The sequence below is a fragment of the Myxococcus dinghuensis genome, assembly GCF_024198235.1.
In the GTDB taxonomy this organism is placed as follows: Bacteria; Myxococcota; Myxococcia; order Myxococcales; family Myxococcaceae; genus Myxococcus; species Myxococcus dinghuensis.
The window spans coordinates 1-115,343 of sequence record NZ_JAKCFB010000023.1; the positions used below are offsets into that span (position 1 = coordinate 1).

Annotated in this window: 90 protein-coding genes, 1 pseudogene and 1 riboswitch (1 of these 92 running past the window's edge); of the genes and pseudogenes, 34 read left to right on the forward strand and 57 right to left on the reverse strand. The window is 71.8% G+C overall.

Features of this window, described 5'->3' with window-relative positions; translation table 11 throughout:
* The 3 genes from LZ198_RS26595 to LZ198_RS26605 form a co-directional block, all read left to right on the forward strand.
* On the forward strand, nt 1–2,123 hold a 2,123-nt coding region (locus LZ198_RS26595), incomplete at its 5' end, for a HEAT repeat domain-containing protein (RefSeq protein ID WP_323382911.1).
* Nucleotides 2,120–3,973 carry an SWIM zinc finger family protein gene (locus tag LZ198_RS26600; RefSeq protein ID WP_253974868.1) on the forward strand — a complete coding sequence of 618 codons (1,854 nt, stop codon included), beginning with the start codon at nt 2,120–2,122 and terminating at the stop codon, nt 3,971–3,973. The genes LZ198_RS26595 and LZ198_RS26600, both read left to right, overlap by 4 nt.
* Before the next feature lie 409 nt (nt 3,974–4,382).
* Entirely contained in the window at nt 4,383–5,852 is a 1,470-nt protein-coding gene (locus LZ198_RS26605) for a reverse transcriptase family protein (protein ID WP_253974869.1), read from the forward strand.
* Nucleotide 5,853: 1 nt separating this feature from the next.
* Here LZ198_RS26605 and LZ198_RS26610 read toward each other — a convergent pair whose 3' ends face one another.
* Entirely contained in the window at nt 5,854–6,762 is a 909-nt protein-coding gene (locus LZ198_RS26610; protein ID WP_253974870.1) for an alpha/beta hydrolase, read from the reverse strand.
* A 161-nt stretch (nt 6,763–6,923) separates the two neighbouring features.
* Here LZ198_RS26610 and LZ198_RS43470 point away from each other — a divergent pair, with 161 nt between their 5' ends.
* Nucleotides 6,924–8,450 (forward strand): GMC family oxidoreductase, encoded by a 1,527-nt coding sequence (locus tag LZ198_RS43470; RefSeq protein ID WP_253974871.1) that lies wholly within the window; start codon nt 6,924–6,926, stop codon nt 8,448–8,450.
* 13 nt (nt 8,451–8,463) lie between these two features.
* Here the strand turns inward: LZ198_RS43470 and LZ198_RS26620 are convergent, their stop codons facing one another.
* The 3 genes from LZ198_RS26620 to LZ198_RS26630 form a co-directional block, all read right to left on the reverse strand.
* Nucleotides 8,464–9,060: a hypothetical protein gene (locus LZ198_RS26620; protein WP_253974872.1), complete on the reverse strand. Its 597-nt coding sequence runs from the start codon at nt 9,058–9,060 to the stop codon at nt 8,464–8,466.
* Between the two features lie 142 nt (nt 9,061–9,202).
* Nucleotides 9,203–10,822 carry an apolipoprotein N-acyltransferase gene (gene lnt, locus LZ198_RS26625; RefSeq protein WP_323382926.1) on the reverse strand — a complete coding sequence of 540 codons (1,620 nt, stop codon included), beginning with the start codon at nt 10,820–10,822 and terminating at the stop codon, nt 9,203–9,205.
* 5 nt (nt 10,823–10,827) lie between these two features.
* Nucleotides 10,828–11,442: a hypothetical protein gene (locus LZ198_RS26630; RefSeq protein WP_253974873.1), complete on the reverse strand. Its 615-nt coding sequence runs from the start codon at nt 11,440–11,442 to the stop codon at nt 10,828–10,830.
* Nucleotides 11,443–11,582: 140 nt separating this feature from the next.
* Here LZ198_RS26630 and LZ198_RS26635 point away from each other — a divergent pair, with 140 nt between their 5' ends.
* On the forward strand, nt 11,583–12,491 hold the full coding sequence (locus tag LZ198_RS26635) for a hypothetical protein (protein WP_253974874.1): 909 nt from the start codon (nt 11,583–11,585) through the stop codon (nt 12,489–12,491).
* A gap of 104 nt (nt 12,492–12,595) precedes the next feature.
* Here the strand turns inward: LZ198_RS26635 and LZ198_RS26640 are convergent, their stop codons facing one another.
* Entirely contained in the window at nt 12,596–13,684 is a 1,089-nt protein-coding gene (locus LZ198_RS26640; RefSeq protein WP_253974875.1) for an SGNH/GDSL hydrolase family protein, read from the reverse strand.
* A gap of 221 nt (nt 13,685–13,905) precedes the next feature.
* Here LZ198_RS26640 and LZ198_RS26645 point away from each other — a divergent pair, with 221 nt between their 5' ends.
* Entirely contained in the window at nt 13,906–15,207 is a 1,302-nt protein-coding gene (locus tag LZ198_RS26645; protein ID WP_253974876.1) for a chloride channel protein, read from the forward strand.
* Here the strand turns inward: LZ198_RS26645 and LZ198_RS26650 are convergent.
* From LZ198_RS26650 to LZ198_RS26745, 20 genes are all read right to left on the reverse strand, one after another.
* Entirely contained in the window at nt 15,192–17,186 is a 1,995-nt protein-coding gene (locus LZ198_RS26650; RefSeq protein ID WP_253974877.1) for a putative metal-binding motif-containing protein, read from the reverse strand. The genes LZ198_RS26645 and LZ198_RS26650 overlap by 16 nt on opposite strands.
* Nucleotides 17,183–17,938, reverse strand: a complete 756-nt coding sequence (locus tag LZ198_RS26655) for a tetratricopeptide repeat protein (protein ID WP_253974878.1) — start codon at nt 17,936–17,938, stop codon at nt 17,183–17,185. Before LZ198_RS26655 ends, LZ198_RS26650 begins: the two co-directional genes overlap by 4 nt.
* A 161-nt stretch (nt 17,939–18,099) precedes the next feature.
* Entirely contained in the window at nt 18,100–20,352 is a 2,253-nt protein-coding gene (locus tag LZ198_RS26660) for a putative metal-binding motif-containing protein (RefSeq protein WP_253974879.1), read from the reverse strand.
* 222 nt (nt 20,353–20,574) lie between these two features.
* Entirely contained in the window at nt 20,575–22,875 is a 2,301-nt protein-coding gene (locus LZ198_RS26665) for a membrane dipeptidase (RefSeq protein ID WP_253974880.1), read from the reverse strand.
* A 121-nt stretch (nt 22,876–22,996) separates the two neighbouring features.
* Complete coding sequence (locus tag LZ198_RS26670) at nt 22,997–24,346, reverse strand: CapA family protein (RefSeq protein WP_253974881.1); 1,350 nt, start codon at nt 24,344–24,346, stop codon at nt 22,997–22,999.
* A 163-nt stretch (nt 24,347–24,509) separates the two neighbouring features.
* Nucleotides 24,510–25,409, reverse strand: coding sequence for a DUF4215 domain-containing protein (locus LZ198_RS26675; protein ID WP_253974882.1), 900 nt, complete (start codon nt 25,407–25,409; stop codon nt 24,510–24,512).
* Nucleotides 25,410–25,760: 351 nt separating this feature from the next.
* Complete coding sequence (locus tag LZ198_RS26680; protein WP_253974883.1) at nt 25,761–26,444, reverse strand: myxococcus cysteine-rich repeat containing protein; 684 nt, start codon at nt 26,442–26,444, stop codon at nt 25,761–25,763.
* A 229-nt stretch (nt 26,445–26,673) separates the two neighbouring features.
* Nucleotides 26,674–27,234 (reverse strand): hypothetical protein, encoded by a 561-nt coding sequence (locus LZ198_RS26685; protein WP_253974884.1) that lies wholly within the window; start codon nt 27,232–27,234, stop codon nt 26,674–26,676.
* 126 nt (nt 27,235–27,360) lie between these two features.
* Nucleotides 27,361–27,918 (reverse strand): MXAN_0125 family MYXO-CTERM protein, encoded by a 558-nt coding sequence (locus tag LZ198_RS26690; RefSeq protein WP_323382915.1) that lies wholly within the window; start codon nt 27,916–27,918, stop codon nt 27,361–27,363.
* Nucleotides 27,919–28,036: 118 nt separating this feature from the next.
* Nucleotides 28,037–28,672, reverse strand: a complete 636-nt coding sequence (upp, locus tag LZ198_RS26695) for a uracil phosphoribosyltransferase (RefSeq protein WP_253974886.1) — start codon at nt 28,670–28,672, stop codon at nt 28,037–28,039.
* Between the two features lie 26 nt (nt 28,673–28,698).
* Nucleotides 28,699–29,910: a URC4/urg3 family protein gene (locus tag LZ198_RS26700; protein WP_253974887.1), complete on the reverse strand. Its 1,212-nt coding sequence runs from the start codon at nt 29,908–29,910 to the stop codon at nt 28,699–28,701.
* Nucleotides 29,903–31,156 carry a GTP cyclohydrolase II gene (locus LZ198_RS26705; RefSeq protein WP_253974888.1) on the reverse strand — a complete coding sequence of 418 codons (1,254 nt, stop codon included), beginning with the start codon at nt 31,154–31,156 and terminating at the stop codon, nt 29,903–29,905. Before LZ198_RS26705 ends, LZ198_RS26700 begins: the two co-directional genes overlap by 8 nt.
* Before the next feature lie 64 nt (nt 31,157–31,220).
* Nucleotides 31,221–32,705, reverse strand: a complete 1,485-nt coding sequence (mmsA, locus tag LZ198_RS26710; protein WP_253974889.1) for a CoA-acylating methylmalonate-semialdehyde dehydrogenase — start codon at nt 32,703–32,705, stop codon at nt 31,221–31,223.
* A 241-nt stretch (nt 32,706–32,946) separates the two neighbouring features.
* Nucleotides 32,947–33,291 carry a hypothetical protein gene (locus LZ198_RS26715; RefSeq protein WP_253974890.1) on the reverse strand — a complete coding sequence of 115 codons (345 nt, stop codon included), beginning with the start codon at nt 33,289–33,291 and terminating at the stop codon, nt 32,947–32,949.
* A 10-nt stretch (nt 33,292–33,301) separates the two neighbouring features.
* Entirely contained in the window at nt 33,302–33,868 is a 567-nt protein-coding gene (locus LZ198_RS26720; protein WP_253974891.1) for a pilus assembly FimT family protein, read from the reverse strand.
* Nucleotides 33,865–35,037, reverse strand: coding sequence for a PilW family protein (locus LZ198_RS26725; RefSeq protein ID WP_253974892.1), 1,173 nt, complete (start codon nt 35,035–35,037; stop codon nt 33,865–33,867). Before LZ198_RS26725 ends, LZ198_RS26720 begins: the two co-directional genes overlap by 4 nt.
* An 8-nt stretch (nt 35,038–35,045) precedes the next feature.
* Complete coding sequence (locus LZ198_RS26730; RefSeq protein WP_253974893.1) at nt 35,046–35,588, reverse strand: type IV pilus modification PilV family protein; 543 nt, start codon at nt 35,586–35,588, stop codon at nt 35,046–35,048.
* Nucleotides 35,585–39,598 carry a DUF4114 domain-containing protein gene (locus LZ198_RS26735; RefSeq protein ID WP_253974894.1) on the reverse strand — a complete coding sequence of 1,338 codons (4,014 nt, stop codon included), beginning with the start codon at nt 39,596–39,598 and terminating at the stop codon, nt 35,585–35,587. The genes LZ198_RS26730 and LZ198_RS26735 overlap by 4 nt, the downstream gene beginning before the upstream one ends.
* On the reverse strand, nt 39,595–40,068 hold the full coding sequence (locus LZ198_RS26740; protein ID WP_253974895.1) for a hypothetical protein: 474 nt from the start codon (nt 40,066–40,068) through the stop codon (nt 39,595–39,597). Before LZ198_RS26740 ends, LZ198_RS26735 begins: the two co-directional genes overlap by 4 nt.
* 2 nt (nt 40,069–40,070) lie before the next feature.
* Entirely contained in the window at nt 40,071–40,733 is a 663-nt protein-coding gene (locus tag LZ198_RS26745; protein ID WP_253974896.1) for a hypothetical protein, read from the reverse strand.
* Nucleotides 40,734–41,288: 555 nt separating this feature from the next.
* Here LZ198_RS26745 and LZ198_RS26750 point away from each other — a divergent pair.
* The 3 genes from LZ198_RS26750 (at nt 41,289) to LZ198_RS26760 (ending at nt 46,777) form a co-directional block, all read left to right on the forward strand.
* Complete coding sequence (locus tag LZ198_RS26750; protein ID WP_253974897.1) at nt 41,289–44,429, forward strand: serine/threonine-protein kinase; 3,141 nt, start codon at nt 41,289–41,291, stop codon at nt 44,427–44,429.
* Between the two features lie 117 nt (nt 44,430–44,546).
* On the forward strand, nt 44,547–45,806 hold the full coding sequence (locus LZ198_RS26755) for a sigma 54-interacting transcriptional regulator (RefSeq protein ID WP_253974898.1): 1,260 nt from the start codon (nt 44,547–44,549) through the stop codon (nt 45,804–45,806).
* A gap of 71 nt (nt 45,807–45,877) precedes the next feature.
* The gene (locus LZ198_RS26760) at nt 45,878–46,777 is read left to right on the forward strand and encodes a hypothetical protein (RefSeq protein ID WP_253974899.1); all 900 of its coding nucleotides are present in this window, start codon (nt 45,878–45,880) and stop codon (nt 46,775–46,777) included.
* Between the two features lie 72 nt (nt 46,778–46,849).
* Here the strand turns inward: LZ198_RS26760 and LZ198_RS26765 are convergent, their stop codons facing one another.
* The 3 genes from LZ198_RS26765 to LZ198_RS26775 all read right to left on the reverse strand — a co-directional run bounded on the left by LZ198_RS26765 (nt 46,850) and on the right by LZ198_RS26775 (nt 49,911).
* Nucleotides 46,850–48,109, reverse strand: a complete 1,260-nt coding sequence (locus tag LZ198_RS26765) for a hypothetical protein (RefSeq protein WP_253974900.1) — start codon at nt 48,107–48,109, stop codon at nt 46,850–46,852.
* Nucleotides 48,110–48,156: 47 nt separating this feature from the next.
* On the reverse strand, nt 48,157–49,179 hold the full coding sequence (locus LZ198_RS26770; protein ID WP_253974901.1) for a glycoside hydrolase 64/thaumatin family protein: 1,023 nt from the start codon (nt 49,177–49,179) through the stop codon (nt 48,157–48,159).
* Nucleotides 49,180–49,386: 207 nt separating this feature from the next.
* Entirely contained in the window at nt 49,387–49,911 is a 525-nt protein-coding gene (locus tag LZ198_RS26775) for a GNAT family N-acetyltransferase (RefSeq protein WP_253974902.1), read from the reverse strand.
* Nucleotides 49,912–50,210: 299 nt separating this feature from the next.
* Here LZ198_RS26775 and LZ198_RS26780 point away from each other — a divergent pair, with 299 nt between their 5' ends.
* The gene (locus tag LZ198_RS26780; RefSeq protein ID WP_253974903.1) at nt 50,211–50,366 is read left to right on the forward strand and encodes a hypothetical protein; all 156 of its coding nucleotides are present in this window, start codon (nt 50,211–50,213) and stop codon (nt 50,364–50,366) included.
* Between the two features lie 99 nt (nt 50,367–50,465).
* Here LZ198_RS26780 and LZ198_RS26785 read toward each other — a convergent pair whose 3' ends face one another.
* The 11 genes from LZ198_RS26785 to LZ198_RS26835 all read right to left on the reverse strand — a co-directional run bounded on the left by LZ198_RS26785 (nt 50,466) and on the right by LZ198_RS26835 (nt 63,854).
* The gene (locus tag LZ198_RS26785) at nt 50,466–51,689 is read right to left on the reverse strand and encodes an ABC transporter permease (protein WP_253974904.1); all 1,224 of its coding nucleotides are present in this window, start codon (nt 51,687–51,689) and stop codon (nt 50,466–50,468) included.
* Nucleotides 51,690–51,702: 13 nt separating this feature from the next.
* On the reverse strand, nt 51,703–52,929 hold the full coding sequence (locus tag LZ198_RS26790) for an ABC transporter permease (RefSeq protein WP_253974905.1): 1,227 nt from the start codon (nt 52,927–52,929) through the stop codon (nt 51,703–51,705).
* 97 nt (nt 52,930–53,026) lie between these two features.
* A complete protein-coding gene (locus tag LZ198_RS26795) occupies nt 53,027–54,175 on the reverse strand; it encodes a cysteine desulfurase family protein (RefSeq protein ID WP_253974906.1) in 1,149 nt (382 codons plus the stop codon).
* A 12-nt stretch (nt 54,176–54,187) separates the two neighbouring features.
* Nucleotides 54,188–56,131 carry a lysyl oxidase family protein gene (locus tag LZ198_RS26800; RefSeq protein ID WP_253974907.1) on the reverse strand — a complete coding sequence of 648 codons (1,944 nt, stop codon included), beginning with the start codon at nt 56,129–56,131 and terminating at the stop codon, nt 54,188–54,190.
* Nucleotides 56,132–56,246: 115 nt separating this feature from the next.
* Nucleotides 56,247–56,603 (reverse strand): hypothetical protein, encoded by a 357-nt coding sequence (locus LZ198_RS26805; protein ID WP_253974908.1) that lies wholly within the window; start codon nt 56,601–56,603, stop codon nt 56,247–56,249.
* A 41-nt stretch (nt 56,604–56,644) separates the two neighbouring features.
* On the reverse strand, nt 56,645–57,841 hold the full coding sequence (locus tag LZ198_RS26810; RefSeq protein WP_253974909.1) for a thiolase family protein: 1,197 nt from the start codon (nt 57,839–57,841) through the stop codon (nt 56,645–56,647).
* 18 nt (nt 57,842–57,859) lie between these two features.
* Nucleotides 57,860–58,624 carry a CoA-transferase subunit beta gene (locus tag LZ198_RS26815; protein ID WP_253974910.1) on the reverse strand — a complete coding sequence of 255 codons (765 nt, stop codon included), beginning with the start codon at nt 58,622–58,624 and terminating at the stop codon, nt 57,860–57,862.
* Nucleotides 58,614–59,522 (reverse strand): CoA transferase subunit A, encoded by a 909-nt coding sequence (locus tag LZ198_RS26820; protein ID WP_253974911.1) that lies wholly within the window; start codon nt 59,520–59,522, stop codon nt 58,614–58,616. Before LZ198_RS26820 ends, LZ198_RS26815 begins: the two co-directional genes overlap by 11 nt.
* A gap of 10 nt (nt 59,523–59,532) precedes the next feature.
* The gene (locus tag LZ198_RS26825; RefSeq protein ID WP_253974912.1) at nt 59,533–60,912 is read right to left on the reverse strand and encodes an acetyl ornithine aminotransferase family protein; all 1,380 of its coding nucleotides are present in this window, start codon (nt 60,910–60,912) and stop codon (nt 59,533–59,535) included.
* A 21-nt stretch (nt 60,913–60,933) separates the two neighbouring features.
* Nucleotides 60,934–62,493, reverse strand: coding sequence for an aldehyde dehydrogenase family protein (locus tag LZ198_RS26830; protein ID WP_253974913.1), 1,560 nt, complete (start codon nt 62,491–62,493; stop codon nt 60,934–60,936).
* Entirely contained in the window at nt 62,490–63,854 is a 1,365-nt protein-coding gene (locus LZ198_RS26835) for an aminotransferase family protein (protein ID WP_253974914.1), read from the reverse strand. The genes LZ198_RS26830 and LZ198_RS26835 overlap by 4 nt, the downstream gene beginning before the upstream one ends.
* Nucleotides 63,855–64,117: 263 nt before the next feature.
* Nucleotides 64,118–64,330, reverse strand: a riboswitch (cobalamin riboswitch).
* A 206-nt stretch (nt 64,331–64,536) separates the two neighbouring features.
* Here LZ198_RS26835 and LZ198_RS26840 point away from each other — a divergent pair.
* The gene (locus LZ198_RS26840; protein WP_253974915.1) at nt 64,537–66,267 is read left to right on the forward strand and encodes an MDR family MFS transporter; all 1,731 of its coding nucleotides are present in this window, start codon (nt 64,537–64,539) and stop codon (nt 66,265–66,267) included.
* A 19-nt stretch (nt 66,268–66,286) separates the two neighbouring features.
* Here the strand turns inward: LZ198_RS26840 and LZ198_RS26845 are convergent, their stop codons facing one another.
* Nucleotides 66,287–67,876, reverse strand: coding sequence for an FAD-dependent oxidoreductase (locus LZ198_RS26845; protein ID WP_253974916.1), 1,590 nt, complete (start codon nt 67,874–67,876; stop codon nt 66,287–66,289).
* A 110-nt stretch (nt 67,877–67,986) separates the two neighbouring features.
* On the opposite strand from LZ198_RS26845, the gene LZ198_RS26850 reads away from it, so the two are divergent.
* A complete protein-coding gene (locus LZ198_RS26850; RefSeq protein WP_253974917.1) occupies nt 67,987–68,703 on the forward strand; it encodes a TetR/AcrR family transcriptional regulator in 717 nt (238 codons plus the stop codon).
* Between the two features lie 55 nt (nt 68,704–68,758).
* On the opposite strand, the gene LZ198_RS26855 is transcribed toward LZ198_RS26850, so the two are convergent.
* On the reverse strand, nt 68,759–70,234 hold the full coding sequence (locus tag LZ198_RS26855) for a M20/M25/M40 family metallo-hydrolase (protein WP_253974918.1): 1,476 nt from the start codon (nt 70,232–70,234) through the stop codon (nt 68,759–68,761).
* Nucleotides 70,235–71,268: 1,034 nt separating this feature from the next.
* On the opposite strand from LZ198_RS26855, the gene LZ198_RS26860 reads away from it, so the two are divergent.
* The 4 genes and pseudogenes from LZ198_RS26860 to LZ198_RS26875 all read left to right on the forward strand — a co-directional run.
* Nucleotides 71,269–73,602 carry a PAS domain S-box protein gene (locus LZ198_RS26860; RefSeq protein ID WP_253974919.1) on the forward strand — a complete coding sequence of 778 codons (2,334 nt, stop codon included), beginning with the start codon at nt 71,269–71,271 and terminating at the stop codon, nt 73,600–73,602.
* Between the two features lie 54 nt (nt 73,603–73,656).
* Nucleotides 73,657–74,730, forward strand: coding sequence for an amidohydrolase family protein (locus LZ198_RS26865; RefSeq protein ID WP_253974920.1), 1,074 nt, complete (start codon nt 73,657–73,659; stop codon nt 74,728–74,730).
* Entirely contained in the window at nt 74,730–75,104 is a 375-nt protein-coding gene (locus LZ198_RS26870; protein WP_253974921.1) for a metal-sulfur cluster assembly factor, read from the forward strand. Before LZ198_RS26865 ends, LZ198_RS26870 begins: the two co-directional genes overlap by 1 nt.
* A 314-nt stretch (nt 75,105–75,418) precedes the next feature.
* Nucleotides 75,419–75,553: pseudogene (locus tag LZ198_RS26875) on the forward strand (NUDIX hydrolase); the annotation flags it as partial.
* Nucleotides 75,554–75,577: 24 nt separating this feature from the next.
* Here LZ198_RS26875 and LZ198_RS26880 read toward each other — a convergent pair.
* Nucleotides 75,578–76,633 (reverse strand): isopenicillin N synthase family dioxygenase, encoded by a 1,056-nt coding sequence (locus LZ198_RS26880; RefSeq protein ID WP_256559933.1) that lies wholly within the window; start codon nt 76,631–76,633, stop codon nt 75,578–75,580.
* A gap of 194 nt (nt 76,634–76,827) precedes the next feature.
* Here LZ198_RS26880 and LZ198_RS26885 point away from each other — a divergent pair, with 194 nt between their 5' ends.
* Complete coding sequence (locus LZ198_RS26885) at nt 76,828–78,018, forward strand: MFS transporter (protein WP_253974922.1); 1,191 nt, start codon at nt 76,828–76,830, stop codon at nt 78,016–78,018.
* 7 nt (nt 78,019–78,025) lie between these two features.
* Here the strand turns inward: LZ198_RS26885 and LZ198_RS26890 are convergent, their stop codons facing one another.
* The 4 genes from LZ198_RS26890 to LZ198_RS26905 all read right to left on the reverse strand — a co-directional run bounded on the left by LZ198_RS26890 (nt 78,026) and on the right by LZ198_RS26905 (nt 84,410).
* Nucleotides 78,026–78,979: a zinc-dependent alcohol dehydrogenase family protein gene (locus tag LZ198_RS26890; RefSeq protein WP_253974923.1), complete on the reverse strand. Its 954-nt coding sequence runs from the start codon at nt 78,977–78,979 to the stop codon at nt 78,026–78,028.
* Nucleotides 78,980–79,054: 75 nt separating this feature from the next.
* On the reverse strand, nt 79,055–81,064 hold the full coding sequence (locus tag LZ198_RS26895; RefSeq protein WP_253974924.1) for an acetyl-CoA carboxylase biotin carboxylase subunit: 2,010 nt from the start codon (nt 81,062–81,064) through the stop codon (nt 79,055–79,057).
* Nucleotides 81,065–81,078: 14 nt separating this feature from the next.
* On the reverse strand, nt 81,079–82,695 hold the full coding sequence (locus LZ198_RS26900) for an acyl-CoA carboxylase subunit beta (RefSeq protein WP_253974925.1): 1,617 nt from the start codon (nt 82,693–82,695) through the stop codon (nt 81,079–81,081).
* A gap of 5 nt (nt 82,696–82,700) precedes the next feature.
* Nucleotides 82,701–84,410, reverse strand: coding sequence for an acyclic terpene utilization AtuA family protein (locus LZ198_RS26905; RefSeq protein ID WP_253974926.1), 1,710 nt, complete (start codon nt 84,408–84,410; stop codon nt 82,701–82,703).
* Nucleotides 84,411–84,551: 141 nt separating this feature from the next.
* On the opposite strand from LZ198_RS26905, the gene LZ198_RS26910 reads away from it, so the two are divergent.
* The 5 genes from LZ198_RS26910 (at nt 84,552) to LZ198_RS26930 (ending at nt 88,075) form a co-directional block, all read left to right on the forward strand.
* Complete coding sequence (locus LZ198_RS26910; RefSeq protein ID WP_253974927.1) at nt 84,552–85,178, forward strand: TetR/AcrR family transcriptional regulator; 627 nt, start codon at nt 84,552–84,554, stop codon at nt 85,176–85,178.
* A gap of 41 nt (nt 85,179–85,219) precedes the next feature.
* Nucleotides 85,220–86,092, forward strand: a complete 873-nt coding sequence (locus tag LZ198_RS26915) for an SDR family oxidoreductase (protein WP_253974928.1) — start codon at nt 85,220–85,222, stop codon at nt 86,090–86,092.
* Nucleotides 86,093–86,187: 95 nt separating this feature from the next.
* Complete coding sequence (locus LZ198_RS26920; RefSeq protein ID WP_253974929.1) at nt 86,188–86,394, forward strand: hypothetical protein; 207 nt, start codon at nt 86,188–86,190, stop codon at nt 86,392–86,394.
* A 497-nt stretch (nt 86,395–86,891) separates the two neighbouring features.
* Complete coding sequence (locus LZ198_RS26925) at nt 86,892–87,512, forward strand: DUF1570 domain-containing protein (RefSeq protein WP_253974930.1); 621 nt, start codon at nt 86,892–86,894, stop codon at nt 87,510–87,512.
* Nucleotides 87,491–88,075 (forward strand): tetratricopeptide repeat protein, encoded by a 585-nt coding sequence (locus LZ198_RS26930; RefSeq protein WP_253974931.1) that lies wholly within the window; start codon nt 87,491–87,493, stop codon nt 88,073–88,075. The genes LZ198_RS26925 and LZ198_RS26930 overlap by 22 nt, the downstream gene beginning before the upstream one ends.
* 55 nt (nt 88,076–88,130) lie before the next feature.
* On the opposite strand, the gene LZ198_RS26935 is transcribed toward LZ198_RS26930, so the two are convergent.
* Nucleotides 88,131–88,700, reverse strand: a complete 570-nt coding sequence (locus LZ198_RS26935) for a hypothetical protein (protein WP_253974932.1) — start codon at nt 88,698–88,700, stop codon at nt 88,131–88,133.
* On the reverse strand, nt 88,697–89,461 hold the full coding sequence (locus LZ198_RS26940; protein ID WP_253974933.1) for a hypothetical protein: 765 nt from the start codon (nt 89,459–89,461) through the stop codon (nt 88,697–88,699). Before LZ198_RS26940 ends, LZ198_RS26935 begins: the two co-directional genes overlap by 4 nt.
* A 244-nt stretch (nt 89,462–89,705) precedes the next feature.
* Here LZ198_RS26940 and LZ198_RS26945 point away from each other — a divergent pair, with 244 nt between their 5' ends.
* Nucleotides 89,706–90,293 carry a TetR/AcrR family transcriptional regulator gene (locus tag LZ198_RS26945; protein WP_253974934.1) on the forward strand — a complete coding sequence of 196 codons (588 nt, stop codon included), beginning with the start codon at nt 89,706–89,708 and terminating at the stop codon, nt 90,291–90,293.
* A gap of 14 nt (nt 90,294–90,307) precedes the next feature.
* Nucleotides 90,308–90,850, forward strand: coding sequence for a DoxX family protein (locus LZ198_RS26950; protein WP_253974935.1), 543 nt, complete (start codon nt 90,308–90,310; stop codon nt 90,848–90,850).
* A gap of 74 nt (nt 90,851–90,924) precedes the next feature.
* Here LZ198_RS26950 and LZ198_RS26955 read toward each other — a convergent pair whose 3' ends face one another.
* On the reverse strand, nt 90,925–94,314 hold the full coding sequence (locus LZ198_RS26955; RefSeq protein ID WP_253974936.1) for an amidohydrolase family protein: 3,390 nt from the start codon (nt 94,312–94,314) through the stop codon (nt 90,925–90,927).
* A 191-nt stretch (nt 94,315–94,505) separates the two neighbouring features.
* On the opposite strand from LZ198_RS26955, the gene LZ198_RS26960 reads away from it, so the two are divergent.
* The 3 genes from LZ198_RS26960 to LZ198_RS26970 all read left to right on the forward strand — a co-directional run bounded on the left by LZ198_RS26960 (nt 94,506) and on the right by LZ198_RS26970 (nt 96,331).
* On the forward strand, nt 94,506–94,955 hold the full coding sequence (locus LZ198_RS26960; protein ID WP_253974937.1) for a PaaI family thioesterase: 450 nt from the start codon (nt 94,506–94,508) through the stop codon (nt 94,953–94,955).
* A gap of 5 nt (nt 94,956–94,960) precedes the next feature.
* Nucleotides 94,961–95,419, forward strand: a complete 459-nt coding sequence (locus LZ198_RS26965) for a PaaI family thioesterase (RefSeq protein WP_253974938.1) — start codon at nt 94,961–94,963, stop codon at nt 95,417–95,419.
* A 150-nt stretch (nt 95,420–95,569) separates the two neighbouring features.
* Nucleotides 95,570–96,331 (forward strand): DUF4142 domain-containing protein, encoded by a 762-nt coding sequence (locus LZ198_RS26970; RefSeq protein WP_253974939.1) that lies wholly within the window; start codon nt 95,570–95,572, stop codon nt 96,329–96,331.
* A gap of 18 nt (nt 96,332–96,349) precedes the next feature.
* Here LZ198_RS26970 and LZ198_RS26975 read toward each other — a convergent pair whose 3' ends face one another.
* From LZ198_RS26975 to LZ198_RS26990, 4 genes are all read right to left on the reverse strand, one after another.
* On the reverse strand, nt 96,350–97,792 hold the full coding sequence (locus tag LZ198_RS26975; RefSeq protein ID WP_253974940.1) for a protein kinase domain-containing protein: 1,443 nt from the start codon (nt 97,790–97,792) through the stop codon (nt 96,350–96,352).
* A gap of 72 nt (nt 97,793–97,864) precedes the next feature.
* On the reverse strand, nt 97,865–98,179 hold the full coding sequence (locus LZ198_RS26980; protein WP_253974941.1) for a pilus assembly protein N-terminal domain-containing protein: 315 nt from the start codon (nt 98,177–98,179) through the stop codon (nt 97,865–97,867).
* 102 nt (nt 98,180–98,281) lie between these two features.
* Nucleotides 98,282–99,175, reverse strand: a complete 894-nt coding sequence (locus LZ198_RS26985; RefSeq protein ID WP_253974942.1) for a sigma-70 family RNA polymerase sigma factor — start codon at nt 99,173–99,175, stop codon at nt 98,282–98,284.
* A 64-nt stretch (nt 99,176–99,239) separates the two neighbouring features.
* The gene (locus LZ198_RS26990) at nt 99,240–99,521 is read right to left on the reverse strand and encodes a pilus assembly protein N-terminal domain-containing protein (RefSeq protein ID WP_253974943.1); all 282 of its coding nucleotides are present in this window, start codon (nt 99,519–99,521) and stop codon (nt 99,240–99,242) included.
* A 358-nt stretch (nt 99,522–99,879) separates the two neighbouring features.
* Here LZ198_RS26990 and LZ198_RS26995 point away from each other — a divergent pair, with 358 nt between their 5' ends.
* The gene (locus LZ198_RS26995; protein ID WP_253974944.1) at nt 99,880–101,013 is read left to right on the forward strand and encodes a tetratricopeptide repeat protein; all 1,134 of its coding nucleotides are present in this window, start codon (nt 99,880–99,882) and stop codon (nt 101,011–101,013) included.
* Between the two features lie 162 nt (nt 101,014–101,175).
* On the opposite strand, the gene LZ198_RS27000 is transcribed toward LZ198_RS26995, so the two are convergent.
* Entirely contained in the window at nt 101,176–101,514 is a 339-nt protein-coding gene (locus LZ198_RS27000) for a hypothetical protein (protein WP_253974945.1), read from the reverse strand.
* Nucleotides 101,515–101,921: 407 nt separating this feature from the next.
* Here LZ198_RS27000 and LZ198_RS27005 point away from each other — a divergent pair, with 407 nt between their 5' ends.
* The 3 genes from LZ198_RS27005 to LZ198_RS27015 all read left to right on the forward strand — a co-directional run bounded on the left by LZ198_RS27005 (nt 101,922) and on the right by LZ198_RS27015 (nt 104,906).
* On the forward strand, nt 101,922–103,274 hold the full coding sequence (locus LZ198_RS27005; protein ID WP_253974946.1) for an RtcB family protein: 1,353 nt from the start codon (nt 101,922–101,924) through the stop codon (nt 103,272–103,274).
* A 70-nt stretch (nt 103,275–103,344) separates the two neighbouring features.
* A complete protein-coding gene (locus LZ198_RS27010; RefSeq protein ID WP_253974947.1) occupies nt 103,345–104,265 on the forward strand; it encodes a TIGR02266 family protein in 921 nt (306 codons plus the stop codon).
* A gap of 149 nt (nt 104,266–104,414) precedes the next feature.
* On the forward strand, nt 104,415–104,906 hold the full coding sequence (locus LZ198_RS27015) for a cupin domain-containing protein (protein ID WP_253974948.1): 492 nt from the start codon (nt 104,415–104,417) through the stop codon (nt 104,904–104,906).
* Nucleotides 104,907–104,976: 70 nt separating this feature from the next.
* Here the strand turns inward: LZ198_RS27015 and LZ198_RS27020 are convergent, their stop codons facing one another.
* From LZ198_RS27020 to LZ198_RS27030, 3 genes are all read right to left on the reverse strand, one after another.
* Entirely contained in the window at nt 104,977–106,488 is a 1,512-nt protein-coding gene (locus tag LZ198_RS27020) for an ABC transporter substrate-binding protein (protein ID WP_253974949.1), read from the reverse strand.
* A 253-nt stretch (nt 106,489–106,741) separates the two neighbouring features.
* A complete protein-coding gene (locus tag LZ198_RS27025) occupies nt 106,742–109,012 on the reverse strand; it encodes an ATP-binding protein (RefSeq protein ID WP_323382922.1) in 2,271 nt (756 codons plus the stop codon).
* A gap of 121 nt (nt 109,013–109,133) precedes the next feature.
* Nucleotides 109,134–109,655, reverse strand: a complete 522-nt coding sequence (locus tag LZ198_RS27030; protein ID WP_253974950.1) for a hypothetical protein — start codon at nt 109,653–109,655, stop codon at nt 109,134–109,136.
* Nucleotides 109,656–109,838: 183 nt separating this feature from the next.
* On the opposite strand from LZ198_RS27030, the gene ppk1 reads away from it, so the two are divergent.
* The 3 genes from ppk1 to LZ198_RS27045 all read left to right on the forward strand — a co-directional run.
* Nucleotides 109,839–111,998, forward strand: a complete 2,160-nt coding sequence (gene ppk1, locus LZ198_RS27035; RefSeq protein ID WP_253974951.1) for a polyphosphate kinase 1 — start codon at nt 109,839–109,841, stop codon at nt 111,996–111,998.
* Between the two features lie 138 nt (nt 111,999–112,136).
* Complete coding sequence (locus LZ198_RS27040; RefSeq protein ID WP_253974952.1) at nt 112,137–114,830, forward strand: glycosyltransferase; 2,694 nt, start codon at nt 112,137–112,139, stop codon at nt 114,828–114,830.
* Between the two features lie 36 nt (nt 114,831–114,866).
* Nucleotides 114,867–115,343, forward strand: partial view of a glycosyltransferase gene (locus LZ198_RS27045; protein WP_253974953.1) — the beginning only. 2,346 nt of this gene lie beyond the right edge of the window; the window shows 477 of its 2,823 coding nt (coding positions 1–477); its start codon is at nt 114,867–114,869; its stop codon lies off the right edge, out of view.

Consider the following 115,343-nt stretch of genomic DNA (forward strand, 5'->3'; position numbering starts at 1 on the left):
GCGCGCAGGAGGCGCTCACCCGGCTGGCCACGCCCGCCGCGGTGGCCGCCCTGGCCGCGCGGCTGCCGGCCGCCGCGGAGGTCCAGGAGCGGCTGCGGCTGGTGGCCGCGCTGGGCAACACCCGCCGCGCGGAGGCGCTCGACGTGCTGGCGCGCCGCAGCGTGGAGGACGACACCAGCCAGGTGCGCGTCGCCTGCGTCGCCGCCGCCATGGTCGTCGCCGGCCAGGACGTGAAGAAGCGCGACGCGGCGCTCGCCGTGCGCGTGCTGCGCGTGGCGGTCAAGGCGCAGGACGCGGCGGTGCGGCTGGCGGCCCTGCGCGAGCTGGAGCACGGCGCCGAGTCCGGCCAGTCCGAGCTGCTGGCGGGCCTGTTCTCCGACCGCGACGTGTCCGTGCGCGCGGAGGCGGTGGAGCTGTACTCGCGGCGCGTGGTGGAGCACGGCGCGCCGGTGGCGCCGCTGGAGGAGGTGCTGCGCGGCGGCGCCCGCGAGGTGATGCTGCCGGCCGCCGAGGGCGTGGCCTTCAAGGGCGGCGTCAGCGCGCTGCGCCCCCTCCTGCTGTACGCCCGCGCGGGCGAGGACGGCCAGCGCGAGCGCGCCCTGCGCGCCCTGGGCACGCTGGGTGACGCGCGCGCCCTGTCGGAGCTGGAGACGGTGGCCGCGGGCGGCACGCCGGAGGCCCCCACCGAGCCGAGCATGGTGTGGGCCGCCATCGAGGGCCTGGGCCGGCTGGCGCCCAAGCTCCCCGAGGGTGACGAGCGGCGCCGCGTCGAGGAGAAGGTGGAGGCCGCCGCGGTGGAGGGCGCCACCACGGAGCTGCAGCAGGCGGGCGTGAAGGGCCTGCGCGCCATGGGCGGAGAGCGCGCCCGCGTGAAGCTGGAGGCGCTGCTCACCGACGACGCGACCGACTCCGACGTGCGCATCACCGTCGCCCAGGAGCTGGGCAAGCTGCGGGACCCGCTGGCCGAGACGGCGCTGGCCGCCACGCTCGACGCCGATGACGACGACCTGCGCCAGGAGGCCCGCAAGGCCCTGGACGCGCTGTTCCCCAAGGAGCGCACGCGGGTGGAGTTCCTGGCCGTGGCCAGCATCTACGCGGACATCTCCGGGCCGGCCGCCACCTACCTCTCCAGGGAGGGCGAGCCGGCGCTGCTGGTGCCCCGGCTGGCCACGCTCGCCAACGTGCAGCTGCGGCTGCGGCTGCGCCGGGGCCTGGCGCGTCGCGGCGCCCTGCCGCTGCCGGAGGTCGTCGCGCTGCTGGGCCACGACAAGCCGGAGGCCCGCGAGGAGGCGGCGCTGCTGGTGGGCACGTGGACCGGCGAGGCCCGCGAGCCGACCCAGGTGGACGTGGCCGCGCTGTCCCGCGCGCTGGTGACGGCCGAGCGCCGCACCGCCGCCGAGTGGCTCGCCGCGCCCGGCCCCAAGCGCGCGCCGCTGGCCACCGCGTGGGAGCGGCTCCTGTGGGCCGCGTCCCGCCTGGGCGCCCCGGCGATTTCGGACTCCGCGCGCGCCATCCTCGTGGGGGGCCGGGACGTCGCCCCCGCGCCGGTGCGCCAGGAGGCCGCGCGCGCCCTGGGCCGGCTGGGGACCGCGGGCGCCACGGCGAGGTTCGTGGGCCAGCCCCCCGCCCTGGTGCTCTCGAACGACAAGGAGCGCGCCGCCGTGGTGGAGGCCCTGCGCGGCGCGCTGGGTGATTTGGACGCGTGGGTGCGCGCGGCGGCGGCGGACACGCTGTCGCGGCTCGCCCCCGCGCCGTCCGCCGCGTGGGCGCTGGAGGTGAAGCCCTTCGACCCGGTGGCCCTCGGGCCCACGGCGGCGAAGGTGCCCGTCGCCGCGCTCACCACCTCCGAGGGCCGCCGCCTGGCCGTGCCGCACCTGCTGGCCACGGCGCGGCTCGCCCCGCTGAAGGACGCCGCGGACGGCGTGAAGCCGGAGGCGCGGCAGGAGCTGTGGGCCGCCATGGGCCGGCTGGGCACGGACGAGGCGGCGAAGCTGCTGCAGGCGTCCGCCTTCGACAAGTCTCACCCCGTGGAGCTGCGCAAGGCCGCCTGGCGCGCCCACAAACGCGCGAAGCGCGCCCTCGAGCGCGCCAGCCGGAACCGGAAGGAAGGGAACCCGTCGTGACGACCGCCACCCGTCACCCCGTCGAGCTGCGCTACGCCACCGCGAGCGACGTGGAGTCCACGCCGGACGCCTCGCGCGTGCTGCTGGCCCTGGAGGGCTCGCGCGGCACCGTGGGCGTCCGCGGCCGCGTGAAGGCCCCGGCGCTGTTCCGCGACGTGCTCGCCGCCACGTTCGGCGTGCTGTCCTCGGACCTGCGCTACCGGGGCAAGGACCGCACCGCGTACCTCGCCTACCTCATGAAGCAGGGCAAGCGGGCCACGGCGCAGATCTGGGAGGCGCAGAAGGCCTTCCTCGACAACGCCCTGGACGGCGAGGAGAAGAAGGACGCCGTGCTGGACCCGGTGCTCACCGTGGACCCGGACAGCGTGTCGCTGGAGGTGTTCTCCCGCGACGAGAGCGCCTACGCGCGCCTGTCGCTCGACAACGCCCTCTTCGAGGGCCGCGAGGCCGCGCACGGCTCCACCTTCCTGGACGTGCCGGCGGACCTGCCCGCCCGGGTGGACCGGCTGCGCGCGTACCTGCCGGTGTCGCTGGAGGCGCACGTCGCCCTGCCCGCGAAGCCGTCCCAGCCCGCCCGCGAGGCGCGCAACGTGGAGGTGCCGCACGCGTGGCTGCGCGGCTTCCTCCAGGTGCAGTCCGCCGCGACGCTGCCGGCCAGCACCTGCGTGCTCGCGCCCATCGACCTCTACAACGTCCTCTTCGCCCTGCGCACCCGCAAGTCGAAGAAGGCCCCGCGCGCGCTGCGCTTCGAGCTGATTCCCGGCGCCGCGCCCCGGCTGGTGCTGGAGCCCTGGGAGCTGGTGCTGGAGTGCCACGGCGGCACGTACACCGGCACCACGCCCGCGGTGGTGCGCACCTTCGGCCGCCAGCGGCTGATGGCGCTCGCGCGGCTGCTCCCCCACGCGAAGTCCGTGCGCCTGCAGCTCATGGGCCCCGGCCTGCCGGTGTTCTGGGTCATCGACATGGGGATGGCCACCCTGACGATGGGCCTCACCGGCTGGACGGAGAGCGGCTGGTCCTCCGCCGCGGCCTTCGACGTGCTCATGCCGCGCGCGGTGCCGGACGGGCTCGCCCAGAAGCTGCGCGACCGCCTGCGCGCGGACGGCCCCCTGCCCTTCGAGACACTCGTGGCCGGCGCCGGCGGCGCGACGAAGGAGTCCGTGCGCGCGGCGCTCCAGCTGGAGTGCCTGCGCGGGCGCGTCCTCTTCGACGTGGCCCGGGGCCAGTACCGCCCGCGCGACCTGATGCCCACGCCGGTGGACGAGTCCGTCATCCGCTTCGGCAGCGAGCGCGAGGCGCGCGCCCACCGCCTGCTCGGCGACGGCGGCCCCGGCGCCGGCGAGGTGAAGCTCACCAAGGTCCACGAGGTCGTGGGCGAGGGCACCCGCATCCACGGCGAGGTCGTTGACCGCGAGGCCGTGCGCAGCTTCTTCCCCAGCTTCACGTCGGACCTGGAAGGCCGCGTGAAGGACGCCACCTGCGGCTGCCCCCACTTCCGCCGCTCCGGCATGCGCGAGGGCCCGTGCGAGCACCAGCTCGCCCTGCGCCTGGCGTGGTCGCGCCGCCGCGCCGAGGAGGAGGCCCTGCGCCAGACGCCCGAGGGCCGCAAGCTCATCCGCGCCGAGACGCGCTCCTACGTGCGCCGCGACGCGGACACCGGCCTCGAGCAGGTCTATCGCGTCTGCCTCGACGGACAGGTCGTCTCCGTCGAGTGGGGCCCGCGCACCGGCGCCGCGCGTCATCAGCGGCTCTGGTTCGATTCGGACGCGGAGGCCCGCTCCGCCTATTTCACGCGCCTGGAGAAGCTTTCCGCCGAAGGGTACATCGACGCGGCGGCTTCCTTGGTGTAAACCCCCAACCACGGCTCGGCCGCTTCTCGAAGTGGCCGAAAGGGCAGGTGCGACGGAAGACACGATGAAGCGCGCTTCACGCGCGAGCAGTCGAGAGAGGTCTGGAGTGCATCAGCCTGAGCGCCTCGAGCGCGGGAGCGGCGTTGCGCCGCTCCGGTTGGAATGCAGGACACTCTCCGCAAGGTAGCCTGTTCTTGGCTCTCTCCCTCCCGCGCACTACGGTGGCGGCGGGCAGCGGAGCCAACGACGCAACCGCCGTTTGCCCGCCGCCACCGTAGTGCGCGGGAGGGGAGAGCCGGTGAGGCTACCGTGCCACAGGTGAGATGGTGGTGCTTTCCTGGCCTCCCTCGACTGCTCGCCAAAACCTGCTTCGTCCGACGCCGACGCGCCCCCTCCTCGAGGTGCTGACATGACCGCCAGGCTGGAGTCGTTCGTCCCCGCAGCTGCGCCGGAAGTCACCACTCCGCCCGCGCCGCAGCCCGCCAACGCCAGCACCCTCCACCAACGCGAGGTCCGCCGCGCCGCGCACGAGGCGCTGCTCACGCGCTGGAAGGCCATCCTCGAGGCCGGCGGCGCCGACGCCTGGGTGCAGGGCCAGCTCGCCTCCCGGGGCCTCGCCGTGGGCGACCTCGACTCCTCCCGCGCGTCGGAGAAGGAGAAGACGGCCTGGAAGGAGAAGAAGAAGGCCGAGGCCACCGAGCGCCGCGCGCTGGAGCGCCAGGCGCACGAGGCCTGGAAGGCCACGCACGTGGGCCACCTGGGCCCGGGCGTCCACTGGTCGGAGTCCGAGTCCCCCGACAAGTTCGACATCGCGCACCGCGAGGAGCGCGCGAAGGCCAACGGCCTGCCGGAGCTGGGCTCCGCGGAGGCGCTCGCCAAGGCGCTGGGGCTGAGCGTCTCGAAGCTGCGCTGGTTCGCCTTCCACCGCGAGGTGGACACCGGCAGCCACTACGTCAGCTGGGGCATCCCCAAGCGCGACGGCGGCACGCGCACGATTACGTCCCCCAAGCCGGAGCTGAAGGAAGCCCAGCGCTGGGTGCTCTCCAACGTCGTGGAGCGGCTGCCCGTGCACGGCGCCGCCCACGGCTTCGTCGCCGGGCGCTCCATCCTCACCAACGCGCTGGCCCACCAGGGCGCGGACGTGGTGGTGAAGGTGGACCTCAAGGACTTCTTCCCCTCCGTGACGTGGCGCCGGGTGAAGGGCCTGCTGCGCAAGGGCGGCCTGCCGGAGAACACCTCCACGCTGCTGGCGCTGATGGCCACGGAGGCCCCGCGCGAGACGGTGCAGTTCCGCGGCAAGACGCTCTACGTCGCCAAGGGGCCGCGCGCGCTGCCGCAGGGCGCGCCCACCTCGCCGGGCATCACCAACGCGCTGTGCCTCAAGCTGGACAAGCGCCTGTCCGCCCTCTCCAAGCGCCTGGGCTTCACGTACACGCGCTACGCGGACGACCTGACCTTCTCCTGGATGAAGGCGAAGCAGCCCAAGGCCCGCCGCGCGCAGGGCGCGCCGGTGGCGGTGCTGCTCGCGCGGGTGAAGGAGGTCGTGGAGTCCGAGGGCTTCCGCCTGCACCCGGACAAGACGCGGGTGGCGCGCAAGGGCACGCGTCAGCGCGTGACGGGGCTGGTGGTGAACGAGGCCCAGGGCCGCCCCGCCGCCCGCGTGCCGCGCGACGTGGTGCGCCGCCTGCGCGCCGCCATCCACAACCGCCTGAAGGGCAAGCCCGGCCGCGAGGGTGAGTCGCTCGAGCAGCTCAAGGGCATGGCCGCCTTCGTCCACATGACGGACGCGGCCCGCGGGCGCGCCTTCCTCCAGCAGCTCTCCCAGTTGGAGGCCCGCGAGAAGCAGGCCTCCGCCGAGCCCGCGCCCAAGGCCGGCTAGCTCACGGCGCCGCGGCCTCCGAGGCCCCGGCTTCCTCCGGGGCGGGCGGCGGGAGCAGCGCCGCGTCGAGGAAGCCCCGCAGCCGGCGCGGATACTCCTGGGGTTCGGTGGCGCTGAAGTTCCCGTGCCCCGCGCCCTGGATGCGCCACGTCTGCGCGTACTCGCGCACCTTCGCGAACAGCGCGTCCGCGAGCGGCTGGCCGGACTCCTCCGAGCCCATGACGATGAGGAGCGGCCGGGGGCGGATGTGCTCCACCGCGTCGATGGTGCGCACCTCGTCGAGGGCGATGCCCCGGCGCCAGAAGGGCACCAGCGCGCCGGACTGCGAGACGACGCCGAAGCGGCGGAAGTCATACGCCGCCGCGAGCCACAGGGTGTTGAACGGGGACAGCAGCACCACGGCCCGCACGCGCGCGTCCTTCGCCGCCACCTCCGCCACCGCGGCCGAGCCGATGGAGAAGCCGACGAGCGCCACGCGCTCCGGGTCCACGTCCGGCCTCGCCCGCACGAAGTCCAGCGCGGCCCGCACGTCCAGCCGCTCCTTGTCTCCCCACGTCGACGTCTCGCCCTGGCTCTCGCCGTGCGCGCGCAGGTCGAAGAGGAGCACGCCGTAGCCCGCGTCCCGGAGGATGCGTGCCTCCGCGAGCAGGTCCGCGCGCGTCTGCGACAGGCCATGCGCCAGCACCACGGCGGCGCGGTTGCGCGACGGCACGTACCAGCCCCGCAGCTCCAGCGCGTCCGACGTGAAGACACGCACGTCTTGCGCCTGCGCGAAGTCCTCGGGCTTCTGCGGCGCGACGCGGGGGTAGTGGAAGTAGCCCTCCGAGTGTCTCAGCGCTCGCGCAAAGACTAGCAACGCCGCCAACACCCCCAATGCCAGCACGCCCCCCAACACCTTTTGCCACTTCATGAGAATCCACCCTGCCGGGTGAGAGCCCGGTCGCCTGCCCTTCAATGCGAGTCAGCCACGACACATGGTCAACATCGCGAGGTGCAGTCTACACTCGATGGCATCAACTCCGAGGCGTGGTGACGACCCCTCTCGTTCCGCGCGACTTCTCCCGAGATGCCGTGAGCACATCCAAGACGACTTTCGATGCGGTGGTGGTGGGCTCCGGGGCGTGCGGGGGGTGGGCGGCCAAGCAGCTCACGGAGGCGGGGCTGAACGTCCTCGTGCTCGAGGCGGGGCGGAGCAACACCGCGGACCGGCTGTTGTGGACCTGGCACCGGGTGAAGCAGAAGCTGCTGGGCTACCGCGCGGAGACGGACGAGAAGCGCAAGCAGCGCCAGTCCGTGCAGTCGAGCACGTTCGCGTGGCCCTTCCACCCGCACGCGTTCGTCGACGACGTCGACAACCCGTACACCACGCCCGCGGACGCGCCGTTCTCGTGGATTCGCGCCCGGCAGGTCGGCGGGCGCACGTCGGTGAAGGCGCACGGCCGCCAGTTCTATCGACTGTCGGACTTCAACTTCAAAGCGGGCAGCCAGGACGGGCACGGGCCGGACTGGCCGCTGACGCTGGCGGACCTGGCGCCGCACTACGAGACGGTGGAGCGGTGGATGGGCATCCACGGCAACCGGGACGGCCTGGACACGCTGCCGGACTCCGTCTTCACCGCGCCCATCACCATGACGCCCGCGGAGCAGTGGCTGAAGGAGCACGTGGAGCGGCGCTGGCCGGACCGGCGCGTCATCGTGCGCCGCACCGCCTCCGCGCCCGTCACCCTGCCCGCCGCGCTGAAGACGGGCCGGCTCACGCTGCGCACGCACGCGGTGGTGAACCAGGTGCAGTACGACGACAAGCAGGGGCGCGTGACGGGCGTCACGTATGTCGACACGGAGACGGGCAAGGTGCACGAGGCCCGGGGCCGGGTCGTCGTGCTCGCCGCGGGCACCATCGAGACGACGCGGCTGTTGCTGCACTCGCGCAGCGCCGCGTTCCCGGACGGGCTGGCCAACTCGTCGGGGCAGTTGGGCCGCAACCTGATGGACCACACGTACCTGCTGGGCATCGAGGCGAAGATGAACCTCTCCGCCGACCGGCAGCGCATGGAGCAGAGCTGGGCGTACATCCCCCAGTTCCGCAACGTCACCACGCGGGAGGACGGCTTCGCGCGCGGCTACGGGGTGCAGGTGTTCACCTTCGGGGACAGTTGCCACTTCGTCCCGTTCGGGGAGATGGTGCCGCGCGCGGAGAACCGCGTGACGCTCGACCCGAAGGTGAAGGACCGCTGGGGCATCCCCGCCGCGCACATCGAGTGCCGCCACTCCGACAACGAGCGGAAGATGAACGCGGACGCGGTGGCCTCGTGCCAGGAGATGATGCGCGAGGCGGGCTTCACCGTGGAGAAGGTGAACGACGCCATGGCCACGCCCGGCATGGCCATCCACGAGGTGGGCACCGCGCGGATGGGCTCCGACCCGAAGACGTCCGTGCTCAATCCGAACAACCGCGCCTGGGACGTGGCCAACCTCTACGTGATGGACGGCGCGAGCTTCCCCTCGCAGGGCGCGCAGAACCCCACGCTCACGATGATGGCCCTCGCCGTCCGCGCCTGCGACCACCTGGTGGGCGAGTTCAAGGCCGGCGCGCACTGAGCCGGGCCGGGCCTCACGCCGTCACCGGAGCGCGACGCGCCCTGGCGAGGTCCACGCCCGCCAGGGCCACCGCGGGCGCGAGCAGCGAGGCCGCGACGAGCCCCGTGTGCAGCCACGTCCAGTGGTCGGTGACGGCGAGCCACGCGTAGAACATGAAGACGTGGAAGGCGTTCCAGGCGAGCGCGAGCACCGCCAGCCGGCGCCAGGAGCACTCGCGCGCCCGCCCCAGCAACGCCATGCCCAGCAACGCGAAGGCCAGCCCCTCCACGACCATCTGCGCGAGGCTCCCGTTCGGATGTCCGTAGTAGCTGTCGCAACGCTCCACGTGGGGATTCCAGGCGACGACCGCCGTCAGCAACAGCAGGTGGGGCAGGAAGTCAGGCCATGGCTTCACGCGCCCACGCGCGGCGACGAGGAAGCAGACATTGAGCACCAGCAGCAACACGCCCTTCGAGAAGAAGAAGACGTTGCTCCATCCCCAATCACATCCCCCCTCCATGAAGAGGACCATGCCCTCGTCACACAGCGGACCAGGTGGCAACGGGAAGTGGAGCCCCACCACGTCGAGCAACACCCCAGCCAACGGCACGAGCAGGTAGACACGAAGCACCCTGGGCAGGTCCGCGCTGGGTGAGGAGCGCGGTGAGTTGGAAAGGAGGCACCGAGGTCCCCTGGCTCCCCGTGGTGTCGCGCGGCGCCGGCCCACCCTCACCGCGCGACCACCGGGCAGGGTAGCACGTCCCGCGCGACGCTCAGGCCCGGCCACCCCGGCCGCCCAGCACGGCGCCCCCGAGCAGCAGCACCGCGAGCCCCAGCGCCACCGGCCCCAGCCAGTTGCCCCAGGACAGGGCGAGCGGCGTCATCGCCGTCGTCGCGGGCACGCGCATCGCCAGCGTGCCGCGCTGGTCGTCGCCAATCTCACCCAGCACCGCGCCCGTCGCGTCGATGAGCGCGGAGACGCCGGAGTTCGTCACCCGCACCTGCGGCCGGCGCGTCTCGATGCTGCGGAACACCGCGTGCGTCAGGTGCAACCGGGGCCCCGGCGTGCCCACGAACCAGGAGTCGTTCGACAGCGTGAGCAGCAACTGCGCGCCCTGCCGCACCTCGTCCGCGACGTACGAGGGGAAGAGCGTGTCGTAGCAGACGAGCGGCGCCACCGTGAGTGCCCGCCCGTCGCGCAGCCGCACGCGCACCGTCCGGGGGCCGGGCCCCCGCGACCAGCGCCCCGTCCACGGCAGCCATTCGCGCACCGTCGGCGTGTCGATGGCGTCCGGCACCCACTCCGTCAGCGGGAACAGCATCGACTTGCGATACGCCGTGCGCACCGGCGCCCCACCCCGCTCCGCCGGGGGCTCCAGGAACATCGTCGCGTTGTACTCGCGCCCGCCCTCCACGTCGTACGAGCCGAACACCAGGGGCACGCCGCGCGCGGCGACGTAGCCGTGAATCTCCGCGTCCAGCTCCGCGCCCGCGTCGCTCTTCGGCACGCCGAAGGGCGTCGGGTACACCGTCTCCGGCCACACCAGCAGGTCCACCGGCCCGTCGCGCAGCAGCGCGTCCGACAGCGCGTAGTGCGTGTCGAGCACCCTCCGCACCACCTCGTACGCGCCCCGCTCCGCCTTGAGCTTCTCGTAGTTCGTGATGTTGGCCTGCACCGCGCCCACCACCAGCGACGGCGCCTCGGCCGTCGCCTCACGCACCTCCCGCAGCCGGTGCGTCCCGTACCCCGCCAGCCCCACCAGCAACAGGGCCGCGCCCGCCAACGGACGCAGCGACGGCGCGAGCCCGCGCGCGCGGAAGGTGCGCGCCGCCGCGAGCACACACTCGTTGACGGCCAGCATGACCAGCGTGAGCCCCGGGGCGCCCGCGAGGTCCGCGCCCTGGCGCAGCCGCTCCGACGACACGAGCCCCAGCCCCAGCGTGTCCGCGAGGAGCTTGGGGACGAGCCACTCCACGCCCACGTACACCAGCATGCCCACCACGCCGGGCAGCCCGCTCTCCTTCTCGCCCAGGCCCCGCCGCGCCAGCCACCGCCCCAGCGCCGTCAGCACCCACTGCGGCTGGAACAGCGGCGCGAACAGCACCATCCCGCCCCAGCACACCCACAGCGGCGCGCCGGAGTACGCCTGGAGCGCGCGCGGGAACCAGCCGAACACCAGCGCGGAGAAGACGACCGCGAGCCCCACGCCCAACGACAGCGCGCCCTTGAACGTGCGCGCCTTGTCCACCGCGGCGAGCCAGGGCGTCAGCCCGACGAAGCCCAGCGCCAACCATCGCGACTCCAGCGACGAATAGCCCCACAGCGCCAGCGCGGTGAGCGCCACGGAGGCGACGCCCCGGTATCGCCACGAGGGCGCCGCTTCCCATTGCACGCCCTTCAAGGCGCGTCCTGGGACCCGTTGGACTGGGGCAGCTCCAATATCCGGATGGGCAGCCCCGGCGGCGCCAGCTCGGCGGGCACCACGCGGTTCTCCGGGATGGGGATGGGCTGGCCGTTGGCGTCCACCGGCTGGTGGTCCGGATGGAACATCAGGATGGCCTCCACGCGCTCACCCTCGTCCGTCGACTGGTAGTGGCGCACGTAGCCGGGAGGCAGCTCGAAGTCCTCCGGCACCACGATGCCGCGCTTGAGCGGCTTGGTGCCGGGCCGGTACAACTGCATTCCCGTGGGCCCCGACGAGGGCATGTCGGCCTCCTGCGTGGACCCGGGCGCGCCTTCCAGGTCGCCCACGACGACCTGGGGTTCGGCCTGGGCGGGGACGGGCCGCGGCGCGGGCGCGCGCGCGACCACGGGCGTGGGCTCGACCGCGGGCGGCGGCGTCACGACGACGGGCGTCTCCTCCCACGCGGGCGTCGCCACCTCCTCCGAGGAGAGCCAGACGCTCGCGCCGATGGCCAGCAGCGTGAGCGCGAGCGCGCCGCCCACGAGCCAGCGTCCGGCGCCCCCTCCGGAGCGCGCGGGCGCGACGTGGGTGACGCCATCGCCGTCCACACGGCGTTCAGGGGATGGGTGCTGCGGCCGCATGCTCGCCGGGAGACCTCCGCGCTGCGTATGCTACGAGCGCCCTCCCGCCGAGGCAATGCGCCCACTCCCGGTCGCGTCCGCCCGCGCACCCCCACCCTCCCGCGCGCATGAGCTCCCCGTCCGCCGCCGCACGCCCCTCCGACTCGCCGCTCACCGTGCCCCGCGACACCTTCTCCCTCCACGCCTGGCCCGCCGCGCGGCGCGGCATCGCGCTCGCCGCGTGCCTCGTCGCCCTGGCGGACCTGGCCTTCTTCGTGGGCTGGCTGCTGGTGGACATCCTCGAGGGCGCCCAGCGGCTGACGCCCGCGCCGCTCGCGGCGGGCCTCGCCGTGGGGTGCGTGCTCCCCCTGGCGCTGGTGGCGGGACTGCGGCGGGCCTCGCGCGCCACGCTCGAGGTCGATGACGCCGGGCTGACGCTCGTCCTGCGCGACGGCGCGCGGGTGGAGGTCCCCTTCGACGCGGTGGAGGCCGTGCGGCCCTGGCGCCTGCCCCTGCCACGTCCGGGGCTCGCGCTGCGCTTGAAGTCGGGCCGCGCGCTGGACCTCGGGCTCGAGGCCGAGGACGCGCTGCCGGTGCTGGAGGCGCTGGAGCGGCGCCAGCCCGCGCTGGGCGCTGCGGCGCGCCATCCGCTGGTGCGCTACGGCCACGCGCGACACGCGCTGTGGCGCAAGCGCTGGTACCACCTGGGCTTCAAGTTCGTGCTCTTCCCGCTGCTGCCCACGAGCATCTTCTTCCGCGCACACCAGTACATCTCCTTCGGCGGCGCGTTCGGCGAGTACCAGGCGGCCGGACTGGGGGCGTACCTGCGCACGTTCGGGCGGTACTACGCGCCGGTGGCGATGTGCCTGCTCCTGGTGGCGTGCTTCTGGCGCCCCCTCACGGAGGGCGCGTCGCTGCTGGCCGCGTGGCTGTGGCCGTCGCGCGCGCGGGGGGTGCGGCGGGGCGCCGAGTGGCTGGGGAGGCTCGTCTACTACGCGGGCATCCTGGCCTTCACCGCGTGGCGCTTCCTTGCGTGAGCGCGGGCTGGACGGGCGCCGGAACGACGAAGCCCCCGACCCGGGTGACGGGTCGAGGGCCTCGGGAGAGCGAAGCCCCGCCTGACGCGGGGGCGCTCAGTGCATCACGGCGTGGCGGGGTTGCTGCGAGCGCCTTCCCAACCCATGCGCTCGTGGCCCGACTTGTTCCACTCGGGGTTCTTGCCGTCGACGACCTGCGCGTCCGTGAACTGCGGCGCGCCCGTGCCGGAGCCGGAGCCGGAGAAGATGTTCACGCCGATGGTCGTGCCGTAGTAGGTCGGGTGCGTGTCGTCCGACTGGAGGTAGTCGTAGCTGGTGCTGGCGTTGACGAAGTGCGTGTTGGAGTCGCGCAGCGTGGAGCGCAGCGTGGTGGTGATGCGCGTGACGTACGCGGACTCGGTCTCACCGGCCTTGTAGCGGATGGCCGCGGAGTCGATCTGCCCGTCGCCGTTGCTGTCGTAGTCCGCCGCCATCATCTCCGCGAAGGAGTCGGCGCACTTGAAGCCGTACTTCTCCGCCAGGCTGCAGGTGCGCCAGTTGCTGCGCGCCAGCAGCGGCAGGAACTTGGTCTGCTTGTTGACCGTCGCGCCCGTCGACGCGTCCTTGCAGCCGGTCTGGACGTTGTCGGCGTTGAAGCCCGGGTAGTAGATGTTCGAGACGATCTTCACCTTCGCGGTCGTCGCGTACTGGTTGATGGTCTGCATGGCGCGCTCGGTGTACGTCGCGCACGCGCTCAGCGCGGCCTCCAGCCCGCTGTAGTCACACGTCCCGGACTGACCCGAGAACGCGCTGCGGGCCTGCAGGTAGTCGTTGCCGCACATCTCGAACAGCACGACGCGGGTGCTCGCGTCCTGCATGTACGAGCGCTCGGAGACGATCTTGTTGTTGTAGATGTCGTCCGCCTTCGCGCCGGACTTCGTGCGGCGGATGACCTCGACGTCCGTGTTCCACGTCTTCGCCAGGTACTCGCCCTGGACCACCGGCGCGGCGCGGCGCGCGACGCTCGTCAGGCCACCGTTGTAGCCCGCATAGATGGAGTCGCCGTAAGCCACGACGCGATACTTCGTCGTCGACGTGGACCGGTCGATGGTCCACGAGGTGTTCTGGTTGATGGTGCTCGCCATCGCACTACCGCTCACCGTGGCGGCCGCCACCACGGCGGCAAAGGACAGCCCATTGCGACGGAAGGACATGCCCGCTCTTCTTTCTTCCCGCTGGGGGGATGTAGGGGGAAACCGAACCGTACACGGCGTCGATTCGTGAATCACCCGCAAACTGGAATAACGCGCTCAGTCGGAAATCGTGTTTTGGTTGGAACACCCACCGCCGGACGATGGTGGTGTCTGCTTTTTGACGCGATGCAACAGATGACGCGGTGTTTCATTTTGTTTCATGTCGCAAGGAGGGAGTCGCGGTGAGGTGGACCGGGAGCGCGCGTGTGCTGGCGCAGTGGCTGGTGTTGGGGGCGCTGGTGGGCGGGGTGTGCGGCGTGGCGTCCGCGGGGTTCCTCTGGCTGTTGGAGCAGGCGACGCACGTGCGGGAGCGGCACGAGGTGCTGGTGTACGCGCTGCCGTTGGCGGGGGTGGTGCTGGGGTGGGTGTACGGGCGCTGGGGCGGGCCGATTCGCGGGGGCAACAACCTGGTCATCGACACGGTGCACACCGGGGACGCGCAGGTGCCGTTGCGGATGGCGCCCATGGTGTTGGTGGGGACGGTGCTGACGCACCTGTTCGGCGGGAGCGCGGGGCGCGAGGGGACGGCGGTGCAGATGGGCGGGAGCCTGGCGGACCAGATTGCGCACCGGTTCCGCGCGGGGCCGGACCTGCGGCGGGAGCTGCTGGCGGCGGGCATCGCGGGGGGCTTCGGGTCGGTGTTCGGGACGCCCATCGCGGGGGCGGTGTTCGGGCTGGAGGTGGTGGTGGTGGGGCGGCTGGGCTACGAGGCGCTCCTGCCGGCGCTGGTGGCGTCGGTGGTGGGAGACCTGGTGACGCGGGGGCTGGGCATCCACCACACGGTGTATCCGGTGCCCGGGGCGCTGCCGCTCTCCGTGGACGTGCTGGGCCGATGGTTGGTGTTCGCGGTGGGGGTGGCGGCGGTGGCGGTGGTGTTCGTGGAGGCGACGCACCGGCTGAAGGGGTTGTTGGAGAAGCGCGTGCCGTGGCTGCCGGTGCGCATGGCGCTGGGCGGGGCGGCGGTGGTGGCGCTGTGGCTCGCGGCGGGGACGGACGCGTACCTGGGCCTGGGGGTGCCGGGCATCCTGCGAGCGTTCGAGGACCCGGCGTTGCCCGTGTCCGCGTTCGCGTGGAAGCTGGTGTTCACGGCGGTGACGCTCGGCTCGGGGTTCCTGGGCGGAGAGGTGACGCCGCTGTTCTTCATCGGCGCGAGCCTGGGCAACGTGCTCGCGCGGCTGTTGGGGATTCCCGTGGACCTGGGCGCGGCCGTGGGCATGGCCGCCATGTTCGCGGCGGCGGCGAACACGCCCCTCTCGCTGTCCATCATGGCGGTGGAGCTGGTGGGCGCGAGCGTGCTGCCGCACGTGATGATCGTCTCCACCGTGGCGTACCTGCTCACCGGGCACCGTGGCATCTACCCGTTGCAGCGCATCGCCCGTGGGAAGCATGGCGGGCCGCTGTTCGGGGGGGCGGTGCCGCTGAAGGAGCTGGAGGCCCCCGGGCCTCGCGGGCCCGGGGGAGACGGAGGTCAGGGCTCCGGGTAGTGCCAGACGCGGCCGTCGTCACCGACGAGCCAGAAGTCTCCCGAGCCGGCCATGGCGATGTCGAAGAGGGGCTTTGCGGGCACGGAGCCTGTTGGCGCGGGGAGCTTCGGCTCCTTGGCCCAACCGTATGGAGTCAGGCGTTGGAGCTGCGCATTCGCGCTCTTTTCCACGAGGTAGGAATCACCGTTGGGTAGCATCACCACGCTGGAGAAGTCCACCGTTCCCGCTGGCGAGACAGGCGCCTGATTCCAGGTCGAGTTCCCGTCCCACATCCATGCGCGGCCCCCCGTGCCCACCGCCGTGGCCGTCGTGTTGCTTCCCATCCACACCGCGCTGACATAGCCGTTCGCCGGCGCGGGCAGGATCTGCTGCGCGACGGGATTGGCCCAATCACTGTTCCAATAGGACCACAGCCGAGGGTTCTCGGTCCCCCCAGACCCCGAGGCAACCATCAGCCGGTTCGCGTCGATGCCATGGATTCCGTAGTACCGACTGCTGTTGTCATTGCGTTGGATGGGAGAGCTTCCAGGGACCCAGCTATGGAGCCGGCCCTCGACGTCCACCAGGTAGATCGTCACCGTCGTACCGTTCTCGAACCCCACCATCCCCCGCACCTCTGCATTCCCCGTGACGCTGTTCGGAGCAGAGCAGGAAGTGCCGTTGTGCTTCACGACGTATCCATTCCCGCCTGAGAGATAGACGTTGCCTGCCGAGTCCACCCAGGAGGCATGCCAATCATAGGGCCCACAGTTTCCCGCGGGAGACGACCCTCCGTAGTAGCTGAAGTCCGTGAAGGCCTGCCCCGCCGCCTTGCGCACCGCCAGCTTTCCCTCGAGCCCCGCCACCCATACCGGGTAGCCGCTCACGCCCACCGCCACCGTCCGCCAGTCATGACCGGTGCCACCCAAGGCGACATCGGCGACCACTTTCAGGGTGCCGCCACATGACAGGCCTTCATCCACCGTCCCCGAGCAGTTGTTGTCGATGGCGTCGCACACCTCCACGGCGCCGACCCTCACCTTCGGGTCCGCGTCGTCGCAGTCCTGCTGATTGCTCACGGACTTCGAGGGCGGTGTGACGCCTTCACAGACCTCTACGGCCTTGCCATCCACGGAGCCCTGCCCATCCCCATCGGCATCCGGGAAGTAGAAGACCGGGTCCGCCTTGCTGCACACCACCGAGGAGTGGTCCGCTCCACAGACGACCACCCCCCCACAACTCCTCGCGCACGCCTGTCCCTTCGTCGGGAAGGTCTCATCGGCATTGCCGTCACAGTTGTTGTCCTTCTCGTCGCACAGCTCCGTCGCACCAGGATGGCGGGCCGCGTCCGCGTCGTCACAATCACCGCCGCGCGTCGCGTAGCCCATCGCGGGCTTGCAGCCGAGGATGGGCGAGCCCACGCCATAGCCGTCCCCATCCTGATCGACGAAGAGTTCCTCGACCGGCAGTCCCTCGTCCGCGAGGTTGTCGCAGTCGTTGTCGATGCTGTCACAGACCTCGGCATTGCCCGGGAACCGCAACGCACCCGTCACGGGAGTGTCGTCGCAATCCGTGCCCCCACTGGCCAACGGGACATACCCATCACCATCCGCGTCCGGCGCCGTCAACCGCACCACCTGCTCGACCTTCAGCGCCTGCGGAGCCAGGACGACCGACTCGGTATCCACCGCCAGACCCGCGCAGGAAGACTCATGCGCACTGACCGTGAGCCGCACGTCCCCCGCCCACTCGGGCCCGCGCAGCAGGCTCACCTTCACGGGAGACGTCTGCTTCGCCAGGTCCGAAATCGTCTGCTCCACCTTCAGCGAAGCGTTCCGCTCGTCCTCCGCCACCACCCGCAGACACCCCTTCTTGAAGCTCGGCGTATACTCGATGGAGACCTTCACCTCTCTCCCCGCCAGCAGCTCCTCCAGCCCCGGCACCGAGCACCCCGCCAACAACAACGCGCCCACCAGCCACAACCTCCCGGCCCGCTTCATGGCGTCTCCTCCGCGACCACGGAGGCCGACTCACTCGGCGCCCCCATCACCAGCCACGTCGTCACCGCCCCCACTGCCGCGGCCACCGCCGTGCCGAACAACACGTTCGCCGCCGTCGCGCTCCCCTGCGCCTTCGAGTGGTGGTCCTCCACCTCCGGGACGGTCCTCGCCGCCCGCGCCTCGTCCACCTGGCTTCGCGAGGACAGGCCGAACACCGTCCCCACTCCTCCCGCCGCCACCCCCGCCCCCAGCAGCACCATGCTCAACACCGGCACCCGGCGGCCAGCCAACGCCAGTCCACCACCCTCGCTCCCGGACGGCGCCCACTCCGGCTCCGTCGGCTCAGCGGGCTGCGTCGCGGGAGGTGGCACCAACACGGGGCGCGGCTCCGCCTTCGCCGTCGGCACGTCCTTGGGCTTCTGCGCGACGACAGCGGCCCTTGCCGTCCCTCGCTGCGCCTCGAACTCGCGCGCCACCTTGGGCGACACGTGCAGGGGCAGCTCCGCGTCGAGCTGAAGGTTCAGGGCGGCGTGGAAGTCCTCTCGCGCCTCCTCCCATCTCCCGAGCTCCGCCTTGACGATTCCCTGCAAGAGCAGGATGGAGACGGCCTCGCTCGCGTCATGCGGCAGGACGCTGGCCTTCTGCAGCTGCTTCAGCGCCAGCTCGTAGTCCAGGTCCTCGTAGAGGCGGATCGCCTCCGCGAGCTGTCGTTGAACCGCACTCTCGGCCCCCTCCGCACGCGCTGACAGCAATACCGTCAGGCACACCAGGACCGTGAGCCCACCCCTCCAGGAACGCTCATTGGGCATCCCAGAACTGTACGCCCAAGCCGCAATCCAAGACAAATAGACCAAGGCAACCTGGGTGCCGCTGCGCCATGCCTCGAAGCCGAGAGGCATGGCGCCCGGGTCGATTACGGCTCCGGGTAGTGCCAGACCCGACCGTCGTCACCGACGATCCAGAAGTTTCCGGGGCCCGTCGCGGCGATGTCATAGAGGGCCTTGGCGGGGACATCCGTGGTCGGCGCGGGCAGCTTCGGCTGCTTGGCCCAACCGAACTGCGTGAGCCGGTGGAGCTGCGCCGTCGTGCTCTTGTCCACGACGTAGGAGTCGAGGGCATCCGGATTGGGCGGCACCACCACGCTGGTGAAGTCCACGGTCCCCACGGCAGGCGCTTGATTCCAGGTGGAGGTCCCGTCCCACCGCCACGCGCGGCCATTGGTTCCCACCGCCGTGGCCATCGTGTTGCTTCCCATCCACACCGCGCTGACATAGCCGTTCGCCGGAGAAGGCAGGATCTGCTGCGGGATGGGATTGGCCCAATCACTGTTCCAATAGGACCACAGCCGAGGGTTCTCGGTCCCCCCAGACCCCGAGGCGACCACCATGCGAGTCACATCGAGGCCATGGATGCCGTAATACTTGCCAGTGTTGTCATTGCGCTGGGTCGGCGCGGTGCCAGGAACCCAGGAGTGGAGGCGACCCTCGACGTCCACCAGGTAGATCGTCACCGTCAACGTCGGGGGCGTGCCGGACTCGAACCCGATCATCCCCCGCACCTCCTCATTTCCAGAAACGTTGGCCTGGGCACTGCAGCTCGTGCCGTCATGCTTCGCGAGACGTCCGTTCTGGCCCGCCAGATACACATTGCCCGCCGAATCCACCCACGACGCCAACCAATCCGTCTTGCCACAATGATTGACGGCCGGTGTGCTGCCCTCGCTGAAGTTCGTGAACCCCTGCCCCGCGGCCTTGCGAACCACCAGCTTGCCATCCATGCCCGCCACCCACACCGGGTAGCCGTTCGCGCCCACCGCCACCGTTCGCCAGTCGTGGCCGTCTCCGCCCAGGGCAACATCCGGCACCGCCCTCAGCGAGCCTCCACACGCCAGGTCTTCATCCGCCGTGCCCGAGCAGTTGTTGTCGATGGCGTCGCACACCTCCACCCCACCGACCTTCACCTTCGGGTCCGCGTCATCGCAGTCCTGACGGTTGCCGAGCACGTGGCCCGCGGGAGGATTGGCTCCCTCGCAGACCTCCGCCGCCGAGACATCCGCTGAGCCCTGCCCGTCCCCATCGACGTCCGGGTAGTACAGCGCCGGGTCCGCCTTGTTGCACACCACGGAGTTCTGGTCCGCGCCGCAGACGAACACTCCACCGCAGCTCCCCGCGCAGGCCTGCCCCTTCGTCGTGAAGGTCTCGTCCACGTCGACGTCACAGTCGTTGTCGATGTCGTCGCAGACCTCGGGGTTCCCAGGGAAGCGACGAGCCCCCACTCCAGGGCTGTCATCACAGTCGAACACCCCGTCCGCCCTGCGATGCACGTACGTGTTGCCGGAGGGCGCCGTGCAGCTCAGCGTGGGCGCCTCGTTCCGGGGGAACGTGTCGTTGTCGGCGTCGAGGAACCACTCCTTGTCGAAGCCCTCGTCCACCACGTTGTTGCAGTTGTTGTCGATGTCGTCGCACAGCTCGGTCTTCCCGGGGTGGCGCGCCAGACCCGACACCGGGGTGTCGTCACAGTCCCCGCCCACGGTCGCGTAGCCCGTCGCGGGCTTGCACCGGTTGATGACCGAACCCGTGCCGTAGCCGTCGCCATCCCGGTCCACGTAGAGCGCCTCGATCGCCAGCCCCTCGTCCGCGGTGCCATCGCAGTCGTTGTCGATGTCGTCACAGACCTCGGTGTTGCCCGGGTAGCGCTGCGCGCCCGTGTCACGCGAGTCGTCGCAATCCGTGCCCCCGCTCGCCTTGTCCACGAACCCGTCACCGTCCGCGTCCGGCGTCGTGAACTGCATCGCGTACTGGGGCTGGATGCCCTCGCCGCTCAGGTCGAAGACGTTGACCTGCTCCTCGCCCACCCGCGCGCCGCTCTTGTCGCAGGCCTGCTCGTGCGCGGCGACCCGCACCCGGACCTGGCCGCTCCACCCCTCCTTGCGCAGCACGGCCACCTGGAGGAACGGGCCACCGGCCTCGCCGTTCCGTTCCGGCTTCGGGCTGATGAGCTTCTCGTCCCGCAGCGACGCGTCCGCGGCGTCCTCGGCGGTGACGTGGAAACAGCCCTTATCGAAGCCCGGGGAGTATTTGATGACGAGCTTGGCCGCCGCCTGTTCCTTCGACTTGGAGCAGGCGACCACCAGCAGCGGGAGCAAGAACAAGGCAAGGCGACGCATGGGGCGGCACTCTACCGCAGCCCACCCCCCTGTCGCTGTTCCCAGGTGAACCTTCCCCCACCCTCTGTCCACCGGCGACGGACCACCCCTCCCGGAAGACCACCGCCCCATCCCCCCAGACTCGGCTGCCTGCTTTCGGCCACCCAGCATTCCAAGGTTCCGAGCAGCACCCACCCCAGGCCTGGGGTGCCGGGGACGCCCCCGGCACCCGCGCCTTTCCGCCTACTTACAGGTGAAGGACCAGCGGCACGTGCCGGACTGGCACTCGCGGCCGGAGGCACAGGCCGCCCCCCGCCCCTTCTTGTTCTGGCACTTGCCCGAGTTCAGCCCCCAGCCACAGTACTGGCTCGCACCACAGTGCGAGTCGCTGTCACACAAGCAACTGCCCGTGGGGTTCAGGTAGCAGTCCGCGCTGCACCGGTTCGTCGTGCACTCCCGGTCGGACTTGCACGTCTGCCCGTACGCCTTCGAGTTCGGCGTGAAGCACCACCCCACCGCGTCCAGGCAGCCGCCGCACTCGCCGGACTGGCACTGGCCATCCCGGCTGCACGACACCCAGTCCGCCTTCTTCTGCACGCAGTCGTTGTCCGCCGGGTTGCCCGGGGTGTCCTTCTGGCAGTACCCCGTCCCGCCGCAGTCCTCGTCGCCGTTGCACACGCAGCGGCCCTTGATGAGGCTGCACACCACCGAGGAGCACTGCTCCGTCAGACACTCGTCGTCGAAGCGGCAGTCCTGGTTCATGTCCTTCGAGTCCGGCGCGTAGTGCTTGCCACACACCGTGGGGTACGCCGCCTCGCGGTCCTCCGGCTTCACCCACGGCGCCACGCCCGTCGTGTCGATGTCCAGCGCCGCGTCCGCCATGCCCGCGCGGGCCGCCGTCGTCCGCTCCCACATCCGGATGAACGTCTCCGACGAGCCCGTCAGCCCCGACGTGTTCACCCCCAGGTTCTTCAGGTCCCGGACCATGTCCGGCAGCAGGCCCACGTGCGCCAGGCCGAACTCGTCGAACGGCGTCCCCAGCCGGCCCGGCCCCTTCAACACCTGCTGCCGCGCCTGTGCGTCCGCCTCCGCCTGGAACCCCGCCGAGCACGCCCCGTGGTCACCGAAGCGCGGCCGCGTCTGCTGGATGAAGCCGTTGAAGTCCGCGCCGAACGCCATGGGCACCTTCAAGCCCTGACGGCCGAACTCGTACGCCTGCGCGAACGAGCGCGAGGAGCCCTGGCAGTTGTTCTCCACGCCGGACTTCGTGTACGCGCGCGTCTCGTCGTGCGCCGTGCGCAGGCCGAACATGCCGCCCGTGCGACGCAGCATCTGCACCACCCACGCGGGCGTCGTCTTCTCGTTCTCCGCCAGCTTGCCGTTCATCACCTCGCGGAAGTGGCCGTGGCTCACGTACAGCGGGTAGTACGTGTTGCGCTCCGCCACCGCGTACGCGTCCCGCACGCCCTTCTCCGACAGGTGCGCCAGGTCGATGAGCATCCCCTTGTCCATCATCGCCTGCATCAGCTGCTGCCCCTCCGCCGTCAGGCCCCGCACGTTGCGGCAGCTCGAGTCCACGTCGAAGCCCAGCGTCAGCCCGCCCACCGTCAGCCCGCAGTCCGAGTCGATGTGGCAGTTCTCCAGGAACTGCGCCGCCTGGAAGATGGCGTTGTGCGGCGCCGCGCCGCCGAAGCGGTTGTCCAGCTGGTGCACCGGCTGCAACGTGCGCACGCCCAGCGCGTGGAAGCGCTCCAGCTCCGCGCGCCAGTCCTTCGCGCCGAACAGCTTGCTCGTCTCGATGGAGAGCACCATCGCCAGCTTGCCCTCGGAGATGATGCGCCGCGCGTCCGCCGGCGTCAGCGCCAGGTCCACCCAGTCCCGCGTCGCCGCGAACTCACGCGCCTTCTGCAACTGCACCTCCACGTCCACCATCTCGTCGCATGGCCGCGTGCGGTTCTGCGGCGGCAGCGCCTCGCACAGGAAGCCGTTGCTCACCGCCGACACCACCACCAGCGACATGCCGCCCTGGTGCGCCTGCTTCAGCCACCCCTCCCACGACTGCTGGTGGGCAATGGTGTCCCAGCGCGGCCACTCCGTGTTCGGGTTGCGGCGCCCGTCGTGCAGGCCCGTGTCGCCCTGCGTGCCTTCGATCTTCCCCAGGAACTCCGACCCCACCGCCCCCGCCACGCCGAACAACTGCGACAGCACCGGCACGCCGCGCAGGTCGATGTTGCTGGAGTTGGGGCACAGGTTGAGCAGGTGGCTCAGGTCCATGCGCACCCGCGCGTGGTCGCTCTCCGGCCACCCGCCGTCACAGCGGGTCAGCGCGTCCGTCACGGTGCCGTGGAACCAACCTCCGCCGAACGCCTCCTCCGCGAACATGTGGTGGTGCAGCTCCGCGAAGCCCGGCACGCCCAGGGGCTGGGCCTGCGCCCCCAGGTCCTCCGGAGCCGGCGCCCGCTCCTCCTCCTGCACCGGGGTACAGGACAAGGCCATGGCCATGACGAAGGTGGAACAACAGCGCAGCAGTGGGTGACGGGACATGGGGGACTCCCTTCAGGTGGAAGGCCCCACTTAGCGACAGTCCCGCCTCCTGATTCAAGGAGGTCGACGCCATGGCGTGACTGACGCAACGCTGATGCACCGCGTCGTCAGCGGCGGGGACTCACGGCGCGGCCTGGGTGGCCACGTTGGGGCCCAGCCCGGAGGGCGCGGGCGCGAGGAAGCTGCTCGGCTCGCGCAGGCGCAGGGCGTGGGAGGCGACGGAGAAGCCCTCGGGCAGCATGCGCAGGATGCGCTCGCGCCGGTGCTCGGAGGTGGCCAGCCGCTTCTCCAGGGCCTGCTGCTCCTGGCGCGTCTGGGCGTCCAGCGGCGCGGGCCGGGACGCGAGCGTGGCCAGCCGCTCCCGCACCGCCTCCAGCTCCCGGTCGATGAGCACGGGCTGGATGTTGCGCGCCTCCTTGCGCGCGCGGCCCACGGCGTTGTTCTCGATCCACACGGGCAGCACCGCCACGTCCCCCAGCGCCACCGGCTCCCAGGGCTGGGGCCGGGCCAGCGCCACGCGCAGCAGCATGGAGTCGCGCTTGTCGCCCTCGGAGCCCTTCTTCCCGGGGCGGTGCGCGTAGAAGCGGTCCTGGTTCGCCACCAGGTTGCCCAGCGAGTACGCGATGAGCCCGCGCCGCCCGTCCTTCGTCGTGTACGCCTCCAGCGGCTGGAGCACGTGCGGGTGGTGGCCGACGATGGCCAGCGCCCCCGCGTCCAGCATGGCCTGGCCGAACGCGCGGTCCTCCGCGTTCGGCTTGCTCGCGTACTCCGTGCCCCAATGCACCAGCACCACGAGCGCGTCGCAGCGGGCCGCCGTCCGACGGACCTCCTCCACGGCCTCCTCCGTCGTGAGCCCCCGGTGCAGGCGGTGCACCGAGTAGGGCACGAAGGCGACGTGCGGAGCCTGTGCGTCCTTGGGGTTGCTGAAGCCGTTGAGCCAGCGCGTGAAGGACAGGAAGCCCACCTTCATGCCCCGGACGTCCACGAAGACGGGCTCCCACGCGGCGTCCTTCGTGGCGCCGGTGCCGGTGTGGCGGATGCCCGAGGCGTCCAGGTGCCGCAGCGTCTCCACGATGCCCGCGGGGAGCTGGTCACGCGCGTGGTTGTTGCCGGTGCTGACCACCTTCACCCCGGCCCCCGCGAGCGCGCGCGCCATGGCGGACGGCGCGTTGAAGAGCAGCTCGCGCGTCACCGCCCGCTTGTTGTCGGTGACGGGGGTCTCCAGGTTGAGGACGCCGATGTCCGCGGTGCGCAGCACGTCCGCGATGGGGCCGAAGACGTGGTCCCACCCCTCGTGGTTGAGCGAGGGCGCCGGGCCCCCCTCCGGAGGCACCGCGCCCGTGCGGGCGTGCTGCTCCGCCGCCGTCTTCACCTCGCCGTGCGGAATCACGTCGCCGCCGAAGACGAGCTCCACGTGCGGAGGCGTGGTGGCGAACAGCAGGGGTACGAGCAGCAGCGCGGGCGAAGGCACCCCGCCACCTTAGTCCAGCCTCCCCCCACGCCGAACTCCAGGGTCCCGGTGCTACAAGGCGTCCCAGGTCGTCCGGCCGAGCCCACGACGGACTCGGGCCGAGCTGAGCACGACGCTCCGCCCGGCCCGAGCCCCTACTTCCACGTCGCCGAGCGGCGCGTCGTCACGGCGTCGGCTGGACGCAGCCCGACAGGCCGGGGTCCTGGAGGCACCCGTTCGGCTGGCAGTAGTACGTGCCCGGCGCGTTCACGCACCGGTAGCCCTGCGGGCAGTGCTGACCGCCGCCGGCGGCGCACTCGTCGACGTCCATGCAGACGCTGGGGTGGGTGCCCTGGCAGGTGTAGCCCGGCTCCACCCTGCACACGCTGCTGCACCCGTCGCCGGAGTGCAGGTTGCCGTCGTCACACTGCTCGGCCCCCGCCACGACGCCGTCGCCACAGAAGGCCGACCCACCGCCACCACCACCACCACCGCCCGGGGCCACCACTGTGGACAGGGCCTCCACCGCGTCGATGCCGTACAGCGACGCGATGCCGCCCAGCAGCCGGACGTAGCGATAGGGGACCCCACGGTTGTAGGGCACCACGACCGAGAAGGTGCCCAACCCCAGGTTCAGGAGGTTCGCCTGGCTGGTGGAGATGACGCTGAAGTCATCCCGCAGGAACTGCACCTGCGCAATCACACTCAACGCCACGAGCCCGCTGTAATAGATGCGCAGCGGCCCCGTGCCCTCCTCGCCCGCACCCATGTCCAGCGTCAGCGCCGCGCCCAGCAGGCCGATGAAGCTGGCCACCTGCCCATCCGGCATGCCTACCGCCTGGTCCGCGTCGATGACCGCGACGACCCCGTTGGCGTAGACCGCGTCCGCATAGGGGTCGAACGGCGGCGCCAGGTTGTCGTTGCTCGCGCTCTTCTCCTCGGCCGTCGTCTCCCCCTCGAGCGCCGGGCTCTCCTCGGACGTCAGCTCCGACGGCTCGGGCGTGGGCCCGCAGGCCCCCAGGACAGCGACCACGAGGGCCGCGCTCAACAACCGCCACGCACTGGAATCCAGACCGACCTTCATACCGTGCTCCATTTCGCTGATGTTCGAGACGACCCGCTCACACGAGCCGTCAGCACCATGGAACGCCCGAGATGCCTTTCTTGCTTGGATTCTCCGTGGATTACTTCCCGCCCCGTGTTTCACATGACAGGGATTGTGTCGTGCGTCGCGGGCGCGGGCGAAAAGCGACACACCGGATGGAGGAGACAACACATTCGCGAGCAGGCATCCAGGGGTCGAGTGTTTCTTGCATGCAGCCATACGGGGTCGTCACAGGTGACAAGCAAAACGGACGCGCGGAGCCCGCCAGGCTCACGCGCGTCCGCGGTGGATGACTCGGGTTCTGGGGATTCGAGAGCGGGGTTGCGGGGCTCAGCGCGGCGCGGGGGTGCACACGCTCGGCTGCCCGCTGCATTCGTAGCCCGGCTCCACCTGACACACGCTGCTGCAACCATCTCCGGAGGCGAGGTTGCCGTCGTCACAGACCTCGTCGCCCCGCACCTGACCGTCGCCACAGGCGTTGAAGCCCAGCGACTCCACCGCGTCCACGCCGTAGACGCCGACGACCGCGGCGCGCAGCCGGACGTAGCGGTACGGCAGGTCGTTGCCCGGATACGGCACCGTCGCGGTGTGGTTGCCCACGCTCACGTCCAGCAGCCGCAGCGTGCTCGTGGCGACGACGTCGCCGTCCGCCTTCACGAAGTCCACCTGCGTGGCGATCGCCGCCACCAGCCCCCGGTAGTACACCTTCAGGTCGCCGGAGCCGGGCTCGCCCAGGTCCAGCACCAGCGCGGAGCCCCGGATGGAGACCACCGTCGCCGCCCTCCCGTCCGGCGGGCCCACGGCGAGCCGGGGGCTGAGCACCGTCGCGGACGTCGAGGGCGCTACCGCGTCTGCGTACGGGTCCACGGCCAGCGCCTCCACGGCGTCCTCCACCTCTCGCGTGTCGACATCGCCGGGCTCCTCGTCGGGCGGCACGCCGCAGCCTCCCAGCAAGCCCACCAGCAACGTCAGCCCCAATGTTCTCGACATCAGCCTGTCTTGGCGGTCCTTCATGATGCACTCCATTCCACCCGTCGGACGGGTGGCGGCAAGGTGCATCAGGCCCGGCCGGTTTTGTCTCGATTCATTCCACGCGCGTGACACATCCGACAGTCATTGCGGTCCGGCCACGTGCGCGACCCGGTTGTCAACACCGGTATCACCCATGAAGACAGACACGCCATGACTCATCGGCTCGGAATCAGAGAAGGAAATGAGACATCCGGAGCCGCCCACGACCCGCTCAGGGCTGATGGACGGAGCCGATGAACGTGGCCCGCGTCGGGTCGCACTCCACCATGCTGGCGCGGACGATGAACCGCCCCTGGAAGACGACGTCGGGCCTCCCCGGGCGTCGCACCACGAGCGTGTAGCTCACCGGCGCCGCGGGGCTGGGCAGCCGGATGAAGCCCGCCAGGAAGAGACACACGTGGTACACGCCCGACGGAGGGGTCGTCCCCGGGGCCCAGGAGATGCGCTCCGGCCCCATCACCCGGTCGTCCAGCTCCAGCGCGCCGAAGTCCGTGCCCGGGTCGGGGCCGGGGTTCTGGTACCAGACCCGGCGCCCGGTGGGCGTGGTGACGATGAGGTCCGCGTCTCCGGGGCGGCTCCAGGTCACCGTGAACGAGAGCGGCGCCTCGCCGCCCTCGTCGACGGTGTTGCCCACGGGAGCGAGCGCCACCGACTCCTCGCTCGCCGGTGCGTCGTGGCTCGCGTCCGCCGCATGGAGGTCCACGCGCGTCAGCAGGCCGAGCGTCAACCCGAGTCGCCACGCCAGCCAGGCGCGCCGTCGAAGTCCCTGCATGGTGGTTCCCCCGCCACAGGGAGCACGAGGCGGGGCCGCGCTCGGCCTCCCTGCCCCAGCGAGGCTAGCGTGGTCACCTCCGCCGCGTCGGACCTCCCGGGTCGGGCTGTCCTGTCCGGGACATCGTCATCGGACCCAGGTCCGAGCGTCCGCCCTCCGCCGGGCCCGCAGCCCCAGCAGCGCGAGCACCGCGGGCCACGCCAGGCCCCCCGCGGTGGACGAACAGCCGCTCTTCGACGCCGTGCGCTCCAGACACGTCACCTCCGCGGTGACGGTGACGGACTGGAGCCGTCCGTCCACGCGCACGGAGAAGGTCTCCTCGTCGAAGCGCTCCTCGCGCTCGACCTTCCCGCGCGGCGACCAGTCCCTGGGCGTGCCGAAGTAGAAGGCGGCCTCCTGGCGCGGCTCCAGCAGGCGGCTGCACCGCGAGTCCTGGCAGTCGGTGAGCGGCCAGTCCTCCAGCGTCACCGGGAAAGCGCACGTGTTGCGCACGGAGCTGGTGGCGCAGCCGGTGTACGTGAAGATGAGGAGGCACGGCGTCTCCGACCGCACGCTCTGGTTCTCCTTCACGCAGTCACACGGCTCGCTCTCCGCCCGGGCCGCTGGCGCGACGACCGCGCCCAACAGCCCCATCCACCCGAGCCACGTGGCCATGCCACGGGCCCTGAAACGCCTCGTCCGCATCCGGATGCCCCTCTCCGTTCCCTCTGGCCCCTGCGCGGCGCAGCCTGTCCGCGACCGCGCCGGGTACCAAAAGAAGGTTTACGGATGGAGGGCATCCGCCTGGTCGTGGCGACGGTGACTACTTGGTGCCGAAGAGGCGGTCGCCCGCGTCGCCCAGGCCGGGGAGGATGTAGCCGTGCTCGTCGAGCCGCTCGTCCACGGCGGCGGTGTAGACGTGCACGTCCGGGTGGTGCTCCCGCAGGTTCGCCAGGCCCTCCGGACAGGCCAGCAGACAGACGAAGCGCAGCGAGCCGGGCTTGCTGCGCTTGACGCGCTGGAGCGCGGCCACCGCGGAGTTGCCCGTGGCCAGCATCGGGTCGCACAGCACCACGTCGCGGTCCGCCAGCTGCCCGGGCACGCGGTAGTAGTACTCCACGGCCGCCAGCGTCTCCGGGTCGCGGTACAGGCCGATGTGGCCCACGCGCGCGGAGGGCACCAGCTGGAGCATGCCGTCGAGGATGCCCTGGCCGGCGCGCATGATGGCCACCAGCACCAGCTTCTTGCCGTCCAGCACCGGCGCCGTCATGGGCGCCATGGGCGTCTGGATGGGCTCGTCGCGCATCTTCAGGTCGCGCAGGGCCTCGTAGGCGAGCAGGAGGGAGATCTCCTGGAGCAGCGCGCGGAAGGACGCGGTGCTCGTCTCCGCCCGCCGCATCAACGTCAGCTTGTGCTTCACCAGCGGGTGGTCCACGACGGTGCAGTTGGGGAACTCCATGGCGTCCCTCCTTCGGTCAGCGATTGTCAGAACACGGTCCCATCACTCTCCACCCGGATGGGCGGCACGCCCCCCGGGCGAAGCCGCGCCGCCACCCGGCGCCCCGCCGTCCACGTCCCGCCCTGCAACACCTTGCCCAGCGGCAGCTCCTCCGCGCTCAAGGACAGCCGCCCGCGCACCAGCGCCGCCACCCGGTCCAGCAGCGCCACCGTCAGCGCGCGCCACTCGACGATGGGCTCCTCGCCCGGGCCCAGCGCCACGGTGGTGAGCCGCGCGTCCCGGGGCACCAGCACGCCCAGGTCCACGAAGAGGCCGCCGTTGCGGTACTCGGGCAGGCCGGTGAGGCCGTCCAGCTCCGTCACCCGCACGCCCGCCTCCGCCAGCGGCTCCACCAGCGAGTACGTCATCCACTGCGACAGCTTGTGGAAGGGCACCAGCGCGTCCACGCTCTCCACCGGGCCCAGCGAGGAGTGCGGCCACACGTCGCCCAGGTTCACCGCGTCCACCATGACGCGGCCCGGCCAGATGGGGCCCAGGTGCTCCAGCACCAGGCCGAGCAGCTCCGACGCGCGCACGGCCCCCGGCTGCGCGGCGACGAAGTCGTAGAGCGCCCCGGGGCGGGGCAGCACGCGCGACAGGCCGCGCAGCAGGTGCAGCCGGCCCTCCAGCCCGTCCAGCGGGTTGTCCTCGGACACCTGCATGCCGCGCGCGAGCTGCTCGCGGGTCAGCCGCCCCAGCGCCTCCGCGTCCGCGCGCAGCGGCCGGTCCGGGTCGGAGGAGAACAGGCCCTCCATGAACATGCGCAGGCTGGCCACCGCCAGCCCCTCCGAGCGCGCGTAGGTGGCGCCGCCCGGCTCCGTGTAGCGCCACCGGGGTCCGCTGCCCGCGTCGAGCAGCACGCTCACCACCACCAGGTCCAGCTTCGCCCGCGCGCGCTCCTGGGGCGGGACGCCCTTCAGCCGCGCGTCCAGCTCCGCGACGCGCCCCACGCCGCCCACGTCGAAGTGGCCCCAGCGGCTGTGCAGGGGGATGTCCAGCGCGGGGTAGCAGTCGCGCGTCACCTCCAGCACCGTGTCCACCACGGCGGGCAGGCGCGAGGGCTCCACGCGGAAGTGCGGGAGCTTCCCCGCGAGCCCCAGGTCCAGGAGCTGGTGGCACCGCTCGCGGATGGCGGCCGTGGTGCGCAGCCACGCCACCGCCGGGGACACGTCCGGCCTCGCCAGCGACGCGTCAGACATCGAGCCCCCGTCCCTTCACCTGCGCCAGCCCCTCCGCGTCCGCCACCGGGCCCTTGGTGAAGTAGCCCGCGGCCTTCTTCGCCTCCATCTCCACCTTCGCGTCGGCGGGGATGAGGTCGTCGGGGATGGGGACGCGCTCGAGGATCTCGATGCCCGAGCGGACGATGGCGTCGTGCTTCATGTCGCTCATGGACACGAAGCGGTGGATGCGGGTGATGCCCAGCCAGTGCAGCACGTCCGGCATCAGCTCCTGGAAGCGCATGTCCTGCACGCCCGCCACGCACTCGGTGCGCTGGAAGTAGGTGGCCGCGGAGTCGCCGCCCTCCTGGCGCTTGCGCGCGTTGTAGACCAGGAACTTGGTGACCTCGCCCAGCGCGCGGCCCTCCTTGCGCAGGTAGACGATGACGCCCGCGCCGCCCGCCTGCGCCGTGCGCACGCACTCCTCGATGCCGTGCGCCAGGTACGGCCGGCAGGTGCAGATGTCGCTGCCGAACACGTCGGAGCCGTTGCACTCGTCGTGCACGCGCACCGCCAGGGGGATGTCGCGGTTGGAGAGCGCCTCCACCGGGCCGAAGACGTACAGCGTGAGCCCGCCGATGGGCGGCAGGAACACGTGCAGGTCGGGCCGGGTGATGAGCTCCGGGAACATGCCGCCCGTCTGTTCGAACAGGCCCCGGCGCAGCGCGCTCTCCGTCATGCCGAAGCGCTTCGCGATGCCGGGCAGGTGCCACACCGGGTCCACGGCGGCCTTCACGACCTTGATGTCGCCGTTGGCCGTCAGCAGGTCGCCGTCCGGCACCAGCCGCCCGGCCTCCACCGCGTCGCGGAGCTCCGGCAGGTTGATGTGCGCGCGGGTGACGGCGATGGTGGGCCGGAAGTCGATGCCCTGGTCGTAGAAGGCGGAGAACGCCTGCGGGCCGATGGCGCCCCACGGGTCCAGCGACACGATGCGCTCCGGGTCGCTCCAGGACGGATACGGGCCGATCTGCGCCGCGGGGGAGGTGTTCTTCAGGTCCGCGCGGTGGTCCTGCGGCAGCATGCCCGCGGCCACGGCGAGCGCGCGGTACACGGCGTAGGAGCCCGCGTGGGTGCCGATGACGTTGCGGTGTCCGACGTCCGTGAGCGTGGCCACCACCGGGCCCCGGCGCAGCGGCTCCGGGTCACCCCAACGGATGGTGACGCCGGGCGTGTCCCCGTCCGGATGGGACGTGAGACGGATGTGGTTGACGGGCTTCTTGTCTGCCATGGGAGCGCCCTCCTTGCGGGCGCGGGTGCGAATCCGTGCGAGGCGACGGGACGACGCCGGGGGCTCAGCTCATCCACGAGCCGTCGGTGCGCGACGACCACTTCCGGGTGACCTTCTTGAGCTGCGTCCAGAAGTCGAGGCTGGAGACGCCGGTGATGTCGCCGTGCCCGAAGCGGGACTCGCCCGTGCCCCCGAAGGAGAACGGCTCGCGCGGCACCGGCACGCCCACGTTGACGCCCACCATGCCCGCGCGCACGCCCTCCACCACCATCTGCGCCACCGCGCCGCTCGTGGTGAAGATGGACGCCGCGTTGCCGTAGGGCGACGCGTTCTCCACCGCCAGCGCCGCGGACAGCGTGGGCACGCGGATGACGGAGAGCACCGGGCCGAACAGCTCGCGCCGCGCCGCCTCCATCTCCGGCCGCACGCCGTCGAGGATGGACGGGCCCAGCCAGTGGCCCCCGGCCCACGTGTCCCCGTCCGGGCGCTGGCCGCGCCCGTCGAGCGCCACGCGCGCGCCCTCCGCCGCCGCCCTGGCGATGGCGGACTCCAGCCGGTCCACGGAGCCCCTGTCGATGATGGCGCCCATGCCCGGGCCCACCTGGATGCGCGCGGCGCGCCGGAAGACCTCCTCCAGCAGCGGCTCCACGTCACCCACCGCGAGCAGCACGCTGCCCGCCATGCAGCGCTGGCCCGCGCAGCCGGTGAACGAGTCCACCACGGCCTGCGCCGTCAGCTCCGGGTCCGCGTCCGGCGCGACGATGAGGTGGTTCTTCGCGCCGCCCAGCGCCAGCACGCGCTTGCCGCGCTTGCAGCCCTCCGCGTACACCTGCCGCGCCACCGCGGACGAGCCCACGAAGGCCAGCGCCTGCACCTCCGGGTGCGCCACCAGCGCGTCCACGGCCTCCTTGCCGCCGTGCACGATGGAGAAGACCCCCGGGGGATAGCCCGCCTCGAGCATCAGCTCCCCCAGCGCGCACGCGGTGAGCGGCACCTTCTCCGACGGCTTGAGGATGAAGGCGTTGCCCAGCGTCACCGCGATGGGGAACATCCACATGGGCACCATGGCGGGGAAGTTGAAGGGCGTCACGCCCGCGACGATGCCCAGCGGCTCGCGGCGGAACTCGCAGGTGACGCCCTTGCTCACCTCCAGGTGCGCGCCGCTGTCCAGGTTCTGCAGCGACAGCGCGAACTCGCACACCTCGAGGCCCTTGAGCAGGCCCGCGCGGGCCTCGGCCACCGTCTTGCCGGCCTCGCTCGCCGCCAGGTTCGAAAGCCGCTCCAGGTCCCGCTCCAGCAGGGCGCGGAAGCGGAACAGCACCTGGGTGCGCTCACGCAGCGACGTCGCGCGCCACTGCGCCGCGGCGGGACGCGCCGCCTCCACCGCCAGGGCTACACCCGCGGCGGAGGTGAGAGGAACACGGCCGATGACGGTGCCGGTGTACGGGCTGCGCACGTCCAGCAGCGCGACCTCCCGCGGCAACTGCCACTCGCCTCCCACCAGGTTTCGACAAGGAACGACGCTCTCGGGAAGCTTCACGAACGACAAGCACACCCCCAGCTCAGGCGTGAGGAATGCGCCTCATCGTAACCGTGAACCCGGATGCGCCTGCAACACACCCCCACCCCCTTCCACCCCGGAGGGCCGCCCGACTGTCGGGCACCCGGGCATTTCCCCTGTCACGTACCGGACCCGCCCGCCCCGCGGCCTGTCTTGCAATGCATGGCGTCATCGCGACGCATGCACCGCGTCAAGCATTGACGCGCGCCGGGGTGGAGTGGACCCGGCCTCAGCCGCGCGGGTCGCCGCGGGCCAGCCGCTCCAACACCTTCGCGTGCTCGCGGCGCGTGGTGGCGCCGGCCAGGTCGCCGCGCGCGGCGCGCAGCTCGCCGTCCTCCGCGACGAGCCGGGCGAGGAGCTGCACGCGCTCCGGCGTGCCCAGCATCCTGGCCGCGGAGGCCGCGTCCACGAGCAGGAGCGTGTCGTAGTCCATGCCCAGCGCGTCGAGCGACGTCTGGCGCAGCAGGCGGTCCGCGTCCTCGAAGCGCTGCTCCTGACGCGCGCGGAGGAGCTTCGCCAGGGCGGCGGCGAACTGCTCCACCATGCGTTCGAGGTAGTCCTGTCGGATGGACATGGGGTCGGGCTCACTGCTCCAGTCGGGCCAGGCCCGTGAGGGGCTCCACGAGCAGGGCCTGGGTCTCGTTGCGGTGCGGGACGCGGAACTGTACCCGCTCCACGGCGGGGGTCGCGGCGTCACAGGACAGCCCGCGCGGGCGCGCGCTGCCGCCCAGGAAGCAAAGCCCGCTCAGCGCCTCCACGTCCAGCGTGGGCGGCACGGCGATGTCCAGGCCCCGCTCGTCGCACGCGCAGCCGTTCTCGCCGCAGACGTTGGCGCGGCACGCGTCCATGGGACACGTGGGCTCGAAGCCCGGCGCGCACGCGGGGCGCTCCCAGCGCACGGCGCGGGCGGGACGGCCATCCACGAGGACGGCGTGCGACACCACGCGCACCGGCTGCTGGCTGACGCGCGCGCGCTGCCGGGCCTCCAGGGCGGCCGCGTAGATTTCGCGGATGGCGTTGCTCTCGCGTCGCTTCACGATGAGCTCACGGTAGCTCACGACGGACAGCGACGTCATGATGCCGAGGATGGCCAGCGCCGCGAGGACCTCCAACAGCGTGAAGCCGCGAGGGCGGCGCGTCGTCGTCTTCATGGGGTCCCCACTCCGGCGATGCGGAAGTTGCGCGGGCTGATGCGGAAGGTGGTGTGGCGGCGCCGGTGGCCGTCGAGCGGGTTCTCCTCCTCGTCGGGCTTGAAGCCCGCGCCCTGCACGACGATGCGCTCGGCGTCCACGCGCTGCGAGCGGGACACCACGGTGACCTCCAGCATGCGCACCCGCCGCATCAGCGCGTCGCGCGCGCGCTTCGGGTCGCCGTCCGGCAGGTCCTTCGCGGTGTAGCCCCCCACCGCCGCGACGTGGGCGTCGCAGCGGGTGTTGTCGCAGGTGTCCAGCGACGGCCTGCCGGTGGGCCCGTCGGGGAACCACAGCAGCGCGCCGGGCGCGGCGGGGTTCTCCACGCCGAGCCGCACGGTGAGCTGCTCCACGTCGCGGCTGAGCAGCGTCCACCCGTCCGGGCCGGGCGGGTCGTACTCGAGCACGGGCGTCTTCCCGCCGTCGCGCCAGTTGACCCGGTAGCCCCACGTCTCCAGGCCCATGACGTAGCCGCGCCGGGCCTTCCAGAAGCTGCCGCCCAGCGCGTCGCACGCGGAGCCGGAGGGCGCGGGGGGACCGCCCACGCCCTCCGACGTGGTGACGCGGAAGCCGCCGGGCAGGCCGGTGATGGTGTGCACGCAGGCCACCTCCACGCTCGGGTTGGTGAACACCACCTGGCGCCCGTTGAAGGAGGCGGGCGGCTCGCGGAAGAGGCAGGCCTCCGAGCCGACGCGGGCGCTGCCTCCGGCGCCGACGCACTCGTCCAGCGGCAGCATGTCCCGCGTGGAGCCGCGGGTGAGCAGCAGCGCGTCCGACGTGAGGCCCGCGTACGGGCCGGTGGGGCCGGAGAAGCCCGGGTCGGAGAAGGTCGCGTTGGAGCGGACCTCCACGCCGTAGCGGTAGTCGTACCCGCCGCTGCCGTCGCCGCCGAAGAGGATGCGGCCGTTGCCGATGCCGGAGCCCGCGCGCTGGAGGTCCAGCGACAGCGTCTCCGTCACCGCGCGCTGGAGGTTCTGCGTGGCCATCGCCTGCTCCTCGAAGGAGGAGGTGCGTTGGAACCGGGCGCCCACCACCAGGCCGGTGGTGAGCACCACCAGCCCCAGGCCCACGGCGATCATCATCTCCAGCAGCGTGAAGCCGCGACGCGCGCGGCCAGGGACAGGTCGCATGGGAGGGCTCATGGGGTGATGGGCGGCGCGGCGGGGGAGATGCGGGTCTGGAGCGCGAGCGCCTGACGGGGACGGCCGGGCTCGTCCCACATCACCGTGACGCGCACGTTCACCATCTGCCCGGGCTGTCCCGCGCTGTCGAGCGCCCGGTCCAGCGCGGGCTGTCCCCGCTCCGAGCCCTCGAAGGGAGGGTCCACGTCCACGTTGACGGTGTACGCGCGGCGGGGCGAGCCGTCGTCCGCCGTCGCCGTGGCGCTCGGCTCGCCGGAGGCGCTCCAATAGACGACCTCGTCCGGCGCGGCGTCGAGCGCCATCAGCGGGCCGCAGGGCGAGGGCGGTCCGGCGGCGCAGCCCAGGCCCACCAACCGCTCCAGCGTCCGCTCCGCGATGACCTGCGCCTGCGCCTGCGACAACACGCGGCGGTTCTGCGCCACGGTGGCCACCACCACCTGGCTGGCGGCCACCAGCCCCAACAGCAGCACCACCGCGGTGGCCAGCACCTCCAGCAGGGTGATGCCGCGCGCGGCGCGACGGGAGGACCCGGGGCTCATCGCGCCAGCCTCCCGTCCGGGCTCACGTCGTAGATGAGCACGCGCGTGCCCCGCTGCGCCGACAGGCCGTCCTGGTTGTTCCACTTGTCGTTGCCCACCACCACCGGCTTGCCTCGCGCGCTGGCGATGAAGAGGTGGTTGTCGTAGAGCACCGGCGCGGACAGGCCATGGCCGCCGAGCGTCGTGCCGGAGCCGGCCAGCTCCCGCGCCTGGTTGCCCGCGTCCGGCTCCTGGCTCAAGGCGTAGAAGGCGCCGAACTGCGTGCTGCTCAGGTCGCAGGGCTGCGACGTCGCGCCCACCGCGGTGGTCGTGTAGACGTCCGTGCCGCTGGCGATGACGCCGCCCCAGACGCGCTCGCCCGCGCGCAGCGCCTTCTTCCACAGCAGCGTCGCCCCGTCGCAGGCCGCGTCGCGGGGAGACAGGTCCTCGTACGCCATCATGAAGTAGTTGTTCGCCGCCGCGTCGTTGGTGTCCGGGTCGTCGCCGGTGCCCAGGAAGAAGCGCACCTTGCCGGGCATCACCCGCGTGGACACCGAGGAGTGGATGCGCTGGAGCGTCGCGTCCGAGCGGGACGAGAGGTCCGCGGGCACGTCCGCCACCTTGCACGTGGCCAGCCGCTGACCGAGCAGCGTCCCGTCCGTGCGCGTGGGGTTGATGCGGTAGACGCGGCCGGACGTCGAGGGCACGTAGATGAGGTCGAAGGTGCCGTCCTGGTCCACGTCCACCACCGTCGGCTCGCCGCCGACGCCCTCCCCCTGCTCCAGCGTCACCACCCCCAGGTCGGCCTTGCCGTCCTTCACCACCGGCTTCCCGGTGGCCATGTCGATGAGGTACACGGCGCCCGCGGAGTCCGGGTTGGGCTGGTAGTCGGTGCCCACCACGGCCACCCAGCGCACGTCCGCGCCGGTGTCGTCGAAGCGCATGCGCACCACCGCGGGCGAGTGCCGCGAGCCGCGCGTGTCCGGCAGCTTCACGCGGGAGTTCCTCCGCCGGGCCTCCGCGAAGTCCGACTCCAGGCCCTCGTTGAGCAGGTATTCCCAGAGGGGCAGCGGGTCCTTCGGGTCGCTGATGTCGAGCGCGAACACGACGTTCTGGTCCTTGCCGGTGGTGGACACGAGGGTCGTCTTCGCGCCCCGGGTCGGCACCCGGGAGCGCGTCCAGGGCGGCTGGGCCAGGTTGCCCAGGTCCACGTCCGCCACCGTGGGCGACGCGTTCACCACCGCCCCGCCCTCCGGCACCTCGCCGGGGCGGTAGGAGACGTAGTGCTTCGCGTAGCGGGACATGAGCAGGCCCGGCAGATAGGCGAACTGCTCCACGCCGGTGCCGTAGTCTCGCGTGGTGTTGGAGCTGCAGGACGTGTCCTTCAGCTCGAAGTAGCCGCGAATCTCCGTGGCGCTCGTGCACGGGTCGTCCCCCAGGCGGAAGCGGCCGGCGTCGAAGGCATGGAGGAAGCCGTTGATGGTGCCCACGTACGCGGTGCCCCGGCGGTCCTTGAAGCCGTCCACGTAGCGGGAGAGGAAGTCCTGCTGCTCGCCGAGCGAGGAGAGGTACCACCACCCCGGCTTGCCCGCGGGCCCCACGAAGGCCGCCGTGGACTGGTCGATGCCGCCCACCGGCCACGGCCGGCGCAGGTTGTCCGCGCGCTTCTCGTAGCCATAGAGCCAGTCCCCCAGGAACTGGCGGTCCCTGCCGTCGCAGACGCCGTCCTTGTCCAGGTCGTAGATGGGCTTGCCCGCGGACAGCTCGCTGCACAGCGACAGCGGGAAGGCGCGGCTGAGGGCGTTGTCCCGCGCCAGCTCGTCGCGCACCTCGTTGCGCAGGTAGGCGCCCAGCGGCATGCGGACGGAGGTGTAGAGCTTGCGGTCCTGCGGGTCGTCGATGTCGCCGCTGCGGGTGCGCAGGCTGTCGGAGAGCACGCGGCCGGCGTTCCACCGCTCGACGTCCGTGGTCCGGTTGGGCGTCTCCGGCGCGTAGAGGCTCTGGAGGGTCAGGTGTCCGCGCAGGGAGAAGTCCAGCCGGTTGTCGTAGACGCGGCGTCCGGGCGGGGGCGTCATCGCCTGGCCCGCGACCTCGCGGTCTCCGAAGAGGATGGCGTTGCCCACCGGCGTGACGGCGGAGCGCGAGTACCGGCCCGCCTTGAGGGCCTGGTAGTTCACGTCGATGTTGTTGATGGTGGGACGGCAGTACTGGTTGGAGGAGCGGATCTGCGCGCGCCAGCACAACTGCGAGCCGGTGAAGCCCAGGTCCAGCATGTTCAGCTCCGCCGTCCTGGTGGGCGGCGTGGTCTCCGGGAAGCGGACCCGCGTCCAGGTGGGGTTGGGGTTGTTGGCGCACGTCGTGCCGTCACACAGCCGGCAGTCCACCGCGACGTCGTAGTCGATGGCGGGCGAGGCGCCGGTGCACGCGCCCGGGCGGTCCTCGTGGAAGCACGGCGGGGTCCCACCACACGTCGTCGTGTCGTCGTCGCGGGTGAAGCGCACGGTGGTGATGGTGTAGTCCGGCGCCACGCTGGGCGAGATGTCGCCGGACACCACGCCGGACGTCACCACGCCGATGTTCTGGCGGTTCACCAGGAACACCACGTCGTTGAAGTCGCGGTCACCGCCGCCGTTGAGGTCCTCGAAGCCCAGGATCCAACGGAACGGGTCCTTGGACGGCGCGCCCACGAAGATGTGGGGCATGCGGTCGTTGGTGGGCCGCGCGACGCGCTGGACCTCGTGCTGCGACGTCAGGTCCAGGAAGCCGTACGCGGCCGTGTTGAGCCGCTGCATCGTCGCCAGGTCCAGCCAGCCCTGCACGGGCGAGCCCGTCTCGTTGCAGGTGGCGTCGCCGTTGTAGGGGCAGCCGATGTCGCGCACCGCCGCGGGCGTATCCACCAGCGGGTTCTGGTCCATGTTGAGCAGCGACTTGGAGAAGAAGACGGAGATGGGCGTCTTGAGGTGCAGCTTGCACTCGCCCGTCACCGGGTCCTGCACCGCGCAGGGGAACACCTCCGCCTTGCCGCTGTAGCGGCTGGGCTTGGCGTGCTCGCCGTCGAGCAGGCCGGTGATGAAGTAGAAGACGATTTCCCGTCCGCCCGGGAGGATGCCCAGGTCCACGCGGCGGTCGTACGCGGACACGCCGGGGTTGGGGTTGGGCCCCGTGAGCAGGCGGCCCACGCCGTCGTACGCGGACGAGTCGTAGTCCGGGATGCCGTCCGGCCCGCCCCCGATGTCGGCCACCGGCGACAGGCCGCCCGTGGTGGCGCGGTCGCCGTCGTCGTCGGACATGAGGAAGATGAGGTGCCCGATTCCCTCCGAGCGGTTCAGCGGGTCCGCGGGCTCCAGCAGGTTGGGCACGTGGCTGTAGAGGCCGCCATCCCCGAACTGGGTCGCGCTCACGGTGCCGGAGTTGATGAACTCGCCCACCGTCGCGGGCCGGTGCGTGGTGGTGCGCCCCGGGCGCGCGTCGAAGAGCGGCGTGGTGACGGAGGCCACGTACGTGTTGCCGCAGCTCCGGGTGGCCAGCGTCGGGACGTAGAAGGTCTTCCCGCCGTGGCTGAAGGTCGTGGAGCAGGCCCGGTTGCCGCCGATGAACGGGCGGTTGCCCATGTTGTAGAGGTCCGCGTGGAAGTCCGGCATGCCGTCCGCGGGGCGGGCGTCGACGAGCGTGTCGTCGGACGTGTCGGGCGTGCCCTTCGTGTCGACGTACCCCGCGGCGACGAGGTCGTCGTAGAAGAGGTAGCCGAGCGCCCACCACGCGCCGCCGGACTGGTAGACGTAGTCCACCGTCACGCGCTGCTCGAAGGGCAGGATGATGCCCGCCTCCGGGTTCACCGCGCGCACGTCGGTGTCCAGGCGCAGCTGGTTGGCGGACGTCAGCTCGATGCTGCTGCGCTGGGCGAAGCCGCCGCTGCTGAAGTCCGGCTGCCGGTCCTGCTCCATGTAGTTGTAGCAGAGGGGGTCGGTGTCCGCGGCCAGGGCCACGGAGGACACGCAGACGAGCGTGAGCGCGCGAACGAGGGCTCTCATTTCGTGTTCCTCCGGGGCGAGGCCCCGCCGTGCGGCTTCTGCGCTTCCCGCTGCTTGCGCAGCGCCAGCTCCTGCTCCAGCGCCCGTTGCGCGCGCAGCTCCGGGGTGAGCGGCGCGGGGTGGGTGCGGGAGACGAGGAAGGCCATCAGGTCCGCCCGCATCCGCTCGGTGACGCGGCGGGTGTCGCACGCGGTGTCGAGGCGCACGGCCCATGGGTCCGCCACCCAGCGGTCCACCTCCGACACGGACTTCACGAACAGCAGCCGCACCAGGTCCGGCCCCACGCCCGGCGGAGGCGCCGTCGCCAGGTGGGCCTTGCCGCCCTCCAGCTCGTTGCCGGGCAGGGGCCGCACCGCGGAGTGACACCGCGCGCAGGTCGCGTTGAAGACGGCGCCGCCCTGGACCACGTCCGCGGCGAGCGACAACCCCGGAGCGAGCGCGAGCGCGCCCGCGAAGAGGAGAGGTCTCATCGTCACATCCCTCCGACGGTGCGCACGCGGGTCAGGTCCGGCGTACCGCTGGTGCTGGTGTTGAAGCTCTTCGACGCGTCGCCGCCCTTCTGGCCGTATGCCTCGCCCGAATAGATGGGGGGCGCGCCGTTGTTGCTGACCAGCGCCCGCACCACCGCGCGCACCGGCTGACCGCCGGGGCGCGTCACCTCGCCCACCGCCACCAGCCAGACCTGCTCGTTCACGTCGCGCGTCTGGTCGTTGTCGGTCGCGACGCGCTCGTCCTCGTCGTCGCGGAGGAAGACGCGGTAGCGGACGTTGCGCTGCTCCGCCACCTCCACGCCCGCGGGCAGCTCCGTCTCGTCCAGGGCCGCCCCGCGCTCCAGCGTGTACGAGAGCCACGGGCTGCCATCCGTGACGAAGACGTCGTACCAGGCGTCCGTCGCCGCGCCGTCCCCCATGTCCGTGGAGCGGGGCAACACGCCCATCGCCACGGTGTAGTCGCGCGCATCGCCCTGCAACAGCCCCAGGCGCTCACGCGCCTCGGCCAGCCCCGCCTCCGCCGCGAAGGCCGCCTGTCGCTGCTGGCGCGACGCGGCCTGGACGTCCGACTCCGTGCTCACGACCTTGAGGCTCATGAGCGTCCCCAGGCTCACCACCGCCACGAACCCCATGGCGATGGGCAACGTGGACCCTCGTTCCCTGCGCGCTCGAGACGGCTTGCCCCGCATGTGTCCCCCCCCGGAAAGGGTGTTGGCGGTCCGGCATGCCCCAGCAATAGGCATTCCCGACCCGGGCTCCGCGTAACCGCGCGGAACCCAGACACATGGACCGCGGTGCGGGCGCTTCGACTCGCAACCGGGGGCTACGCAAGGTTTGCGACCTCGCAAGCTTTGCGAGGCTTCATGTCAGGCATTGAAACAAAGACAGACGTTCCGGACGACCCGCGGCGCCGGGCGCACGCGCTGGCTGCGGAGCCCGGCGGGCATGATGGATCGGGCAGGCAGGCCCCCGAGCCTCCCTCCAGGCCCGGGCATGGAACGCGACTTGTAAGCCCGCTCCCCACCCGCGCTCCCCTCACCTGATTCCAGGGAGTTGCTCCACCCGAGCCCGCTCGCCCTGATGACGACAGTCCCGGCACTGATGACAACGGACCTCAGGCAACCCCTGACGCGGCTCGGCAGAGAACGCTGGGCACGGGATGAAGCCCGGCTACACTTCGCGGCACGGGTGCACAGCGCATGACCAGCAAAGACACGGGCGAGCGAGGCGAGGAGTCGGGCACTCAGGACCTGCCGCGTCCGCGCGAAGCGCAGCCGGGCCCGCACGACGCGGGGACAGGCACGCCCGGCACGGAGACGGGGACCCAGGACCTGCCCCGGAGCCCCGTCGCCGCCGGCAGGGCCCTGGGCGACCCGGAGACGGGGACGCAGGACCTGCCCCAGCGCCCCCTCGCCGCCAGGGCCCTGGGTGAGCCGGAGACGGGGACCCAGGACCTGCCCCAGAAAGGGCCCGACATCGGCACGGCGCCCCGCTACCTGGGCCCGAGCTTCCGCGACGCGGTGACGGGCACCCAGGACCTGCCCCGCGGTCCTCGCGAGCGGGTGGAGGGCACGGAGGACCTGCCTCGGAGCGGTCGCGACGCGGGCACGGGCCCGAGCAGCTCCGGCTCGCGGTCTCGCGACACGGGCACGGGCCCGGAGCTCGAGCGGCGCGACGCCCCGCCCCTGTCCCAGGTCGGCCGCTACCTGTTGTTGAAGCAGCTGGGCGAGGGCGGCATGGGCGTGGTGTACGCCGCCTACGACCCGGACCTGGACCGCAAGGTGGCGCTCAAGCTGCTGCATCCGGGCAAGCAGCACGACGCGGAGGACGCGCGGGCGCGACTGCTCCGCGAGGCGCAGGCCATGGCGCGCGTCTCCCACCCCAACGTCATCCCCGTCTTCGACGTGGGCATGTGGGGCGACCAGGTCTTCGTGGCCATGGAGCTGGTGGACGGCGGCACGCTGTCCTCGTGGCTGAAGTCGGGGCAGCGCTCGTGGCGCGAAATCCTGGAGCGCTACATCGCCGCGGGCCGGGGCCTGGAGGCCGCGCACGCCGCGGGCCTCGTGCACCGCGACTTCAAGCCCGCCAACGTGCTGGTGAGCCGCGCGGGCCGCGTCTACGTGACGGACTTCGGCCTCGCCCGGCCCGTGGGCGATTTGCAGAGCGACGTCGAGGAGCCCACGACGGAGGAGGCGCGGCTGCTGATGTCCTCGCAGCGGCGCATGCTGGACACCACGCTCACCGAACACGGCCTGGTCGTGGGCACGCCCAACTACATGTCCCCGGAGCAGTTCCGGGGCGCGACGCTGGACGGGCGCACGGACCAGTTCAGCTTCTGCGCCGCGCTGTACGGCGCCCTCTACGGCGTGCGCCCCTTCGACCCGGGCAGCGTGAAGGCCTACGTCTTCTCCACCGCGCCCGCCACCGCGGAGAAGCACACGGAGTCGCTCGGCGCCGGGAAGGACACCGCGAAGCCCGGCGTCCTCGGCGCCTCGCCCCTGGTGCGCGAGCCGCCGCGCGAGGTGAAGGTGCCCGGCTGGGTGCGCGACGCGGTGCTCAAGGGCCTGTCGCTGGAGGCCGCGGGCCGCTACCCGTCGATGGGCGCCCTGCTGGACGCGCTCTCCCAGGAGCACCGTCGCTTCCAGCGGCGGCGCCAGTCGGTGGCCGTGGGCCTGCTGGGGGGCGCGCTCGCGCTGACGGCGGGCGCGGTGTGGCAGCAGTCGCGCGTGTGCGTGGACGCGGGCGCGCTCATGGACGCGGAGTGGTCCCCCGCGAAGGCGGAGCAGCTCACGTCCGCCTTCGGCGCCACGAACAAGCCCTTCGCCGCCAACGTCGCCGCGAACGTCACGCGCGTGCTCGGGGACTACGCGGACGCGTGGAAGGCCCAGCGCGTCCAGGCGTGCGAGGCCACGCGGGTCCAGGGCGTCAAGCCGGAGGAGCAGCTGGACCGGCAGCTCGTGTGCCTGGAGCGGCGGCGCAAGGACTTCCACGCCACGGTGGAGCTGTTGTCCGGCGCGGACGCGGCGGTGGTGGAGAAGTCGCTCGACGCGGCGCTCGCCCTCCCCGCGCTGGCGGAGTGCGACGACGAGGAGGGGCTCGCCCAGCAGCAGCGGCGCCCCGCGGACCCGCTGCGCCGCGCGACGCTCGACGCGCTGGAGGAGAAGCTGTCCGCGGTCCGTGCGCAGATGGACGCCGGACGCTACCCGCCGGCCCTGGACGCGCTGAAGCCGCTGCTCGCGCCCATGGAAGAGACGGGCTACCTGCCGCTGGTGGCCGAGGCCCACTTCGCGCAGGGCTGGCTGATGGAGCAACTGGGCGACTCCCCGGGGGCCTCGCGGATGCTCGCGCGCGCCGTGTTCGACGCGGAGGCCGGACACGCGGACCGCCTCAAGGTCGCGGTGCTCAACAAGCTGCTCTTCGTCGAGGACGGGCTGGAGCACTTCGAGCCCGCCGCGCGCTGGGGCGAGCTGGCGGAGGCCACCCTCACCCGCCTGGGCGGCGACCCGGTGCTGCTCGGCGACGTGCGCGTGAACCAGGCCAACCTCGCCCTCACCCAGGACCACACCGACGAGGCGAAGGCCCGCCTGGAGGAGGCCGGCGCCCTCTACGCGCGGAGCCTCCCGCCGCAGCACCCCAAGCGCGCGCGGACGACGTTCCTCCTGGCGCGCGTGCTCCACACGCAGGGGGACTCGACGCGCGCCCTGGCGCTGATGAACGAGGCGCTCCAGCAGACCACCGCCGCCGTGGGCCCCCTGCACCCGGACGTGGCCCGGCGCCACGGCATGCTGTCGTGGACGCTGCGCGAGCTGAAGCGCGACGCGGAGGCCCTGCCCCACGCCCGCGCCGCGGCGGACATCGTCCAGGCCCTCTACGGCGAGGACAGCCCCCAGTTCGCGGAGATGCTGGACGAGGTGGGCATGTGCCAGCTCGGCATGGGGCGGTACGCGGAGGCGCTGGGGACCTACGAACGGTCGCTCGCGCTCAAGCGCAAGGCGCTCCCCGCGGACGACGAGAAGCTCCAGCCGTCGCTGGACGGCGTGGGCCAGGCGCTGCTGGGGCTGGGCAAGGCGCGCGAGTCCGTGGAGCCCCTGCGCGCGGCGGTGGGCTTCGCGTCCGCGCCCCCGGACGCGCTGGCGGAGTCCGGCTTCGCGCTGGCGCGGGCGCTGTACCAGACGGGGCAGGCCCCGCAGGCGCGGGGCGAGGCGACGCGGGCGCGGGGCTGGTTCACGGAGGCCGGCCTGGACGCGCGGGTGGTCGAGGTGGACACCTTCCTGAGCTCCCTCCCCGAGGAGAAGAAGCCCCGGCCGCCGCGTCCGCCCCCCCGCACCCGGCGTCGGTGAGTGGCGGCCCGCGACGGGCGTGCTAGCCTCCGGCCCGTGTCGTTGCCGCCGGACGAGGATGAGGCTTCCCTGGACGCCACCGCCACGCTGACGCGGGGCCGGGCGGGTCAGGTCAGGATGGTGCTCCGGATCCTCTCGGGTCCGGACTCCGGCAAGGTGCACCCGCTCAAGCAGGGCACGTACGTGGTGGGCAAGTCGCCGACGAGCGACATCGTCCTCGACGACAAGGCCGTGTCGCGGCAGCACCTGCGGCTGGAGGTCCACGACGAGCACGTGGTGGCCACGGACCTGGATTCGCACAACGGCTCGTTCTGCGACCAGCTGCGCTTCACGTCCCTGGAGCTGCGCCCGGGCACCCTCATCACCCTGGGCACCACCGAGCTGAAGCTGATGCCGGAGGACACCCGGGAGCGCGCGGTGACGCTGTCCTCGCGCGAGCGCTTCGGCGCGCTGGTGGGCAACAGCCGGAAGATGCGCGAGGCCTTCACGCTGCTGGAGCGGCTGGCCCCCGGCGGCGCGGACGTGCTCATCCAGGGCGAGACGGGCACGGGCAAGGACCTGTGCGCGGAGGCCATCCACCAGAACAGCCCGCGCAAGCAGGGCCCGTTCGTCATCGTGGACCTGGCGGGCGTGCCCCCCACGCTCATCGAGAGCGAGCTGTTCGGCCACGTGAAGGGCGCCTTCACCAGCGCCCAGGGCGACCGCGCGGGCGCCTTCGAGCGCGCGCAGGGCGGCACGGTGTTCCTCGACGAGGTGGGCGAGCTGCCCCTGGAGCTGCAGCCCCGCCTGCTGCGCGTGCTGGAGCGCCGGCAGGTCAAGCGCGTGGGCGCCAACGACTACCACACGGTCAACATGCGCGTGGTGGCGGCCTCCCACGTCAACCTGGAGCAGGCGGTGCAGCAGGGGAAGTTCCGCCGCGACCTGTTCCACCGGCTCGCGGTGCTGCGGGTGAGCCTGCCGCCCCTGCGCGAGCGGCCGGAGGACATCCCGCTGCTCATCGACCACATGCTCCAGCAGATGGACCGGCCGCCCAGCGCGCTGTCGGTCCAGACGCGCGCCCTGCTCGCCCAGTACCCCTGGCCCGGCAACGTGCGCGAGCTGCGCAACGTGGTGGAGCAGGTGGTGAACCTGGGCGAGGAGGCGCTGCCGGACCTGGAGTCCTCCGCGGACGCCGCGGGCCTCAAGATGGCGGAGCTGGACCTGCCCTTCAAGGAAGCCAAGGAGCAGCTCATCAACGGCTTCGAGCGGGACTACCTGCGCAACCTGCTGGAGCGTTGCGAGGGCAACATCTCCCGCGCCGCCCGCGAGGCGGACATCGACCGGGTGTACCTGAAGAAGCTGCTTCGTAAACACGACCTGGACGCCGGGCGGGAGTGAGGCTTAACGCCGGGTGGGACTTGGTGTAGGATAAGGCCCCAGACGCCCCTCTCCCCTCCTTGGAGGATGCCGTGAGCATCACCCTCTCCCCGCAGATGTCGCGAGTCCTCGAGCAGGCACGCGTCGGTTCGACCCGCATCGAGGAGGCGCAGCAGGAGCAGGCCCCGGAGGCGGAGGTCTCCCGCGCGGTCGTGGAGGCGCTGGCGGACGCGTACGGCGCGGAGGAGGCCTCGCGGCAGGCGTGGTCGAACCGGTTCTCCGGTCCGGCGGGGACGTGCGAGGTGGCGCCCACGGCCCAGGTGGTGGGCAGCGTGAAGGACATGCCGGCGCAGGCCCCGGCGATCAACGGCTTCGGCGGCGACGGCTCCGTCATCCAGCAGACCAAGGACGCCAACTGCGGCTCGGCCGTGGCGACGATGCTGGGCAAGTCCAAGGGCACCACGTCGAAGGACTCCGCGCAGGACTCGCAGACGATGGACGCGCTGGAGTCGCGCTTCACGGACGGCAACGGGACCACGGCGCACGAGCTGTCGAACATGGTCGCGCACGAGGGCGCGCAGGTGACGCAGAGCTCGTCCACGTTCGACCGGACGATGATGGACCAGGCCCTGGCGCGCGACGGCAAGGCCGCCGTGCTGGTGGACTCCAACAAGGTGGATCCGAACGCGAAGGACAGCGGCACGGGCCGCGCGCACTGGGTCACCGTCGAGGGCAAGTCCGAGGACGGCTCGTACAAGGTGAAGGACCCGGGCACCGGCAAGAGCCTGTCGCTCAGCGCGGGCGAGCTGGAGGACGCCGTGGGCACCAGTTGGCGCGAGCACCAGGGCGGCGGGATGCTCGTGGTGGAGCAGGCCCAGGGCACCACCGAGGCCGAGCGCGCGGAGAAGGGCGGCCACCTGATTGGCGCGCTGGGCACCACCGAGGGCGGTGGCTCGCGCGCGAAGTCGAACTTCGGCCGCGAGTCCTCCTGAGTCGTCGTCGCTCCGAGCAGCGCCCCACTCCCGCCTGAGGCGTCAGGCGGGGCGCCGGGCCGTGGGCATGCTTCAGACGAAGAGCATCTCCACCGCCTGCAACCGCAGGAGCTGACGCGCCAGCGCCTGCACCCGCTCCACCTCCGCGTCGCCGAGCGGCTTGCGCAACGCCTTCTTGAGGTCCGTCGCGGCGCGCAGCAGGAGCTGGCGCACCTGGGCGTTGCTGAGCATGGGGTTGAGCTGGCGCAGGTGCGCCACCAGCGAGCCCAACTGCGTCACCGTCAGGCCCGCGACCATGACCTGCTGCTCGGTGCCCTCCTCGGGCGACAGCGCCACGGCCAGCTGGAGCGGCGACAGCAGGAGCGAGCGGGTGAAGTCGGGCTCGCAGGGGAGCTGGAGCCGCGCGCACACCTCGACGAGCGGGCCGGTGTCGTGGCCGGCGATGACGGGCTGCACGCGCGCCGCCTCGTACCGGGCCAGCACCGCCTCGTAGCTCGCCCGCACCTGCTTGCCCGGCGCCGACTGGAGGAACTCGTCGAACGCCGCGTGGACCTCCTCGCGCAGCATCTGCAGCAGCGGCGCGTCGTCCACCGACACCGGCAGGCCGAGCGTCTGCGCCAGGAAGCCCCGGTCGTCGGGCACCTCGTGGGCCATCTGCCAGAACTCGTTCGCCACCGAACTCTCGCTGAGCACCAGCGGCAGCGTGACGACGCCCTGCCGGCCCGGGTTCGCCAGGAACTCGCTCAGCCGGGCCTCCACCTCCGTGAGTCCCCGCATGAGCCGGTCCACCACCGCCGCGCGCAGCCGGGCGCGCCCCTCGAGCGCGGCCCGGGCCAGGTTCTCCGCGTCCTGCTCCGCCGCGTCGCCCTCTTGGGACGTCTGCGGGGCGACGGTGGGCGCCTGCTTCCCGAGCTGCCCCTTCGTGACCTGGGCCTGGGCCGCCGGAGCCGTCGTGGGGCGGTCTGCCCCCAGCCGCGTGGAGGTCTGCTCCGCGCTGGGCGCCTTGCCCACCGACGTGCCCTCACCGGCACCGGGACCGCCCGGGAACAGACCCTCCGCGCCGCGCTGGCCGCCCGAGTCCATCCCGTCCGCGGCGCCGCGCTGCCCACCCGACTCCAGGCCTTCTTGGCGACCGGCGCCCTGGGAGCCGCCGCTCGCGGCGCTCTCGGAGGCCTTGCCCTTCCCACCCGCGGGGGCCTTGCCGCCCTTGGCGGTGGCCTTGCCCGACGACTTCGACTCGCCGGGCTTCTCCTTCTCGCGAGGCACCTCGTCCTGAGGGCTCCGGGTGGGGACGCCGGGGCGGGGGACATTCTGGGGCCAGCGAACGCTCATGACGGGTGGCTTCTCACGCGCAGGTCCGGCGCGTGGGGCGGCGAGACTCAGGTGAGGTTCTTCATGTGGACGACCAGGTTGCTGTCGCCACTGCCCAGCGTGCTCGCATCATCGGTGGGGATGACGTACCCCTGGTCCGCGCCGACGTGCTTGCGGAAGAAGTCTACCACCGACGGGTCCTGCACGTTGGAGGTGGTGGACTTCTTGATGCCGTACGCCTGGCCGTCCGCGCCGCGCGCCTTGACCGCGTCCGGCGCGGCGTCGAGCAGGTTCTCCATCGTGCCGGACTTCCGGCCACCGCCCACCGGCTGCATCGTCATGGCCGCGTTGTGGCCCTCGATGTAGCTGACGTCGTAGTACGTCTGGCCGAAGCCGCCGCCGAACTTCACCTCGCCCAGCGTGGCGTTCTTCCCGTCGCCGGAGCTGCTGCGGAAGTTGCCGGACCAGCCCTCCGGGAACTTCACCGTGCGGCTCTCGCCCGGCTGGAGCGTGACGGAGTCCACCGCCTTCTCGCCCGCGTTCGGCGTGAAGTTCACCGTCATCGGCTTGTCGCCGTCGTTGTTGAGCGTCAGCGTGTTGCCGTCCTGCTTCGCGCCCTGCGCCATGGCCGTCTTCGACTTCCCGTCGACGGCCGCCGGCCCTGCCGCCGCGGCCTCCTTGCCCAGGGACGGCGCGACCACGCCGCCCTCCGCCGGAGACACCGGGAAGGGCGCGCCCGCGCCAGCGGCCTTCGACGCCCCCGCCACCGGCGCGCCCTGCCCGCCGAGGGACGGCACCCCGCACGGGGACGCGCCACCCGCGGCGCCCGGAATCCCCGCGGCCCTGGCCTCGCCGCCCAGCACCTGGGCGAGCTCGCTGAGGGTCGCGAGCATCTTCGCCAGCTTCTGGAGGCCATCCGCGCCCGCCAGGCCCCCCGGGCCGTCGAACCCGTCCTGCTGGAGCAGCGACTGGAGCCCGGCGGTCTTCGGCTGCACCGGCTGCGACGCCACGGCGGCGGGCCGGGCGGAGGCGACCGGGGACTGCGCGGAGACGGGGGACGCGGTGCGGGCGGAGACGGGGGAGAGCGCCATGGCGGGGTTCCTCGGGGAGGCGATGAGGCCGGTGTGTCAGCCGATGTGGGGACCTTGAGCACGCCCCATGCCAGCCCCACCTCCCACCAACCCCTCGGAATCACGACGTCCCCCGGGCAGCCGTCCTCGCGACGACCGGGCCCGCCTGATGACAGGCGTCGAGCGCTGATGTCCGTCGTCATCAGGCCCGGCGCCCGGGCGCGCCCCTCACTTCAACGGCAGCAGGTACGCCTCCAGGTACACGGTGGGCAGGGACATGTCCCCTTCCGGCACGCGCTGGAAGCCGCGCTTCATGTACATGCGGCCGACCCCCTCGGCGCCCCGGCGGACGTGGAGGGCCACCGCGTCCACGTCCCACGTCCGGGCCAGGGCCTCCGCCGCGTCCAGCAGCGGCTTCGCCAGCCCCTTCCCGTGGTACTTCACCGCGGTGGCCAGCCCGCGCAGGTCCGCCGCGCGAGGCAACCATGCCTCCGAACCGGGCGCGCCGGGCGGGAACAGGGCCACCGTGCCCACGACCTCGCCGTCCACCTCGGCCACCAGCACCGACGCCACCGCGCGCCGCGCGGCCACGTCCCGCAGCTCCTGCTTCCGCGCCTCCGTGTAGACGACCTCCGGCAGCTTCTTCGCGTACTGGGTCGTGAACGCCGACACCAGCAGCTCGCCCACCGCCGCGTCATCCCCGGGCCCCGCCTCGCGGATGACGGCCCGGCTCACCACGTCGCTGTCGCTCATGGACGCGAGCCTGTAGCACGCGGCCCCGCCCTCCACCGCAACCCCACGCACGCCCGCCGCCCCCGCCTCGCCGCCCCCTCGCACCGCGCGTGTCCGGACGCCCCACCCAGCACGCGCGGAGAGTTCCATCCCCGCCGTACACCTTCGGGAACCAAGGGAACTCCAGTCCTCCCAGCGTGCGCGCCAGAGGGCCGCGAAACGCACCTTCCGTGCGAATCTCAATTTCTTAATTGTCAGTAAATGCGGCGGAACACAGACTCCAGCCCGCTGTCCGGACACGCAATCAGGAGACACACCCCATGACTGTCCTCAAGCCTCTCCGCGTCGCCGTCGTCCTCGCCGTTGCCGCCGTGCTCACGGGCTTCGCGCCCGTCTCCGCGTCCTCGGAGTGCGAGGTGTTCTGTTACAAGCACCCGATCACCGGCGCGCTCATCTGCACCCCGCCCTGCCCGTAGTCGCCCGCGCCCCTGGCGCGAGCTGAAGCACCGAGGCCCCGCCCGCGTTCCCGCGGGTGGGGCCTCTCTCGTCGGCGCGGACGTCGAGGCGCCCGGGCCCTATTCGGTGCGCATGGCCTCCACGGGGTCGAGCTTCGCGGCGCGCGCGGCCGGGTAGATGCCGAAGCCCAGGCCCACGCCGCTGCTCATGGCCAGCGACAGGCCCACGGCCCACAGGGGCACCTCCGTGGGCAGGCCCATCACCCACTTCGCCAGCTGGGCCAGGCCCATGCCCAGGCCCACGCCGAGCGCGCCGCCGGCCAGCGACAGCACCACGGCCTCCGTGGCGAACTGCGCGAGGATGCGCCGCTTCTTGGCGCCCAGCGCCTTGCGGATGCCGATCTCCCGCGTCCGCTCCGTGACGGCCACCAGCATGATGTTGAGGATGCCGATGCCGCCCACCAGCAGCGACAGCAGGCACACGCCGAAGGTGGCGGCGGAGATGACCTGGGAGATGTTGTTGAACATCTTCGTGGTGCTCTCGTTGGAGAACACGAAGAAGTCGTCCGCCTCCGCGGGCTTGAGCCGGTGACGGCGGCGCATCAGCACCGTCACCTCGTCCTGCGCGCGCTGGAGCACCTCCGCCGAGTGCGCCTGGATGCTCACGCGCAGGTCGTTGAAGCCGTACAGCGGGCGGAAGGCGGACAGCGGAATCATCATCTGGTTGTCCTGGCTGCCGCCGCCGAGGAACCCGCCCCGGCGCTTGAGCGTGCCGATCACCAGGAAGTTGCGGCCCTGCAGGCGCACGGTCTGCCCCAGCGGCTCCAGGCCGGGGAACAGCGTGTCGGCCAGGTCCAGGCCAATCACCGCCACGCGGCGGCCGTCCATGTACTCGGTCTCCGTGAAGGCGCGGCCCCGCTCCACCGTCACCGAGTTCGTCTGGAAGTACTCCGGCGTGCCGGACCAGACGCCCACGTTGGCGCGCGACTCGCGCTGGGACGTGGAGACCTTCTGCCCGCCGCGCGAGTCCTCCGCCGCCGCCACCAGCACGGACGGCAGCTCGCGGATGGCGTCCAGGTCCTCCAGCGAGAAGCGCGGCCGGCGCGACAGCTCCGCCAGCGACAGGTTCCCCGCGCCGAACGGCAGCCGCTGCACCTGGAAGCAGTTGGCGCCCAGCTCGGACAGGTTCTCGTTCACCTGGTTCCGCAGGCCCTGGATGAGGCCCATCATCGTCACCACCGTGGTGGCGCCGATGACGATGCCCAGCAGCGTCAGGAAGGAGCGCAGCGGGTTCGAGACGAACGTCCCGAACGCCAATCGAATCGTGTCCCAGAAAGCCATCATCGCCGGTGTGTCCTCAGTCGTGGCGGAGCGCTTCCACCGGGTCCAGGTTGGCCGCGCGCGCCGCGGGCCAGATGCCGAACAACAAGCCCACCATCGCCGCGAAGCCCACGCCCAGGGCGACGGTCAACGGCTCCACCGACGCGGCCAGCGGCGTGATGAGCGACACCGTCTTCGCCACCCCCAGGCCCACCACCGTGCCCAGCGCGCCGCCCACCGCGGACACGCTCGACGCCTCCATCAGGAACTGGACGATGATGGTGCGCTTGCGCGCGCCCAGCGCCCGGCGCACGCCGATCTCCCGCGTCCGCTCGCGCACCGACACCAGCATGATGTTCATGATGCCGATGCCGCCCACCAGCAGGGTGATGAGGCCCACGCCCGTGGCCGCGCCGTACAGGGCGCCGGTGAGCTGGGAGTACATGTTGGCCAGCTGCTCCGGGCGGTTGACGGCGAAGTCGTCCGGCACGCCCGGGGGCGTGTTGCGCGCGCGGCGCAGCGCGGGCGTCAACTGGTCCACCACCTTGAGCACGTTGTCCGGCGAGTCCACCGACACCGCGATGTTCGGCGAGAAGCGCTTGCCGAACTGCTCCTGGAAGGTGCGGTAGGGAATCATGACGACGATGTCCTGATTCTCCCCGAGGATGGTGCCCTTGGACTCGAGCGTGCCCACCACGCGGTAGGGCCGCCCCTCCAGCAGGAGGCGCTGGCCCACCGGGTTCAGCCCGGGGAAGAGCGTGCGCGCCACCTCCGAACCGATGACGGCCACGTGCGCGCGCGTGTCGACGTCCGCCTCCGTGAGGAAGCGCCCGCGCTCCACCGTCATGGAGGAGATGAGGGCGTAGTCCGGTGAGGTGCCGATGGCCGTCACCGAGCCCATGCGCCGGTCGAGGAACCGGCTCTCCACGCGGTCGAAGTAGAGGGGCGCGGCGGCGACGACGTGCTCGGAGGCCTTGAGGATGGGCTCGACGAGGTCCGCCGACAGGTTCTTGCGGTTGCGGTACGACCACCAGTCGCCGTGCATCGTCCAGGGGAACTTCGACACCTGGAGGGTGTTGGCGCCAATCTGCGCGAGTTGATCCTCGAACGAGCGGTTGATGCCCTGGATGATGCCGACGATGGCCAGCAGCGTGCAGACGCCCACGCCGATGCCCACCGTGGTCAGCACCGTCCGCATCCGGTTGGAGCGGAGCGAGGACAACGCGATGCGCCCGCCCTCCCACACGTCGACCCTGAAACTCACGTGAAATCCTCTTTTGCCGGCGGGCGGGGACACACGTCGGGCGGTTCACCCCGACAGGCGTCCTACGCGGCAGGGCGCGGATGATTGCACGCGCCCCTCAGCGCTTCACCTGATTCCAGGCGCGGACCAGCGCGGCGGACGCCCGCTCCACGTCGTCCCGGGTGACGTCGGGCCCCAGGGACAGGCGCACGGCGCCCAGGGCCTCGTCCTCCGGGACGCCCATGGCCCGCAGCACGGAAGACGCGGACTCCCCGCCCTCGTGGCACGCCGAGCCGGTGGACGCGGCCACCTCCGGCGCCGCCGCGAGCACCGCGCTGCCCCGCGCGCCGGGGAAGCGGACGTTGAGGGTGTTGGGCAGGCGCTCGGTCGCGTGGCCGCTCAGGGCGATGCCGGGGACGGCCTCCCGGAGCCGGTCCCACAGCCGCTCCCGCATGGCGCGCAGGTGCCCGGTGCCCTCGGCGAGCCGCCGCCCGGCCCGCTCGCACGCCACGCCGAGCCCCACCGCGTAGGCGACGTTCTCCGTGCCGGGGCGCAGGCCGCGCTCCTGGCCTCCACCCAGGGTGAAGGCGCGCAGCGGCGTGCCGGGGCGCACGTACAGCGCGCCGATGCCCTTGGGCGCGTGGAGCTTGTGCCCCACCAGGGTGAGCAGGTCCACGTCCAGCGCGGTGACGTCCACGGGCACCTTGCCCACGGACTGGGCGGCGTCCGTGTGCACGGTGGCGCCGTGGCGGTGCGCGAGGCGGGCCACCTCCGCCACCGGCTGGAGCACGCCCGTCTCGTTGTTGGCGTGCATGAGCGACACGAGCGCGGTGTCCTCGCCCGCGGCGTCCAGGGCGCGCTCGGCGTCCTCCACGCGCACGCGGCCGTCGGCGTCCACCGGCAGCCACGTCGCGCGCCAGCCCCGCCACTCCAGCGCGTCGCAGGGCAGGCGCGTGGCGGGATGCTCGATGACGGATGTCACCAGGTGGCGACGCTCGGCGCGGGCGTCGGCGGTGCCCCGGATGGCCAGGTTGTTGGCCTCCGTGCCGCTGGAGGTGAAGAGGATGTCGGCGGGGCGGGCGTGGATGAGCGCGGCCACCTTCGCGCGGGCCTCCTCCAGCGCCTCGCGAGCGCGGCGCCCGTACGCGTGGGCGCTGGAGGGGTTGCCGAAGTCGTCACGCAGGTACGGCAGCAGGGCCTCCACCACCTCCGGGTCCACGGGGGTGGTGGCGTTGTGGTCCAGGTACAGCGGGCGGTCGGGGCTCATGGCCCCGGAGCATTACGGAAGGACGGTGACCGCGTCTCCCTCCAGCCTCACCGGGAAGGACACGGTGTTGGGGTACACCGTTCCCTCGTCGACGAAGTCCTTGTCGTCCACGCTGACCTGGAACGTGTAGGTGCCGTCCGGCAGGTCGGTGATGTCCACCCACTGGCACGGCGTGTCGAGGGTGTAGATGTCCGCCCAGCCCGCGGAGATGCCCATGGGGTCGTAGGTGAAGTCCTGCCGCTGCGCGTCCGAGCAATAGCTCTGCACGTCCACCAGGTAGAAGCCCTGCTTGCGTCCGCTGAGCACGTGCTGCCCGGAGGCGTCGCGCAGCTCGTACGACGCGAAGTCGAGCAGGTGGTAGTGGCCGTGGCACTCGTCCAGGTAATACATGTCCGGGTTCTCCTCGATGGACGGGAGGATGGCGGCCTTGCTGCCCAGGTTCTGGATGGACGTGCTGAAGCGCAGCAGCTTGCGCCGTCCGGGCGCCGTCACGCACTGCTCCTTCACCTCGCACGCGTCGGCGGAGAAGGTCTTCCACACGACGTGCGTGGTGCGCATGAGCGCGTCCTTGTCCACGGTGAGGTCCGGCTTGCCGTTCACCGGGTCGAGCGCGAGGTCGCAGGCCCGGGGCGTGGGGGCATGGGGCGGCGGGGCGGGGCTGTCCGGGACCTTGCCGCCCCCGTAGATGGCCACCTCGCCGATGGGCGCCTCGAAGATGTCGCCGTACGCCGTGGAGGCGACCGCCAGGTCCGCGTAGCCATCCCCGTTCAGGTCCCCCACCGGCTGCACGGAGTAGCGCCGGTAGGTCTCGTAGCCGTTGGGGATGGTGTCCGCGCGGGGCCACGCCCAGACGGGCTTCAACACGGCGGAGGCGGCCTCCGGGGCGGAGAAGAAGTAGAGCCGGCCCACCGCGCCCATCACGAAGTCGTGGTCGCGACCGTCGCCGTCCACGTCGCCCAGGGCCCGCGTGGGGCTGCCGATGCCGGTGAAGGCGGCGTCTCCCTGGAGCGACCAGACCGGCGTGGTCGCGAAGGTGCCGTCCGGGTTGGAGAGGTGGAACTGGACCGGGCCGCTCTCCGAGGACGCGAAGGCCTCCTCCTTCCCGTCGCCGTTGATGTCCGGGAAGCGGGCGTACTGGCCCGACAGGGCCTCGATGCGCCACGGCTCCGCGGAGACGATGCCGTTGCAGGCGAAGGCGCTGCCCGGCTTGCAGCCCAGGAAGTAGCCCAGGCGCCCATCGTCCAGGGTGAGCGCCACGTCCTCGACCCCGTCACCGTCCAGGTCGCCGGGGAACCTGGCGGAGAAGAAGCCATCGCGCCGGTGGGACAGCGTGAAGAGGCCCTCGGGTGAGCCGGGGGTGGCGCGGAAGATGAGCTGCTCGACGCCGCGGCTGGCGACGAGGTCGTCATGGCCGTCACCGTCCAGGTCCACGAAGCCGCTGGTGTAGAAGCTGCCGTTGCCCGGGACGCGGAACGACGGCGCGGCGAGCATCGCGGCCAGGTCCGCCTGCCCCAGGAACACGGACGTGCCGTAGAGACCCGACACGAGCAGGTCCGAGTAGGCGTCCCCGTTCACGTCGCCCACCGCGAAGCGCAGGCGGCGTCCGCCGGTCCGCGCGTTCGTGTTCTGCCACGTCAGGTCGGCGGACACGGCCTCCTGGGAGAAGAAGCGCTCCTGCCCCCGGAAGATGGACACGCGCCCCATGTACTGCGTCCCCTGGAGCAGGAGCTGACAGGCCTCGGTGATGACGGCCAGGTCCTTTCGGCCATCGCCGTCGAAGTCCGCGAACGCGACGTCGCCGCCGAAGCAGGCGTTGGGCGTCGCCCGGTCGCTCCTCACCTCCCACAGGGGCGTCTCGGACAGGAAGGGGCCGGGCTCCGGCTCCGGGTCGTCATCGCAGCCACACCACAGGGACAGCAGGAGCACCGCGACCGCGGACCGCAGGGACACACGCATGACGTTTCCTCTCGTGAGGAGGGGGGACGGAACCTCGCGTCGTGCGGGGGTGTGGGTGCGACCGGTGGCCAGGGCGGTTCGCCAGGGATGGGACGAGGTCCAGGAGCCCCGCAGACTACGACGACCGTCGTGGAGGTCCGGCGGATGCTTGCGCGTTGGAGGGTATCCCCTGCGAGACACGTGTCCGGGGCTGGAGGACGAGCGCGGTGGCCTCCGGGCCCGAGAGCACGCGCGTGGCATCCCAGCTCCACACGTCCTCGGTGCGGGCGGGCGCGGCGCCGCCGAAGGTGGGCAGCACCGTCCACGGCTGGTCCGCGAGGTGTCTCCCCCAGCGGCGCAGCACCTCCGCCAGGGTGTCCAGCGAGTCGATGGCGCCGCTCTCGCCATGGCCCTCCGCGCACTCGAAGCGGTAGTGCCAGGCCTCCTCGCGCGGGGTCGAGGGAGCGGGGTAGATGTGCAGCGTCGCGGACAAGGGCAGCTCCTTTGCTTCGGGTCGTGCGACGAATCGCCGCGTCAGCGTTCCACCGTCATCGCCAGGCCCTGCCCCACGCCGACACACAGCGCGGCCAGTCCCCTGCGCGCGTCCCTGCGCTTCAGCTCGTGCACCAGCGTGGTGAGGATGCGCGCCCCGCTGCAGCCCAGCGGGTGCCCCAGCGCCAGCGCGCCGCCGTTGACGTTGACGCGGTCCGCGGGCAGCGCCAGCTCCTTCAGGCACGCGAGCACCTGCGAGGCGAAGGCCTCGTTCAGCTCCGCCAGGTCCACCGAGTCCACGCTCCACTTCGCGCGCTCCAGCGCCTCGCGCGTCGCCGGCACGGGCCCGATGCCCATGACGCGCGGGTCCACGCCCGCGCTCGCGCAGCTCACGAAGCGCGCCAGCGGCGTGGCCCCCGTGGCGCGCAGCGCGGCCTCGCTCATGAGCAGCACCGCGGACGCGCCGTCGTTGAGCGTGGATGCGTTGCCCGGCGTCACGGTGCCGTCCTTCGCGAAGGCGGGCTTGAGCTTCGCCAGCCGCTCCAGGGAGGTGTCCGCGCGAGGCCCCTCGTCGAAGGCCACGCGCTCCACGCCGCCCTTGGGCAGGGGCACGTCCACGGGGACGATTTCGCGCGCGAAGCGCCCCGCCTCGTGCGCCGCCACCGCCTTCTGGTGCGAGGCGAGCGCATGGGCGTCCTGCTCCGCCCGGCTCACGTTCCACTGCTTCGCCACGCGCTCGGCCGTCTCGCCCATCTCGTCCAGCGGGAAGCGCTCCGCCAGCCGGGGGTTGGGGTAGCGCCAACCGAGCGTGGTGTCCCAGACCTCGCGGCGCCCGGTGGGGAAGCCCTCCTCCGGCTTGGCCATGGACCAGGGGGCGCGGGTCATGGACTCCACGCCGCCGGCGAGCACGATGTCCGCCTCGCCCACCCGAATCATCCGGCAGCCCTGGATGACGGCCTCCAGCCCGCTGGCGCACAGCCGGTTGACGGTGACGCCCGGCACGCTGTCCGGGAGCCCCGCGAGCAATAGCGCCATGCGCGCCACGTTGCGGTTGTCCTCGCCGGCCTGGTTGGCGCAGCCCAGGAACACCTCGTCCACGCGCGCGCCCTCCACGCCGTTGCGCTCGAGCACCGCGCGCAGGACGTGCGCGGCGAGGTCATCCGGGCGGACGCCCTTGAGGGCGCCTCGGAACCGGCCAATGGGCGTGCGGACCGCGTCGACGATGAAGGCTTCGGGCATGAGGAGGGGTTCTCGGGGTCAGAGGTAGAGGCGCTTCGGGTCGAGCTTCTCGCGCAGGAGCTGGAGCACGGCGCCGTCCGGCTCGCCGACGGCGCGCACGGACTCCGCGACGCGCAGCGGCCAGCCGCACGCGGCGCGCACCTGGTCGACCGTCACGCCCGGGTAGAGTTCGGACAGCACGGCCTCGCCCGTCGCGTCGAAGTCGAGCACGCCCAGGTCGGTGATGATGCGCGTGGGACCACCGCCGGGCATGCCCAGCTCCGCGCGCGTCTTCCCGTGCATGCGGTGGCCCGGGCTGGTGATGAAGTCGCACTTCTCCACGAAGGTGCGCTTGCCCATGCGCATGACGATGAGCAGCCGCCGCGCGTGCACCGCGATTTCACACGCCCCGCCGCTGCCGGGCAGGCGCACCTTGGGGTTGGCGTAGTCGCCGATGACGGTGGTGTTGATGTTCCCCCAGCGGTCCACCTGCGCGCCGCCGAGGAAGCCCACCTCGATGAGCCCGCGCTGGAGCATGCACTGGAAGATGTCCGCCTGCCCCACCACGGCCAGCGAGTCCGTCACCAGCGACGGGTCGCCGATGGAGACGGGCAGGCGCTCGGGAATCGCGCCCACCGCGCCGGACTCGTAGATCATGAACAGGCCCGGCGCGTGCGTGGCCCGCGCCAGGTTGCACGCGAGGTTGGGCAGGCCGATGCCCACGAACACCACGTCCCCGTCCCGCAGCTCCTGGGCCGCGCGCCACGCCATCCGCTCGGAGGCGCTCGCGTTCTCAGTAGCCATAGTCCACCCCCTCGCAGACGCGCGCCTTCGCGCGCAGCGTGTCCAACAGCCCCGTCTCCAGCCGCGCGAGGTAGCCCTGGCGGTCCTTCACGCCGTAGACGAACTCCTCCAGCCAGGCGCGGTACGTCTCCGGCTGGCGGGAGATGTCCTCCCACTTCACGTAGAAGTCGTTGTCCCGGTCGTGGAAGCCCTGCACGAAGCTGGGGTGGCAGCCCCAGGGCTCGTGCACCACGTGGCTGACGATGATGCCGGGCACCAGCGTGCGGTTGGGGTCCTTGCGGATGACCTCCGTGGGGACGAGCTGCTCCGCCACGACGATGACCTTGCGCGCCGCGAAGGCGACCTCCTTCTGCGAGCCGAGCAGCCCCCACACCTGCGCGTTGCCCTCCACGTCCGCGCGCTGGCAGTGAATGATGGCCACGTCCGGGTGCAGCGCCGGCACGGTGGCCAGCTCCTGGCCCGTGTACGGGCAGCGCACCGTCTTGATGGACGGGTTCACGCCCGCGATGTCGCCGCCCTGGTAGTTCCGCAGCGGCCAGAACGGCAGGCCCGCGCTGCCGGCGAGCAGCCGCGACAGCAGGCCGAAGTGCGAGTACTCCTCCAGCTCCAGCCGCTCCGGTGAGGACGCCTCGCTGCGGCGGCGCAGCGCGTGCAGGCTGCCCACGCCCGGGTTGCCGGCCCAGCTGAAGACGAGCTTGCGCACCGCGCCCGCCTCGATGAGCTGGTCATAGACCAGGTCCGGGGTGAGGCGGATGGCGGTGAGGTCGCGAATCCCCTGGCGGATGATTTCGTGGCCGGCCGCGAAGCAGATGAGGTGGGTGAAGCCATCGATGACCAGCGAGCTCCCGTTCTTCACGGAGGCGGCGATGGCTTCCTTCATCGAGCAGAGCTTGTTCATCGGCGGGGCCTCACAGCTTCACGCCGGCGGTCGCGGCGGCCTGGATGGACATGGCCCCGTCGACGGACAGCTCGCGCAGGCACTCCTCGAGGACGCGCAGCATGACCGCCACCTCGTGCGCGCCCACCACCAGCGGCGGCGCGAAGCGGATGGTCGACTTGCCGCACGACAGCAGCAGCAGGCCCTTGCGGAACGCGAGCTGCTCCAGCGCGGACACGTACGTCCCCGCGGGCTCGCGCGTCTTCGGGTCCACGAACTCCGCGCCCACCATCAGGCCCACGCCGCGGATGTCTCCGATGACGGGGTGGCGCGACTGGAGCTCGCGCAGGCCGTGCATCAACAGCTCGCCCGTGTCGCGCACGCTGCCGAGCAGCCCCTCCACCACGTCCAGCGTGGCGAGCGCCGCCGCGCAGCACACCGGGTTGCCGCCGTACGTGCTGCCGTGCGAGCCGCGCGGCCACGTCATCACCGACTCGCGCGCGATGATGGCGCCCAGCGGCATGCCGGACGCGATGCCCTTGGCCGACAGCAGGATGTCCGGCATCACGCCGAAGTGCTCCGCCGCGAACATCTTCCCCGTGCGGCCGATGCCCGACTGCACCTCGTCGAACACGAGCAGGATGCCGTACGCGTCGCAGATGCGGCGCAGCTCCTGGAGGAAGCCCTTGGGCGGGACGACGTAGCCCCCCTCGCCCAGGATGGGCTCCACGAAGATGGCCGCCACCTCGCGCGGGTCCACGTGGTTGACGAACCACTCCTTCTCCAGCGCCAGCGCCGGGTTGCACGCGTCGCCGCACGTGTGGGGCGCGCACCCGTTGGGACAGCGGTACGGGTTGGCGTAGGGGACGTGGATGACGCCCGGCAGCAGCGGACCGAAGAACGCGCGCTGCGCCACCTTGGAGGAGTTGAGCGAAATGGCGCCGTAGGTGCGGCCGTGGAAGCCGCCCTTGAAGGCGACGACGTACTGGCGCTTGGTGTGGTGCCGCGCCAGCTTGAGCGCGCCCTCCACCGCCTCCGTGCCGGAGTTGGTGAGGAAGACCTTCTTCGGCCCCATCTCCGGCAGGTAGCCGGCGAGCCGCGCGCACAGCTTCGAGAAGCCGTCGTAGTAGAAGTCCGTGCCGCAGATGTGCAGGAAGCGCTGCGCGGCGTCCTGGATGGCCTTCACCACGTGCGGGTGCGCGTGGCCGGTGGACGTCACGGCGATGCCGGCCATGAAGTCGAGGAAGCGGTTGCCGTCGACGTCGTACACCCACGGCCCCTCGCCGCGGTCGACGACCAGGGGATACTCCTTGATGTACGAGGGAGAGCTGTAGCGCTGGTCCACGTCGATGATGGCGCGCGCGTTGGGCCCCGGGGGAGCCACCTTCACTTCGGGATAGAGCGGGGTCATGAGAGTGTCCTCGCGAAGGGCTCAGCCCATCCGCGTCTGCGCCTGCTCGCGCATGAACTGGGAGACGTAGTAGGGGCCGCAGCCGCCCTTGCCGGACGCGCCGCTGCCCTTCCAACCACAGAACGACTGCACACCGGGCCAGGCGCCCGTCGTCGCGCCGGTGCGGCGGTTCGCGTAGAGCACGCCCGCCTCGGCCTGGGCCATGAAGCGCTCCACGGTGTCCGCGTCGCGGCTGAAGATGCCCGCCGTCAGCCCGTATTCGCAGTCGTTCGCCAGCCGCAGCGCTTCTTCGAGCGTGCGGAAGCTGGTGACGCCGACGAAGGGCAGGAACAGCTCCTCGCGCATCAGCCGGTGCGAGTGCGAAAGCTCCACCACCGTGGGCGCGACGAAGTGGCCCCGCGCGAGCGGGCCGTCCAGGCGGAGCCGCTCACCGCCCGCGCGCACCACGCCGTCGCGCCGGGCCTCGTCCACCGCGCGCTCGAAGCGCCGCACCGACGACTCGTTGATGACCGGGCCGGTGAAGACGGAGGCCAGCGACGGGTCCCCCACCACGGCGGCCCGGGCCTTCGCCACCAGCCCGTCGAGGAAGTCGTTCAGCACCGCCTCCTGCACGTAGACGCGGGAGAGCGCGCTGCACTTCTGGCCCGACAGGCCGAACGCGGAGCGGAAGCACCCCTCGATGGCGGCCTCCAGGTCCGCGTCGCGGCAGACGATGGCGGGGTTCTTCCCGCCCAGCTCCAGGAAGCACGGGCGCACGCGGCCGGTGGACAGCTCGCGGTGGAGGTCCATGCCCACCGCCTTGCTGCCGGTGAAGGACACGCCGTCCACGCCCGGGTGGCGCACCAGCGCCGCGCCGAGCGACTCGCCGTCGCCGTGCACCACCTGGAACACCCCGGGCGGCAGGCCCGCGTCGACGAGCGCGTGGTACAGGCCCTCCGCGCACCAGGGCGCCTCCTCGCTCGGCTTGAGGATGACGGTGTTGCCCCCGAGCAGCGCGCCCGCGCTCATCCCCGCCGCCAGCGCGAGCGGGAAGTTGAAGGGCGAGATGACCGCGAACACGCCGTAGGGCCGCAGCACGCTGCGCGTGTCCTCGTTCGGCGACAGGCGCGCCATGGGGCGCGAGAAGCCCTCCGCGTCCTCGAGCTGCCCGGCGTAGTAGCGGAACAGGTCCGCCGCCTCCTCCACGTCACCCAGCGACTCCAGGCGGCTCTTGCCCACCTCCAGCGTCATGCGGGCCGCCAGCTCCCAGCGGCGCTCGGAGATGAGGTCGGCGGCGCGGCGGAGGATGCGCGCGCGCTCACGCCAGTCCGTGGCGCCCCACCCGCGCTGCGCCTCGCGCGCCACGCGCACCACCCGGTCCAGCTCCGTGGCGGGCGTGCGGTGGAAGGAGGCGAGCAGCTCGTCCGGCCTCGCCGGGTTGCGGCTCTCCAGGAGGACACCGCCGCGGTACGCCTCGCCGGCGATCCACGAGGGCAGCTCCGCGCCCAGGCCCGCGCGCGCGGCGGCGAGGGCTTCGTCGAAGCGGGCGTGCAGCGCGGACAGGTCCGCGTCCAGCACCGAGTAGGTGATGCGGAAGCTCATGGTTCCTCCTGGAAGAAGCGGGTGAGTCCAGCGGCGAGCGTGTCCACCAGCTCGTCCACCTCGGGCTGGGTGATGACGAGCGGCGGGCCGACCATCAGCAGGTCGCCATTCGTCCCGTCCGCGTGTCCGGTGTTGGACCAGAGGACGAGGCCCCGCTCGAACAGCGCGGCGAGCAGGCGCTCCACCACCTTGCGCGAGCGCGGGAAGGGCCGGCGCGTGGCCACGTCCTCCACCAGCTCGATGCCCGCCATCAGTCCCACGCCCTGCACGCAGCCGACGTGCGGCAGCGGCGCGAGCACCTCGCGCAGGCGCCGCTGGAGGTACGCCCCCACGCGCGCGGCGTTCGCCACCACGCCGTGGCGCTCGAAGTAGTCGAGCACCGCGAGCCCCGCGGCCGTCATCGCCGGCGCCTGGAGGTACGTCTGCGCGTGCATGAAGCCGCCGGAGCCCGCGCGCATCTCCTCCAGGTGCGCCTGGCGCACGAGCACCGCGCTCAGCGGCGCGTAGCCCCCGCTGATGCCCTTGCCGAGCACGAGGAGGTCCGGGGTGAAGTGGTACCGGTCACTGGCGAAGAAGGTGCCCGTGCGTCCGCAGCCACACATCACCTCGTCGGCGATGGTGAGGATGCCGTACTCGCGGCACAGCGCGTTCACGCGCTCGAAGTAGCCGGGCGGCGGAGGCGAGGCGCCGGCCGAGGAGCCGACGACGGGCTCCGCGATGAACGCGGCCACGGTGTCCGGGCCCTCGCGCCGCAGCGTCTCCTCGAGCTGGCGCGCGTAGTGTTCGGCGCCGTCGCGGTCGTAGTCCGCCAGCCCGGAGCGGTACGGGTACGGCGCGGGCGTGGTGACGACCTCCGCCAGCATGGGGCCGAAGAACGTCTTGTAGTGGGGACGACCGGAGAGCGAGAGCGCGTACAGCGTGTTGCCGTGGTAGCCGGGCACACGCGCGATGACCTTGGTGCGACGGGGCTGGCCACGCTCGACCCAGAGCTGCCGGGCGAACTTCACCGCGGCCTCCACGGCCTCGGAGCCGGAGCCGAGGAAGGCCGCGCGCTCCAATCCCGGGGGCGCGAGCGCGCACAGCCGCGTGGCGAGCAGCTCCGTCACCTCGGTGGTGAAGTGGGTGCCGTTGACGTACGCGACGCGGCCGAGCTGCTCGGCGATGCGGTCCACCACCTCGCGGTTGCCGTGGCCCACGCTGGCCACGAGCGCGCCGGCGGAGGCGTCGAGGTAGCGCTTGCCCGTCGTGTCGAAGAGGTAGACGCCCTGCCCGTGGGTCACCACGGGGAAGTCCCGCGCGAGGTTGCGCAGGAGCACATGTCCCTGAGGGTAGCGAACCGCCTGTCCCGCTTCGTCCCGCATCGTCCGTCCTCCACGCAGCGCGGACGACCGGAGTCGCCGCGAGGCCACCGCGTGGAAGAAGGGCAGTCACGATGCGAGCGCGAGCACGCACCAGGCTCGACGCGAGCCCACGGACCGACCTTCGCCCCCACGGGCGACTGGAGACACGGGGGATGAGGTCGGAAGCCGGGAGCCACGGACGCGAGGACACTCGCGGGGAGCCGGGGCGCTCGGACCTTCCGGCCGTCCCACGCGGCTCCAGGTCGAAACCGTCCGTGGATTTCTCCCACGAGCGGGTGCGGGCAGGTCTTCGGGCTCGTGAGCGCTCCGGTCCGAGGACCGGCTCCCTACTGCTCGTCGCTTCCCAGCTCCCAGGGGGAGCCAGTGCCGTTGACGAGGTTCGTTCTCACATACCGCTGCGGGGCAGCCCCGGATTCGAACCGGGTTCCCTTTCAAGCCTGGACTGACGTCCAGGCACCAGCACGGGGCGGTTTGTACTGTCCGCCTCTTCGGACTGTCAAGCAACGCGGCCCGCGCCACGGGTGACACGCGGCGTTGCGCCGTCGCGTCCGCGACATCCGCGCGAGGACGCCTGGATGTCCGCCGAGCAACACGGTGCGAGACAGCGGTGGCGTCGCGCGGGACACGGCCCCAGCTTCGCGGCTGGCAGCTTCGTCCACCTACCCGCACAGCGCTTCCACACATGGCCACGCCCGCCACCTCTCCCGAAGCCGTGACCGCCGCCTTCCCTGCGTTCACCCGCTCGCAGAAGGTGTTCACGCTGCTGGGCGCGCTGTTGGGGCTGCTGCTCGCGGCGTTGGACCAGACCATCGTGGCCACGGCGGGGCCGTCCATCCAGGCGGACCTGCACATCCCTCCGTCGCTCTACCCGTGGCTCACCACGGCGTACCTCGTGGCGTCGACGATGATGGTGCCCGTGTGGGGGAAGCTGTCGGACCTGCTGGGCCGCCGGGCGGTGCTGGCCGCGGGCATCCTCGTGTTCCTCTCGGGCAGCCTCCTGTGCGGCGTGTCGCGGTCGACGGTGACGCTCATCCTCTTCCGCGCGGTGCAGGGGCTGGGCAGCGCGGCGCTGTTCACCGGCTCGCTGGCGGTGGTGGCGGACCTGTTCCCGCCCCGGGAGCGCGGCAAGTACCAGGGCCTGTTCGGCGCGGTGTTCGGCCTGTCGAGCGTGGTGGGCCCGTTGGCCGGCGGCTTCATCACGGACCGGTGGGGCTGGCACTGGGTGTTCTTCATCAACCTGCCGGTGGGCGCCATGGCGATGGCCCTGGTGCTGCTGCGCATGCCGAAGCTGCGGCCCCAGGGCGCGGAGCACGGGAGGCTGGACTGGCCGGGCGCGCTGACGCTGGCGCTCGCGGTGGTGCCCTTGCTGCTGGGGCTCAGCCTGGGGCGCACGGCGGGACAGGTCCGGGATGGCTTCGGGTGGTCCTGGGGGTCGTGGCAGGTCCTGGGGATGTTCGCGGTCGCGGCGCTGGGCGCGGCGCTGTTCTTCCACGTCGAGCGGCGCGCGGAGGAGCCGCTCCTCGACCTGCGGCTGTTCCGGCTGAAGACCTTCAGCGTGGCGAACCTGGCGGTGTTCATCATCGGCGCGGTGTTCCTGTCGGGCGTGGTGTTCCTGCCGTTGTTCATGGTGAACGTGGTGGGGCTGTCGGCCACGCACTCCGGGCTGACGCTGACGCCGCTGACGTTGGGCGTGGTCGCGGGCAACGTGTTGAGCGGACAGTTGGTGACGCGGCTGGGGCACTACAAGCCGTTGATGCTCGGCGCGCAGGTGCTGCTGATGGTGGGCTTCGCGGTGATGGGCTTCACGCTGACGACGCACGCCACGCAAGCCGAGGTGACGGTGAAGATGGTGCTGGTGGGGTTGGGTCTGGGTCCCTCGATTCCGCTCTACACGCTGGCCATCCAGAACGCGGTGACGCCGCAGCAGATCGGCGTGGCCACGTCGGCGGCGACGTTCTTCCGTCAGTTGGGGATGACGCTGGGCGTGGCGCTGCTGGGCACGGTGTTCTCGACGACGCTGGCGCACCAGATGCGCGCGCGCCTGGCGCAGGCCACGGAGGGACTGCCCCCGACGTTGATGCGCGAGCTGGAATCGGCCGCCCCCGGTGCGAGCGGTGAGGGCGGCCACGCGCAGGCCGCGTTCCGGGTGGACGACGTGAAGGCGCGCGTCCGTCGGGAGTTCGCGACGGAGCGACGACACACGGGCGATACAGCGAGCGTGGACGCGCGTGAACGTCAGGCGCTGGAGGCCGTGGACCGGACGGACGAGGCGGTGAAGGCGTCCTTCACGAGCGCCGTGAAGAACGTGTACCGCAGCGCCATCGTCATCGCCCTGCTCGCGTTCCTCGTGACGCTGCGACTTCCGGAGCAACCCCTGCGCAGGACGATGGGGCGCCAGCCTCCGCCCGAGTGAGCCACCGTGCCCGCCCGCCTCACGCCCGCGAGGATGAGGAGCCGTGATGCCTGGCGGAGGACACCGCCGCCAAGGCATGGGCGAGCGTATGCCTCGGCTCCTCGGGCAACTCGACCGAGCGCCAGGCGATGTAGCCATCCGGCCGCACCAACAGCGCGCCTCCCACCCCCAGGCCCAGCAGCTTCCGGAACGCGTCCATGTCCGAGGGCCGCACGTGCCCCCCGATGCGCAGGCACTCCAGCGCGACCCCGGACGTCCGGGCCACATCCGCCGCCGCCGCGCTCCACGCCTCGCCGTCCGCGAGGAGCACCCAGCCGCGCTGGAACACATCGAGCGTGGAGACCCTCGCCTCGCCCACGGTCACCCAGGCATGCGGCGCGCGTGTCCCCGGCTGTCCCGCCCACTCCTCGGGTCGCCGCGCGGGAGGCAGCGACGCGTCCGCGCCCAGCACCGCCGTGGAGCGGTAGAGCTGCCCGAACTCCATCGCCTCGTCGTCGATGACGGCCACCCCCTTCGACGTCCCCGCCGCGTCCGCCTTGTAGTCGGCGCGCGCGAAGATCTGGTCGTGCCGCAGCCACGCGATGGGGCGTCGCTCCGCGTCGTACGTGTCGAGCAGCAGCGGGGACGAGGTGCCCGCGAGGACCGCGGCCAGCTTCCACGCGAGGTTGTGCGCGTCATCGATCCCCGTGTTCGCGCCATACCCACCACGGCTGGGCGGCAGCGTGTGCGCCGCGTCGCCCGCCAGGAACACCCGCCCGGACGAGAACCGGTCCGCGATGAGCGCGCTCATCTCCCAACGCCCGGTGGTGATGAGCTCCACCGGCAGGTCCGTCCTGCCCACCGCCCGGTGCACCAGCGCGAGCAGCGTCGCGTCATCGCGCTCGGTGTCGTCGGAGAAGATGAGCACCCAGCGACCATCCCCGTATGTCGTGAGGAACGCCTCGAACCCGGGCTGGCGCACCTCGAACTGCGTCACGCCCTGGCGCAGGTACTCCTCGAGCGGCGCCCGGAACAACACGCTGCGCACGGTGCGGATGTGGCCCCGCCCGCTCCGCCCGACGCCCAGCGCATCCCGCACCCGGCTGCGGTGACCGTCCGCCGCGACCATGTACGCCGCCCGCAGGCGCGACTCCTCGCCCTCCGGACCCCGCAGCCACGCCGTCACCCCGTCCGCGTCCTGCTCGAAGCGCACCAGCTCCGTCCGCAGCCGGATGTCCGCCCCCAGCGCCGCGGCCCCGTCGCGGAGGATGGGCTCCAGCCGGTCCTGCGCCACCGCGGCCCCCCGGCACGGTGAGTCGTCACGCGGCGCCACCACCTCTTTCGGAGGCGTCCAGTGGCTCTCCTCGAACCACGCCCCCGCCAGGCTCTCCACCCGGACCCGGCGCAGTTGGAACGACTCCGGCGCCTGCGGCACCCGGTCCCCCAGCCCCACCGCCCGCAGCAGCTCCATCGTCCGGGGCGTGTAGCCGATGGCCCTCGGATGCGGCGAGCTGCCGGGGTGCCGCTCGACCAGCACCACCGGCACCCCCCTCCAGGCCAGGAACAACGCCGCCGACAACCCCACCAACCCACCTCCCACCACAAGAACCGACTTGGATTCCGCTGACATGGTATCTCCGATACGCCGAACCGACCGATACGGTGTAAAGTACGATACGACGTAATGACGGCCCCACGTGTTGTCAACGGCGTAGGGGAAGGGGCAAGAGGCCAGGACACATGAGCGACCGAGAGAAGCTGGAGGCACGCCTCGTCTGGGAGCGTCCGGAGCCCGCCAGCCGACCCGCGCCGGAGCCGCTGAGCCGGGAGCAGATCGTCCGGGCGGCCATCGCGCTCGCGGACGCGGACGGGTTGGCCGCGGTGTCGCTGCGCAAGGTGGGCGCCTCGCTGGATGCGGGCCCCATGCGGCTGTACGGCTACCTCTCCAGCAAGGAAGAGCTGCTGGAGCTGATGGTGGACGCGGTGTACGGCGAGATGGCGTCCGAGGGTCCGCTGACGGGGGACTGGCGACGGGCCCTGAGCGCCATGGCCCAGCGGACGCGGCGCGCGGCGAAGCGGCACGCCTGGTTCATCGACCTGCTGGGAGGGCGTCCCCACCTGGGGCCCCACGTGCTCGCGCACGTCGAGGCGACCTTCGCCGCGCTGAGCGGCGCGCCGGGGTTCGAGCACATCGACTCGGTGATGCTCGCGGTGGGCACCGTCGACGCGTACGTGCTCGGCGCCCTGCGCAACGAGGCCAGCAAGCTCGAGCGCGGCATGAACCAGGCGGAGTGGGAGGCCGTCTCCGGGCCCTACATCCAGCGGATGATCTCCACCGGCCGCTTCCCCATGCTGGCCCAGGTGGTCCGCGACGCGACCCACCCCTCCGCCGACGTCGTGTTCGAGCGGGGCCTGGACTGCGTGCTCGACGGCATCGCGGCCCGCCTGGGGCGCTGAACGTTCATGGCCCCTGCCCGGCGCGGACCGTCACGCGCCGGGAACCCGAGCGTCCTCAGTGCCCCGCCGCGGACTTCGGCGGCGTGGGCGCGGGGGGCGCGACGGGGAACGGCGTCGCGGGCGCCTCCGGGCGCACGAGCGTCTGCGGCATCTCCGCCAGCGCGTACGTCACCCACGCCACCGCGGCGGTGCTGCGCGCCAGGTCCTGCGGGTCCACCTTGTCGAGCGTGTCCGCGTGCGTGTGGTGCACGTCGAAGTAGCGGCTCGCGTCCACCTCCACGCCGAAGAAGGGCACCCGCGCCGGCAGCAGCGGGCTGATGTCCGCGCCCCCCGCCTCGCGCGTGGAGAAGTTCGCCGCGCCCAGCGCCACCAGCGGCGGCAGCCAGGGCCGCAGCGCGTCCTGCGCCCCCGTGCCCGCGCGCACGCTCACGCCCACGGGTCGACCGCCGCCGGAGTCCATCTCCATGGCGGCCACGTGCCTGGGCAGCTCGGCGGCGTGCGCCTGCGCGTACGCGCGGCCACCCGCCAGGCCGTTCTCCTCGTTCATGTAGAGCACCACGCGCACCGTGCGCCGGGGCGCCTGCGGCAGCTTCTTGAGCAGCCGCGCCGCCTCCATCACCATCACCACGCCCGCGCCGTCGTCGTGCGCGCCCGTGCCCACGTCCCACGAGTCCAGGTGCGCGCCAATCAGCACCACCTCGTCCGGCTTCTCCCGGCCGCGAATCTCCGCCACCACGTTGTGCGAGTCCGCGTCCGGCAGCTCCGAGCAGCCCAGCACCATCTTCACGCGCACCGGCCCGGCCGCCACCAGCCGGTGGAGCAGCTCCGCGTCCTCCGTCGTCACCGACGCGGCGGGGACGGTGGGCCCGCCCTCCTCGAAGCGCGTGCTGCCCGTGTGCGGCGTGCGCAGCGACGCGGTGGCCAGCGAGCGCACCAGCGCGCCCACCGCGCCCTGCTTCGCCGCCTGCGCCGGGCCCCGACCCCGGATGCCCGCGAAGCGCCCGTAGTCCGCCGCCACCGCCATGGTGTGGTTGAAGAAGACGATCTTCCCCTTCACCGCGTCACCCAGCGCCGTCAGCGCCTCCAGCGACGACACCTCCACCACCTCCGCCGTCAGCCCCTCCGGCGCCGTGGGCGGGCTGCCCCCCAGCGCCAGCAGGAACAGCGGGTGCCCGCGCGTGGTGTCCGACGCCAGCACCTCGCCGCGCTCCTCGCCGCGCACCCAGTGCGGCACCTTCACCGACTCCGTCCACGCCTTCACCCCGTCCGCCTGGAAGGAGCGCAGCGCCCACTGCACCGCCGCCGCCGCGCCCTCCGACCCCGACAGGCGCGGGCCAATCCCATCCGTCAGCTCCGCGAGCCGCGCGTACGCGTGCCCCTCCGTGAGCGCGGGCCCCACCAGCTTCTCCGACACGGACAGCGGCACCACCGCCGGCTTCGCCGCCGGAGCGGACTTCGCGGACGCGGGCGCCGCGCCCGACAGGAGCTTCAGCGCGAGGGACGAGGAGAAGACCAGGGCGGAGACGGACACGGGCAACCTCCAGAAGGGGCGCCCACTCTCCGCCCCACCCCCGCACGTCGCAAGCGCGATGGTCTCCACGCGAGGTGCGGGGTCGGGACGGCTGCTCGGGTGGCGGGGAGGCGGGGAATCCCAGGGGCCACCGCGCGCCGAGAGGGGGAACGCGGCGCGCGGGGCTCAACTGGGACTTCATACGGCGGAATCGCTTTTGGGGGAGGCAATACCGCCGCTGCGTCTCACTCTTTGGGAGGAAACGTGCCGGGCATGTTGAAGATCATTCGCAAGGCCGTCAAGCCCGGTACCTCACTCAGCGTACAACCGAACAATTTTCCGCTGAAAACGGTTCAATTTTCCGTCCCGACTGAACAATTCGACCCGGTGCGGGCACTTTGGAATGGGACCTGGGGACGACGCAAAAGACTCTCATGACGGCCGGAGCGGCCCGCCTCGCCGCGCCGAACCCCTCCCTCGGGTAGGCCTCCCGGAGGTGGGGCGCGCCCACGCGAGGCATTGCATGGCCCGGCCGTGGGCTCCACGTCACGCCGCGCGTCCTGGAGTCGGGCCGAGCCAACGGCAGACAAACGCCGAAGCCTCTCCTCCACCACGCGGGCGCGCGGTGGATTCGCACCCACCCTTTCGACTCACGCGTGAAGACACCTTCTTCGCGCGAGCGACAAGACTTCCTTCGCCGGGGCACGTTGTCAGGACATGGGTGCATGGAGCCTCACCGTGGGAGCGGAGGAGCTGCCCGCCCCCGAGGGAGTGCTCGCTTCACCCGGCCTCGACACGGGTCCTCGGCGCGAACGTCCGCCAGGGATTGGCCGCGCCTTTCATCAGACATGCACGCCGTGGTTGCCCACCATGCCAGCGAGCACACCGCCCTCTCGTCACCCGCGGCGGTGCCATTACGGACATGCATTTTTTCCTGAAATGGTGTCTATGTCCGGGAAGGCGAGTTTGTCTCCGTCAAACACCGCTACGTGGCATGGCCCGCCCCTCCTGGCCGTGACGACGTGAGCCCCGGGCTTCGAAGGAAAGCAATGCTGATGGAGCTGTGGGCGCATCGCTTCTTCGAGCTGTCCACCGAGATGTTCGTCGTGCTGGGCAGCCACGGACGCATCCTGGAGGCGAACCCCGCCTGGGGCGCGACGGTGGGCTGGACACCCGTGGAGCTCAAGGGCGAGGGCTACCGCTCCTTCATCCACCCCGAGGACCTGGCGACGGTGGACGCGCGGCTGGAGGCGCTGCTGCACGCGCCGGGGAACACGCGCCTGTCGTTCCGGTGGCGCTGCCGGGACGGCACGTGGGCGTGGCTGGCGTGGAGCGTGGCCGGCTCCGCGGTGGGCGGGCCGCTCTACTGCACGGCGCGGCGGATGGAGTCCACGCCCGTGCAGGAGAAGCTGCGCACGAACGCGGAGGCCACCGAGTCGCTCGACCCGCCCTGGGCCATGAGCGACAGCCTGCCGCTGGGCCTCTACGTGGTGGATGTGCGCACGGGTACGGTGCTCTACGCCAACCGTCGCTTCTGCCAGCTCTGGGGCATCGAGTCGTTGGAGGAGTCGCTGCGGCGGGGCGTGTTGTCGCACGAGGAGGTGCTGCGGCAGTGCCTGCGCGCCGGCGAGGCGGCCCAGTTCCTCCGGCTCCATCCCCTGACGGGAGACGCGCCGCCGCCGCTGCACGGGGACGAGGCGGTGCTGGCCAACGGCCGCACCCTGCGCCGGCTGTCCACGCCCATGGGGACACGGGGCGACGAGTCGCGCTTCCGGCTGTTCGCGTTCGAGGACGTCACGGAGCGCAAGCGCACGGAGGAGGCGCTGCACCGCTCCGAGCAGAGCTTCCGCAAGCTCATCGAGGCGGCGCCGGAGGTCATCTTCGTCCACCGCGACCAGCGCTTCATCTACGTCAACCCCACGCTGCTCAAGGCGCTGCGGTACGACCACGCCAGCGAGCTGATCGGCCGGCCCATCTGGAGCATCGTCCATCCGGACGACCTGGACATGGTGCGCCAGCGCGTGCACGCGGTGGTGGCGCGGGGTGAGCTGGCCCCGCTGCGCGAGATTCGCTACATGCGCCGCGACGGCACCTGGTTCGACGCGGAGAGCGCGGGCCTGCCGGTGGACTTCGACGGCGTGGGCGCGGTGGTGGTGATGGCGCGCGACATCACCGAGCGCAAGCGCATGCAGGCGCAGCTGCTCCAGTCGGACCGCATGGTGCTGGCGGGCACGCTCGCGGCGGGCGTGGGGCACGAAATCAACAACCCGTTGACGTACGTGCTGGCGAACCTCGACTCGGCGATGGAGTCCATCCACCGGCTGGGCGGGGAGCTGGGCCGCACGCTGCCGGACGGGGACATCGCGCCCAACTGGTCCATGTCGCTCAAGGACACGGTGGACCTGCTGCGCGAGGCGCACGAGGGCGCCACGCGGGTGCGCAACATCGTGAGGGATTTGAAGTACATCTCCCGCCAGGAGGAGGAGCGGCGCGAGCTGCTCGACGTGCGCGAGTCGCTCGAGTTCTCGCTCAAGCTGGCCTCCAGCGAGATGAAGCCGCGCGCGCAGGTCATCAAGCAGTACGAGTCCGTGCCACCGGTGTACGCGGACGCGTCGCGGCTGGGGCAGGTGTTCCTCAACCTGGTGGTGAACGCGGCGCAGGCCATCCCCGAGGGGGACCCGGCGCGCCACCGCGTGACGCTCTGGGTGCGGCCCACGCCCGCGGGGGGCGTGGCGGTGGACGTGAGCGACACGGGCTCCGGCATGCCCCCCAGCGTCATGGCGCGCATCTTCGACCCGTTCTTCACCACGAAGGCGGTGGGCGCGGGCACGGGGCTGGGGCTGTCCATCTGCCACGGCATCATCAAGGGGCTGGGCGGCGACATCACCGTGAACAGCGAGCCGGGCCAGGGGACGACGTTCACGGTGACGCTGCCGCCCGCGCCGCCGAACGCGCCGGTGCGCGAGGTGCCGGCGGCGCCCCTGCCCTCGTCCGAGCGCAGCGGGCGGATGCTGGTCATCGACGACGAGCCCGCGGTGGGGCGCTCGCTGGCGCGCATCATCGGCAAGCGGCACCACGTGACGGTGGTGGGCAGCGGCGAGGAGGCCCTGCTCAAGCTGGCGAGCGGGGCGGAGTTCGACGCCATCTTCTGCGACCTGATGATGCCGGGCATCACCGGCATGGACGTCTACGAGCGGGTGCGCGAGCGGGAGCCCGGCCTGGGGCTGCGCTTCATCTTCATCACGGGCGGTTCGTACACGGCGCGGGCGCGGCAGTTCCTGGAGCGCGTGCCCAACCCGCGCATCGAGAAGCCGTTCGACGCGCAGATGATCCAGCAGATCGTCGGAGAGGTGCTGGCGGTGGAGTCCACGGACATGCCGCCGGCGTGAGGCAGTGCATCACCGCGCTGGATGGTCCGGCGCGCACGAAAAGGGAGTCGACTGGTGATTGGCGGCGGATTCGTCATCGATGCGGTAACACACGCGTACAACCTGCACCCGTCCAACTATCGCGCCGGGAGGTACGCCGAGTCCCTGGCGCAGCTCATCTTCGGGCTGCACTCCGGGCTCTCCGGCGACACGCACCGCGTGGCCCAGCCCGAGCGCTTCCTGAAGAACTGGTCGGTGGACGAGCTGGCGCACATCCTCTTCGTGGAGAGCGACGTGGACCTGGCGGTCCACCACGTGCTGCCGTTGCAGACGCTGTACTCGGACGGGCTGTGCTCGTACGAGAAGACGGTCGACATCAAGAAGCGCTATCCGGACCGGTTCCTGGTGTACGCGGGCGTGGACCCGCTGCGCGGCACGGCGGCGCTGGACGACCTGGACCGGCAGGTGGAGGAGCTCCAGCCCGTGGGGCTGAAGCTCTACCCGGCGGCGTGGCTGGGCGAGTCCTTCAAGCACACCGGCTGGCGGATGGATGACCCGAGCATCGCGTTCCCGCTGTTCGAGCGGGCGCGCAAGCTGGGCATCCGGAACATCGCGGTGCACAAGGGCCTGCCCATGGGGGCGGTGCCGCTGGAGGCGTACAAGGTCGACGACATCGGCGGGGCGGCGGATGCGTTCCCGGACCTGAACTTCGAAATCGTCCACGGCGGCATGGCGTTCCTGGACGAGACGGGGATGCAGCTCTCGCTGTTCCCCAACGTGTACGTGAACCTGGAGGTCACCGGCGCGCTGCTGGTGAAGCGCGAGCGCTGGTTCGCGGAGTCGCTGGCCGCGCTGCTCAAGTGGGCGGGCCCGGCGAAGATCATGTGGGGCTCCGGCACGGTGTTCAGCCACCCGCAGCCGGCCATCCACAAGTTCTGGCACGACTTCCAACTGCCGGACGAGCTGGTGCAGGTGGCCGGCATGCAGGTGACGCCGGAGGTGAAGCGGATGATCCTCTGCGACAACTACGCGCGCTACGCCGGCATCGACGTGGAGAAGGTCAAGGAGCGCATCGCCGGCGACGCGTTCTCGCGGAAGAAGGCGCTGGGGGGCATCACCCCGTACAGCTACCAGCCGGAGGCGCGGTGATGACCGAGCAGGAGCTGCGCGAGCGCATCCAGTCGATCCCCGACCCGTGCAGCCTGGCGACGGGCGTACCGCTGGGCATCGGGGAGATGGGCCTCATCGAGTCGCTCACGACGCACGAGGGGAAGGTGACGGTGCGCATGCACATCACCTCGCCCATGTGCATGATGGCCGCGTACTTCATGCGCGAAATCGAGCAGCGCCTCCAGGGATTGGCGGGCGTCGACGCCGTGCACGTCGAGTTCGACCAGGACTTGAAGTGGACGCCGGGCGACATCCACCCGGACGCGCGTGAGCGGCTGGCCGCGCGGCGCATCACCATGCTCGGCGGGCGGCTGCTGCCGCGCGCGGAGGCCCAGGCCCCGAGCGGGTCCTGACGGATTCCGTGAGCCGGTGGCGGGAAGTCCGCGTCACCGGCCCACGGCTGTATCAGCTCGGGCCGCGAGCATCCTGCACGGTGGAGGAGTGGACCTCCCGGGGGTGGTCGATGCGCGCTGGGGTCGTGCTGCTGGCCGTGGGAGCGCGGTGCGCGGGCTGTGCCTCGGTTCCCGAGTCCAACGGGTTCGCGCGGACCGGCACGGGCCGGGGTCGCGTTGGAGGAGGTGCGGGCGACGCGACAGGCGGTCCTCGCCAGCGTGGTGGCGGTCCGCGAGCAGCTCGGTGAGACGGAGCAGACGCGACGTGGACTCGATCCCCTGACACCCATAAGGAGCGCGCCAAACACGTGTCGCGTGCACTGCGCGCCAATCCACCGCCTCCCGGCTGGCGTCCCCTCGGCCCGGATGACGAGTTGCTCCGCGCGCTCCTCCCAGACGAGGAGACCTGACACGGTGCTCCCTGTGCCACGGGGCTACAGCACCTTGCGCACGAGCTGCGGGAACACCTTCGACACCTTGCCGAGCAGATAGTCCCCGTACGTCCCCTCGAACGCGTGGACACTCGCCCCGTCCCACCGGCGGGCGCGGTCCTCATCCACGTCCGTGGAGCGCACGCGCGGCAGCGGGGGCACCTCCGCCGCGAAGTCTGGATCGAAGAACAACGGATACGAGAGCCGATCCCTCCCGCTCACGTTCTTCACCCGGTGCGGCGTCGAGCGGTACCAGCCTCCCGTCAGCCGGTCCAACATGTCCCCGATGTTGCACACCAACGTCCCCGGAGTGGGCGGCGCCTCCACCCAGCCCCCCTGGGACTTCACCTGCAACCCACCGTTCGCGTCCTGCGCGAGCAGCGTCAACAACCCATAGTCCGTGTGCTCCCCCACGCCCCACCGCTCCTCTCCCTCCTCGGGCTCCGCCGGGTAATGGAAGACACGGAACAGCACCGTGGGGTCCGCCGTGTACGTCTTCGCGAAGTAGTCCGCCTCCAACCCCAGGCTCAGCGCCACGCCCTCCATCAACGCGTGCCCCGCTCGCGTGACGACGGACAGGTACTCGAGCACCACGTCCCGCAGCTCCGGCACCTCCGCCGGCCAGAGGTTCGCCCCATGCAACGGCCAACCCTCGCGCACGCGCGGATGCTCGGGCCCCAGCTCCGTGCCCAGGTACAACCCCTCCTTGCGGTCCGGCTTGCCCGACGTCAGCTCCCCACCCAACGGGAACCACCCCCGCCACGCCGCGCCGCCCTTCGGCATCGCGATGGCCTCCTTCTCCTCGCGCGACAACGCGAAGAAGCGGCGGCTCACACGCTCCAGCCTGTCCAGCAACGACTCCGAAACGCCGTGCCCCGACACATAGAAGAACCCCGTGTCCCGACACGCCCGCTCGATTTCACGCGCGACCCGCTCGCGCGCCTCGGTCCGCTCACGCGCGAAGAGCGAGGACATGTCGATGACAGGCAGGCGTCCACCCGAGAGCGAGGACACGTCCCCGTCGGACAAGCTGCCGGACGAGAGGGGGGCTCGGACCATGCCCCGAGCGTACACCGACACGCGGACCGTCCGTGCGAGCCGCGTCACGCCGCCCGCGCGCCCTCCGGGTCATGCGCCCAGGTGACGCCATCCAAAAGATGGCTCCATGACCCACGGCAGGCAGGCGTGTCACCTCTCACGCCGGCCTGGACACCTGCCTCACGTCGAGGGAGAGAGGGCGCCCGAGCCTCATCATGTCGACGCCAGCGCCCTCGCCCTCCCCTCACGCCACACTGAGCTCCGGGCTCGTGTGGCTCATGGCCATCGCCTGCGGCGCCACCGCCGCGAACCTCTATTACAACCAGCCCCTGCTCGGAGACATCGGCCGCGAGCTGGGCGCGGAGGGCAGCGCGCTCGGCCTCGTGCCCACGCTCACCCAGGTGGGCTACGCGGTGGGCATGCTGTTCATCGTCCCGCTCGGGGACAGCCTGGAGCGCCGCCGCGTCATCGTCACCATGACCGTGCTGGTGAGCCTGGCGCTCGTGGGCGCCGCGCTCGCGCCGTCGCTGATGTGGCTCACCCTCGCCAGCTTCCTCATCGGCGTCACCACCGTCGTCCCGCAGCTCATCATCCCCTTCGCCGCGCACCTCGCGCCCGACGCCCAACGCGGTCACATCGTCGGCATGGTGATGAGCGGCCTGCTCATCGGCATCCTGCTGTCGCGCACCGCGTCCGGCTTCGTCGGCACCCACCTGGGCTGGCGCGCCATGTTCTGGGTCGGCGCCGGGCTGATGCTCGTCCTCGCCCTGGTGCTGCGCTTCACCCTGCCCTCGCAGCCGGCCGTGGCCTCCATGCCGTACCCGGAGCTGATGCGCTCGCTCGTCCACCTGGTGAAGACCGAACCGGTGCTGCGCCTGCACTCGGTGCTCGGCGCCCTCACCTTCGGCGCGTTCAGCGTCTTCTGGTCCACGCTCGCGCTCTACCTCCAGAGCCTGCCGCAACACTACGGGCCGCAGGTCGCCGGCCTCTTCGGCGTGGTGGGCGTCGTCGGCGCGCTCATCGCCCCCATCGTCGGCCGCTACTCGGACGCGAACGGCGGCCGGCGCATGAACATGCTGGCCATGGGCGTGCTGCTGCTCTCCTTCGTCCTCATGTGGCCGCTCGGCGCGTGGCTGTGGGGCATCGCCCTCGGCGTGGTGCTGCTCGACCTGGGCGCGCAGGGCAACCACCTGTCCAACCAGACGCGCGTCTACGCCCTGCGCCCCGAGGCGCGCAGCCGCCTCAACACCCTCTACATGGTGACGTACTTCGCGGGCGGCGCCGCCGGCTCGTGGCTCGGCACCGCCGCGTGGACCCACGCGGGCTGGACGGGCGTCTGCGCGGCGGGCGCGGCGCTGGCCTTCGCGGGCATCGTCATCCTCGCGCTCGCGCGCAACCGCCCCTGAGCCCCAGCTACGGCTTCGACACCGTCAGCACGACCTTGCCACGCCCATGGCCCGAGTCGAGCCGACGGTGCGCGTCCCCCACGCGCTCCAGCGGCAACACCTCCGCCACGACGGGGCGCACCTGCCGGCGCTCGAGGAGCACCGACAGCTCCTCCAGCCTGCGCCGCTCCCGGTCGAGGAAGACGCCATGCAACGTCTGGTTGCGCGGATACAGCCCGCTCACGTCCCCCACCACGTCGAGGATGGTGGCGAGCCGCCCGTGTCGACGCGTCACGGGGATGCTGGGGATGATGTTCCTCCCCACCGTGTCGAAGACGGCGTCCACGCCCTGCCCGTCCGTCTCGCGCAGGACGCGCTTCGGCACGTCCTCCTGCTGGTAGTCGATGGCCACGTCCGCGCCCAGCTTGCGCAGCAACTCCAGGTTCGCCGGCCCCGACGTCGCCAGCACCCGCGCGCCCACCGCCTTGGCGATCTGCACCGCGAACGTGCCCACGCCTCCCGCGCCACCGTGGATGAGCACCGTCTCGCCCACGCGGACCTGGAGCCTCCGCACCACCGCGTCCCACGCGGTGCCACCCGCGAGCGGGACGGCGGCGGCCTCCTCGTGCGAGAGGCTCGGCGGCTTGCGCGCGACGATGTCCACCCCCACGACGTTCAGCTCCGCGTACGTGCCCAGCGGGTTGCCGAAGATCTCCGGCGTGTAGAAGACCTCGTCGCCCGCCTTGAAGTCGGTGACGCCCGGACCCACCTGCTCCACCACGCCCGACGCGTCGTAGCCCAGGACGACCGGAGGCTTCAGGCCCGCCCAGGTGCCGTCGTGGCGGAGCTTCGCGTCGACGGGGTTGGTCCCTGAAGTGACGACCCGGACGAGCACCTGTCCGGGGCCGGGCGAGGGAGCGGGGAGGTCCTGGGCCTGGAACGACTCGGGCCCGCCGAAGCGGGGCAGAACGATGGCGCGCATGCCCGAGGGGCTAATCGACCCCCCTCGACGCTCGCAAGCCAAGGAGGCCGCGAGCGTCGATGGTCCAACACCCGCTCAGCCCTCGGCGCTCTTGGGCTTCGCCTCCGGCTTCAGCTCGACGAGCAGCTGCTTCGCGGACACCTGCCCGCCGACGGTCGCGTTGACGGCCTCGACCACGCCCGGGATGTCCGCGATGAGCTGGAACTCCATCTTCATCGCCTCCAGCACGACGAGGACGTCACCCGGCTTCACCGTGGCCCCGGGCTTCGTGTCCACGCGGAGGATGCGGCCGTCCATCGGCGCGAGCAGTCGGCCCGTGCCCGCCCCGTCCGCGCCCACGGGGGGACGGAACGTCACGTCCGTGAAGTGCCGCGCACCCCCACCCAGGTCCAGCCAGAGCGCGCTGCCCTCGTGGAGACACCGCGCCTTCTCGCGCGTCCCCGCCACGGTGTAGTCGAGCACGCCCTCCGCCATGCCCAGCACGGCCAGGTCGTACGTCTCACCGCCCACGGAGACCTCGTAGCGCGCGGTCGACACCGGACGCACGGAGACCTTCGACTCGCCCGTCCGGTCCTCGAGCTTCAACTGGACGGCGTGCGCGTGGGCCGTGTTCCAGTTCACCCACGAGGCGTCGAGCCCCGCCTCGCGCACCAGCGACTGCGCCTCCGCGTGGTGCAGCGCGGCGCCCGCCAGCGCGCGCTCCTTCGTCGAGGGCTGGTACAGCCGCTCCAGCGTCGCCGCGTCCGCGTGCTTGCCGATGAAGCCCGTGTCGTAGGCGCCCGAGCGGAACGCCGCGTTCTCCAGGACGTGCAGCAGCAGGTCCTTGTTCGTGGTGACGCCGAACACGGTCAGCTCGTGCAGCGACTCCACCAGCCGCCGGCGCGCCAGCTCGCGGTCCGCGCCATACGCAATCACCTTCGCCTGCATCGAGTCGTAGAAGGGCGGGATGTCCTGCCCCTCGCGCACGCCGTGGTCGATGCGCAGCCCCTCGCGCGACGGCAGTCGCCACGCGGACAGCCGGCCCGCCTGCGGCGCGTAGTTGTTCGCCGGGTCCTCCGCGCACAGGCGCACCTCGATGGCGTGCCCCGTCCAGGTGATGTCCTTCTGCGCGCGCGGCAGCTCCTCGCCCGAGGCGACGCGCAACTGCCACTCCACCAGGTCCAGGCCGGTAATCTGCTCGGTGACCGGGTGCTCCACCTGGAGACGCGTGTTCATCTCCATGAAGTAGAACGCGCCGTCGGGCGCGAGCAGGAACTCGATGGTGCCCGCGCCCTTGTAGGCGATGGCCTTCGCCGCCGTCACGGCCACCTGGCCCATGCGCTCGCGCAGCTCCGCGTCCACCGCGGGCGATGGGCTCTCCTCGACGATCTTCTGGTGACGCCGCTGCACGGAGCAGTCGCGCTCGCCCAGGTGGACGGCGTTGCCGTGCTCGTCCGCGAAGACTTGGATCTCCACGTGCCGCGCGTTGACCACGGCGCGCTCCAGGATGAGCTCGCCGCTGCCGAACGCGTTCGTCGCCTCCGAGCGCGCAGCGCGCAGCGCCGGGGCGAGCTGCGCGGGCTCGTGGACGAGCCGCATGCCGCGCCCACCACCGCCGGCCGCCGCCTTCACCATCAGCGGGAAGCCGATGCGCTCACCCTCCTTCGCGAGCGTGGCGTCGTCCGCGTCGGAGGCCTCGTAGCCGGGGATGCAGGGCACCCCCGCGGCAATCATGCGCAGCTTGGCCTGCCGCTTGTTGCCCATCAGGGTGACGGCCTCCGGGTCCGGGCCGATGAAGACCAGCCCCGCATCCTTGCACGCGCGCGAGAAGGCCGCGTTCTCCGAGAGGAAGCCGTAGCCCGGGTGGATGGCCTGCGCCCCCACCGACTTCGCCGCCGCGATGAGCTTCTCGATGACGAGGTAGGACTCCTTCGCGGGCGACGGGCCGATGGGCACCGCCTCGTCCGCCGCGAGCACGTGCGGGGCCGCGCGGTCCGCCTCGGAGAACACCGCCACCGTCCGGTAGCCCAGCCGCTTGCAGGTGCGCATCACCCGGACGGCGATCTCACCGCGGTTGGCGACCAGGACCTTGCTGAAACGCTCCATCCCGTCCGCTCCTCTCACAGGCGTGCCACGCCGAAGGTGTTGGGGTTGACCTGCCGACGCCCCGCCTCGCGACAGATGGAGAACGCGAACCCGAGCACCCGCCGCGTGTCGCGCGGGTCGATGATGCCGTCGTCGAACAGGCGCGCGGACGCGTTGAACGGGTGCGACTCCTTGTCGAACTGCTCGACGATGGGCTGGGTGAAGGCGCGGATGGCCTCCTCGTCCACCGTCTCCCCGCCGCGCGCCAGCTTCTCCCCGAAGACGATGGCCATCACCTTCGCCGCCTGCTCGCCGCCCATGACCGCCGTGCGCGCGTTGGGCCACGCGAAGATGAAGCGCGGGTGGAACGGCCGGCCGCACATGCCATACGTGCCCGCGCCGAACGAGCCGCCCACCAGCAGCGTCACCTGCGGCACCGTGGCGTTGGCCACCGCCTGAATCATCTTCGAGCCGTGCTTGACGATGCCGCCCTGCTCCGGCTGCGAGCCCACCAGGTAGCCCGTGGTGTTCTGCAGGTACAGGATGGGCGTGCCCGACTGGCAGCACAACTGGATGAACTGCGCCGCCTTCGTCGCGCCGCGAGGACTGATGGGGCCGTTGTTCCCGATGATGCCGATGGGCCCGCCATAGAGGCTCGCCCACCCGCAGACGGTGTGCGCGTCATAGGCGTCCTTGAAGCCCGTGAAGTCCGAGCCGTCGACGATGCGCGCGATGATTTCGCGGCAGTCGTACGGCTTGCGGTAGTCCGGCGGGATGGCGCCGGCCAGCTCGTCCGGTGAGTAGAGCGGCTCCGCGTAGGGCGCCTTCGCGTCGGCCGCGAGCCGCTCGTTCCAGCCGAGCTTGCCCACGATTTCACGCGCCATGCGGATGGCGTCCGCGTCGTCCTCCGCGAGGTAGTCCGCCGTGCCCGCGACGGTGGCGTGCATCTCCGCGCCGCCCAGCTCCTCGTCGGTGGCGACCTCCCCCGTCGCCGCCTTGAGCAGCGGCGGACCGGCGAGGAACACCTTCGCCTTCTTCTTCACCATGACGACGTAGTCGGACAGGCCCGGCAGGTACGCGCCACCCGCCGTGCTGGAGCCGTGCACCACCGTGATTTGGGGGATGCCCGCCGCGGACATCCGCGCCTGGTTGTAGAAGGTCTCTCCGCCCGGGATGAAGATCTCCTGCTGGTACATCAGGTTGGCGCCGCCGCTCTCCACCAGCGACACCATGGGCAGCTTGTTCTGGAGCGCGATGGCCTGGCCGCGCAGCGCCTTCTGCACGCCCCACGGTGACGCCGTGCCACCCTTGATGGCGGAGTTGTTCACGAAGACGAAGCAGCGCACGCCGGACACGTAGCCGATGCCCGCGATGCTGTTGCCGCCCGCCAGCGAGCCGTCGTTGTCGTCGTGGTAGCCGTACCCGCACAGGGTGGACAGCTCCAGGAACGGCGAGCCCCGGTCGAGCAGCAGCATCAGCCGCTCACGCGGGAGCAGCTGGCCCCGCTTGTGGAACTTCTCGCGCGCCTTCTCCTCCGTCGCGCGCACCTTCGCCTCCACGTTCCGCAGCTCGCCCAGCCGCGCGAGCATGTCCGCGCGCTGCGCCTGGAAGGCCTCGGAGCCCGTGTTGACCCGCGATGTGATTCTCGCCATGGACCTCACCCCTCTCCTTCGCGCAGCAACGCCTCGGGAACGTCGATGTGGCGCGAGCGCAGCCACTCGCCCAGCGCCTTGCCCTGCGGGTCGAACCGCGTGGACGACGACACGCCTTCACCCAGGATGCCGTCGATGACGAAGTTCAGCCCCCGCAGCTTCGGGAACACGTGTCGCTCGACGGGGAACGCCGCCGCCTCCGGCAGCAGCTCCTTCACCTTCTCCGCCGTGAGCGTGCGCACCAGCCAGCGCCACGCCTCGTCCGTGCGCGCCCACACGCCGATGTTCGCCATGCCGCCCTTGTCACCGCTGCGCGCCGCGACGACGCGCCCCAGCGGCACCCGTCGCGTGGGGCCCTCCACCGGCGTCTCCGGCAGCGCGGGGGCCTCCACCGGCGCCAACGCCAGGGATTGCCCGGTGGGCGCGATGTCGACGCGCGTCTCGTCCGGCAGCACCGCGACGTGCGGCACGCGCTTCGCGTCCACGTAGGCCGGCGTGTAGACGCCATAGGGCGCGCCGTCCGACGGGGGCGCCGTCATGGTGAAGCCCGGGTAGCTGCCCAGCGCCAGCTCCACCGCGGCGCCGCTGAACGAGCGGCCCACCAGCTTCGGGTCCGGGTCCTTCACCACCACGCGCAGGAAGGCGGCGGCCTGCTCCTCCGTGGCCGCGTCCTCGCGGTCCGTGCGGACCAGCGTCCAGTGCGCCTCCTTCGGCTTGCGGGTGAGCGCCACCTCCAACTGCTCGCGGATGAGGCGCGCCTTCTCCTCGATGTCGAGGCCCACGAGGATGAACGTCGCCTCGTTCTTGTAGCCGCCCAGGTTGTTGAGACAGACCTTCACCGTGGGCGGCGGCGGCTCGCCCTTCACGCCGGTGATTCGCACGCGGTCCTTCCCGTCCGGCGAGAGCTGGATGGAGTCGAAGCGCGCCGTCGCGTCCGGCCCGGCGTACCGGGCCCCGGTGATTTCATAGACGAGCTGCGCGAGCACCGTGTCCACCGTCACCGCGCCGCCCGTGCCCTCGTGCTTGGAGATGACGGACGAGCCGTCCGCGAAGAGGTCCGCCAGCGGGAAGCCGGGGCGGCGCACGTCCACCTCCTTGAAGAAGGAGTAGTTGCCGCCCGTCGCCTGCGTGCCGCACTCCAGGACGTGGCCGGCCACCATGGCGCCCGCGAGCTGGTCCCAGTCGTCCCGCTTCCAGCCGAAGTGCGCCGCGGCCGGGCCCACCACGAGCGAGGCGTCCGTCACGCGGCCGGTGACGACCACGTCCGCGCCCGCGCGCAGACACTCGGCGATGCCCCAGCCGCCCAGGTACGCGTTCGCGGTGAGCGGCGCGCCCAGGCCCAGCTCGTCCGTGCTGCCGGAGAGGTCATCCCCCTCGACGTGCGCGATGCGCGCCTTCAACCCGAGCTTGCCGTTGAGCTCCCTCAGCGCCGTGGCGAGGCCCGCGGGGTTGAGGCCGCCCGCGTTGACGACGACCTTCACCTTCTTGTCGAGCGCCAACCCGAGGCATTGCTCCATCTGCTTCAGGAACGTCTTCGCGTAGCCGGTGTTCGGGTCCTTCATCCGGTCGCGGCCGAGAATCAACATCGTCAGCTCGGCCAGGTAGTCGCCGGTGAGGACATCCAGCCGACCACCTTCCAACATCTCCCGGACGGCCGAGAACCGGTCGCCGTAGAAGCCCGACGCGTTGCCGATTCGGAGGGGGGACTCGCTCATGCGCTCTCCACTCGGCCAGGACGCTCGCTCCCTCGGAGCATGGGAGCCCCAGGTCCGGCCTGAATGCGGGGAGTCTGGGAGGCAGGTCCAAAAAAAGCAAGCGCGCTTGCTTTTTTCCAGGCTGCCTCACAAGCTGGGTCCGTGAGCGAGGCCACGGGGAGGCAGGAGCAGGAGCGCAGCCGCATCACCCGTCAGCGGTTGATGGAGGCGGCCATCAGCGCCCTGTCCGAGCTGGGCTGGACGGGGGCGACGATGTCCGTCATCGCCGAGCGAGCGGGCGTGTCCCGAGGTGCGTGTCAGCACCACTTCCCCACCCGCAGCGACCTGGTGGCGGCGGCCGTGGAGTACTTCGGCCACCAGCAGGTGGAGGAGCTGCGTCGCCGGGCCGCCCAGCTACCGGCCGGCGGAGGGCGGACGGAGACCATCCTCCACATGCTCGCGGACTTCTATACCCAGCGGACCTTCGTGGTGGCCGCGCAGCTGTGGACGGCGGCGAAGACGGACAAGGAGCTGCACGCGCAGCTGTTGCCGGTGGAGACGCGGGTGGGCCGGGAGATGCACCGGCTCGCCGTGGGGTTGCTCGGGGTGGACGACCGGGAGCCGGGCGTGCGCGAGCTGGTGCAGGCGACGCTGGATTTGATTCGGGGGCTCGGGCTGGCGAACCTGCTCAGGGACGACAGCGCGCGCCGGAAGAAGATCCTCCACCGCTGGGCGGAGACGCTGGAGGACGCGCTGCGTCCGCGGCGGGGCCGCAGGGCGGGGGACTGAACAGCACGGCCCCGGGTGACGGGGTCTCATCGGGAGAGGGCATGGGCTACCGCTCTGTATTCGCGCCGGGGAGTTTCAAGGGTCGCAACGTCATCGTGACGGGGGGCGGCAGTGGCATCGGCCGCTGCACGGCGCACGAGCTGGCGTCGCTCGGGGCGCACGTCATCCTGGTGGGCCGCAAGCCGGACAAGCTGGAGAAGGTGGCGGCGGAGCTTCGCGAGGACGGCGGGGAGTGCTCGTTGGAGGCGGTGGACATCCGCGACGAGGAGGGCGTGAAGGCGACGGTGGCGCGCATCGTGGCGGCGCGCGGGCGCATCCACGGCCTGGTGAACAACGCGGGTGGACAGTTCCCGTCGCCGCTGTCGGCCATCTCGAAGAAGGGCTTCGAGGCGGTAGTGGCCACCAACCTGACGGGCGGCTTCCTGATGGCGCGCGAGGTGTACACCCAGTCGATGAGCACGCACGGTGGCTCCATCGTGAACATGCTGGCGGACGCGTGGGGTGGCATGCCGGGGATGGGGCACTCGGGCGCGGCGCGGATGGGCATGCTCAACCTGACGCAGACGGCGGCGGTGGAGTGGGCCGCGTCGGGTGTGCGCGTCAACGCGGTGGCGCCGGGCTGGGTGGCGTCGAGCGGCATGGACAGCTACCAGGACGAGGGCGTCAAGGCGCTGATTCCGCTGCTCAAGAAGGAGGTGCCGCTCCAGCGGCTGGCCACGGAGGCGGAGGTGAGCGGCGCCATCGTGTTCCTGCTGTCGGACGTGGCGGCGTTCATCACCGGCGACGTCATCAAGATCGACGGCGGCGCGTCGTGCAACACGAAGATCTTCCCCCTGGACGAGTCCACCGCGTCGCAGCCCTACGAGGGCTTCCACCGCGCGGCCGCCCCCCGCATCCTGGGAGGTGAGGGATAGGGGTGGCGCGCGGGCGCTCGGAAGACTGACCGCTGGAGGGCACCGCTCCCATCAGGGAGGATGCAGCGAAGGCCGAGCCGCCCTAGAGTGGAATCATGGACATGCGGGAGCAACTGCGACAGGCCTTTCCCAGCTACGGCCCTCACTGGGACGCCGCCATCGACGCGGGCGTCGACGTGTCGCTGCTCCTGCACAACCTCGAGCTCACCCCCACCGAACGCATCGAGCAGTTGCAGCGGATGACGGAGTTGTACGAGGCCCTGCGCCCCAAGGACGCGGCCGGTGATGCAACGAACCCCTGAGCTCCTGCGCCTGCTCCTCGAGGCAGGCGTCCAGTTCGTCGTCATCGGCGGTGTCGCGGCGGTCGCGCATGGCTCCGCGACCTTCACGCTCGACCTGGACATCGTCGCGCCGTTCACCGAGGACAACCTCGCGAAGCTGTTGGGAGCACTTGCTCCGTACCAACCGCGTTATGCGCTGGCGGTCCCCAAACGGCCTGTCACGGAGTCTGCCTCGGAACTGGCGACGTACCGGAACCTCTACCTGCTGACCGACCTGGGACGTCTCGACATCCTGTCCACGGTGGCCCCCATCGGGGACCATGGGACCGGGTCGTCGAGCGCGAATTGCTGGCACTCAGGGAGCGCCAGACAGCCACGAAGTCCTAGCATCGAATTCCAAACACCCTATTCCCATTCCATTGTCAGTCATGCGAGAAGCCGCGCACGCCAATACCAAAGGTGTGGTGGGGGTTGTTGGGTCTGGTGTTGTCCACGGGCTGTGCGGGGACGCGAGCGCTGTGTCCCAAGGAGGGGGACGGGTCTGGTCGGAGGTCCGGAGCGAGCACTTCCGCCTCCACACGGACCTGTCGCCGGACGTCGCCGCGAAGTCCGCCGTCGAGTTGGAGAAGCTCCGCCGCGCGCTGCTGCTGGCCTGGGGCACGGACTTCAATCCGGAAGGCTCCGTCGACGTCATCCTCCTGCGCAACACGAGCGAGATGGCCGAGTTCACCCAGGGGCGCTACGTCGGCTTCGTGTCCACCACGGAGCGTGGCCCGCTGCTCGTCATGTCCGGCGAAGGCTACGTCCTGGACAACGGCCCGGAGCAGCGCCTCCAGACGCATGAGCTGGCCCACCAGCTCAGCCAGCACGTCCTCCTGCGCCAGCCCCGCTGGCTCGCGGAGGGACTCGCCCAGTACCTGGAGACCACCCACATCAAACCCAGCACCGGCGAGGCCGTGCTCGGCCGGGTGAACACCAACAGCCGCGACTACGTGACGCGCCGGGGCTGGCTCGACCTCGACGAGCTGTGGGAGTGGGACCAGAAGGACTCGCTGAGCGAGGCCGAGGGCCAGCGCTGGACAGCGCCGAGGTCCACGCCAACCGCGGCTTCCTCTTCATGCGCGCCCCAGGCGAGCTGACGAAGGAGCAGCGCCTGCAGAAGGCCCGCGCGGAGCTGGACCAGGCCCTCGTCGAGGACCCGACCAACGTCAGCGCCGCCGTCCTCGCCTCGCAGCTGTCCACCCATCGCGAGGAGCACCTCACCCGCGCCCGCGCCCTCGTGAAGGCGCATCCCGACGACGGCCGTGGCTGGGACCTGCTGGCGGAGATGCTGACCGACGAGAACGAGCCCGAGGCCCTCCAGCAAGCCCGCGAGTCCGCCGCGCGGCTGATGCCCCACGACGTGCGCATGCTGACCAGCCTCGTCCAGCACTACGGGATGACCTTCCAGCCGGAGAAGGGCCTGCCCGTGGCGAAGCGCGCCGTGGAGCTCTCCCCGGGCGACCCGTACGGCCTCGCCATCCAGGCCGCCCTGCTCTTCCAGGTCAACCGCTGCCCGGAGGCCGTCGGCTTCCAGCGCCGCGCCGTGGACATGCTGCACGAGTCGTACGCGCCCGCCTTCCGCCAGCAGTTGCGCGAGCGCCTCCAGATTTTCGAGGCGAAGTGCGGCACCAACGCCGCGGTCTCCAAGCCGACGCCGTGACGTCGTCCCCGTGAAGCGCGGGCGCCAGCGACGACGTGCTGGCGCCCGAGTCGATTCAGCGCGGCGCGGGCCCCGCGTCCGTGCCGCCGTCCCTCCACCACGAGGGCACCGGGCTGACCGGCTCGCCCCAGGTGGTGTCGCCCACCGGCAGCGAGGACGCGTCCGACGAAGGCTCCACCGTCCCCGCGTCGGACGCGGGCGTCGCCGCGTCCGGCTCTCCGTCGAACAGCCGCCGCAGGATGCGCCCGTCCCTGCCGATGGCGTAGCGCGCGCCCCCATCCAGCATGCGCGGCTCCGCGCCACACGCCGCCGGGTCCGCGGCGATGCCCACGAAGGACACGTCGCCTTCCCGCAGCACGCGGTAGCGATAGGACTCCTGCCGGTTCCAGCACGAGCGCCCGCGCGCGTCCGGCGGGAGGAAGTCGTCCGCCGCGACGGACAACGCCCGCAGCGTCTCCCCGTCCATCACCGCGGGCTGCCCCTGCGCCGGGAGCGGAGTGCCCTGCTCCCCGAGCGCCGCCGGGAAGGTGACGGACAGGTCCTCCTGGGGCGGCTCGGAGCGCGCACCCGCGTGGTGCACGCAGCTCGACGCCAGCGCCAACACGGGCAGGAGCGAGAGTCTCATGGTGTCCTGCTCCTGTCGCACGGGCGGCTCGCCTTCTGGACGGTGAAGCGGCGCTCCTCGCCGTCCGACCAGCTCACCGCACCGGTCTGCTCACACCGCCAGTCGTCGCCCGCGCGCGTCCACTTCAACAACTGGCCCGTCAGGGGGATGTACTGATGGAAGCCGTCGCACGACGGCTCCGACACGTTCCGCGAGAAGAAGGCGACGATGGAGAGCCTCAGCCGTCCGTCCTTCGTCTCGCTCTCGAAGCCGTGGGCCACGCCCTCCGAGACGATGAACTGGATGTCGTTCTCCGTCAGGCTGCTGCCGTACGGATGGTTGTGGAGCGCGTAGATGTACCGGATGGCGTCCGCCGGATAGCGGGGGTCATCCACCCACGACGGGAGCAGGCAGCTCTTGCTGCGCTGGAGCGGATCCACCCGCGACTGGTCGGTCAGCTTGCTCACCACGTAGTGCTGATCCGGCGTGTAGTACATCCAGGCGCAGTACTCACTCGAGACCCGCCACCGGACGCCGAAGTCCGGGTGGTCCCGCCCACCCGCGCTCGCATGGGGCTTGGTGAGGATCTTCCCGCACGCCGCGAGCAACGCACTCGACGGAGAGTCGAACGGCCCCAGCAGGGGCCCCGGCAGCTTGTCCAGGAACGGCGCCCCGGGCGCGGGACGCACGATGTCCGGGTCCGCCACCGGGGACGAGGCGCAGCCTCCCAGCCACAACAGGAGGACCAGGGCCTCGTGATGCCGACGCGCCTCCGCCCTCATCCTCCGCGTCCTCCTCGTGGCAACGCGCCTTCCACGCGCGACACCAGCCTAGCGAGGGCGCTTCCCGGCCCTCAAGCCAAATCTAGCTAAACACGACTAGTTGGAAAATATCGGCGCCAGCCACCCCCACCTACCCCGGTCCGGTACGCACGCGGCCCGCGCTCCACTTGAACTTGACCGCTCGTCCAACAACCATTACTTGAACGCTCGTCCAAAAATCACATGGACCACGAGGGCTGTGCGCATGGGTCGACCGAAGTCATTCGATGAGGACGCGGTGCTGGACCGCGCCATCGAGCAGTTCTGGGCGACGGGCTACCACGCCGTCTCGGTCCGGGACCTGGAGGCCAGCACGGGGGTATTGAAGGGGAGCCTGTACGCGGCCTTCGGCGACAAGCGGGCCCTCTTCATCGCCGCGCTGCTGCGCTACGCCAGCCAGAGCGCGGACCAGATTCGCGAGCTGCTGGCCCACGGGGAGACACCTCGGGACGGGTTGGAGCACTACCTGCGCGTGCGGGGGAGGGACTGCACCGGTCCCCACCGGACGCGGGGGTGCCTGCTCGCCAACACGGCGGCGGAGGTCGCGCCGCACGACGCGGAGATTCGCGCCGTCGTGGGGCAGTCCTTCGAGAAGCTCGCCGACGCCCTCGTCCCCGCCATCCGCGCCGCGCAGGCCCAGCGGCTCATCAACCGGCGCCACGAGGCGAAGGAGCTCGCCGCGCACCTCGTGGTGCTCGTGCAGGGCATGAGCGTGGTGGGGAAGACGGAGCCGGACTCCTCCCTCATCCGCTCCTCCCTGCGCTTCGCCCTCACCCTGTTGAACCCCGACTGACCCCAGGACCTCCCATGTCACCCAAGCTGTCCCACTTCCTCGTCGACCCCCGCGACGCGTCGTCCTCCCTCTCCACGGGCCTGCTGGTGCTCCGCGTCCTCACGGGCGGCCTGATGGCCCTGCACGGCGCCGGGAAGATGCTCACCCCCTTCACCTGGATGGGCGAGGGCGCCCCCGTCCCCGGGTTCCTCCAGTTCCTCGGCGCCGCGGCCGAGTTCTTCGGTGGCCTCGCGTGGATGGTCGGGCTGGCCACGCCGCTGGCGACGCTGGGCATCGCCGTGACGATGCTGGTGGGCATCCTCATCGCCCACATCCCGCTGGGCGACCCGTTCATCCGCCTGAGCGTCATGGGCGCCACCACCGGCCCGGGCGAGCCGTTCGGCGTGCTGCCCACCTGGCTGGTGCGCGCCGGCGGACGCAGCGCGGGCGGCTCCGGCTCCTCCGAGCTGGCCACCCTGTACATCGCCGTCTCCGCGATGCTCCTCGCCGCAGGCCCCGGGCGCTTCTCGCTCGACGCCTTCGTGTCCCGACGGTTCGCCGCGCGCGCCACGGCCTGAACGGACTGCCCTGAAAAGGCACGGGCCCGGGACCCCTGTCGGCCCCGAGCCCGCGTCACCTCACGACACCGCGCTCAGTCGCACTCGTGCGTGTGCGTGTGCGCGGTGGCCTTGGGGCTCCAGCCCTCGTTGCCGTCCTTCTCGAAGAAGAACTTCGCGCGCTGCTTCTGGCGCGTGCCCACCTCGTTCAGCGTGGCCGCGTCGAACAGCCGTCCGTTCACCATGGTGAGGCGCACCGTGCGGCTGTTCATCAGGTCCTCCAGCGGGTTCTTGTCCAGGACGATGAGGTCCGCGAGCTTGCCCGCCTCCAGCGAGCCCAGCTCCCCGTCCATGCCCAGGTACTTCGCCCCACCGAGCGTCCCCGCGCGCAGCGCCTGGAGCGGCTTCATCCCGCCCTGGCCGAACATCGACAGCTCCCAGTGCGCCGCCAGCCCCTCGCGCTGGCCGTGCGCGCCCAGTTGCACGTTCACGCCCGCGTCGTTCAGCTCGTGCGCCACCCGGGCCGCGGAGAAGTGGTTCATCTCGTCGTCCGGCACCATCATCCGCCGCCGGCTGCGCGAGTCCACCACGCGCCGGGGAACGAAGGAGAGCAGCCGCTCGTCCTCCCAGACGTTCGTCTTCTGGTACCAGTAGTTCTCGCCCCAGTTGCCGCCGTACGCCACGCCCAGCGTCGGCGTGTAGCCCGTGCCGCTCTGGCCCCACAGCTGCTTGACGTCCGCGTAGATGCGCGCCACCGGAATCGCGTGCTCCACGCCCGTGTGCCCGTCCACCACCATGGTCAGGTTGTGCTGGAGCAGCGAGCCACCCTCGGGCACCACCAGCATGTCCAGCTCACGCGCCGCCTGGAGCACCTTCTGCCGCTGGTCGCGCCGGGGCTGGTTGTAGCTCTTCACGCTGAAGGCCCCCATGGCCTTCATCCGCCGCAGGTGCGCCCGCGCGTCGTCCAGCGTGTCGATGGGCGCGCGGTAGCCCGCCCCCGACGCGCCATACAGGATGGTGCCCGTGGAGAAGATGCGCGGCGCCAGCAGCGCCCCCGCCTTCCCCAGCTCGCTCGCGGCGAACACCTCCTCCGACGAGTTGGACGGGTCGTGCAGCGTCGTCACGCCGAAGGCCAGCGACGCGGCATGCACCCAGCTCTGCTCGGGCATCATCCCGTCCATGCCCATGGCGCCGTGCCAGTGCACGTCGACGAGCCCGGGCATCACCGTCTTGCCCTTCACGTCCACCACCTTCGCGCCCGCGGGCACCTGCACCTGGCCCACCGGCCCCACCGCGACGATGCGGTTGCCCTTCACCACCACCACGCCCTGCTCGAGGACCTCGTCGCCCTTCATGGTGATGACGCGGCCACCCACCAGCGCCACCGTGCCCTCGGGCACGTCCGCCTTCACCACGAAGCCCAGGTCCACGCCCTTCGCCGCCGGCTCCGGCAGCTTCTCCGGCGCGCCCTCCAGGAAGGAGAAGGACTGCTTCAGCTCCCGCGTGAACAGCTCCGGCCCCAGCGACCAGTGCAGGCGCGCGCTGTCACCCGACCAGTGCAGGTACTCGCCCGCGTCGCGGCTCACCTTCGCCAGCGGCAGCGCCTTCGAGTCCGGCCCCACCACCACCGCCTTCGCGCCCCGCGCGAACGGGACGATGAAGGCGTTGAAGTTCTCCCGGAACGCCACCCACTTCTCGTCCGGAGACACCCGCGCCTCCACCGCCTCCGCGCTCGTCAGGTGCGTGCGCTCCTGGCCCCCCTCGACGCCGATGCTCTTCAGCGAGCGCACGTCCTCCTTCTCCTTGTGCTCCGCGTGCAGGAAGAAGACGCGGTCCGAGCCCGCCCCGAAGTGCGGCTGCTCGCCGTCGCGCGCCAGCCGCTTGGGCGTGCCACCCGCCGCCGGCATCACGAACAGGCCCGTCTCCCGGCTCCACTGGCCCGGCATCAGGTAGCCATCCCCCGACGCGCGGTACGCGAGCCACTTCCCATCCGGGCTGAGCGCGGGCTCCACGTAGTAGCCCGGCTTCGACGTGACGACCTTGCCCTCGCCGCCCGTCGCGGACACCACGCGGATGGCGCCCAGCTTCTCGTCGTCCCACGTGGTGTAGACGATGGAGCGCCCGTCGCGGGAGAACGACGGATAGAACTCCAGGTGGTCCTCCTGCTTCGTCAGCCGCCTGGGCGTGCCGCCCGGCAGCTCCTTCACGTAGAGCTTGCCCAGCGCCTGGTACACCACGCGGTCCCCCTTCGGGGACACCTGCACCCAGCGCAGCATCTTCGTGGCGAAGCGCTCCGGCGCCACCGCCTGCGGCGAGCGCACCACCTCCGCGAGGGTCCGCGTCCCCTTCACGTGGAAGGGGATGGGCGTCACCTGCTTCGTCGCCACGTCGATGCGCTGGAGCTTGCCGCCCGCCCAGAAGACGAGCGCCTTGTCGTCCCGCGTCCACGCCAGCGTCGGGTACACGCCGTGGATGGCCCACGTCTCCTGCATGTCCCGGTCGAGCCCGTCGTACAGCGGGCGCTCCGCGCCGGAGTCCACGTCCGTGACGTACAGCACGCTCTTCGTCCGCACGCGGCGGATGAACGCCAGGCGCTTGCCGTCGCGCGACGGCGTGGGGCGGATGGAGCCACCCGGCCCGGTGACGAAGGGGTCGATCTCCTTCGTCTCCAGGTCCAGCCGCTGGATGGCGTAGATCTCCCCGTTCGGGTCCTTGTTGTACTCGAACGTCTTGCCCGGGGTGACGTCCTGGCTGAAGAAGACGTAGCGCCCGTCCGGGGAGAACGCGGGCTCGCCCAGGTCCTTCTGGTCGTTGGCGCGCTCGGTGAGCTGCACGCCCTCGCCGCCGGAGCGGTGGTACATCCACAGCTCGCCCGCGCCCAGCGAGCGGCGCGCCGTGAAGTGCTTGCGCGCGACGATGAACTGGCCGTCCGGGCTCCACGTGGGGCTGTTGAGCAGGCGGAACTTCTCCTGCGTCACGGCCTTCACGTCGCCGCCTTCGCGGTTCATCACCCAGACGTTGTCGCCACCGCCCCGGTCACTGGTGAAGACGATGGACCTGCCGTCCGGGCTGAAGCGCGGCTGCATGTCCCACGCGACGCCGGACGTCAGCGCGCGCGCCTCGCCGCCCTTCAGCGGCAGCACGTAGATGTCGCCCAGCAGGTCGAAGACGAGCTCGTCGCCGGTCGGGCTCACGTCGACGTTCATCCACGTGCCCTCCGTGACGTCGATGGTCACCTGCCGCGAGGGGAAGCCCGGCGAGTCCACGCTCCAGGCGTCCTTCTTGTCCTTCGCGCCCTCCGCCGGGGGCGCCTTCCCGTCCCCCTCCACCTCCACGGCGCGGCCCGCCTCGCGCGCGGCGTCGTCCTTCTTCTGCGGAGCGGGAGGTTGTTGCTGGGCGGGCGGCGGCGCCGCCGCGGGCTGGGCGGCAGCCAACGCCGCGGGTGCGAGCAGCGCGACGCAGAGAGCGGAAGTCAGTCGTTTCACCGGAGGTCCTCGTGAAGGAGGGGGCAGCGAGACAGGCCGTATCGGGGGACGGAGCCTAACCAACCCGGGGGATGGATTCGGCGGCGCGTGAACAGGGGATGGGCCAGGGCTGTTCCTGGGCGGCGCCCAGGCGAGCGGGTGGAGGCAAACGCGGCGCGCCATCCCGGCCCGATTCTGCTATCCGCCAGGGCATGTCGGACTTCCATCTCCCCGAAGACAAAGCCGGACGGCTGGAGCGCTGCTCCCTGTTCTACACGGACGTGGTGCCCCACAACCACGCGCTGGGCCTGACGCTGGTGGATGTGGGCGCGGCCGAGGCCACCGTCGTGCTGCCCTACGCGGACTTCCTCGTGGGAAACCCGGAGACGGGGGTCATCGCCGGCGGCCCGGTGACGACGCTCATCGACGCGGCGTGCGGCACGTCCATCTTCCTCAAGCTCGGACGCTTCCTGCCCATCGTCACGCTGGACCTGCGCATCGACTACCTGCGCCCCGCGCGGCCCGGCATCGCGCTCACCGCCGTGGCGGAGTGCTACCGCACCACGCGCCAGGTGGCCTTCGTGCGCGCGCTCGTCCACCAGGGGGACAAGGACAACCCGGTGGCCTCCGCGCAGGGCACCTTCATGCGGACGGAGGAGTGACGACCATGAGTGACACCAACGCCCCCGCCACCCTCGCCTCGCTGGTCCGCGAGGTGCGCAAGACGCGCGAGTACCGCCGCCTCACGGACGCCATCCCCTACACGCGCTTCATGGGCATCGGCGTGGAGAACCTGGCCGGCGAGATGCTCTGCCGCATGACGTACGCGCCCAAGCTCATCGGCAACAGCTTCCTCCAGGCGCTGCACGGCGGCACGCTGGGCGCGCTGCTGGAGTCCGCCGCCATCTTCGAGCTGCTGCTCCAGACGGACACCGAGCGCGTGCCCAAGGTCATCTCGCTCACCGTGGACTTCCTGCGCTCCGGCAAGCCGCAGGACACCTTCGCGCGCGCCTTCATCACCCGCCAGGGCCGCCGCGTGGCCAACGTCCGCGTCGAGGCCTGGCAGGACGACCGCACCCGCCCCATCGCCAGCGCCCACGCGCTGTTCCTGCTCGCGGAGCCGTAGGCCCGCGTGCGCGGGAGGACAGGCGCCTCCGTCTCCCCGCGCGGGCCGACGACGGAGGAACCGCCTCCCCCGCCGCCTGCCCGCCCCTGGCGGCGAGCCCCCCGCCATCGCCACCTTCGGGCCTGGGATTCACGACCCGGGAGACATGCCATGAGGCGATGGAGCGGTTGGATGCTGGTGGGTTCGCTGCTGGTGGGTGGCACGGCGGTGGCGCAACAGAAGCAGGGCTCCACGCAGGGCGCCCAGAACAACGGGACCGGCAACAGCCAGGGCATGATCCGCGCGGGCGAGCCCGAGGCCATCGACCACGGCGAGGACGTCCAGAAGGACCCGGACGCGCTCCCCGGCACGGGTGGGGCGGGCGCAGACGCCCAGGCCTCCGCCCTGATGAAGCAGGGCATGTTGCCCGTGCCCGCCGACGAGAAGGCCTTCCTGGAGGTGCTGCACCACACCAACCAGATGGAAGTGAAGATGGGCCAGCTCGCGCAGCAGAACGGCTCCTCCCAGGGCGTGAAGGACTACGGCCAGCGCATGGAGAAGGACCACGGGCAGGCCGACCAGAAGCTCATGGCCTACGCGAAGTCGAAGCAGCTCACGCTCGGCGAGCCGAAGGCGGACACGCCCCTGGCCCAGGCGATGAGCGACTCGAACATGGCCACGGACAAGAAGCTCCAGGCCCTCCAGGGCCCCGTCTTCGACCGCGCCTACCTCACCACCATGGTGGAGGGCCACGACGTCGCCATCGCCCAGGTGATGGCCGCGCAGCAGCAGTTCAAGAGCAACACGCAGCTCACCGCGATGCTCGACGACCTGCTGCCCCAGCTCCAGCAGCACCGCCAGAGCGCGTACCGGCTGCTCGGCCAGGAGGCGCCACGGCAGGCCCGGCGCGGGCCGCAGCCGAGCGGACGCTGAGCGCTTCGCGCCCGGAGCTCAGGGCGGCGCGGTGATGGTGAGCCGGTAGACGTCCGGCTCACCGTCGCGCGTCGACCAGACGAGCAACTGCGTCTCCCCGGGAGCGCGCCCCGTGAGCTGGACGCCGTCCTCCACGAGGGCGACCTCCACCAGGCTGGGTTCTCCCACCGCGAGACGGAACAGCCCCGGCGCCGGGAGCACCTTGGTCGCGCCCAGGCCCAGCGTGATGGCCTCGTGCTGGAACGGCGACCCCTGGCCGCTGGCGGTGTCGCGCCTGGCCACGGCGTACCCCACCGACACGAGGACCGACACGGCCAGGACGCCACCCACCCAGCGGCCTCGTCGACGAGGCGCGGTGGCGAGCGCCCGCAGCAACCCCTCCATCGACGGGTAGCGCGCGTCCGGCGTGGGTGACAACCCTCGCGTCAGCGCTTCACGGACGTGCCGTGGCAGCCGAGGACGCTTCGCCGTGGGAGGGCGCGGCGACGTGGTCCCGGGCCGCTCGCCGTGGAGGGCCTCGTACAGCGCGACGCAGAAGCTGTACTGGTCGCTGCGCGCGTCCACCGGCAATCCCCGCCGCTGCTCGGGAGACATATAGGCGGGCGTGCCCGGTGACATGCCCTCGCGCGTGAGCGCGGTCTGCTCCGCGTCCCACGCGGCGTCCCCGGACGAGGCGCCGGTGTCGTGGGCACCTGGCGGTGACGACTCCCAGCGCGCGATGCCGAAGTCCGTGACGCGGGCCCGTCCGTCCCGGCCCACCAGCACGTTGGAGGGCTTGAAGTCGCGGTGGACCAGCCCCTGACGATGCGCGGCGGCCAGCCCCTCTCCGGCTTCCAGGAAGAGCGCCAGCACCTCGCGCCAGGGACGCTCCCGCTCGCGCAGCCAGCCCGCGAGCGTCGTCCCCTCCACCCACTCCATGGCCAGGAAGTCGCGCCCGTCCGACGAGCCCAGGTCGAAGAGCGGCAGCACGTTGGGGTGGGACAGGCGCGCCATGGCCTTGGCCTCGCGCAGCAGCCGTTCGCGCCGCTCCTGCTGGGAGCCACCTCGCGCCGGGCGCAGCAGCTTCAGCGCGACGCGGCGGCCCAACCGGGGGTCCTCCGCCGCGTACACCACGCCCATGCCGCCCATCCCCAGCAGCTCCCGCAGCACATACGGCCCCAGGCGCGTGCCCGGAGGCAGCACCTTCGGATCCGCGCCGGGCTCGAGCAGCGTGGACGCGCCCGTCTCCAGTCGGGTGGGTGCTTCCGCGTCCGGCGAGGCCCCCGCGTCCGCCACGGAGGCCTCCGCCGCCACCGCGCCCACCAGCGCGCGGCAGTCCGCGCAACCATCCAGGTGCGCCTCCAGCCTCGCGACGTCCGGCGCGGGGAGCGCGCCGCCGACGAAGCCCACGAGCACGTTCTCGTCCGGGCACGCGCCGGGCAGCGGGAGGGAGGGGCTCATCTGGGGGACCGTGCGCAACATCCTCGCAGCCTCCTGGACGGGGAGGAAGACAGGGGCCCCACGGACACCGCGGGCCCCTGTTGAACGTCCGCGCTAGTTCGCGGGCGTCGCGGCCTTCGACCCGGTGTCCTGGGACACCACGATGTCGAAGGCCCGGAGGCTGTCGTTCTCGTCCCAGGTGATGAGCTTCGTCGTGCCAGCCTCGCGGCCGGTCAGCGACACCTGGCCGGCCTCGCTCCCCATCTTCACCTGGGCCACCTCCGGGTCGCCGATGGCCAGCCGCTTGAGCTTCTTCACCGTGAGGACCTTGGTCTGTCCCACGTCGAGTTGGATGCGCTCGTCGGCGCCCGCCACGGTGCCCACCAGCGTCAGCGCCATCATCGCGATGCCCATCAGTCCGTTCCGCATGTCGTGTCTCCGGGAAAAGGGGAGTACCGCCGCCTTCAATCCGGTGACACCGGCCACTCCGCGGTGTTGCACGCCCCCGCGAAAAAACCGGGCGGCGACCGGCTACCCCGGCTCCCGGAGCATCGCCGGCAGGCTCAGGTCCAGCTGGCTGCGCACCGCGCGCATCAGGCTGTACAGCTCCTCCGAGGAGAGCTGGAGGCGCTCCGCCAACCGCTCCCGCGCCCCGGTGAGGAGCGCCTCCCGCGCGTGCGCCACCCAACGCGACACCGTGGACTTGTGCGTCTGGTACATCGCGCCGATGCGCTCCAGGCTCAGCCCCTCCACCACGTGCAGCCGCAACACGGTGCGCTCACGCGAGGAGAGCGCGGCGAGCGCGTCCGCCAGCACGGCCCGGAAGTCCTCGCGGTGTCTCCGGCGCAGGTAGTCCAGCTCCACGTCCAAGCCGCCGCCCGTGAGCACCCCCACCTCCGCGTCCTCCTCCACGCGCGCGCGTCGTCCCTCCGAGCGCTGGAGGTTGAGCGCGGTGCGCACCGCCGCCGCGCGCAGCCACGCGACCAGCGTGCCCGCGCCCTGGTACTCCGCGATGCGCGGCAACGCCCCCTCCTCCGCGTCGGGGACCAGCAACCGCTGACGCAGGTGCTGCAACACCTCCGCCGTGTCCACGCCTCCACCGCGGATGCGCGCCACGGCCGGGGCCACCCGGGGCAGGACGTCCCGCTCCAGCGCGGCGTGCGCGGAGGCGAGGCCTCGCGCGCAGGCACACGCGAGGTAGAGGTCCGCCGCCGGCAGCGTGGCCAGGTCCACGCCCGACGCCAGCCGCTCCGCGACGTGCCGCAGGAAGTCCTCGTCGGACAGCGCGACCTCCGGCCACGCCGCGCGACCCGCGGCCAACCACGAGTCCAGCAAGGACTCCATCTCCACCGCGTCCGCCAACGACCGGGCGGCCGGAGACAACGACTCGACGAATACGCGCACCCGGTGCTCGTGGCCGGTCATGCATCCCTCCACGAAGCATGCTCGCCCGGAATCCCCCGCCCCACCAACTGGCGGGCGGCGCGCGCTACTCCGTCACCACCACCGTGTACTCCTTGCGGTCCTCCTTCTTCTTGCCCCACGTCAGCAGCAGCGTGGTGCCCGGCGCCTTGCCGACGATTTCAATCTGCGACCGGCCCTTCGTCCGGGCCTCCGCCTTCTCGGTGTCACCGACCGCCACCCGCGACAGGCCCTCCACGGTGATGACCCGCTTCTGGCCCACCTCCAGGTCGATGCGCTCCTCGGCGCCCGCCGCCGTTCCCACCAGCGTCAGCGCCATCATCGCGATGCCCAGCAGCCCGTTCCGCATGACGCGTCTCCAAGGAACGAGTCGTTGCAACATCCACCACATGACAACAGTTATTGAGTGGATTTTCACGTCTTCCATGGACGCAAGGGAAGTCGCGATGTGGGGAGGAGACGGCGCACGTCGTGAAAGACTTTCGTTGTTACAGCGCGGTCGTCCATTTCTACAGGGTTCATCATACGCCAAGAGTCGAGAAAGGCCGTGGGAGGGGCGCGTTCTTCACCCTCCTGGCGGAGGTGGATGACACGCGCCGCACAGCGCCCCCGCCTCGTGGGCGACAGGGTTGCCGGACAGCGAACGCCCGCGTCGCGCGGCATGCCGCCTGCTTCCCCGCAGGTCATCCGTTCGGGGGGCTTGGCTTATGAACGAGCGTGAGCAGGTGAGGTTGAAGGAGCTGAAGGACGCCGCACAAACCCTGTTCAACCAGGGCCGGTACGCGCAATGCGCGGAGCTCTACGCGACCCTGCTCCGGCTGACACCCAAGGACCCGAACCTCCACATGCGGCACGCGGAGAGCTGTCGTCGCGCGGGACAGGCCGGCGCCTCCATCGTGTCGTATCGCGCCGCCGCGCGGCTGCTGGTCGCGCTGGGACACGGTTCGCGTGCCCGCGCCGCGCTGCGCGCCGCGCTCGCCGTGGCACCCGACGACCCCACGCTGCTGGCGGAGTTCGAGCAGTTGGGACACGTGGCGGTTCCGCCGTCGACCGCGCTCGAGGACGAGCGGCTCTACAGCCACGCGGCGGGGTTCTTCGCGCTCACCCAGGGAGATGGGTCGCACGGGCGCCGCGACACGCCGCCGCCTCCGCCGCCCGCCTTCGTGCTGCGCGCCGCCGAGGAGACACACCCCCACGGGTCGCTGCCAAAGGTGCCGACGATTCCGCCCGTCGACCTGGCCCTGCTGCGACAGCGCAACGCCTCGCCCACGCGGGCACCCGTGCCTCCGGACAGCGCGACACCGAGCGTCACGCCTCCGCCGCCTCGCGCCTCTCCTCCCTCGATGAGCTCCATCCCGGTGGTGATGGGCGTGGAGCTTCCCCGCGCGGCCGAACCCGTGGTGACGAACACGCCCCTGCCCACGTCCGTGAAGCGGCGCGAGGAGCCACCGCCGCGTCGGCCTCCCACGTTGCTGCCCGTGCCCATGGACTTCCAGGCGCCCGAGCCTCCGCCGCTGGAGGAGCTGCCTCCGCTGCCGGAGCCCGCGGAGCCATCCCGCGCGGAGGCCTCACTCCGGCCCCAGGTCCAGGTGGCCATCCCCGTGAGCGCGTGGCCGCAGCAGGCCTCGCTGACGCTGCCGCCCACGACGGCGGTCCGCCCCGAGCTGCGGAGACTCGGCCCCAACGTCGTGGCCATCCGCGTGTCGCCCCAGTCCCGCTGGGTCATCTTCCGCTCGGACAGCCCGCTCGAGGTGCTGCGCTCGGAGTCCCTGCCCGGAGCCCCGCGCGAGGAGCCTCGGAGCCAGCGCTCCACGATGGGCGAAGACGTGTGGCCCAACTAGGGTCGGCGCGGGTGTGGGGTTCGCGGAGCGTCGAGGGGCTCCACGCTCGCGGGGGAGCCTCCCGACACCGCGACCCGCGGAGGTGCGCCGAGGCGACGGCTTGCTCGCGGCGCGCCCCGTGGGGCCGCGCACCAGCGCCGGAGCCCGCGGGCCCGCATGGGCCTACATGGGCACGGACTTCTTCGGATCGAAGGTCTTCTTCTCCGGCTCCGGCGCGGGAGCCGGGGTCGCCTTGGCGGGGGCCTCGGTGCTCTCGGGTGTCCGCGTGCGCGTCCGCGACGCCTCGTCCTTCGCGTCCGACACCTGCGCCTTCACCGGCGCCTCGCAGTGCTCGCCCTTGCGGTTCGGGTGGCAGTGCCGGATGCCGTAGACATGGTGGCATCCGCAGGCGTCCACGCGCTTCTTCGCGCACACCGACGGATTGAAGACTGGCCCCGCCACCGTATCCGCAGGCACCGCCTGCAACGCCACCGCCAGGAAAACCCCACCGAGGAAACCCATCGCCCAACCCCCTACCTGGATCTGGTGGAATGGATGGACCTGATGCGGGAATGTCGCAAGCCCCGTGGCGATCCGAATCGCGCGCTTCGCACGCGACCTGACTCTCGCTCGACCGTCCGCGCGCGGCGGGACGCACCCTCGAGGACATCACGATGGGTCCGGGACGTCCTCGCGGCAACAACACCCGCCCCTTCCGCTCGTCCCCAGGTCCGGGGCGAGCGCCACCCCCTCGGGGCGCCGTGAACCGCGGGGCGGCGCGAACTTCGAGGTGAACCCCGTGAAATCGCTCGCCTTCTCGGCCGCCTCGCCCTCATCCTCGGTGGAGGCGGCGCGGTCCTCCGCGAAGCGTCAGCTAATTCCGAACGTTTCGTCCCTGCCGCGTGTTCACCCCTGACAGGGAGCGGGTCATGAGCTGGAAACAACGTCTGGAGAAGGCCGCCGAGGGCCACTACGTCCTGCCGAAGACCAAGACGATGAAGGTCGACGCGGACCTGTTCCTCTCCGACAAGCTCCTGTGGGGTGAGGGGCCGGAGCTGCCGGGCCTGGAGGACACCGTCTTCGACCAGGTGGTCAACGCCGCGTCGTTCCCCGGCGTCACCCGCGTCGCCGTCACGCCCGACTGTCACGTGGGCTACGGCGTGCCCATCGGCACCGTGGTGGAGACGGACGGCATCCTGCTGCCCACCGCCGCGGGCTACGACATCGGCTGCGGGATGGTGCAGTTGCAGACGACGCTGACCGCGGAGGACGTGGCGGACCCCGCCAAGCGCCGGGAGTGGATCAACGAGGTGACCCGCCGCATCGCCGTGGGCGTGGGGGCCAGCCGCGTGCAGAAGCAGCGCCGGGTGTCCGACAAGGCCTTCGCGGACGTGGTGCGCCACGGCGCCAAGGCCCTGGGCCGGGGCTCCGCCGTCACCGAGCGCGACTTCGTGCCCGTCGAGGACGACCGGGTGGACATCCCGGACAGGGCCTACGAGAAGCGCGGCCAGCTGGGCAGCCTGGGCGGTGGCAACCACTTCACGGAGATGCAGGTCGACGAGGACGACCGCGTGTGGGTGATGCTGCACACCGGCAGCCGCGGCTTCGGGTGGAACATCGCCAAGCACTTCTTCGTCGCGGGCGCCGCCCAGCTGGGCCTCAAGAGCCGCAGCGAGGACTTCGTCTGGCTCGACGCCGACAGCCCCATGGGGCGGCAGTACTGGAACCTGCACAACATGGCCGCCAACTTCGCGGTGGCCAACCGGCTCATCATCGGCGAGGCCGTGTGCGCCGCGCTCGAGGAGGTGTTCGGCGGGACCGCCAGCATCTACTACGAGATTTCGCACAACCTCATCCAGAAGGAGGCCGGGAAGTTCGTCGCCCGCAAGGGCGCCACGCGCGCGTTCCCCGCGGGCCACCCCGCGCTGAAGCGCACGCCGTGGGAGGACTCCGGCCACCCCATCCTGATTCCGGGCTCCATGGAGACCGGCAGCGCCATCCTCTTCGCGGAGGAGGGCGCGGCGAAGTCCATCTATTCGGTGAACCACGGCTCCGGCCGCCGCCTGTCGCGCGGCGAGGCGCGGCGCGTGCTGCAGCAGGGCCCCACGGACGAGCGCATGGCCCAGGCGGGCATCCTGCTCAACACCCGCCACACGCCCCTGGACGAGTCCGGCCCCTGCTACAAGAACCTGGACGACGTGCTGGAGACGGTGGAGATGGCGAAGCTCGCCCGGGTGGCCCGCCGGCTCAAGCCGGTGGCCTGCATCAAGGGAGCGGACTGACGGCGGCGGCGCGTCGCCGTGGACTTCCCCGGGAGCCTGATAGAGTGGCCGCCCTCTGGAGTCCCCAAGAATGACCTCGCCGTCCCCGTCCGCCCGCGCGTCCGCTCCGGGCTCCCGTGAGGCCGAGCTGGCTCGCGCCGAGAGCGAGCTGGCCGCCCAGGAGGCCCGCCTCGCGGAGCAGGTGAGCCGCGCCCTCGCGGAGGCCACCACGCTCTCCACCCGCCTCGACACCACCCGCGCCGCCCTGGCCCGCGCCCACCGCGAGCCGGACGCCGGCCCCGACGTGGGGGAGCAGGCGTCCAGGCTCCAGGCCGCCACCCTCCCCACGCTCGACGTGGAGGGCGCGCGGACCCGGGCGCTGGAGGCCCGCGAGAAGGCGTTGGAGGCGCGGCGCCACGCGGGCCTGGAGGCCCAGGCGGCCCTGCGCACCCACCAGGAGCAGCTCGCGAAGCTGGCGCGCGCCGTGACGGACGCGGAGGCCGCGCTCGCGCGCCAGGGCGAGGCCAGCGCCGCGAAGGCCCGCGCGAAGGAGGACGCCGCGCGCGCGCGTCAGGCGGAGCTGGCCCGGGCGGCGGCCGCGGCGAAGGCCCAGGGCCAGACGCTGCCCGGCGCGCCCACGGTCCGGCCCGCCGTCTCGCCGGATGGCTCGGAGGCGCGGCGCAACGGCCGCGTGCGCATGCACACCGCCATCGACATGCGCAGCGACTCCAACTTCTTCACCGGCTTCTCCATGGACATCAGCGAGGGCGGCGTCTTCATCGCCACGGTGGACGCGCCCCCGCGCGGTACACAGGTGGAGCTGGACTTCACCCTGCCCGGCGGCCGGCCCATGAAGGTGACGGGCGTGGTGCGCTGGGTGCGCGAGGCCAACCCCAAGACGCCGGAGCTGATGCCAGGCGTGGGCGTGCAGTTCACCGGCCTGCCCCACGAGGTGGCCTCCGCCATCGGCTCCTTCGTCACCACGCGCGAGCCCCTGTTCTATCCGGACTGAGCCCGCGCGGCGGGGTGAGCGTCGGATACCCGACCCACGGTGGGACGTGCCGTCGGCGGGCGGCACTCGTGGCACGTCACGACAGACAGCGGCGGAGTCCTGGTGCATCGTAGCGACGGAGACCGTGACCCGAGAGGAGACTCCACGGAATGAGCGCACCCACCCGCAGCCCCAACGCCGCCGCAGCCCGCCCTCCCCGCTGGGACCAGGGCAAGCGGTGCGACAACGAAGCCGAGCCCCCTTCGGACGGCGGCCCCGGCGCAGGCCCGGAGACACCGGTGGTGGACAAGGTCAACCTCGCCCAGAAGCTGGCCCTCTTCTCCGAGCACTGGTCGCCCCGCGTCGTGGGGGAGCTGAACGGCCAGCACGTGCGGCTGGCGAAGCTGCTGGGGCCCTTCACCTGGCACCACCACGAAGCAGAGGACGAGCTGTTCCTGGTGCTCCACGGCCGGCTGCGCATGGAGCTGCGCGAGCGCGTGGTGGACGTGGAGCCCGGCGAGTTCATCATCATCCCCCGAGGCGTGGAGCACCGCCCGGTGGCGGACGAGGAGGTCCACGTCCTGCTGTTCGAGCCGGCCTCCACGCTCAACACCGGCAACGTCCGCGAGGAGCGCACGGTCGAGGCCCCGTCCCGCCTCTGACCCGCCGAGGCGCCGCGGCTGGAACGGGAAGAGAGGGAGCGGACTCCCTCCCTTCCCAGGACTTCGACGACTACGGGCTGAACGTGCCGGTGAGCACGCTGGCGCGGGCGCGAGGCAGCGCGCGCTTGAACGGGCTCGTCGCGAGGTTCGAGCCAGGCTGGTACCAGCTCTGGATTTCCGCGAAGTAGGTCTGGCCCGCCTGCAGCACGGACGGGGGCAGGTACACGCTCTGGAGGTCCGTGTGCAGCGCCGCCACGCGCGTCACGGTGGTGGCGCCGTTGCTCACGCCGAGCCGGTAGATGTTCACCACGTAGTTCGTGGCCGTGCCGACCAGCGGCTTCGACCAGCGCAGCGAGGCGTCTGCCCCCACGCCCGTGAGGTTCTGGAACGCGCCGCGCGTGTTCACCAGGGGCGCAGCCACCGGCCCGACGAGGGGCTCCACGGGCGCGGCGGTGAACGCGCTCTCCTCCTGCTCCACTCGGATGTCCACGTTCATCGTGTAGGGCGTCGCGGTCCCCAGCGCGTAGCTCTTCGTGAAGCCCGCGGTGGCGGTCGCCACCTTCTGCCACGCCGCCGGGAGCGGGTTGTTGTAGGTCATGCCCCCCGTGACGATGTCCGTCCGCTGCGAGTCAGGATTGAGCTGCACGAGGAGCGGCGGCCCGCTGATGGCCGCGCCCGCCGAGCTCAGCGCGGCCGGCCGGGAGGACATCCAGATCTCGTTGTACGTGCTGACCGCGGCGGGGTTCACCTGGGTGCGCAGGGCTTCGAAGGCCGAGCGCCTCCAGTCCACCGAGAAGGTGCCGGTCGCGGCGGGCTGGGTGAAGGTTCCGCTGATGGAGTTGGGCTGCCCCTCCACCTGCGTCACGCTCGAGAGGAACACCTTGTGCATCGCGCGGTAGGGCACGCCATTCGCGCTCGTCTGAAACCGCATCTGGGCCAGGGAGAGCAAGTCCCCACGGCTGCTATCGAGCAGGACGGGGTTGGTCAGTCTGGCGTAATCGAAACTCAATCCCGAGAGCGACGTGGCGCCCGTCAGGGGGCGTCCCGTGGCGATGGAGCCCGCGTAGCCGAACGCGCCCGCATTCAACGAATACACGTCCAGATAATCCTCCGGCTGCCAGGGAGACATGCCGGTGGCGGAAACCGTCAGTTGCGTGGGCTGCGAGACGAAGGTGCCATCACGGCCCCACGCCGTGGAGCCCAGGTCGAACGTGCGGTCGGTGCTCACCAGGTAGCGCGAGTCCAGCTTCAGGTAGATGCGGCCGGAGGGGACGTTGGGCACGGAGATGGTGCCGTCCGCGGAGCCCGTGCCCGGGTAGGCCGTGAACGCTCCGGTGGTCGAGTCCCGCGTGTAGGCCACCACCGACGTGGCGGATTGATTGTATGGCTTCGTCTCGTTGCCAGACATGGCGACGAAGGTGACCGGGCTGGTACCGGTGACTTGAGTGTTCAGCCCCTGGGCGACCTGGGAGGTCGTGTCCTCCAACACGGAGGAGTCCACCGCCTCGGCCTCATCCGGACCCGCGCAACCGACACCCGTCATCCCGACCAGAATCCCGAGCGAAATCAATGATTTCTTCATTGTGGAAGCTGCCCTTTCGGCGACACCCAGGATGGCGTCGCGCAGGGAGATTCATACCGTGCCGGTCTGACATTTCCGGGGGTGCCACGACCCCCCATTCCTTGCTCGGGGCCGTGAAGACAGACACGCGTTTCGTCAGACGCGGCTGATACATTCCTCCGCAATGACTGGCACCCTCCACGACCAGCCTGGAGTGCGTTTCACGGCGACGGCCGGGTGGGCGCGTCGCCGGGCCCCGGCCACGCGCGCGGCGTCAGGTGGAGGGCACGGGCGCGGGCGTCGTGCCCACCCGGGTGCCCAGCGGCAGGAGCGGCAGCTCCACGGTGAACGTGGAGCCCTCGCCGGGCATGCTCTCCACGTGGATGGTGCCGCCGTGCGCGTCCACCAACTGCCGCACGATGTAGAGCCCCAGTCCGAAGCCCGCGTGCCGTCCGGCGGAGGGCACCTGTTCGAAGCGCTCGAAGATGCGCCGCTGCGACTCCGGGGCGATGCCCGGCCCGAAGTCCCGCACCACCACGCGCGCGCCCGCGGGACCGGAGCGCTCCGCGCGCACCTCCACCGGATGGCCCCGGCCGAACTTCAGCGCGTTGGAGAGCAGGTTCGTCACCACGCGGTCCAGGCGCAGCCGGTCCCACTGGCCCACCAGCCCCAGCTCCGCGTCGAGCACGAGCTTGCAGCCGTTCTCGTGGGCCTGCTCGGAGAAGCGCTCCACCACCTCGTGCACCAGGTCCGCGAGGTCCACGGGCGACACGTCCAGCACCAGCCGCTCCGACGACAGCCACGACACGTCCAGCAGGTTGAGCAGCAACTGCCCCAGCCGCTGCGTCTGCTTCATCGCGAGCGACAGCCCCTCGCGCACCTTCTCCGGTGTCGCGTCCTCGCGCCGCAGCCTGCGCAGCAGCAGGTGGAGCGTGTTGAGCGGGTTGCCCAGGTCGTGCGCCGCCACGCCGATGAGCTCCACCGCGTCGCGCGCCTCGCGCACCAGCCGCGCGTTGTCCAGGGCCAGCGCCGCGCGCCCCGCCAGCTCCTCCACGAAGACCTGGTCCGCCAGGGTCAGCCGCCGCCGGGGGGACGACATCAACAGCACCAGCACCCCCTGGGCGCGAGGCCCCACCTGGAGCGGCACCGCGAGATAGGAGGACACGCCCACGCGCTCCATCTGCTTGCGGTGCGTGGTGTCCTCGATGTCCCGCGCCAGCATCTGCGGCGACACATCCTCCGTCCACTCGGAGCGCCCGGTGCGCAGCACCTGCCAGATGCCCTGCGGTGTGTCCGGCGGGGCGTAGTCCCGCACCGCGTCCCACAGCCAGACCTGCTTCTGGGGCACCGCGTGCTTCACCACCCGGGGCCGCAGCTCGCCGGAGGGCGTCATCACGTACAGGATGCACGCGTCCGCCACCTCCGGGACCATCATCCGCGCCAGCTCCGCCACCGTCTGCTCCGGCTCCAGCAGTTGCTGGAACAGGCGGCCGGCCTCCGCCAGCAGCCGCTGGGTGCGCTCGACGCGCTGGCGCTCGGTGATGTCGCGCGTCACCTCCGCGAAGCCCCGCACGCGCCCCTCGTCGTCGAGCAGCGTGTTGATGAGGGCCTCCGCGAAGAAGAGGGTGCCGTCCTTTCGCGCGCGCCACCCCTCCGTGCGCAGCCGCCCGTCGCGCCGCGCCCGCTCCAGCTCCTGCTCCGGCACCCCCCGGGCCACCGCCTCCGGCGGATAGAAGCGCTCCAGCGGCGCGCCCAGGGCCTCCTCCTCCTGGTAGCCGGTGATGCGGGTGGCCCCCGGGTTCCAGCTCGCCACCCGCCCCTGTTCGTCCAGCAGCAGCAGCGCGTAGTCCCGCACGCCCTCCACCAGCAGTTGGAAGCGGCGGGTGCTGTCCGCCGCCTTCGCGTGCAGCGGCGCCAGCCGTCGCAAGAGCACCCACGCCAGCGTGCCCGCCAGCCCCAGGCCCAGCCCGGACGTCACGAGCGTCAGCACCAGCACGCGCTGGTCGGCGTCCACCGCCGACTGGACACCCACGGCCAGGCGCGCCTCGGCGGTCGCCGACAGCTGCTGGAGCGCGGTGAAGGTCCGCAGCCGCGTGACGTCCACGCGCTCCTCGGCGAGCGCCTCCTTCCGGTCCCGGGGCAGGCCGTCCGAACGGAACACCAGGAGCTGCCGCACGGCCTGCTCGTGGTCCTGCTCCGCGCGCGCGGCGTCGCGCAGCTGGGAGGCCTCCGGCTCCACGGCCAGGCGCGGCGTCAGCCGCTCGCGGGTGGCGATGAAGTCCTCGCGCGAGGCGGCCATCTCCCGGGAGAAGCGCGGGTCCCTCGACAGCGCGTAGCCCCGGCCGCTGCCCACCTTGTCGCTGAAGGCCCGGCGCAGCCGCTCCACCTCCAGCAGGTCGCGCGACAGCTCGAGCAGGTTCTCCTTGTGGCTGGAGCGGATCAACCCCAACACCACCGCCGACGCGGCCGTCAGCCCCAGCGCCACGAGCAGGGACGCGACGAAGCCGGCCACCATGCGCCGCGCGAACGTCCACCGACGCCCCACTCCGCCATCCCCCCTCCTCCGGCCCCGCCGGCACCGCCCCGCGCACAATGTGGGTCCACCCACCGCGCGTCAGCAGCCCCGGCCGCGAGGCCCCTTCCCGTCCACCACCCGTCAGCGGGGGCTAGCGGGAGCCGGCCGTGGACGACGGGGAGGCCGCCGGGGGAGCGCCGCCCGGGGCATCGAAGGTGCCCTGCTCGGGATCCACCGACCAGGCGGAGTACTTCTGCATCTTCACGTCCCGCAGCTTCCCGCTCTCGTAGCAGACGGCGTAGACGAGGAAGAACTCCTTCTCCATGGAGGGCTGGCCGTAGCGGTAGCAGTCCGCGCCGCCCGCGTCGCGCTCGCGCGTCATGGGCTTGCCCAGCAGCGCCACCACCTGCTCCGTCGTCATGCCCCCGTGGACGGACTTGATGCCGTGCGGCGTGAGCACGCGGAAGGTCGTGGAGTCCTCGCGGATCAACGTCCACACCCCCACGCCGAGCACCACCGGGAACAGCGCCGTCACCAGGGCCAGGGTCCACCGGCCCCGGGGCAGGCGGCTCCCCCCCGCCTGGAAGGCGGTGAAGAGGTTGCGCGGGTCGGACGGGTCGGCGGCCGGGGGGGCGCCCGGGAGGTTCTCTGTCTGGCTCACGTCGACTGACATGCCGTTCCAACAGCGCGGATGCAAGAAACTCCACGCATGCCCCCACATCCCGCCTGCCCGGCGCCTCCACAGGACTTAGATGGGCGGCTGCCCGGCTTGCTTTCGTGACATGCGAGTTCACAAACGCACGAAAGCCAGCCTGCTACATCCCCCTCCGGGGTAGGCAACCAGGAGTCGTGCAAGATGGCGAAGCGAGGCGCCGCGGGACGCAGCGTCACCCAGAAGCCCTTGGAGCGAGATGTCCTGCCGGCGGGGGTGGAGATGGATGAAGGCCTCTTCTTCAACCGCGAGCTGTCCTGGCTGGCGTTCAACGACCGGGTCCTCCAACTGGCCGAATCCCCGGACGAGCCGCTGCTCGAGCGGCTGAAGTTCGTGGCCATCTACGCGCGCAACCTGGACGAGTTCTTCATGATTCGGGTGGCGCGCCTGCACGAGCAGGTGCGGGGTGGGGTGGCGCGGCTGGTGCCGGACGGGGCCTCCCCCAGCGCGACGCTCGACAAGCTGCACGAGGGCATCTTCGAGCAGAGCAATCGCCACAGCGCCATCTTCGAGAAGCTGCTGCGCCCGGCGCTCGCGGAGAAGGGCCTGCGCATCCTCACCGCGAAGGAGCTGGACCCCGAGCAGCGCGCCCAGGTGGACCAGCGCTTCCGCGAGCAGATCTTCCCCGTGCTCACGCCGCTGGCCATCGGCCTGGGCCGGCACTTCCCGTACATCTCCAACCTGTCGCTCAGCCTGGCGGTGCTCCTGAAGGACCCGGAGGCGGGCGAGGAGAGCGTGGCGCGGGTGAAGGTGCCCAAGGAGCTGTTGCCGCGCTTCCTGCCGCTCAAGGGCAACGTCTTCGTGCCGCTGGAGGAGGTCATCGCGCAGCACCTGGGCGACCTGTTCCCGGGCATGGAGGTGCTGAGCTGGAGCCTGTTCCGCGTCACCCGCGACGCGGACTTCACCGTGTCCGAGGACGCGGAGGACCTGCTCAAGGCGGTGGAGACGGAGCTGCGCCAGCGCCGCTTCGGCGACGTCATCCGCCTGGAGGTGCAGGCGGGGATGAGCCCCAAGCTGCTCGAGCCGCTGGTGGAGGCGCTGGGGCTGGAGCCGCGGCAGGTGTACGAGGAGCAGGGCCTGCTGGGCCTGGGGGACGTGCAGGCCATCGCCTTCGCGCCGGGCTTCCCGGAGCTGAAGGACCCGCCGTGGACACCCGTCACCCAGCCCCGGCTGCGCCCGGAGACGGACTCGCCGGACGGGGGCACGGTGATGGCGGCGATGCGGCGCGGGGATTTGCTCGTCCACCACCCCTACGAGTCCTTCGCCACGTCCGTGGAGCGCTTCGTCACGGAGGCCGTGGCGGACCCGGACGTGCTCGCCATCAAGCAGACCGTCTACCGCACGTCCGACAGCTCGCCCCTGGTGCCCGCGCTCATCACCGCCACGGAGAACGGCAAGCAGGCGGTGTGCATGGTGGAGCTCAAGGCGCGCTTCGACGAGCGCACCAACATCAAGTGGGCCAACGCGCTGGAAGAGGCGGGCGTGCACGTCGTGTACGGCATCCCGTCGCTGAAGACCCACGCCAAGGCCATCCTCATCGTCCGGCGCGAGGGCGAGCGGGTGCGGCACTACGTGCACATCGGCACGGGCAACTACAACCCGAAGACGGCGCGCCTCTACACGGACATGGGCCTGTTCACCACGGACCCGGACATCGGCGCGGACGTGGCGGACCTGTTCAACTACCTCACCGGGTTCGGCCGGCCGAAGTCGTTCCGCAAGCTGCTGGTGGCGCCGCTCACCATGCGCGAGGGGTTGCTGGAGCACATCAAGCGCACCGTCGTCGCGCACACGCTGGAGCGCCCCGCGCGCATCCAGATGAAGATGAACGCGCTGGTGGACCCGGGCATCATCCGCGCCCTCTACGACGCGTCCCGCGCGGGCGTGAAGGTGGAGCTCAACGTCCGGGGCATCTGCTGCCTGCGCCCGGGCGTCCCCGGCGTGTCGGAGAACATCCGCGTCGTGTCCACGCTGGGCCGCTTCCTGGAGCACGCGCGCGTCTACATCTTCGAGCGCGGCACGGAGCTGCGTTGCTACATCGGGTCCGCGGACCTGATGCCGCGCAACCTGGACCACCGCGTGGAGATCCTCGCCCCGGTGGAGGACCCCGCCCTGGCCACGCAGGTGCGCGACGCGCTGGAGCGCAGCCTGGCGGACAACACCCACGCGTGGGAGCTGCAGGCCGACGGCACCTGGCGCCGCCTGACGCCCGCCTCGGGAGCGGAGAAGCGCTGGGCCCAGGGCGAGCTGATGGAGCGCAGCACCCGCCTCGCCCAGTTCCCGGGGACACGCCCGCTCCCTTGAGGGGCGGGCAACACGACTACCCAGAACGCCCAGATTGGTTTGGGATTCAAGCGGGCACGAGCGAAGGCCGCGGCCGGCGGCGCGGCCAGCGCGGCTTGCGGACTTCGAACGGGGTGAGGTAACAGCGTCGCTCCTCCGATGCCGGCCTCGCCACCCTGCTTCAGCGTCGTCGTGTCCTGCTTCGACCAGGGCACCTTCCTCGCCGCGTGCCTGCGCAGCCTCCGCGCCCAGACGCTGAAGCCCCTGGAGGTCCTCGTCGTCGACGACGGCTCCACCGACGCGTTCACCCTGCGCGCGCTGGAGGAGCAGTGCGTGGACGGCGTGCGCCTGCTGCGACAGGAGCACCGGGGCCTCGCGGGCGCGCGCGACGCGGGCCTCCTCGCGCCCGGAGGCGAGTGGGTGGTGACGCTGTCCACGCTGGACCTGCTCCCACCGGACGCGCTGGAGCGCTACGCCCACGCCATCGACGGCGCGCCCGACGTGGACGTGTGGCTGGCGGACGCGGAGTTCCTGGGCCTGGAGATGGGTCCGCGGCGACGCCCTCGCTTCAACCCGTGGCGGCTGTTGTGGGAGCCCCCGGAGCACGACGGCGCCGCGGTGCGCCGCGCCGTGTTCGAGGCGGGCCTGGGCGGGGCCTGGGAGCCGCTCATCCGCGCGTGCGTGGCGCACGGCTTCACGGTGAGGGACCTGGAGGCCACCGCCCTGTGCCACCGCGTGTGGGGCCATGACCGGCACGACGCCCGGCGGGCCCGCGCGGCGCTGGCGGAGACGCTCCAACGCGAGCACCCCGTCTTCCAGGACGCGGAGGCCCTGACCCGCCTGAAGCGCCAGCACGCGCCCTACCTGGGCGTGGCGACGCGGACCCAGGACCTGGCGCACGCGCTGGAGGACCAGCGCTTCCAGGACTTCCGCGTGGTGGACGACGCGGGACGGGCCCTGGGCGAGGAGGGCCTGTCCGTGTTCCACGACGTGCCCTGCGCCCGGGTGCTGGTGAGCCTGGACGACGCGGCGCTGGCGCGGGCGGCCCGCGAGGATGGCTTCCTGCTGGAGAAGCTGGCGCGCACGCTCCACCACCATCCGGCGGCGCTGGTCTGGCTGGTGACGACGTCCGACCCGGCGTGGCCCGGCGCGCGGCTCACCGGCGACGCGGCGCTCGCGCGGTCCGTGCGCTGCGTGGGCGTCTGCGTGTCCCCCCAGGTCCTGGCGTCCGCGCCCACCCTCCCCCGCCACGCAGACCAGCCGCTCGCGGACCTGGTGCGGCACGTGGAGCGGCTGGCGCCACGGGCCACCCTCACGCGGGTGGTGGGCACCCACGCCCCGACTCCGGACGACGACGTGGACCTGCTCCCGTCCGAGCCCTTCCCGCGGCCGACGGCGACGACGTCCGCCGCCGCGGCCTCCTCGAACGCCGAGCGTCAGGCGCACCTGCTGCTGGGCATGCGGCTGTTGGGCAAGAGCGCGGCGCGGCTGACCCAGGCCACGCTGAGCCCCGACATCCACTCGAGGCTGCGACACTCGCGCCTGGGCGACGCGCTGCGCGAGCGGCTGGCGGAAGGCACGCGCCCCGCACCGCTGCGCTCCCCTTCCGAACAGGGCCCCTCCTGGCCGGGGCCCCTCTCCGAGGAGGAGCTGGAGGAGCCGCGCGCCGAGGAGCTGCGCCGGTGGGCATTCCAGCAGCCCCCGCGCTTCGCGCCCGCGCTCCCGCCGGAGGCCGACGCGGTGCTCGTCATCCTCCCGTCGCTGGCGAGCGACCCCGTGGGCCGGTCCCGCGCGCGGCTCGTGCGAGCGCTGGCGCGGACGGAGCCACGCAGGCGGCTGCACGTGCTCGTCACCCGCGAGGAGGGCGAGGGCGACGCGCTGGCGCCGGAGCTGCTGCCGCACGTGGCGAGCGCCTGGTGCCTGCCGTCGCTCACCGCCCACCCCACGCCGGACGACGTGGCCCGGCTGGCCTCGCTGCTGGGCGTGGGCGCGGTGCTCATCGCCGACAGCCGCATCGGCTACGACGCGATTCCCGCCCTGCGCAAGCTGCCGCGCCGGCTGCGGCTCGTCGCGCAGTCGCACGGCCTCCAGGACCCCCGGACACGAGGCGGCCCCGTGTCGCCGTGCGCGCACGCGGCCGGGCACTTCAACAACCTGCTGGACGCGTACGCCGTCACCACGCGGCTCACCGCCGAGCAGTTGGCGCGCGACTTCTACGTGTCCGAGTCCAAGCTCCACGTGGTGCCCCCCGTGGTGGAGGCCCCGCGCGTGGGCATCCGGCGCGCCGCGGCGTCGGGCTCGGCGCCGCGCCTGCTCTGGTACACGCCGACGGTCGACGACGGCGCGCTCGCGCTCCTCCAGGAGCTGCTGCGGCTGTGGCACCACCGCCACCCGGACGAGGGCCCGCGCTTCACCCTCGTCACGCCCGAGGAGGAGCGGAGCGGGGTGCTCCCCGCGCCCGGGTCGAAGCGGATGGTGGAGCGGGTGTCGTGGCGGACGGAGAGCCCGGAGGCGTGGGCGTCGCTCCTGCGGGACACGGACGGCCTCGTCCTCCCCACGCCCCCGCCGGAGCAGGGGCTGCTGGTGCTGGAGGCGCTGGCCCGGGGCGTGCCCGTCATCGCCTCGTCCCAGGGGCCGGGCATGTCGCCGGAGCTGACGGCCCGGCTGGCCTGGGTGCTGGAGAACCCCGCCCGCGCCGTCGACTACGTCCGGGCGCTGGAGTACCTGATGGATGTCCGGGAGACCCCGCGCGTGGAGGCCGAGGGGGCACGCGCGCCCTCCACGGAATGGGCGCCCGCGACGCGTCAACTGCTGGACCTGTTGACGCCGACGACCCTCCAATCGATGCGCTAGCGCGCCGTCTCCCTCGAGCGGAAAGCCACACGAGTCATGACCGTGAAACCCATCCAGGACGCCCCCCAGGGTCCGGGGGGCCGTGAAGGGCCCGCCGCCGCGGCGCCCCGCATCAGCGTCGTCATCCCCTGCTTCAACCAGGGCGCCTTCCTGGCCGAGTGCCTGTCGAGCCTGCGCGCCCAGACGCTCGCCCCGCACGAAGTCATCGTCGTGGACGACGGCTCCACGGACGCGTTCTCCGTGCGGCGGATGCAGGAGCTGTGCGTGGACGGGGTGCGGCTCATCCGCCAGGAGAACCGCGGCCTGTCCGGCGCGCGCAACACCGGCATCCGCGCCGCCACCGGCGACTGGCTCCTCCCGCTGGACGCGGACGACATGCTGATGCCGGAGGCGGTGGCCACCTATACGCGGGCCATCCTCGGCTCGCCGGAGGTGGATGTCTGGTACCCGGACCTCACCCACTTCGGCCACGAGGACCTGCTCTGGGAGCCCCCGCCCTTCAACCCGTGGCGG

Coding starts and splice junctions, on each gene's coding strand:
- LZ198_RS26895 (WP_253974924.1), bottom strand. CDS start 81,064: ATGGAGCGTTTCAGCAAGGTCCTGGTCGCCAACCGCGGTGAGATCGCC.
- LZ198_RS26840 (WP_253974915.1), top strand. CDS start 64,537: ATGGCCACGCCCGCCACCTCTCCCGAAGCCGTGACCGCCGCCTTCCCT.
- LZ198_RS26725 (WP_253974892.1), bottom strand. CDS start 35,037: ATGCGACCTGTCCCTGGCCGCGCGCGTCGCGGCTTCACGCTGCTGGAG.
- LZ198_RS26975 (WP_253974940.1), bottom strand. CDS start 97,792: ATGTTGCGCACGGTCCCCCAGATGAGCCCCTCCCTCCCGCTGCCCGGC.
- LZ198_RS26970 (WP_253974939.1), top strand. CDS start 95,570: ATGAGGCGATGGAGCGGTTGGATGCTGGTGGGTTCGCTGCTGGTGGGT.
- LZ198_RS26755 (WP_253974898.1), top strand. CDS start 44,547: ATGGTGCTCCGGATCCTCTCGGGTCCGGACTCCGGCAAGGTGCACCCG.
- LZ198_RS26830 (WP_253974913.1), bottom strand. CDS start 62,493: ATGAGCTTCCGCATCACCTACTCGGTGCTGGACGCGGACCTGTCCGCG.
- ppk1 (WP_253974951.1), top strand. CDS start 109,839: ATGGCGAAGCGAGGCGCCGCGGGACGCAGCGTCACCCAGAAGCCCTTG.
- LZ198_RS26915 (WP_253974928.1), top strand. CDS start 85,220: ATGGGCTACCGCTCTGTATTCGCGCCGGGGAGTTTCAAGGGTCGCAAC.
- LZ198_RS26740 (WP_253974895.1), bottom strand. CDS start 40,068: ATGAGACCTCTCCTCTTCGCGGGCGCGCTCGCGCTCGCTCCGGGGTTG.
- LZ198_RS26965 (WP_253974938.1), top strand. CDS start 94,961: ATGAGTGACACCAACGCCCCCGCCACCCTCGCCTCGCTGGTCCGCGAG.
- LZ198_RS26880 (WP_256559933.1), bottom strand. CDS start 76,633: ATGGTCCGAGCCCCCCTCTCGTCCGGCAGCTTGTCCGACGGGGACGTG.
- LZ198_RS26765 (WP_253974900.1), bottom strand. CDS start 48,109: ATGAGCGTTCGCTGGCCCCAGAATGTCCCCCGCCCCGGCGTCCCCACC.
- LZ198_RS26810 (WP_253974909.1), bottom strand. CDS start 57,841: ATGCCCGAAGCCTTCATCGTCGACGCGGTCCGCACGCCCATTGGCCGG.
- LZ198_RS26680 (WP_253974883.1), bottom strand. CDS start 26,444: ATGAAGGACCGCCAAGACAGGCTGATGTCGAGAACATTGGGGCTGACG.
- LZ198_RS26770 (WP_253974901.1), bottom strand. CDS start 49,179: ATGGCGCTCTCCCCCGTCTCCGCCCGCACCGCGTCCCCCGTCTCCGCG.
- LZ198_RS26780 (WP_253974903.1), top strand. CDS start 50,211: ATGACTGTCCTCAAGCCTCTCCGCGTCGCCGTCGTCCTCGCCGTTGCC.
- LZ198_RS26775 (WP_253974902.1), bottom strand. CDS start 49,911: ATGAGCGACAGCGACGTGGTGAGCCGGGCCGTCATCCGCGAGGCGGGG.
- LZ198_RS26705 (WP_253974888.1), bottom strand. CDS start 31,156: ATGGCAGACAAGAAGCCCGTCAACCACATCCGTCTCACGTCCCATCCG.
- LZ198_RS26690 (WP_323382915.1), bottom strand. CDS start 27,918: ATGCGGACGAGGCGTTTCAGGGCCCGTGGCATGGCCACGTGGCTCGGG.
- LZ198_RS26945 (WP_253974934.1), top strand. CDS start 89,706: ATGGGTCGACCGAAGTCATTCGATGAGGACGCGGTGCTGGACCGCGCC.
- LZ198_RS26985 (WP_253974942.1), bottom strand. CDS start 99,175: ATGACCGGCCACGAGCACCGGGTGCGCGTATTCGTCGAGTCGTTGTCT.
- LZ198_RS26635 (WP_253974874.1), top strand. CDS start 11,583: ATGAGCTCCCCGTCCGCCGCCGCACGCCCCTCCGACTCGCCGCTCACC.
- LZ198_RS26930 (WP_253974931.1), top strand. CDS start 87,491: ATGCGCGCCCCAGGCGAGCTGACGAAGGAGCAGCGCCTGCAGAAGGCC.
- LZ198_RS26825 (WP_253974912.1), bottom strand. CDS start 60,912: ATGACCCCGCTCTATCCCGAAGTGAAGGTGGCTCCCCCGGGGCCCAAC.
- LZ198_RS26820 (WP_253974911.1), bottom strand. CDS start 59,522: ATGAACAAGCTCTGCTCGATGAAGGAAGCCATCGCCGCCTCCGTGAAG.
- LZ198_RS26960 (WP_253974937.1), top strand. CDS start 94,506: ATGTCGGACTTCCATCTCCCCGAAGACAAAGCCGGACGGCTGGAGCGC.
- LZ198_RS26980 (WP_253974941.1), bottom strand. CDS start 98,179: ATGCGGAACGGACTGATGGGCATCGCGATGATGGCGCTGACGCTGGTG.
- LZ198_RS26835 (WP_253974914.1), bottom strand. CDS start 63,854: ATGCGGGACGAAGCGGGACAGGCGGTTCGCTACCCTCAGGGACATGTG.
- LZ198_RS26640 (WP_253974875.1), bottom strand. CDS start 13,684: ATGTCCTTCCGTCGCAATGGGCTGTCCTTTGCCGCCGTGGTGGCGGCC.
- LZ198_RS26660 (WP_253974879.1), bottom strand. CDS start 20,352: ATGCGTCGCCTTGCCTTGTTCTTGCTCCCGCTGCTGGTGGTCGCCTGC.
- LZ198_RS27000 (WP_253974945.1), bottom strand. CDS start 101,514: ATGGGTTTCCTCGGTGGGGTTTTCCTGGCGGTGGCGTTGCAGGCGGTG.
- LZ198_RS26860 (WP_253974919.1), top strand. CDS start 71,269: ATGGAGCTGTGGGCGCATCGCTTCTTCGAGCTGTCCACCGAGATGTTC.
- LZ198_RS26845 (WP_253974916.1), bottom strand. CDS start 67,876: ATGTCAGCGGAATCCAAGTCGGTTCTTGTGGTGGGAGGTGGGTTGGTG.
- LZ198_RS26950 (WP_253974935.1), top strand. CDS start 90,308: ATGTCACCCAAGCTGTCCCACTTCCTCGTCGACCCCCGCGACGCGTCG.
- LZ198_RS26610 (WP_253974870.1), bottom strand. CDS start 6,762: ATGAAGTGGCAAAAGGTGTTGGGGGGCGTGCTGGCATTGGGGGTGTTG.
- LZ198_RS26905 (WP_253974926.1), bottom strand. CDS start 84,410: ATGAGCGAGTCCCCCCTCCGAATCGGCAACGCGTCGGGCTTCTACGGC.
- LZ198_RS26995 (WP_253974944.1), top strand. CDS start 99,880: ATGAACGAGCGTGAGCAGGTGAGGTTGAAGGAGCTGAAGGACGCCGCA.
- LZ198_RS26850 (WP_253974917.1), top strand. CDS start 67,987: ATGAGCGACCGAGAGAAGCTGGAGGCACGCCTCGTCTGGGAGCGTCCG.
- LZ198_RS26735 (WP_253974894.1), bottom strand. CDS start 39,598: ATGAGAGCCCTCGTTCGCGCGCTCACGCTCGTCTGCGTGTCCTCCGTG.
- LZ198_RS26700 (WP_253974887.1), bottom strand. CDS start 29,910: ATGTCTGACGCGTCGCTGGCGAGGCCGGACGTGTCCCCGGCGGTGGCG.
- LZ198_RS26990 (WP_253974943.1), bottom strand. CDS start 99,521: ATGCGGAACGGGCTGCTGGGCATCGCGATGATGGCGCTGACGCTGGTG.
- LZ198_RS27010 (WP_253974947.1), top strand. CDS start 103,345: ATGACCTCGCCGTCCCCGTCCGCCCGCGCGTCCGCTCCGGGCTCCCGT.
- LZ198_RS26940 (WP_253974933.1), bottom strand. CDS start 89,461: ATGAGGGCGGAGGCGCGTCGGCATCACGAGGCCCTGGTCCTCCTGTTG.
- LZ198_RS26675 (WP_253974882.1), bottom strand. CDS start 25,409: ATGAAGGTCGGTCTGGATTCCAGTGCGTGGCGGTTGTTGAGCGCGGCC.
- upp (WP_253974886.1), bottom strand. CDS start 28,672: ATGGAGTTCCCCAACTGCACCGTCGTGGACCACCCGCTGGTGAAGCAC.
- LZ198_RS26815 (WP_253974910.1), bottom strand. CDS start 58,624: ATGGCTACTGAGAACGCGAGCGCCTCCGAGCGGATGGCGTGGCGCGCG.
- LZ198_RS26605 (WP_253974869.1), top strand. CDS start 4,383: ATGACCGCCAGGCTGGAGTCGTTCGTCCCCGCAGCTGCGCCGGAAGTC.
- LZ198_RS26870 (WP_253974921.1), top strand. CDS start 74,730: ATGACCGAGCAGGAGCTGCGCGAGCGCATCCAGTCGATCCCCGACCCG.
- LZ198_RS26795 (WP_253974906.1), bottom strand. CDS start 54,175: ATGAGCCCCGACCGCCCGCTGTACCTGGACCACAACGCCACCACCCCC.
- LZ198_RS26685 (WP_253974884.1), bottom strand. CDS start 27,234: ATGCAGGGACTTCGACGGCGCGCCTGGCTGGCGTGGCGACTCGGGTTG.
- LZ198_RS27005 (WP_253974946.1), top strand. CDS start 101,922: ATGAGCTGGAAACAACGTCTGGAGAAGGCCGCCGAGGGCCACTACGTC.
- LZ198_RS26785 (WP_253974904.1), bottom strand. CDS start 51,689: ATGATGGCTTTCTGGGACACGATTCGATTGGCGTTCGGGACGTTCGTC.
- LZ198_RS27015 (WP_253974948.1), top strand. CDS start 104,415: ATGAGCGCACCCACCCGCAGCCCCAACGCCGCCGCAGCCCGCCCTCCC.
- LZ198_RS26935 (WP_253974932.1), bottom strand. CDS start 88,700: ATGAGACTCTCGCTCCTGCCCGTGTTGGCGCTGGCGTCGAGCTGCGTG.
- LZ198_RS26800 (WP_253974907.1), bottom strand. CDS start 56,131: ATGCGTGTGTCCCTGCGGTCCGCGGTCGCGGTGCTCCTGCTGTCCCTG.
- LZ198_RS26890 (WP_253974923.1), bottom strand. CDS start 78,979: ATGCGCGCCATCGTTCTGCCCCGCTTCGGCGGGCCCGAGTCGTTCCAG.
- LZ198_RS26920 (WP_253974929.1), top strand. CDS start 86,188: ATGGACATGCGGGAGCAACTGCGACAGGCCTTTCCCAGCTACGGCCCT.
- LZ198_RS26650 (WP_253974877.1), bottom strand. CDS start 17,186: ATGAAGCGGGCCGGGAGGTTGTGGCTGGTGGGCGCGTTGTTGTTGGCG.
- LZ198_RS27020 (WP_253974949.1), bottom strand. CDS start 106,488: ATGAAGAAATCATTGATTTCGCTCGGGATTCTGGTCGGGATGACGGGT.
- LZ198_RS26715 (WP_253974890.1), bottom strand. CDS start 33,291: ATGTCCATCCGACAGGACTACCTCGAACGCATGGTGGAGCAGTTCGCC.
- LZ198_RS26665 (WP_253974880.1), bottom strand. CDS start 22,875: ATGTCCCGTCACCCACTGCTGCGCTGTTGTTCCACCTTCGTCATGGCC.
- LZ198_RS27030 (WP_253974950.1), bottom strand. CDS start 109,655: ATGTCAGTCGACGTGAGCCAGACAGAGAACCTCCCGGGCGCCCCCCCG.
- LZ198_RS26885 (WP_253974922.1), top strand. CDS start 76,828: ATGTCGACGCCAGCGCCCTCGCCCTCCCCTCACGCCACACTGAGCTCC.
- LZ198_RS26750 (WP_253974897.1), top strand. CDS start 41,289: ATGACCAGCAAAGACACGGGCGAGCGAGGCGAGGAGTCGGGCACTCAG.
- LZ198_RS26900 (WP_253974925.1), bottom strand. CDS start 82,695: ATGGCGAGAATCACATCGCGGGTCAACACGGGCTCCGAGGCCTTCCAG.
- LZ198_RS26730 (WP_253974893.1), bottom strand. CDS start 35,588: ATGAGCCCCGGGTCCTCCCGTCGCGCCGCGCGCGGCATCACCCTGCTG.
- LZ198_RS26720 (WP_253974891.1), bottom strand. CDS start 33,868: ATGAAGACGACGACGCGCCGCCCTCGCGGCTTCACGCTGTTGGAGGTC.
- LZ198_RS27040 (WP_253974952.1), top strand. CDS start 112,137: ATGCCGGCCTCGCCACCCTGCTTCAGCGTCGTCGTGTCCTGCTTCGAC.